This window comes from Streptomyces sp. NPDC052236 (assembly GCF_044548015.1).
GTDB lineage: Bacteria > Actinomycetota > Actinomycetes > Streptomycetales > Streptomycetaceae > Streptomyces.
Window position 1 is genome coordinate 1 of sequence record NZ_JBIUBL010000005.1, and the last position, 113200, is coordinate 113200.

At 69.1% G+C, this 113200-nt stretch carries 105 protein-coding genes, 1 tRNA gene and 3 pseudogenes (1 of these 109 cut by a window edge); 63 read left to right on the top strand and 46 right to left on the bottom strand.

Annotated elements, in window-relative coordinates; genetic code table 11:
• Positions 1-279: 279 nt before the first annotated feature.
• Positions 280-723 (top strand): MerR family transcriptional regulator, encoded by a 444-nt coding sequence (locus ACIHCQ_RS10520; protein ID WP_399660068.1) that lies wholly within the window; start codon positions 280-282, stop codon positions 721-723.
• On the top strand, positions 720-2324 hold the full coding sequence (locus ACIHCQ_RS10525) for a peptide chain release factor 3 (RefSeq protein WP_399660070.1): 1605 nt from the start codon (positions 720-722) through the stop codon (positions 2322-2324). Before ACIHCQ_RS10520 ends, ACIHCQ_RS10525 begins: the two co-directional genes overlap by 4 nt.
• Before the next feature lie 46 nt (positions 2325-2370).
• On the opposite strand, the gene ACIHCQ_RS10530 is transcribed toward ACIHCQ_RS10525, so the two are convergent.
• Positions 2371-2772, bottom strand: a complete 402-nt coding sequence (locus tag ACIHCQ_RS10530; protein ID WP_399660072.1) for a MerR family transcriptional regulator — start codon at positions 2770-2772, stop codon at positions 2371-2373.
• 335 nt (positions 2773-3107) lie between these two features.
• Here ACIHCQ_RS10530 and ACIHCQ_RS10535 point away from each other — a divergent pair, with 335 nt between their 5' ends.
• A complete protein-coding gene (locus tag ACIHCQ_RS10535) occupies positions 3108-4628 on the top strand; it encodes a SulP family inorganic anion transporter (RefSeq protein WP_399660075.1) in 1521 nt (506 codons plus the stop codon).
• Between the two features lie 35 nt (positions 4629-4663).
• Here the strand turns inward: ACIHCQ_RS10535 and ACIHCQ_RS10540 are convergent, their stop codons facing one another.
• From ACIHCQ_RS10540 to ACIHCQ_RS10580, 9 genes and pseudogenes are all read right to left on the bottom strand, one after another.
• Entirely contained in the window at positions 4664-7036 is a 2373-nt protein-coding gene (locus tag ACIHCQ_RS10540) for a PQQ-binding-like beta-propeller repeat protein (protein ID WP_399660078.1), read from the bottom strand.
• Between the two features lie 367 nt (positions 7037-7403).
• A pseudogene (locus tag ACIHCQ_RS10545) lies at positions 7404-7511 on the bottom strand (DUF397 domain-containing protein); the annotation flags it as partial.
• Positions 7512-7636: 125 nt separating this feature from the next.
• Positions 7637-8803, bottom strand: coding sequence for a hypothetical protein (locus ACIHCQ_RS10550; protein ID WP_399660080.1), 1167 nt, complete (start codon positions 8801-8803; stop codon positions 7637-7639).
• Between the two features lie 37 nt (positions 8804-8840).
• Positions 8841-9629 carry an urease accessory protein UreD gene (locus ACIHCQ_RS10555; protein WP_399660083.1) on the bottom strand — a complete coding sequence of 263 codons (789 nt, stop codon included), beginning with the start codon at positions 9627-9629 and terminating at the stop codon, positions 8841-8843.
• The gene (ureG, locus tag ACIHCQ_RS10560; RefSeq protein WP_399660085.1) at positions 9626-10309 is read right to left on the bottom strand and encodes an urease accessory protein UreG; all 684 of its coding nucleotides are present in this window, start codon (positions 10307-10309) and stop codon (positions 9626-9628) included. The genes ACIHCQ_RS10555 and ureG overlap by 4 nt, the downstream gene beginning before the upstream one ends.
• 32 nt (positions 10310-10341) lie before the next feature.
• Complete coding sequence (locus tag ACIHCQ_RS10565; protein ID WP_399660087.1) at positions 10342-11016, bottom strand: urease accessory protein UreF; 675 nt, start codon at positions 11014-11016, stop codon at positions 10342-10344.
• Positions 11017-11038: 22 nt separating this feature from the next.
• Positions 11039-12964, bottom strand: coding sequence for an urease subunit alpha (gene ureC / locus ACIHCQ_RS10570; RefSeq protein WP_399660090.1), 1926 nt, complete (start codon positions 12962-12964; stop codon positions 11039-11041).
• On the bottom strand, positions 12957-13673 hold the full coding sequence (locus ACIHCQ_RS10575; protein ID WP_399660093.1) for an urease subunit gamma: 717 nt from the start codon (positions 13671-13673) through the stop codon (positions 12957-12959). The genes ureC and ACIHCQ_RS10575 overlap by 8 nt, the downstream gene beginning before the upstream one ends.
• 242 nt (positions 13674-13915) lie before the next feature.
• Positions 13916-14274: pseudogene (locus ACIHCQ_RS10580) on the bottom strand (IS5/IS1182 family transposase); the annotation flags it as partial.
• Between the two features lie 487 nt (positions 14275-14761).
• Between ACIHCQ_RS10580 and ACIHCQ_RS10585 the strand changes: the two are divergent.
• Positions 14762-16270, top strand: coding sequence for a DUF4246 domain-containing protein (locus ACIHCQ_RS10585; RefSeq protein WP_399660096.1), 1509 nt, complete (start codon positions 14762-14764; stop codon positions 16268-16270).
• 5 nt (positions 16271-16275) lie between these two features.
• Here ACIHCQ_RS10585 and ACIHCQ_RS10590 read toward each other — a convergent pair.
• Positions 16276-16817, bottom strand: a pseudogene (locus tag ACIHCQ_RS10590) (transposase family protein).
• A 514-nt stretch (positions 16818-17331) separates the two neighbouring features.
• Here ACIHCQ_RS10590 and ACIHCQ_RS10595 point away from each other — a divergent pair.
• Complete coding sequence (locus ACIHCQ_RS10595; protein ID WP_399660099.1) at positions 17332-17871, top strand: recombinase family protein; 540 nt, start codon at positions 17332-17334, stop codon at positions 17869-17871.
• A 227-nt stretch (positions 17872-18098) separates the two neighbouring features.
• Positions 18099-18683 carry a hypothetical protein gene (locus tag ACIHCQ_RS10600; RefSeq protein WP_399660102.1) on the top strand — a complete coding sequence of 195 codons (585 nt, stop codon included), beginning with the start codon at positions 18099-18101 and terminating at the stop codon, positions 18681-18683.
• A gap of 221 nt (positions 18684-18904) precedes the next feature.
• Here the strand turns inward: ACIHCQ_RS10600 and ACIHCQ_RS10605 are convergent.
• Positions 18905-18976: transfer RNA gene (locus tag ACIHCQ_RS10605), tRNA-Arg, on the bottom strand.
• Between the two features lie 240 nt (positions 18977-19216).
• Here ACIHCQ_RS10605 and ACIHCQ_RS10610 point away from each other — a divergent pair.
• From ACIHCQ_RS10610 to ACIHCQ_RS10730, 25 genes are all read left to right on the top strand, one after another.
• The gene (locus tag ACIHCQ_RS10610) at positions 19217-19744 is read left to right on the top strand and encodes a response regulator (protein ID WP_399660105.1); all 528 of its coding nucleotides are present in this window, start codon (positions 19217-19219) and stop codon (positions 19742-19744) included.
• Positions 19745-19799: 55 nt separating this feature from the next.
• Positions 19800-20768: an ArgS-related anticodon-binding protein NrtL gene (gene nrtL / locus ACIHCQ_RS10615; protein WP_399660108.1), complete on the top strand. Its 969-nt coding sequence runs from the start codon at positions 19800-19802 to the stop codon at positions 20766-20768.
• A gap of 29 nt (positions 20769-20797) precedes the next feature.
• Positions 20798-22186: a diaminopimelate decarboxylase gene (gene lysA, locus ACIHCQ_RS10620; RefSeq protein ID WP_399660110.1), complete on the top strand. Its 1389-nt coding sequence runs from the start codon at positions 20798-20800 to the stop codon at positions 22184-22186.
• A 105-nt stretch (positions 22187-22291) separates the two neighbouring features.
• Entirely contained in the window at positions 22292-23593 is a 1302-nt protein-coding gene (locus ACIHCQ_RS10625) for a homoserine dehydrogenase (protein ID WP_399660112.1), read from the top strand.
• Positions 23594-23600: 7 nt separating this feature from the next.
• Entirely contained in the window at positions 23601-24671 is a 1071-nt protein-coding gene (thrC, locus tag ACIHCQ_RS10630) for a threonine synthase (RefSeq protein ID WP_399660115.1), read from the top strand.
• A 325-nt stretch (positions 24672-24996) separates the two neighbouring features.
• Positions 24997-25917, top strand: a complete 921-nt coding sequence (gene thrB / locus ACIHCQ_RS10635; RefSeq protein WP_399660117.1) for a homoserine kinase — start codon at positions 24997-24999, stop codon at positions 25915-25917.
• A 391-nt stretch (positions 25918-26308) separates the two neighbouring features.
• Positions 26309-28474, top strand: a complete 2166-nt coding sequence (rho, locus tag ACIHCQ_RS10640; RefSeq protein WP_399660119.1) for a transcription termination factor Rho — start codon at positions 26309-26311, stop codon at positions 28472-28474.
• A 172-nt stretch (positions 28475-28646) separates the two neighbouring features.
• Positions 28647-29780, top strand: a complete 1134-nt coding sequence (locus ACIHCQ_RS10645) for an LCP family protein (protein WP_399660122.1) — start codon at positions 28647-28649, stop codon at positions 29778-29780.
• A gap of 160 nt (positions 29781-29940) precedes the next feature.
• Positions 29941-30165: a 50S ribosomal protein L31 gene (rpmE, locus tag ACIHCQ_RS10650; RefSeq protein ID WP_399660126.1), complete on the top strand. Its 225-nt coding sequence runs from the start codon at positions 29941-29943 to the stop codon at positions 30163-30165.
• A gap of 131 nt (positions 30166-30296) precedes the next feature.
• On the top strand, positions 30297-31376 hold the full coding sequence (gene prfA / locus ACIHCQ_RS10655; protein WP_399660129.1) for a peptide chain release factor 1: 1080 nt from the start codon (positions 30297-30299) through the stop codon (positions 31374-31376).
• An 84-nt stretch (positions 31377-31460) separates the two neighbouring features.
• Positions 31461-32342: a peptide chain release factor N(5)-glutamine methyltransferase gene (prmC, locus tag ACIHCQ_RS10660; RefSeq protein ID WP_399660132.1), complete on the top strand. Its 882-nt coding sequence runs from the start codon at positions 31461-31463 to the stop codon at positions 32340-32342.
• 28 nt (positions 32343-32370) lie between these two features.
• Positions 32371-33018, top strand: a complete 648-nt coding sequence (locus ACIHCQ_RS10665) for an L-threonylcarbamoyladenylate synthase (RefSeq protein ID WP_399660135.1) — start codon at positions 32371-32373, stop codon at positions 33016-33018.
• Positions 33015-33689 carry a protein-tyrosine-phosphatase gene (locus ACIHCQ_RS10670; RefSeq protein ID WP_399660138.1) on the top strand — a complete coding sequence of 225 codons (675 nt, stop codon included), beginning with the start codon at positions 33015-33017 and terminating at the stop codon, positions 33687-33689. The genes ACIHCQ_RS10665 and ACIHCQ_RS10670 overlap by 4 nt, the downstream gene beginning before the upstream one ends.
• Before the next feature lie 304 nt (positions 33690-33993).
• Entirely contained in the window at positions 33994-35274 is a 1281-nt protein-coding gene (gene glyA, locus ACIHCQ_RS10675; protein WP_399660141.1) for a serine hydroxymethyltransferase, read from the top strand.
• 106 nt (positions 35275-35380) lie between these two features.
• Positions 35381-36754 carry an MraY family glycosyltransferase gene (locus tag ACIHCQ_RS10680; RefSeq protein ID WP_399660143.1) on the top strand — a complete coding sequence of 458 codons (1374 nt, stop codon included), beginning with the start codon at positions 35381-35383 and terminating at the stop codon, positions 36752-36754.
• 264 nt (positions 36755-37018) lie between these two features.
• Positions 37019-37456 (top strand): hypothetical protein, encoded by a 438-nt coding sequence (locus ACIHCQ_RS10685; RefSeq protein WP_399660147.1) that lies wholly within the window; start codon positions 37019-37021, stop codon positions 37454-37456.
• A 225-nt stretch (positions 37457-37681) separates the two neighbouring features.
• Positions 37682-38494 carry a F0F1 ATP synthase subunit A gene (gene atpB / locus ACIHCQ_RS10690; RefSeq protein WP_399660150.1) on the top strand — a complete coding sequence of 271 codons (813 nt, stop codon included), beginning with the start codon at positions 37682-37684 and terminating at the stop codon, positions 38492-38494.
• Between the two features lie 76 nt (positions 38495-38570).
• The gene (atpE, locus tag ACIHCQ_RS10695; protein WP_381829633.1) at positions 38571-38828 is read left to right on the top strand and encodes an ATP synthase F0 subunit C; all 258 of its coding nucleotides are present in this window, start codon (positions 38571-38573) and stop codon (positions 38826-38828) included.
• A gap of 26 nt (positions 38829-38854) precedes the next feature.
• Positions 38855-39424 (top strand): F0F1 ATP synthase subunit B, encoded by a 570-nt coding sequence (locus tag ACIHCQ_RS10700; protein ID WP_399660153.1) that lies wholly within the window; start codon positions 38855-38857, stop codon positions 39422-39424.
• A 5-nt stretch (positions 39425-39429) separates the two neighbouring features.
• Positions 39430-40245, top strand: coding sequence for a F0F1 ATP synthase subunit delta (locus ACIHCQ_RS10705; protein WP_399660881.1), 816 nt, complete (start codon positions 39430-39432; stop codon positions 40243-40245).
• A 155-nt stretch (positions 40246-40400) separates the two neighbouring features.
• Positions 40401-41993 (top strand): F0F1 ATP synthase subunit alpha, encoded by a 1593-nt coding sequence (atpA, locus tag ACIHCQ_RS10710; RefSeq protein ID WP_399660156.1) that lies wholly within the window; start codon positions 40401-40403, stop codon positions 41991-41993.
• Between the two features lie 20 nt (positions 41994-42013).
• Entirely contained in the window at positions 42014-42955 is a 942-nt protein-coding gene (locus ACIHCQ_RS10715; protein ID WP_399660159.1) for a F0F1 ATP synthase subunit gamma, read from the top strand.
• The gene (gene atpD, locus ACIHCQ_RS10720) at positions 42956-44407 is read left to right on the top strand and encodes a F0F1 ATP synthase subunit beta (RefSeq protein ID WP_399660162.1); all 1452 of its coding nucleotides are present in this window, start codon (positions 42956-42958) and stop codon (positions 44405-44407) included.
• 110 nt (positions 44408-44517) lie between these two features.
• On the top strand, positions 44518-44901 hold the full coding sequence (locus ACIHCQ_RS10725; RefSeq protein WP_399660165.1) for a F0F1 ATP synthase subunit epsilon: 384 nt from the start codon (positions 44518-44520) through the stop codon (positions 44899-44901).
• A gap of 141 nt (positions 44902-45042) precedes the next feature.
• Positions 45043-45492, top strand: coding sequence for a DUF2550 domain-containing protein (locus ACIHCQ_RS10730; RefSeq protein ID WP_399660882.1), 450 nt, complete (start codon positions 45043-45045; stop codon positions 45490-45492).
• A gap of 255 nt (positions 45493-45747) precedes the next feature.
• On the opposite strand, the gene ACIHCQ_RS10735 is transcribed toward ACIHCQ_RS10730, so the two are convergent.
• From ACIHCQ_RS10735 to ACIHCQ_RS10745, 3 genes are all read right to left on the bottom strand, one after another.
• Positions 45748-47592 (bottom strand): glycosyl hydrolase family 18 protein, encoded by a 1845-nt coding sequence (locus ACIHCQ_RS10735; RefSeq protein WP_399660168.1) that lies wholly within the window; start codon positions 47590-47592, stop codon positions 45748-45750.
• Between the two features lie 161 nt (positions 47593-47753).
• Positions 47754-48404 carry a response regulator gene (locus tag ACIHCQ_RS10740; protein ID WP_399660172.1) on the bottom strand — a complete coding sequence of 217 codons (651 nt, stop codon included), beginning with the start codon at positions 48402-48404 and terminating at the stop codon, positions 47754-47756.
• Positions 48401-49606 (bottom strand): sensor histidine kinase, encoded by a 1206-nt coding sequence (locus ACIHCQ_RS10745; protein ID WP_399660174.1) that lies wholly within the window; start codon positions 49604-49606, stop codon positions 48401-48403. Before ACIHCQ_RS10745 ends, ACIHCQ_RS10740 begins: the two co-directional genes overlap by 4 nt.
• Positions 49607-49765: 159 nt before the next feature.
• On the opposite strand from ACIHCQ_RS10745, the gene ACIHCQ_RS10750 reads away from it, so the two are divergent.
• Complete coding sequence (locus tag ACIHCQ_RS10750; RefSeq protein ID WP_399660176.1) at positions 49766-50329, top strand: hypothetical protein; 564 nt, start codon at positions 49766-49768, stop codon at positions 50327-50329.
• Between the two features lie 91 nt (positions 50330-50420).
• Here ACIHCQ_RS10750 and ACIHCQ_RS10755 read toward each other — a convergent pair whose 3' ends face one another.
• Genes ACIHCQ_RS10755 through ACIHCQ_RS10765 form a run of 3 tightly spaced genes read right to left on the bottom strand, consistent with a single transcriptional unit; the run spans position 50421 to position 52557 of the window.
• Positions 50421-50993 carry a cob(I)yrinic acid a,c-diamide adenosyltransferase gene (locus ACIHCQ_RS10755; protein ID WP_399660179.1) on the bottom strand — a complete coding sequence of 191 codons (573 nt, stop codon included), beginning with the start codon at positions 50991-50993 and terminating at the stop codon, positions 50421-50423.
• Between the two features lie 13 nt (positions 50994-51006).
• Complete coding sequence (locus ACIHCQ_RS10760) at positions 51007-51762, bottom strand: ABC transporter permease (RefSeq protein WP_399660182.1); 756 nt, start codon at positions 51760-51762, stop codon at positions 51007-51009.
• Between the two features lie 9 nt (positions 51763-51771).
• Positions 51772-52557 carry an ABC transporter ATP-binding protein gene (locus tag ACIHCQ_RS10765; RefSeq protein ID WP_399660184.1) on the bottom strand — a complete coding sequence of 262 codons (786 nt, stop codon included), beginning with the start codon at positions 52555-52557 and terminating at the stop codon, positions 51772-51774.
• A 79-nt stretch (positions 52558-52636) separates the two neighbouring features.
• On the opposite strand from ACIHCQ_RS10765, the gene ACIHCQ_RS10770 reads away from it, so the two are divergent.
• From ACIHCQ_RS10770 to ACIHCQ_RS10785, 4 genes are all read left to right on the top strand, one after another.
• Positions 52637-53275: a TetR/AcrR family transcriptional regulator gene (locus ACIHCQ_RS10770; RefSeq protein WP_399660187.1), complete on the top strand. Its 639-nt coding sequence runs from the start codon at positions 52637-52639 to the stop codon at positions 53273-53275.
• Between the two features lie 127 nt (positions 53276-53402).
• Positions 53403-54251 (top strand): 3-hydroxyacyl-CoA dehydrogenase family protein, encoded by an 849-nt coding sequence (locus ACIHCQ_RS10775; protein WP_399660190.1) that lies wholly within the window; start codon positions 53403-53405, stop codon positions 54249-54251.
• A gap of 196 nt (positions 54252-54447) precedes the next feature.
• Positions 54448-54771 carry an STAS domain-containing protein gene (locus ACIHCQ_RS10780; protein WP_399660192.1) on the top strand — a complete coding sequence of 108 codons (324 nt, stop codon included), beginning with the start codon at positions 54448-54450 and terminating at the stop codon, positions 54769-54771.
• Positions 54772-55050: 279 nt separating this feature from the next.
• Positions 55051-57498 carry an ATP-binding protein gene (locus ACIHCQ_RS10785; RefSeq protein WP_399660195.1) on the top strand — a complete coding sequence of 816 codons (2448 nt, stop codon included), beginning with the start codon at positions 55051-55053 and terminating at the stop codon, positions 57496-57498.
• 78 nt (positions 57499-57576) lie between these two features.
• Here ACIHCQ_RS10785 and nucS read toward each other — a convergent pair whose 3' ends face one another.
• Positions 57577-58257 (bottom strand): endonuclease NucS, encoded by a 681-nt coding sequence (gene nucS / locus ACIHCQ_RS10790; protein WP_399660197.1) that lies wholly within the window; start codon positions 58255-58257, stop codon positions 57577-57579.
• A gap of 214 nt (positions 58258-58471) precedes the next feature.
• On the opposite strand from nucS, the gene ACIHCQ_RS10795 reads away from it, so the two are divergent.
• Positions 58472-58864: an SCO5389 family protein gene (locus tag ACIHCQ_RS10795; protein WP_399660200.1), complete on the top strand. Its 393-nt coding sequence runs from the start codon at positions 58472-58474 to the stop codon at positions 58862-58864.
• 92 nt (positions 58865-58956) lie between these two features.
• On the opposite strand, the gene ACIHCQ_RS10800 is transcribed toward ACIHCQ_RS10795, so the two are convergent.
• Positions 58957-59988: an LLM class flavin-dependent oxidoreductase gene (locus ACIHCQ_RS10800; protein WP_399660203.1), complete on the bottom strand. Its 1032-nt coding sequence runs from the start codon at positions 59986-59988 to the stop codon at positions 58957-58959.
• Positions 59989-60202: 214 nt separating this feature from the next.
• On the opposite strand from ACIHCQ_RS10800, the gene ACIHCQ_RS10805 reads away from it, so the two are divergent.
• Positions 60203-60535 (top strand): ATP/GTP-binding protein, encoded by a 333-nt coding sequence (locus ACIHCQ_RS10805; protein WP_399660206.1) that lies wholly within the window; start codon positions 60203-60205, stop codon positions 60533-60535.
• A gap of 11 nt (positions 60536-60546) precedes the next feature.
• Here ACIHCQ_RS10805 and ACIHCQ_RS10810 read toward each other — a convergent pair whose 3' ends face one another.
• From ACIHCQ_RS10810 to mce, 7 genes are all read right to left on the bottom strand, one after another.
• Positions 60547-61383, bottom strand: coding sequence for an ABC transporter permease subunit (locus ACIHCQ_RS10810; protein ID WP_399660208.1), 837 nt, complete (start codon positions 61381-61383; stop codon positions 60547-60549).
• The gene (locus tag ACIHCQ_RS10815) at positions 61380-62549 is read right to left on the bottom strand and encodes an ABC transporter ATP-binding protein (protein WP_399660210.1); all 1170 of its coding nucleotides are present in this window, start codon (positions 62547-62549) and stop codon (positions 61380-61382) included. The genes ACIHCQ_RS10810 and ACIHCQ_RS10815 overlap by 4 nt, the downstream gene beginning before the upstream one ends.
• Before the next feature lie 168 nt (positions 62550-62717).
• Positions 62718-63497, bottom strand: coding sequence for an ABC transporter permease subunit (locus tag ACIHCQ_RS10820; RefSeq protein ID WP_399660214.1), 780 nt, complete (start codon positions 63495-63497; stop codon positions 62718-62720).
• Between the two features lie 3 nt (positions 63498-63500).
• A complete protein-coding gene (locus tag ACIHCQ_RS10825) occupies positions 63501-64487 on the bottom strand; it encodes an ABC transporter ATP-binding protein (protein WP_399660217.1) in 987 nt (328 codons plus the stop codon).
• Positions 64488-64858: 371 nt separating this feature from the next.
• Positions 64859-65794 (bottom strand): cellulose-binding protein, encoded by a 936-nt coding sequence (locus ACIHCQ_RS10830; protein WP_399660220.1) that lies wholly within the window; start codon positions 65792-65794, stop codon positions 64859-64861.
• Between the two features lie 113 nt (positions 65795-65907).
• Positions 65908-69834, bottom strand: a complete 3927-nt coding sequence (scy, locus tag ACIHCQ_RS10835) for a polarized growth protein Scy (RefSeq protein WP_399660223.1) — start codon at positions 69832-69834, stop codon at positions 65908-65910.
• A 167-nt stretch (positions 69835-70001) separates the two neighbouring features.
• A complete protein-coding gene (gene mce / locus ACIHCQ_RS10840; RefSeq protein ID WP_399660226.1) occupies positions 70002-70439 on the bottom strand; it encodes a methylmalonyl-CoA epimerase in 438 nt (145 codons plus the stop codon).
• 155 nt (positions 70440-70594) lie between these two features.
• On the opposite strand from mce, the gene ACIHCQ_RS10845 reads away from it, so the two are divergent.
• A complete protein-coding gene (locus ACIHCQ_RS10845; RefSeq protein ID WP_399660229.1) occupies positions 70595-71794 on the top strand; it encodes an acetyl-CoA C-acetyltransferase in 1200 nt (399 codons plus the stop codon).
• 44 nt (positions 71795-71838) lie between these two features.
• Entirely contained in the window at positions 71839-72795 is a 957-nt protein-coding gene (gene meaB, locus ACIHCQ_RS10850) for a methylmalonyl Co-A mutase-associated GTPase MeaB (RefSeq protein WP_399660232.1), read from the top strand.
• Between the two features lie 344 nt (positions 72796-73139).
• Here the strand turns inward: meaB and ACIHCQ_RS10855 are convergent, their stop codons facing one another.
• From ACIHCQ_RS10855 to ACIHCQ_RS10870, 4 genes are all read right to left on the bottom strand, one after another.
• The gene (locus tag ACIHCQ_RS10855) at positions 73140-73616 is read right to left on the bottom strand and encodes a MarR family winged helix-turn-helix transcriptional regulator (RefSeq protein WP_399660235.1); all 477 of its coding nucleotides are present in this window, start codon (positions 73614-73616) and stop codon (positions 73140-73142) included.
• A gap of 128 nt (positions 73617-73744) precedes the next feature.
• Positions 73745-74527, bottom strand: coding sequence for an AIM24 family protein (locus ACIHCQ_RS10860; protein WP_399660237.1), 783 nt, complete (start codon positions 74525-74527; stop codon positions 73745-73747).
• A complete protein-coding gene (locus ACIHCQ_RS10865; protein WP_399660240.1) occupies positions 74524-75174 on the bottom strand; it encodes an AIM24 family protein in 651 nt (216 codons plus the stop codon). Before ACIHCQ_RS10865 ends, ACIHCQ_RS10860 begins: the two co-directional genes overlap by 4 nt.
• Positions 75174-75812 (bottom strand): AIM24 family protein, encoded by a 639-nt coding sequence (locus ACIHCQ_RS10870; RefSeq protein WP_399660242.1) that lies wholly within the window; start codon positions 75810-75812, stop codon positions 75174-75176. The genes ACIHCQ_RS10865 and ACIHCQ_RS10870 overlap by 1 nt, the downstream gene beginning before the upstream one ends.
• Before the next feature lie 197 nt (positions 75813-76009).
• Here ACIHCQ_RS10870 and ACIHCQ_RS10875 point away from each other — a divergent pair, with 197 nt between their 5' ends.
• The 5 genes from ACIHCQ_RS10875 (at position 76010) to ACIHCQ_RS10895 (ending at position 78865) form a co-directional block, all read left to right on the top strand.
• A complete protein-coding gene (locus ACIHCQ_RS10875) occupies positions 76010-76354 on the top strand; it encodes a DUF3817 domain-containing protein (RefSeq protein ID WP_399660244.1) in 345 nt (114 codons plus the stop codon).
• Entirely contained in the window at positions 76351-76644 is a 294-nt protein-coding gene (locus ACIHCQ_RS10880; protein ID WP_399660247.1) for an MTH1187 family thiamine-binding protein, read from the top strand. Before ACIHCQ_RS10875 ends, ACIHCQ_RS10880 begins: the two co-directional genes overlap by 4 nt.
• A gap of 150 nt (positions 76645-76794) precedes the next feature.
• Positions 76795-77520: a hypothetical protein gene (locus ACIHCQ_RS10885; protein WP_399660249.1), complete on the top strand. Its 726-nt coding sequence runs from the start codon at positions 76795-76797 to the stop codon at positions 77518-77520.
• Complete coding sequence (locus tag ACIHCQ_RS10890) at positions 77517-78200, top strand: DUF4166 domain-containing protein (RefSeq protein ID WP_399660252.1); 684 nt, start codon at positions 77517-77519, stop codon at positions 78198-78200. Before ACIHCQ_RS10885 ends, ACIHCQ_RS10890 begins: the two co-directional genes overlap by 4 nt.
• Positions 78197-78865: a TetR/AcrR family transcriptional regulator gene (locus ACIHCQ_RS10895; protein ID WP_399660254.1), complete on the top strand. Its 669-nt coding sequence runs from the start codon at positions 78197-78199 to the stop codon at positions 78863-78865. The genes ACIHCQ_RS10890 and ACIHCQ_RS10895 overlap by 4 nt, the downstream gene beginning before the upstream one ends.
• Here the strand turns inward: ACIHCQ_RS10895 and ACIHCQ_RS10900 are convergent.
• Positions 78843-79877 (bottom strand): DUF5937 family protein, encoded by a 1035-nt coding sequence (locus tag ACIHCQ_RS10900; RefSeq protein WP_399660256.1) that lies wholly within the window; start codon positions 79875-79877, stop codon positions 78843-78845. The genes ACIHCQ_RS10895 and ACIHCQ_RS10900 overlap by 23 nt on opposite strands.
• A 403-nt stretch (positions 79878-80280) precedes the next feature.
• Between ACIHCQ_RS10900 and ACIHCQ_RS10905 the strand changes: the two genes are divergently transcribed.
• From ACIHCQ_RS10905 to ACIHCQ_RS10920, 4 genes are all read left to right on the top strand, one after another.
• On the top strand, positions 80281-81735 hold the full coding sequence (locus tag ACIHCQ_RS10905; RefSeq protein ID WP_399660258.1) for an MFS transporter: 1455 nt from the start codon (positions 80281-80283) through the stop codon (positions 81733-81735).
• 10 nt (positions 81736-81745) lie between these two features.
• Positions 81746-82255, top strand: a complete 510-nt coding sequence (locus ACIHCQ_RS10910; RefSeq protein WP_399660261.1) for a MarR family winged helix-turn-helix transcriptional regulator — start codon at positions 81746-81748, stop codon at positions 82253-82255.
• Between the two features lie 77 nt (positions 82256-82332).
• Complete coding sequence (locus ACIHCQ_RS10915) at positions 82333-82659, top strand: DUF3817 domain-containing protein (protein WP_399660264.1); 327 nt, start codon at positions 82333-82335, stop codon at positions 82657-82659.
• A 103-nt stretch (positions 82660-82762) separates the two neighbouring features.
• Positions 82763-84463 carry a methylmalonyl-CoA mutase gene (locus ACIHCQ_RS10920; RefSeq protein ID WP_399660267.1) on the top strand — a complete coding sequence of 567 codons (1701 nt, stop codon included), beginning with the start codon at positions 82763-82765 and terminating at the stop codon, positions 84461-84463.
• Positions 84464-84465: 2 nt separating this feature from the next.
• Here the strand turns inward: ACIHCQ_RS10920 and ACIHCQ_RS10925 are convergent, their stop codons facing one another.
• A complete protein-coding gene (locus ACIHCQ_RS10925; protein WP_399660270.1) occupies positions 84466-85113 on the bottom strand; it encodes a TetR/AcrR family transcriptional regulator in 648 nt (215 codons plus the stop codon).
• Between the two features lie 165 nt (positions 85114-85278).
• On the opposite strand from ACIHCQ_RS10925, the gene ACIHCQ_RS10930 reads away from it, so the two are divergent.
• The 6 genes from ACIHCQ_RS10930 to ACIHCQ_RS10955 all read left to right on the top strand — a co-directional run bounded on the left by ACIHCQ_RS10930 (position 85279) and on the right by ACIHCQ_RS10955 (position 90770).
• A complete protein-coding gene (locus ACIHCQ_RS10930) occupies positions 85279-86274 on the top strand; it encodes a tetratricopeptide repeat protein (RefSeq protein ID WP_399660272.1) in 996 nt (331 codons plus the stop codon).
• 666 nt (positions 86275-86940) lie between these two features.
• Entirely contained in the window at positions 86941-87597 is a 657-nt protein-coding gene (locus ACIHCQ_RS10935; RefSeq protein ID WP_399660275.1) for a DUF6230 family protein, read from the top strand.
• Positions 87598-87695: 98 nt separating this feature from the next.
• Positions 87696-88256, top strand: coding sequence for a DUF6114 domain-containing protein (locus ACIHCQ_RS10940; protein WP_399660279.1), 561 nt, complete (start codon positions 87696-87698; stop codon positions 88254-88256).
• Positions 88246-89544 carry a hypothetical protein gene (locus ACIHCQ_RS10945; protein ID WP_399660281.1) on the top strand — a complete coding sequence of 433 codons (1299 nt, stop codon included), beginning with the start codon at positions 88246-88248 and terminating at the stop codon, positions 89542-89544. The genes ACIHCQ_RS10940 and ACIHCQ_RS10945 overlap by 11 nt, the downstream gene beginning before the upstream one ends.
• Positions 89545-89686: 142 nt before the next feature.
• Positions 89687-90199: a hypothetical protein gene (locus tag ACIHCQ_RS10950; RefSeq protein ID WP_399660283.1), complete on the top strand. Its 513-nt coding sequence runs from the start codon at positions 89687-89689 to the stop codon at positions 90197-90199.
• Between the two features lie 91 nt (positions 90200-90290).
• Positions 90291-90770, top strand: coding sequence for a hypothetical protein (locus tag ACIHCQ_RS10955; protein ID WP_399660286.1), 480 nt, complete (start codon positions 90291-90293; stop codon positions 90768-90770).
• Positions 90771-91076: 306 nt separating this feature from the next.
• On the opposite strand, the gene ACIHCQ_RS10960 is transcribed toward ACIHCQ_RS10955, so the two are convergent.
• The 3 genes from ACIHCQ_RS10960 to ACIHCQ_RS10970 form a co-directional block, all read right to left on the bottom strand.
• Positions 91077-91370 (bottom strand): hypothetical protein, encoded by a 294-nt coding sequence (locus ACIHCQ_RS10960; RefSeq protein ID WP_399660288.1) that lies wholly within the window; start codon positions 91368-91370, stop codon positions 91077-91079.
• Between the two features lie 231 nt (positions 91371-91601).
• Complete coding sequence (locus ACIHCQ_RS10965) at positions 91602-91793, bottom strand: DUF397 domain-containing protein (RefSeq protein ID WP_399660290.1); 192 nt, start codon at positions 91791-91793, stop codon at positions 91602-91604.
• Positions 91794-91795: 2 nt separating this feature from the next.
• Positions 91796-92677, bottom strand: coding sequence for a helix-turn-helix domain-containing protein (locus ACIHCQ_RS10970; RefSeq protein ID WP_399660292.1), 882 nt, complete (start codon positions 92675-92677; stop codon positions 91796-91798).
• Between the two features lie 193 nt (positions 92678-92870).
• On the opposite strand from ACIHCQ_RS10970, the gene ACIHCQ_RS10975 reads away from it, so the two are divergent.
• The 3 genes from ACIHCQ_RS10975 (at position 92871) to ACIHCQ_RS10985 (ending at position 95212) form a co-directional block, all read left to right on the top strand.
• On the top strand, positions 92871-93296 hold the full coding sequence (locus ACIHCQ_RS10975) for an ATP-binding protein (RefSeq protein WP_399660295.1): 426 nt from the start codon (positions 92871-92873) through the stop codon (positions 93294-93296).
• A gap of 424 nt (positions 93297-93720) precedes the next feature.
• Positions 93721-94803, top strand: a complete 1083-nt coding sequence (locus ACIHCQ_RS10980) for a hypothetical protein (RefSeq protein WP_399660297.1) — start codon at positions 93721-93723, stop codon at positions 94801-94803.
• Complete coding sequence (locus ACIHCQ_RS10985) at positions 94775-95212, top strand: hypothetical protein (RefSeq protein WP_399660301.1); 438 nt, start codon at positions 94775-94777, stop codon at positions 95210-95212. The genes ACIHCQ_RS10980 and ACIHCQ_RS10985 overlap by 29 nt, the downstream gene beginning before the upstream one ends.
• Positions 95213-95295: 83 nt before the next feature.
• On the opposite strand, the gene pyk is transcribed toward ACIHCQ_RS10985, so the two are convergent.
• The 3 genes from pyk to pta all read right to left on the bottom strand — a co-directional run bounded on the left by pyk (position 95296) and on the right by pta (position 100208).
• Entirely contained in the window at positions 95296-96726 is a 1431-nt protein-coding gene (gene pyk, locus ACIHCQ_RS10990) for a pyruvate kinase (protein WP_399660304.1), read from the bottom strand.
• Positions 96727-96812: 86 nt separating this feature from the next.
• Positions 96813-98078: an acetate kinase gene (locus ACIHCQ_RS10995; RefSeq protein ID WP_399660307.1), complete on the bottom strand. Its 1266-nt coding sequence runs from the start codon at positions 98076-98078 to the stop codon at positions 96813-96815.
• 33 nt (positions 98079-98111) lie between these two features.
• Positions 98112-100208, bottom strand: a complete 2097-nt coding sequence (gene pta, locus ACIHCQ_RS11000) for a phosphate acetyltransferase (RefSeq protein ID WP_399660308.1) — start codon at positions 100206-100208, stop codon at positions 98112-98114.
• Between the two features lie 321 nt (positions 100209-100529).
• Here pta and ACIHCQ_RS11005 point away from each other — a divergent pair, with 321 nt between their 5' ends.
• Positions 100530-101555, top strand: coding sequence for an ATP-dependent 6-phosphofructokinase (locus ACIHCQ_RS11005; protein WP_399660311.1), 1026 nt, complete (start codon positions 100530-100532; stop codon positions 101553-101555).
• A gap of 91 nt (positions 101556-101646) precedes the next feature.
• On the opposite strand, the gene ACIHCQ_RS11010 is transcribed toward ACIHCQ_RS11005, so the two are convergent.
• From ACIHCQ_RS11010 to ACIHCQ_RS11030, 5 genes are all read right to left on the bottom strand, one after another.
• A complete protein-coding gene (locus ACIHCQ_RS11010; RefSeq protein WP_399660314.1) occupies positions 101647-102471 on the bottom strand; it encodes a carbohydrate ABC transporter permease in 825 nt (274 codons plus the stop codon).
• Positions 102471-103337 carry a carbohydrate ABC transporter permease gene (locus ACIHCQ_RS11015; RefSeq protein WP_399660317.1) on the bottom strand — a complete coding sequence of 289 codons (867 nt, stop codon included), beginning with the start codon at positions 103335-103337 and terminating at the stop codon, positions 102471-102473. Before ACIHCQ_RS11015 ends, ACIHCQ_RS11010 begins: the two co-directional genes overlap by 1 nt.
• Positions 103334-104707, bottom strand: coding sequence for an extracellular solute-binding protein (locus ACIHCQ_RS11020; RefSeq protein ID WP_399660320.1), 1374 nt, complete (start codon positions 104705-104707; stop codon positions 103334-103336). Before ACIHCQ_RS11020 ends, ACIHCQ_RS11015 begins: the two co-directional genes overlap by 4 nt.
• A 143-nt stretch (positions 104708-104850) precedes the next feature.
• Positions 104851-105534, bottom strand: coding sequence for a response regulator (locus tag ACIHCQ_RS11025; RefSeq protein ID WP_399660324.1), 684 nt, complete (start codon positions 105532-105534; stop codon positions 104851-104853).
• 406 nt (positions 105535-105940) lie between these two features.
• Positions 105941-107581: an ATP-binding protein gene (locus ACIHCQ_RS11030; RefSeq protein WP_399660326.1), complete on the bottom strand. Its 1641-nt coding sequence runs from the start codon at positions 107579-107581 to the stop codon at positions 105941-105943.
• Positions 107582-107712: 131 nt separating this feature from the next.
• On the opposite strand from ACIHCQ_RS11030, the gene ACIHCQ_RS11035 reads away from it, so the two are divergent.
• Together ACIHCQ_RS11035 and ACIHCQ_RS11040 are read left to right on the top strand one after the other, a co-directional pair.
• The gene (locus tag ACIHCQ_RS11035; protein WP_399660329.1) at positions 107713-109104 is read left to right on the top strand and encodes a cation:dicarboxylate symporter family transporter; all 1392 of its coding nucleotides are present in this window, start codon (positions 107713-107715) and stop codon (positions 109102-109104) included.
• A 150-nt stretch (positions 109105-109254) separates the two neighbouring features.
• On the top strand, positions 109255-110496 hold the full coding sequence (locus ACIHCQ_RS11040; protein ID WP_399660332.1) for a YncE family protein: 1242 nt from the start codon (positions 109255-109257) through the stop codon (positions 110494-110496).
• 45 nt (positions 110497-110541) lie between these two features.
• On the opposite strand, the gene ACIHCQ_RS11045 is transcribed toward ACIHCQ_RS11040, so the two are convergent.
• Positions 110542-111426 carry an aldo/keto reductase gene (locus tag ACIHCQ_RS11045; protein WP_399660335.1) on the bottom strand — a complete coding sequence of 295 codons (885 nt, stop codon included), beginning with the start codon at positions 111424-111426 and terminating at the stop codon, positions 110542-110544.
• Positions 111426-112331 carry an NAD-dependent epimerase/dehydratase family protein gene (locus ACIHCQ_RS11050; protein ID WP_399660337.1) on the bottom strand — a complete coding sequence of 302 codons (906 nt, stop codon included), beginning with the start codon at positions 112329-112331 and terminating at the stop codon, positions 111426-111428. The genes ACIHCQ_RS11045 and ACIHCQ_RS11050 overlap by 1 nt, the downstream gene beginning before the upstream one ends.
• Positions 112332-112399: 68 nt before the next feature.
• Here ACIHCQ_RS11050 and ACIHCQ_RS11055 point away from each other — a divergent pair, with 68 nt between their 5' ends.
• Both ACIHCQ_RS11055 and ACIHCQ_RS11060 read left to right on the top strand, forming a co-directional pair.
• Positions 112400-112930: an Lrp/AsnC family transcriptional regulator gene (locus ACIHCQ_RS11055; protein WP_399660340.1), complete on the top strand. Its 531-nt coding sequence runs from the start codon at positions 112400-112402 to the stop codon at positions 112928-112930.
• Positions 112931-112988: 58 nt separating this feature from the next.
• A protein-coding gene (locus ACIHCQ_RS11060; RefSeq protein WP_399660343.1) for a MerR family transcriptional regulator crosses the window boundary here: on the top strand, positions 112989-113200 show its 5' portion. 208 nt of this gene lie beyond the right edge of the window; the window shows 212 of its 420 coding nt (coding positions 1-212); its start codon is at positions 112989-112991; the stop codon falls past the right edge of the window.

The following is a 113200-nucleotide window of genomic DNA, read 5'->3' on the forward strand; positions in this document are numbered from 1 at the left end:
ATGCTCGAAAACGGTCATATTGCGGCCGATCTCACCCAGACCGCCCAGGGCGACAATCCTCAGCCCTCCCTTGGGTAGCGGAGGGGCGGCTTTCAATTCGGGATGCGGATGACTCATACCATGACGCTACCGGAGAGTTTTAGGTGCTCCCTACCTGGCCTCCCCGGCTGGTCGGCCAGTAGGCGCCGGGAGACGCGCAATTGCCGACCTACCCTGACGTCAGGGTAGGTTTATGGGCGGCAAAGATGCCGAGCGGGGGCGACGCGAGGTGGTGGAGCCGTGGGCGGAAAGCTGATGCGGATCGGCGAGGTGTCCGAGCGCACAGGACTGTCCCTGCGCACAATCCGGCACTATGAGCATGTCGGAGTGGTGGCTCCCAGCGAACGCAGCCTCGGCGGATTCCGGCTCTACACGGAAGCCGAGGTGCGCCGCCTGGCGCTGGTACGCAGGATGAAGCCGCTCGGCTTCTCCCTGGAGGACGTACGGGCGCTGCTGGATGTGCTGGACCAGCTGCCCGACACAGGCGGCCCACTGCCCGGGACCGATGATCAGGCGTACGAGGAATTGGTGGCGAAGTTGCGGAAGTACTGGGTGCGAGTCGATGCGCGGTGTGAGGACCTGCGCCGGGAGCTGGGGGCGGCGGAGGAGTTCGCCCGCTCGCTGCACGGGCATCTCGCCCAGCTGCTGGATGCGCCGGTCGCCGTCTCGAAGGCGGCCCGGTGATCGCGCCGGGCGGTGGGCGTGCGGCGAGTGAGGCGGGCCGAAGGCGTACGTTCGCGGTGATCAGCCACCCGGATGCGGGCAAGTCGACGCTGACCGAGGCCCTCGCGCTGCACGCGCAGGCGATCACCGAGGCGGGCGCGGTGCACGGCAAGTCCGGGCGGCGCGGGGTGGCCTCGGACTGGATGGAGATGGAGAAGGCCCGCGGCATCTCCGTTACGTCGGCGGTGCTGCAGTTCGCCTACCGCGACTGCGTACTCAACCTCCTGGACACCCCGGGGCACGCCGACTTCTCCGAGGACACTTACCGGGTGCTGGCGGCGGTGGACTGCGCGGTGATGCTCATAGACGCGGCCAAGGGTCTTGAGGAGCAGACCCGCAAGCTCTTCGACGTCTGCCGCCACCGCGGGATCCCGGTGATCACATTCATCAACAAGTGGGACCGCCCGGGGCGTGAGGCGCTGGAGCTGCTCGATGAGATCGAGCGGGAGTTCCGGCTCAAGCCCACTCCCGTCACCTGGCCCGTCGGCACCGCCGGCTATATGCGCGGCCTGGTCGACGCACGCGAGCCCGACCGGATGCTGCGCTTCACCCGGGTGCCCGGAGGGACACACGAGGCTGTCGAGGAGCCGATCCCGGTCGAGCAGGCAGCCGCCGAAGAAGGAACCGACTGGGAACAGGCCGCGGAAGAGCTCGCGCTCCTACAGGCGGAGGGGGCCGAATTCGACCGGCCCTCGTTCCTGGCGGGCACGTCCACGCCGGTCTTTTTCGGCTCCGCGATCTCCAACATCGGCGTACGGCTGCTGCTCGACGCCGTCGTCGACCTCGCCCCGCCCCCCGGCGCGCGCGAGCTGGAGGGCGGCGGCAGCCGCCCCGTCGACGCTCCCTTCTCCGGGCTGGTGTTCAAGGTCCAGGCGAACATGGACCCCGCGCACCGCGACCGGATCGCTTTTCTGCGGGTGTGCTCGGGTGTCTTCCAGCGGGGCGCGACCGTCACGCGCGCCGCTTCCGGCCGGTCGTTCTCGACCAAGTACGCGCACAGTGTCTTCGGCCAGGACCGCTCCATGGTGGAGACCGCCTACCCGGGTGATGTGGTCGGCCTGGTCAACGCGGCGGCCCTGCGCGTGGGCGACACGCTCTACGAGGGACTGCCCGCCCTGTTCCCGCCGCTGCCGACGTTCGCTCCCGAGCACTTCGCGGTCGTACGCCCGGTGGATTTCAGCCGCTCCAAGCAATTCCGGCGCGGCATTACGCAGTTGGACGAGGAGGGCGTGGTCCAGGTTCTGGTGTCCGATGTGCGCGGGGACCAGGCGCCCGTACTCGCGGCGGTGGGGCCCATGCAGTTCGATGTCGTCACCGCGCGTATGGAAGGCGAGTTCTCCGCCCCCGTACGGCTGGAGGCCCTGCCCTACCACCTGGCGCGGGCCACTGACGCGGCGGGCGCGGCGGCGCTCAACCGGTCCCGGCTGGTCAAGGGCGAGGCACTGACCCGTATCCGCGACAAGGCTCAGCTCGCACTCTTCACGGACCGCTGGCAGGCCAACTCCTTCGAGCGCGAGTTCCCCGACGCTCTCCTCGAACACCTCTTGGCGGCACACGAGTAGAGCCGGACCAGCCGGGCTGACACGGCAAGCGGCGCGCGCGCCGTTGTCAGTTCTCGGTGCCCAGCCTGCGGCGGAGTGTGGTGGCGAAGTCCTCGGCGGCCATGAGCTGGGCACGCAGGGTCTCGCAGCGGGCGTCGGCCACCTTGCGGTAGGAGTCCAGACGCTGGCGCAGCCGGTCCTTCTCCTCGTCGGCGGCGGGGTCGTCCGTCGCCGCGATGCGGTCGGTGATCTCCAGCAGGTCCCGCATCTCCTCCAGGGAGAAGTCCAGCGGCTTCATACGGCGGATGACCATCAGGCGCTCGACGTCGGCGTCGGTGTAGAGGCGGAAGCCGCCCTTGCTGCGGGCGGAGGGGGTGACGAGGCCGACTTCCTCGTAGTGCCGGATCGTGCGCAGCGACAGACCGGTCCGCTCGGCCACCTCACCGATCTGCATCTGCCGCTCTGTCATCGCCGCGCGTTCTCCTTCTGCGTTCGCTGTCCTTGGAACATGTGAAGTGCTCCAGACGCTGCCCTCACGTCAGGGTAGAGTCTTTGATGAGGGCGGCCACGCTGTTGAGGCGCGGCAGGGCAGCCTCGCCAGAGCGCGCGGCCCCGATTGGGCCCCCTCTCCACCCGCGGACTTCCGGGCAATGATGCCCGACCGGCAGCCACCGCGGCTGCCACTCCATCCGGCATGGCCCCCGTTGAGGCCGGGCCGCCAGGGATTCCGCGCCCTGTGTGGAGTGGAGTACGACGCGTGTGCATCCGGCAGGTGGATGTGTGCGCCCGAACAGAAACGGTCGCATGTCCACACCGCTGTCCGCAGGCCCCAAGCTGCGTGCCCGTTTGTCGAAGCACACAGGCAAGCCCGACTGGCTCGCCTCCCCGAAGGTCTTCCGTACGGAGGTGCTGGCCGGCCTGGTCGTGGCGCTGGCGCTGATCCCCGAGGCGATCTCGTTCTCGATCATCGCCGGGGTCGATCCGGCGATCGGCCTGTTCGCGTCGTTCACCATGGCCGTGGTGATCTCCGTCGTCGGCGGCCGCAAGGCGATGATCTCCGCCGCCACCGGGGCCATAGCGCTGGTCATCGCCCCGCTCAACAACGAGTACGGCCTCGGCCATCTGATCGCGGCCGTCATCCTCGGCGGCGTCATCCAGATCTCCCTGGGCGCGCTGGGCGTGGCCAAGCTGATGCGGTTCGTGCCGCGCAGCGTCATGGTGGGCTTCGTCAACGCCCTCGCCGTCCTGATCTTCATGGCCCAGGTGCCCGAGATACGCGACGTGCCCTGGGCCGTTTACCCGCTGATCGCCGGCGGCCTGGCGCTCATGGTGTTCTTCCCGAAGATCACCACCGTGGTCCCGGCCCCGCTGGTCTCGATCGTCATCCTGACCGCGATCACCGTCGCCGCGGGCATCGCGGTGCCCAACGTCGGCGACCGGGGCGACCTGCCCTCCTCGCTGCCGGTGCCGGGCCTGCCGGACGTGCCCTACACGCTGGAGACGCTGACCACCATCGCCCCCTACGCCTTCGCCTTCGCGCTGGTGGGGCTGATGGAATCGCTGATGACCGCCAAGCTGGTCGACGACATCACCGACACCCACTCCAACAAGACCCGCGAGTCCATCGGCCAGGGCATCGCCAACATCGTCACCGGCTTCTTCGGCGGCATGGGCGGCTGCGCCATGATCGGCCAGACCATGATCAACGTAAAGACATCCGGCGCCCGCACCCGGCTGTCCACGTTCCTCGCCGGTGCTTTCCTGATGGTCCTGTGCATCGTCTTCGGCCCGATCGTCTCCGACATCCCGATGGCAGCCCTGGTCGCCGTCATGATCCTGGTCTCGGTGGGCACCTTCGACTGGCACTCCATCCACCCCAGGACGCTCCAGCGCATGCCGCTCGGCGAGACCACGGTCATGGTCGTCACCGTCGCCGCGGTGGTCGCCACCCACAACCTCGCCATCGGCGTCGTTCTCGGCTCGATCACCGCCATGGTCATCTTCGCGAAGCGCGTCGCGCACATGGCCCAGGTCACCGGAGTGGTCGACCCGGACGGCAACCAGGTCGTCTACGCGGTCACCGGCGAGCTCTTCTTCGCCTCGTCCAACGACCTCGTCCACCAGTTCGACTACAAGGACGACCCGGACGACGTCGTGATCGACCTCACCGACGCGCACATCTGGGACGCCTCGTCGGTCGCCGCCCTGGACGCCATCGAGACCAAGTACAAGAAGCGCGGCAAGAAGGTCACCATCGTCGGCCTCAACAAGCCCAGCGCCGAAATGCACGACAAGCTCGCGGGACAGCTCACCGCCGACCACTGACAACCGGCCGGGTCCGCGCGGCGGGTTTCAGGACCTCACGGGATCGGCAGGGCGTAGGTCCGGTCGAAGTGCTGCGCGATGAGGTGCTCGGCGGTGTCGGTGGAGAGTTGCCAGGCGTTGACGCCGGTGTCCTGGCCGTCCGTGAAGTTCCACAGCAGCCTGCCCCGCTTGGCGTCGATCGCGTAGAAACCGTCCCTGTTCTCCAGGGCCGGGACGAAGACCGCGTGAGGGCACGCGGCCAGGGTGCCGTTGAGATCCAGCGGGGGAGTTCTGCAGAACCAGCTCCGGGAGCCGTCGGCGGCGTTGAAGGCCTGCACGCCGTACGGGGTCGTGGTGGTGCAGTAGATCGTGCTGCCCGCCGCGGCGATCGAGGCGAATCCGGCGTCTCCCGTCACCCGCCAGCGCAGTTGTCCGGACGCGGCGTCCACGGCGACGAGGTCACGGCCGACGGCGAACACGGTCGGGCCGAGCGCCACCGGGGCCGGCCGGGACCCGGGGCCGATCGGATGGCGCCAGGCAAAGCCCCCTCTGTCGGTGGTGGCGGCCGCGACGTTGTTCAGCCCGTCGATGAAGACCAAGCGGTCGCGCACGATGACGGGTTTCACGTCGAGCCCGCGATCCTCGGCATTGATGGGGATGACCTGTGCACGGCGCGTCCGGAGATCCGTACCGAGGACGACATCCGTCGAGGTGGCCCGCTGACCGGCTGCGCGTTCGAAGCGGCGGCCCAGGATGGAAACTGAGTTGTCCTTGATTTTGCCGAGCAGTGTGTCGAATTGGAAGTCGGCTCCGAAGTCCAGCGAGAACCGCTCGGTGCCTGTGGACGGGTCGACGCCGATCACGGTCGATCCGTTGCCAAGGGCGACCAGGGCATCTGAGACAAGGAACGCGGGGGTCGGGGACTGGCTGATGCCGCGATAGGTCCACTTGGGCCGGGTGCCGTCCTTGAGGTCGAGGCACACCAGATTGCCCGCCCTGGTCTTCACCAGCGCTGTTCCGGCGTTGAAGGCGGCCGGCGCGGGAAGGAGAGGGTCGCTGCGGTGGGTCCAGAACGGGGTGGGAGCTGGGCCGAGCGGTTTCGGCACCGCCGCGCCGGTTGCTTTCTCACCCAGGGAGGAGAGCAGCAGAGCGGCGCCACCGCCGACGGTGGCGACAGCGCCCAGCGACATGGCGGCCTTGAAAACCGTGCGCCGGGAAGGTACGGACCGGTCGGCGGCGCGCGCACGCCGCCCGCGGGAGGCGTGGCGGGTCGGGGGCGGCCCCTGAGGCACGGCGGTGTGCTCGGGTTCCGGCTCCGTGGGGAGAGTGACACTGTTCGGGCCGGTCCGTTCCTTGACACAGCCTTGGGCCGGTCGGCCGCGCGTGCCACCGCCAATGGCCATGGTGGCGGCCGGGATTCCCCCGCCCCCACTCCGGCCCCCGGCCGTGCTTTCGGCGCCCTCGGCCGCATACGGTCCCACCGGCAGTCGGGGGTCTCGGCGCACCCCGTCAGAAGCCAGGCCCTGTACGGAGATCAGCTCTTGCAGATCCATCAGATCCGCCGTGTGCCAGGCGATGGCGGCGGTCACGGATTCCGGCAGCCAACCCTCCCAGTTCATCTGGTCCGCGCCACTGGGCAGACACGTCGCCGACAACCAGTTCGGGGTGGGCCGCTCGTCGGGGGTCTTGTTGAGACAGAACCCGATGATCTTGTCCAGCGGGTCGGGCACCCCTGACAGATCCGGCCTGCCGTGCACCACCTGGTAAAGCAACGCGGCCGCCGAGGAGCCACTGAACGGTGAACGCCCGGTGGTGGCGAAGGCGAGCACCGAACCCAGACAGAAGACATCCGACGCCGGTCCCATCGGAGCACCGGTCGCGTGCTCGGGGCACATGTACAGGGGGGAGCCGAGGAGCACCCCCGACTGGGTGAGTTCGTAACCGTCGGTGGCCTGGACGATGCCGAAATCGATGACGCGCGGGCCGTTGGCCGACAGCAGCACATTGGTCGGTTTGAGGTCGCGGTGCACCAGCCCCGCCGAGTGCACGGCGATCAGCGCCTCGGCAAGGCCGGCGCCCAGCGCCAGCGCCGATTCCGCAGGCAGGGGTCCGTGGTTCATGACCGCGTCGGCCAGGGTCGGGCCGAGTATGTGCTCGGTGGCGAGCCACGGAACGGAGCCTTCCGGATCAGCGTCCACGACGGCCGCCGTGAAGACGCCGCCGACGGCTCGGGCCGCGTCCACCTCGCGGCGGAAGCGAATCCGGAAGTTCTTGTTCGCTGCCAGTTCCGGCCGGATGGCCTTGATGGCAACGGTGTCCCCCCGATGGTCCGTGCCCAGGAAGACCTGACCCATGCCCCCGGCCCCGAGCTTGGCGACAAGACGGTATGGACCCAGTTGCTCAGGATCCTCGGGATCCAGTGGCTCCATGTCCTCTGCCGCCTGTTCTCTTTGCGACGCGGTGCTGAACAGCCCACGTAAATGAAGGGAGATGGGGGCAGAGTATGGGCTGTTGTGACTGATGGGAAAGGAAACCGGAAGTGCCATGGCTCGGCTGTTGCCCTTGACACATGCTGGGTGTACCGCTCATGCGCCGTACGGGTGGTAAAGGACGGAATTCAGCCAGGGAGTCTCCCGCCGCGGCGCCCGGTGATCAGAATGCCGGCCGGGTCCGCGTACGTGTCGGGTAACTGCTCTCTCAGGACTGCGGGTCGAGCGAGCGCAGCAGATCCAGCAGCCCCTGCGCCGGTCGCAACCGGTCATCCGTAATGGGAGCCGGACGAGTGGCGGACATGCGAGAGCCCTGGGACACGGTCAACACCGGCCCGGTAACGGCCTTCGAGTCCCGCACGTGTACGGCTGCGGTACTGGCCGCCACCTCGACGCACTGACCGCCCTCCGCACCGGGACCTCCACCTGGACGAACTGGCTGCCGTCCTTCTTCGTGATCACCGTGAACGGGCGTGTGTCTTCCCCGCTTACAGATCGCCGGGATCGCAGGGACAGCCGCCGCTGATCGGCTGAAGGTGGTCAGCGAGGGAGGTTGCCGTGGTCGAGGCGCCGAATGAAGGCGGGCTTCCGGTAATGCTGTTCACGCAGGAGGTGCAGGCGGCTGCCGAACTCCTGGCTGAGTCCGGCGCGCGTGCTGATTTCGTGGAGGTCCTGGAGCAGCGCGACGGCCATGTCGTACTCGGCCGCCCTCTTGGCATCGATGAGGGATTCGACGCGCTGCCAGGCGGCTTCGCCCTGCTCGGCCAGAGAGGCCAGGCGCTGCTCTCGTACTGCGGCTTCTGCGCGTTCACGGCGGGCCGCTTCCTGGGCGGCCTGCCGCAGGGCGTGCTGTTTGCGGTTCTCGCGGCGTTTGTGGGCGGCGTCCAGAAGCAGCGCTGCCGAGCGTCGGCCCGGGAGGGTGGCCGGTGCCGGCGCGCCGAGCAGGCGGTGGAGCAGATCGGTGGACAGGTGGGGGTCCTGGCCGAGGGCGAGGCGTAGCAAGAAGGCGTTCTTGTCCTTCTCCGGCAGGGCGGCGACGAGTGGTGCCAGCTCGCGCTTCGTGCTCGGTGGCGGCTGGGCTGCTGCCGCGGCGCTTGCCTCGGCGGCCACGGCGAGCAGATCCGGGTCGACACGCAGGAAGTCGGCCAGTGCCCGCTGGGGTGCGGTGAGCTCGGCGAGGCCGGCCGGGACCGGGGGTTCCAGGACGCTCCGGAATTCCTCTTCGTCGTCGTCCTCACGTTCCCAGGCGGCGAGCGCGGAGAGCCAGGCCAGGTACAGGGCCCGTAGGTCCCCGCCGGTGAGTTCGGCGCGTACGCCGACGATGACGGCCAAGGCGTCCTCGGCGGTCTCGTCCCAGTCGCCGCCTTCGTCATCGCTGCGCAGATCGACGATCAGGTGGGTACCGGTGGTCCAGGCCTCGGTGTGTTCGTCGAGCAGGTACGGCTGCACGGTGCGCAGGTCGAGCAGCTTTTTGGGGAGCCGGAGCATCACTTGGTGGGTGCCCCAGTTGGTGACGTACAGGTGGGCGTCGTAGTACAGCTCGACCAGGCGCCGCGGGTCTCCGCGGAAGTTGCCCCACTGGTAGTCGTTGGTGAAGCTGGTCGCGGTGATCCGAGCCCGCGTGGACAGCGCCCGGACCTGCGCCTGCTGGGCGCTGTCCAGCGGGCGGTCCACGGCCACGAACTCGTAGTACTGGTACTCACTCACCCGGCGGACCCTACCGCCGCCGGCGCCGCGGGTGTCGTCATCGTCGAGACGGGACGGGGCGATGAGAGGGGGCCCGTGCCGCGTCGAGAAGGTGACGCAGGCGAAGGCCGTCCGGGGCCACAGCGGTGAGCAGTGTGCCGGAGCCGGCCAGTGGTGTCAGCGCGGCTTGGCCGTCTTCCGAGTCCTCCGAGGAGCCGCCGAGCAGTTGAGCCTCCGGAGGCGTGTCCTCGAAGGACGGGTCGACGATCAGGAGCTGGCCGACCGCCCGGTTCCCGGCGAGGACCGCCGGTCCGTCCCAGCCGGGTGCCCCCGGACCGTACTCGGCCTGTTGGTCGAGCAGCGTGCGCCCGCCGCGTCGCACCGTGAGGCGGGACATCACATGGCCCGGTGGCTCCCCCGTACGCCCCAGGATCTGTTCCTCGCGCAGTACGAGCCGTGCGGTGCGGGCGAGGTCCACGGTCCAGGTCTGGCGCAGATCGCTGCCCGCGGCGCTGATCAGGGGCTTGGGGAGCCAGTGGAGCTGTGCGTGCTCTCCTACGGTCAGCCGCACGTCATAGGTGGCGTGCTCGGACGTCGGGCCGCGAAGGGCGAGGGTCGCGGCGGCGGAGGTGATGTGCAGGGCCGCGCCCTGCTGGGCGGTGGCTTCGATGCGTAGCCGGTCGCCGCCGAGGGGCGCGCTCATGGCGCCGACGACGCACACCCGCGCTTCGCCTCCGCGTGAACGCAGCCGCCGCAGTTCGAAGGGCCCGTCGCCGTCGAGGACGGGCAGGGTGGTGGTGACGTCCTTGGCGACGGCGACGATACGGGCGGTGGCGTGGACGCTCATGCGGTCCAGGCGGCGAGCCGCGCGCGCACCCAGTCGGTGACCGGGCCGATTCCGTTCTCGTCCTTGAGGGAGGTGAGGGCTACGGGGAGTGGGCCGCGTTGTTCTTTGGCGTCGCGGGCCATGCGGCCGAGGTCGGAGCCGACGTAGGGGGCGAGGTCGGTCTTGTTGATGACGAGGAGGTCGGCGGTGGTGACGCCGGGGCCGCCCTTGCGGGGGATGTCGTCGCCGCCCGCGACGTCGATGATGAAGATCTGGGCGTCGACCAGGCCCTTGGAGAAGGTGGCGGTGAGGTTGTCGCCGCCGGACTCGACCAGGATCAGGTCGAGCGGGCCGACGTTTTCCTCCAGGTCCTCGACGGCTTCGAGGTTGGCGGAGATGTCGTCGCGGATCGCGGTGTGCGGGCAGGCGCCCGTCTCCACCGCGGCGATGCGCTCGGGGGGAAGTACGGCGTTACGGAGCAGGAACTCGGCGTCCTCGCGGGTGTAGATGTCGTTGGTGACCACGGCGATGGACAGCTGATCGCGCAGGGCCCGGCACAGGGCGGCGACGGTGGCCGTCTTGCCCGAGCCGACAGGCCCGCCGAGGCCGATGCGCAGGGCACGCCGGGCACCGTCGGGGCGCACGGCGTCGGCGCTGTGGGTGTGGCGTTCGGGGAACATCTCCCCGTGGTCGAGGTGCATACAGACTCCGGATCTTTCGCAGCGTGTGGTGGTCAGGAGGCGAAGAGGCGTACCGGCCAGGCGGCGTGCTGCTGCGCGGTGATGTCCAGCAGCGGCGCGGAAGCGGCCGGCAGCGCGTCGATGCCCTCCTCGGGGATACGTTCGGTGGCCGCGGCGGCTGCGGCGGCGGTCCGGTCGAGGTCGGGTGCGAGGCGGGCCAGGACCGCGGTGGCGTCGAAGGGGTCCAGGCTCAGCAGCCGGACCGCCGCCGCGGCCGGGCCGCTGACGGTTTCGTACGCCACCGCATACGCGGCATCCAGTGGCCCCAGCCCGGCCGACCGCGCGGCCAGGCCCAGTACCACCGGCTGGTGCACGCCCTGCGGCCGGGCCGCGGCCAGCGCGTCCAGCTCGGCCGACGGCCAGGTCGCGCGGGCCGCCCGCATCAGCTGCCGCCCCAGCCTGCGGGCAGTGGTACGGAGCGCCGGCGCCGGAGTGCGGGCGTCGGCGGCACCGTCGAGCGCCAGCGGATCACAGCCGGCGGTGGCCGCGGCGGCCAGCGCCGCCGCGACCAGGCCCGTGGTGTGCAGCCGCCCCCGGCAGAATTCCTCCAGCGAATCCGCGTCCTTGATGCGGCCCGCGGCCACGGCCGCTTCGGCGCCACCGGAGTGCGCGTGCCCTCCGGCGGGGAAGCGGCCATCAGCCAGGACCAACAGTGCGGCGCGGCTCATCAGCCCGGCCTCCTTCGATAGCTCAGAAGAGGAAGTACCGCTGGGCCATGGGCAGTTCGCTCGGATAGTTCCGCTCGACGACCTGGCCATCGACGCACGCCGTCACGTCCTCCACCTTCGCGCCCCCGACAATCACCTCGTAGGTGTCGGGATCGATGGTGACGTCGGGAGTGGCGTTGTTCTCCTTCATATGCTTCTTGAAGACGCCACGGGTGTTGCTGATGGGCTTGAACCGCTTGCCCAGCGCGAGCCGTTTGGCCAGCCCCTTCTTGATGGCCCGCTTGGTGACGAAGTTGAACGAGATGGAGCGGGGCGCCAGGCCCGTGGACCCCCATACGGCGCGGGGCAGGACAGGCTGCGGGGTGGTGATGGACGCGTTGGGGTCGCCCACCTGCGCGTACGCGATCTGCCCGCCCTTGATCACCCGGTGTGGCTTGACTCCGAAGAACTTCGGCTCCCACAGCACCAGGTCGGCCAGCTTTCCGGGCTCCACGGACCCGACCACATAGTCGATTCCGTGGGCGATGGCCGGGTTGACGGTGTACTTCGCGACGTACCGCCGGGCACGCTTGTTGTCGGCTCCCACCAGCTGTGCGTCCTCGGGCCTGCCGCACTCCGGCCAGTCGTCCTCCGGTTTGTCGCCCTCAAGGAAGCCCCGCCGGACCTTCATGACGTGCGCGGTCTGCCAGGTGCGCATGATCATCTCGCCGATGCGGCCCATGGCCTGGGCGTCGGAAGACATGATGGAGATGGCGCCCAGGTCGTGCAGGATGTCCTCTGCGGCCATTGTGGAGGGCCGGATGCGGGAGTCCGCGAAGGCCAGATCCTCCTTGATCTCCGGGTTGAGATGGTGGCAGATGATCACCATGTCGAGGTGCTCCTTGACCGTGTTGACGGTCAGGGGCCGGGTGGGATTGGTGGAGGCGGGCAGGACATTCGGCTCGCTGACCATCTTGATCATGTCGGGGGCATGACCGCCGCCCGCGCCCTCGACATGGAAGACGTGGATGGACTGCTTCTTGCCGATGGCGTCGATGGTGTCGGCGACGAAGCCCGCCTCGTTCAACGAGTCGGCGTGGAGCGCGGCCTGGACACCGGTCCGCCGGCAGACTTTCAGACACTTCTTGAGGACGGCGGGGGTGGCGCCCCAGTCCTCGTGGATCTTGAGGCCGATCGCGCCCGCGTCCACCTGGTCCTTCATGGATTTCATCGACATGGTGGCGCCCTTGCCGAGCAGCCCGATGTTGACCGGGAAGGAGTCCAGCGCCTCGAAGGTCCGGGCGAGGTGCCAGGAGCCGGGTGTGACGGTGGTGGCGGTGCTGCCGTCAGCCGGTCCCGTACCGCCGCCGATGAGCGTGGTCACGCCCGAGGCCAGCGCCTCACCCACCTGCTCGGGGCAGATGAAGTGGACGTGTGTGTCGACCCCGCCGGCGGTGAGGATCCTCCCGTTGCCCGAGATGACCTCGGTGTCAGGACCGACGACGAAATCCGTGGGGACCGGGCCGATGCCGTTGTGGCTGCCGGCCCCTTCGTGGATGGGGTTCATGGTCTCGTCGTTGTACGCCTTGCCGAGCGCGGCGATGTGGCCGTCGCGGATGGCGACATCGGCCTTGACGATGCCCCAGTGGTCCAGGATGACGGCACCGGTGATCACGGTGTCGGGGGGCTTGACGCCGTCGGCCGCAGCCGGGATGCGCGGCGCGGCGGACTGGCCCATCGATTCGCGGATCACCTTGCCGCCGCCGAAGACCATCTCGTTTCCGCTGCGCCCGGGGCCGCCCGCCCAGTCGTCCTCGATCCTGATCCGCAGATCTGTGTCGGCGAGGCGGATACGGTCACGGGTCGTCGGGCCGAACCGGTCCGCGTACTCGGGACGCGTCAGGGGGTCGGAGGGCTTGGGGACTTGGGCGGCTTCAGGGCGCCCGGGACGCTCGGCATGCTCAGCCATTGGCCTTGCCTCCGGCCTTCCCGAACCAGCCGTCGGTGTTGTCGAGTGAGCCGTTGATTTTGCGGGGCCGGCCCTTGACCTTGTTGCGCAGGCCGTGGACCACGCGCCTGCCCTCGATGGGGACGAGCTCGACCTCTTTGGAGATGTTGGGCTCGAAGCGTACGGAGCTGCCGGCCGGGATGTGCAGACGCTTGCCCCAGGCGGCGGCACGGTCGAACGTCAGCCCGGAGTTGGCCTCGGCGAAGTGGTAGTGGGAACCGACCTGGATGGGGCGGTCGCACGGATTGCAGACGGTCAGGGAGGTGACCTCACGCCCCTCGTTGAAGGGTACGAACTCGTCGCTCTTCTTCGCGGAGTAATCGATCTTCCCAGGGGAGACGAGCCTCTCGTCTTCGTCCTCGCCCGCCTCCGGGAAGGGATCGCGGATGCTGACAAGTTTCGTGCCGTCGGGGAATGTGGCCTCCGCCTGGATGTCCTTGATCATCTCGGGGACGCCTTCCATGACCTCCTCCCGGGACAGCAGCTTGCGCCCGGACGACATGAGCTCGGCGACGGTGCGGCCGTCCCGGGCCCCTTCAAGGACATGCACGGTCAACAGCGCCACCACCTCGGGGTAGTTGAGCCGCACTCCCCGTGCCCGGCGTTTCTCGGCGACGTCCGCCGCCAGATGGATCATCAGGCGCTCTTGCTCATGTGGAGTCAGATGCATAGGACCTCACCCTGTCCTCACCCTGTGTACGCCCTGCCCAGAGCTTCTGTCCTGGGCTCTGGTGCTGGGACCTGGCTTGTCGAGCATGGTCACGCGGGCAGAGCCGGAAACAACGCACGGCCAGACCAGGCTCGTATGAGTGAAGCCCCGAATGATTTACCGGATCGCGGCCAACTGCGACGGTACGTTTGCTTTGCGCTGACATGCGGCTGCAACTGCGTACGGTCGGCGTGCAGCCCAGACGGGTTGCCGTCCGGGGCGGCGATGACCTGCACGTTCATTCCGTGCTTGCGGTGCTTCTGCGAGTAGTACGGCTCGTCCGCGCGGATTCGGTCAGTGGGGATCGGGGTGCCGTCAACGATGACGTGGTCGACCTCACAGAGGCCGGTGAGGGCTTCGTGGAGGCCGGGCGCCCAGGAGGCCAGGATGTCCAAAGTCTCGTCGACGTACCGCCAGGCGGTGGCCCTTTGCGCAGGTGGACGAGAGTGGGCAGTGCCTGCTTGAAGCAACCGAGCTTGCGCCAGTGGGTGCTATGTGTCAGGCGGTGCTCGTACAGCAACCAGGAAACATGCTCGACGTCCCGTACGAGCTCGTCGAGCATGTCTCCTGGCTCATCTACGCTCGAAGGCGTGAAATCCGGTTGCCCTGACGGAAGTTGAGCTGCTTCAAGCAGGCCCTGCTCACTGCCGTCCAAGCGGATGTGTCCAGGTGATCAAGCTGCGTAGAGAACAGACGTGATCACCCACGGCCGCGGGCTTCCTGTGTCCAGGGCCCGACTCGCCCTGCTTTCACTATCTGTGACGGTGTGACAGGCCGACTGCAGCCAGACCCACTCAAGCTCCAAGACTCGCCATCGGGGCCCTCCGCACGGCCGGAGTGAAGAACATCACGGCCGGCCTACGCCGCAACGTCTGCAACCCCCGCCTCCCCCTCGCGCTCCTCGGCCTCGGATGAGCGCGAACCGGACATCACGCGACTACGTCGAAGCCCTGGCTCCAGGACCAGCGATGACAGGGACCACGGCTGCGGTGTCAGTCTGCTGAAGTATCCTTCCCGCCACCGCACACCGACTGTAAGGACCAAGAGAATTGACTGGCCTGTCTGCTTTCCCGCTGCCCTTTCATGCTTCCCGTTCCATATCGTTCGCGACACCCCGAACGCTGCGGGAACTTCAGATGATGCAGTGCAGCTCACACATTCGGGCGAAGCCGGGGTGGTTCGACAAGATAAACGATGCCGACATCGTCGTCAGGTGGACGCAAGAAGCGGTCGCCCAGGGCCTCACCGAAGCGCAGGTTCGCTACGTGCTTGCCGAACTCCTGCATTACGCCGCGCTGCGGGACGGACGAACCGGCGTCGAGGTGTCCGCCGTCGACGGGGTGTGGCAGTCGGACACACTGGTCGACGACAAGCTCAGATCCCGGCTGCGCGAGGCGGTTCGGGTTCTGGAACAGGTCCCCGACGCAGAACATGACTGGCATCCCGGATCCGACGGCCAGGTACTGGATCTGGTTCATCCCTCACTGTTCTGCCTGGTGAGAGAGGTGAGCGGTGCACCCGAGCGGGCTTGGCAGAACCCGACGGACCGCTACTCGAGGTACGAATTCTCGGAGAAATTCCAGTGGCTACCCACGGACGTCGACGTCAGTGACGACGGCGATGTCGCCTTCCGTTCGTACGTCAACAACGTCCACCCCGAGACTCATCGCGAACTAGCCTTTGTCCTGCCAGACTTGTTCGCGCACTTGCGCCCGCTGCTGGAGAATGTGCTCACCGATCTGCGCCATCCGCGGCCCCTGCGGATCGAGGCCGATCCTTACGGATGGTACGACTCGGAGCCGGAGTATCCGGACAAATCCTCCTACAGTGATGATGGGGCCCACGCAGAAGCCCTCCGTGCATGGGAAGAGGCCCAGGACGGCTGGTGGGAAAACCGCCGTCCGGCCATCCCGGATGCCCCGGCCTTCACCCCGCCCGAGTTGCCCGATGAATCCGCCCGAGTCGACCTGCGCGGCCGCCGTCTCCAGGTCATCGTCAAGCTCGCCACCATTCATCTCACCCCGGACAAGCCCGAGTACCCCGGAGGTTCCTGGCATGTCGAGGGGATGATGAACGAGCGGATCGTCTCGACCGCCATCTACTACTGGGACAGCGAGAACATCACCGAAAGCCGGCTGAGTTTCCGGGCGGCACTCGACGACCCGTCCTACGAACAGAACGACGACAACGGCCTGCGTGAGGTCTACGGCCTGGAGGACGAAGACGCACTGAACCAGATGCTGGGATCGACATCGACCCCAGCGGGCCGCTGCCTGGCGTTCCCGAACATCCTGCAACACCGCGTCGGCTCATTCCGCCTCACGGCCCCCACCCGCCCGGGATATCGCAAAATTCTCGCGTTCTTCCTGGTCGACCCGTCGGAAAAGATCGTCTCGACATCCGATGTGCCACCGCAACAACCATGGTCCGACACCTCGACCATGACGCTTGAACAGGCCAAGAACTACCGCGAACAACTCATGCAGGAACGCAAGTTCTTCGTCGACGAACACAACGAGCAGCTCTACGAACGAGAATTCTCCCTCTGCGAGCACTGAACCTTCTATCCTGAATACGTGCAGGTCAGGAGGGTGTGGACGGCCTGGACGATAGTGCCGATGCGGCGGGTGGAGCATCTGGCCCGCCGGAGCAGTCGCCAGGTTTTCAGCGAGCCCGCAGCCGGCGTGATCACGGTTGAACTCCTGGTAGTGCTCGTGCTGTTCGCGGTGGTCGTAGTAGGGGGTGCGAACGGTGGCGCCGGCTCCCTGATAGGCCCGGTCCGCGAGCACGAGGATCTGCCGGGTCAGGCACGCCTGGACGATGCCGTGGGCTCGTGCTGCGGTCAGGTCGGGGGTGAGCCCTGGTGGACGTAGCGCCAGGCGGTTGCCTCGGACACTCCGAATCCGGCGCCGACCTGCCGATATGTTTCGTTCTTACGCAGATGCGCCAGGGTGAGCAGGGCCTGCTTGAAGCAGCTCAACTTCCGCCAAAATGCCCGGAGTTCACGCCTTCGAGCGTAGATGAGCCAGAAGACATGCTCGACGAGCTCGTACGGGACGTCCAACAGGACCCCTCGGTCGCCGGTGTGATGGGTGAGATCACCACGCCAACGACGAAGGGCCCTGTCCTGTCACGACCTCCGCCCACCAGGCCATTTCACCCCTGTACCCCAGGATGAAAGAGGTTCAGTAAAGCGCCGTCAACGTTCTCGGGGGGCGTCGTGTCTGAGGGAGCGCTGCGCTGTCGGAGGCCCCCCAGGGGACGAACCTGCGCAGGTTCCGCCGGCCTTGGTCCACGAACAGCATCCCCGACGCGGCCGCCGTTCCGGTCAGCGTCCCGGTGGCCTGGCTCGGCCGTACCTCCACGGAGGATGCCCAGGACCCCACGCTGTCCCTCCCACGGCAGCTCCGCAATGCCCGAGCCGCCTTGCCACCCGGCTGGGTCATCGTCGCCCACTTCTACGACGTGGAGTCCGGCCGCAAGGAGCTGGACAACCGCGGCCGCTCGCTGGCGCACCGGCGGTTCAACATCCCCATCCCACGCGACGGCAGTATCTCCGATCTCCTTGAAGAGGCTCAGTGTCCTGACCGGCGCTTCGCGGCCGTCATCTGCGAGCCCATTGAGCGCGTCGCTCGCCGTACGTACTTCGGCACCAAGATCGAGTACGAGCTCGGAACAGGCTGGAGTCGCCCTGTGCGCCGCCGACGAGCCGATCGTCACCGGTCGCGGCGCCAAGCGCGCCACCCCGACCCTCACCCGACGCGTCAAGCAGGCCGTCTCCGAGTGGTACGTCCTACAGATGCTGGAGCTGTCCTGGGACGGCTTCGTCGAGCACACGCGACAGGGCTGGAACACCCGCAAGCCGCCGTACGGCTACCTGGCCGAGAAGGTCCCGCACCCGGTCCCGGCCCGGCGCGCCGAAGGTCGCACCAAGCACAGGCTCGTCCCCGACCCCGCCCGCTCTCCGGCCGTCACCGTCATCTTCCACCTCCGAGGACTGGACAAGCTCGGCTACGACGCCATCGCCGACCGCCTCAATCTCGACCTCGACCTGGCCGCATACCCGACCCCGGAACCGACCCGTCCCGACGCCGCCCTCGGCCGCTGGAGCGGATCCGCCGTACGCGAGATCCTCAGAAACCCGAAGTACACCGGTTAACAGGTATGGAACCGCCGTGCGACCAAGAAGGGTGGCCGTAACAACGACCCCAAGGACTGGGTGTGGTCGCCCCAGCCCACCCATGAACCGCTTGACACTCGAGAGCTTTTCGACGCGGTCTCTGTCATGTCCAAGAAGCGCCAGGGTTCGCGCACCACGCCCGGGAAGAACAGCCATCCGGATACGCAGCGCTCCTACAGCCTGCGGTCGTACGTCACCTGCGACCTGTGCGACCGCCGTATGTACGGCAAGAGCCGCCACGAGATCTCGTACTACGCGGCCAGCCGGACCCGAACGAGCACCACGACAGACCCTGGTTCGCCGCCCACCCCAAGAGCCTGTGGATCCGCGAGGAGACCTTGCTTGATTCCGTCTCGCGCTTCTTCGCCACCCGCGTCTTCGGCCCTGACCGCCGTACCCATCTCGCCGCGGCCCTCGAAACCGCGACGAACGCCGACGACTCGGCTGAGCGCACCGCCAGGGAACGCGACGCTCTCAAGCAGGCCGTCGCGGCCATCGAGCAACGCCAGAGCCGCCTCATCCGAGCCCTCGCCGAAGGCATGGGCGACTACGGGCTCGGTGAGGAAGCCGACCCGGAACACGAGCGGGCATTCCGTGATGGCATTCGCATGGAGCACGCAACTCTGGGCGGGCAGCGGAAGGCCCTGTCCGAGCAGCTGGCCCGCCTCCTGGCCCGGCTCGAAAATCCGGAGCCCGCGGCCAGGCGCGGCGACGCCGCCCTGCTCGACGCGCTCCCGGATCTGGACGTGGACCTCGCCCGCGTGCCCGAAGAGAAGCAGCGACAGCTCTAAGACGCCTTTGACCTGGAAGTCCGCTACAGCCGATCTCGCGAAGAACTCGCGCTACGGGTGACGATCCCGGGCCACATGGTTGACGAACTGACGCGCGTCACCCGTGGGCTGGACACAGGGAACAAAAAATCGGGTGCCCGTACCAAAGTACGTGCACCCGATCATGGCACCCAAGTTCAGAAACCGGGACATAATCCCCGATCTCATTCCCATGTTGTGGGTGCCCCCGGCAGGATTCGAACCTGCGCACACGGCTCCGGAGGCCGACGCTCTATCCCCTGAGCTACGGAGGCGTTTCGCCGCGCTCTTGCGGCGATGGATAGAACACTACCAGCTCCCACCGGGTCGCCAGGAACAGGTATTTCTGTGCCCCGCAGACCTCCCGCAGACCTCCCGAAGACCCCTCCCGCAGGGCTCCCGCAGCAGCTCAGCGGGGCAACCCCCACCACCGCCCCGCCCCACCCCACGCCCCCGCAGGTCAACGCCCACCCCCACCGGCTCCGCCTTCCGTGGCCCCGCGTCGCCCCCACAGGGTGGAAGTAGGCAAAACCCGGACGCAGCCCCACTTGCCGACCTACTCTCGAGTTGTGTCAGGCGCGTCCGGCCGAGTGCTCGTTGTCGACGACAACCGGGTGATTCGGCAGCTGATCAGGGTCAACCTCGAGCTGGAGGGCTTCGAGGTCGTGACCGCGGCCGATGGTGCCGAGTGTCTGGATGTCGTGCATCACGTCTGTCCCGATCTGATCACCCTGGACGTCGTCATGCCCCGCCTCGACGGGCTGCGTACCGCCGCCCGCCTGCGCGCCGATCCGCGGACCAGTCAGCTCCCCGTCGCGATCATCAGCGCCTGTACGCAGTACGAGGTGGAGAGCGGCCTCGCCGCCGGCGTCGACGCCTTCCTCGCCAAGCCCTTCGAGCCCGCCGAGCTGGTCCGCCTCGTACGGCGGCTGACCCACCGCGAAGGCCCGCCCGGCGCCATGCCGCCCGTCGAGGGCAGGCAAGGCAGGCAGGGCAGGCAGGGCAGGCAGGGCGCCGGGCGGGCCGAAAGCGCGCGGGGCTGACCGCATTGCGAAACCGGTTCGCTAAGGGCCCCCCTCTCTCCCCTACGCTTGTCCCGTGACCCCCGCCGATCTCTCCCGTACCGTGCTGCACGCCGTGTGCCGTGCGGTGGAGGACGGCGTGCTCCAGGCGCCCGTGCCCGCGAGCGTCAGCGTGGAGCGCCCGCGCCCCGGCGGCCGCGGGGACTACGCCACCAATGTCGCGCTCCGCCTCGCCGGGCCCGCCGGGCAGCAGCCCAGAGCGGTCGCCGAGATACTGCGGGACCGTGTCGACAAAGATCCCGGGATCGAGCGGGTCGAGATCACCGGGCCCGGGTTTTTGAACTTCACCCTCCGGCCGGACGCCGAAAGCTCCCTCGTCCGTGCCGTACGGGCGCGAGGCGCGCAGTACGGGCACGGGACCGCCCTCGACGGCGTACGGGTCACCTTCGCGCCCGGCGACGAACCGCGCGTCCGGGTCCTCACCCACACCGTCGTACAGCTGCTGCGCACCCAGGGGGCCGTCGCCGATATACAGGCCGACGCACACCAGACGCTGCGGGCCGTACCCGCGACCGGGCAGGATCCCATCCAGCAGTACGGATCCGACGCCGGCCGCTGGGCTCTCCTCTCCGCCGCCGCCCACGACCGGCCTCGCGACGCCGCCGCCTTCCTCGTGCAGCGTGAGAGCAACCCCCTCTTCAAGGTCCGCTACGCCTTCTCCCGTACGCACGCCCTGACTCGCGCCGCTGCCCAGCTCGGCCTGAGTCCCGCCCCGGAAATACCCGCGGACGCCCCGGACCTCACCGCCGCGATCGGTGACTACCCCGCCGTCCTCCTCGCCGCCGCCCGCCACCGCGCCCCCGACCGCCTCGCCCGGCATCTGGACCTGACCGCCGACGCCTTTCTCGCCTTCCAGCCCTCCGTGCTGCCCAGCGGGAAACCCATGGCCGCCCACCGTGCCCGGCTCGCCCTCGCCGAAGCCGCCGGGACGGTGCTCGCCGGTGGCCTGTCCCTGCTCGGCATCAGCGCACCCGAATACCTCTGAGAGCACGAGAGAGACAGAGAAACAAGACCATGAGCCGTTCCGCACACCCCGCCGGGCCCCGCCACGCCGACCTGCACGAGGGCCACTACGCCGCCCCGCCCTCCGACCTCAACGTCCTCGACGAGAAGGTCTGGGCCCGCACGGTCACCCGGAGCGAGGACGGCGTCGTCGCCGTCGGCGGGATCGAAGTGACGCGGCTCGCCGAGGAGTTCGGCACGCCCGCCTTCTTCCTCGACGAGAGCGACTTCCGCGCCCGCTGCCGCGCCTGGGCCGACGCCTTCGGCAAGGACGCCGACGTCTTCTACGCGGGCAAGGCCTTCCTCTCCCGCGCCGTCGTCAAGTGGATCCACGAAGAAGGACTGAATCTCGATGTGTGTTCCGGCGGGGAGCTGACCACCGCCCTCGACGCCGGAATGCCCGCCGAGCGCATCGCCTTCCACGGCAACAACAAGAGCACCGCGGAGATCGAGCGCGCCGTACGCGTAGGCGTCGGCCGGATCGTCCTCGACTCGTTCCAGGAGATCGTCCGGGTCGCGCACATCGCCCAGAGCCAGGGCAAGCGCCAGCGCGTCCAGATCCGGGTGACCGTCGGCGTCGAGGCCCACACCCACGAATTCATCGCCACCGCCCACGAGGACCAGAAGTTCGGCATCGCCCTCGCGGGCGGTGAGGCCGCCGAAGCCGTACGGCGCGCCCTCAGCCTCGACGGTCTGGAACTCATCGGGATTCACTCGCACATCGGCTCGCAGATCTTCGACATGGCCGGATTCGAGGTGTCCGCGCGCCGCGTCGTGCAGCTCCTCGCCGACGTACGCGACGAGCACGGCATCGAGCTGCCCGAGATCGATCTCGGCGGCGGCCTCGGCATCGCGTACACCTCCGAGGACGACCCCCGCGAGCCCCACGACATCGCCAAGGCGCTCCACGACATCGTCACCCGTGAGTGTGAGTCCGCCGGCCTGACCACCCCGCGCATCTCCGTCGAGCCGGGGCGCGCCATCGTCGGGCCCACCGCCTTCACCCTCTACGAGGTCGGCACCATCAAGCCGCTCGAAGGCCTGCGTACCTACGTCTCCGTCGACGGCGGCATGTCGGACAACATCCGTACCGCCCTGTACGACGCCGAGTACAGCGTCTCGCTCGTCTCGCGGACCTCCGAGGCCGAGCCGATGCTCGCCCGCGTCGTCGGCAAGCATTGCGAGAGCGGCGACATCGTCGTCAAGGACGCCTTCCTCCCCGCCGACCTCGCGCCCGGCGATCTGCTCGCCGTGCCCGCCACCGGCGCGTACTGCCGCTCCATGGCCAGCAACTACAACCACGCCCTGCGCCCGCCCGTCGTCGCCGTCAAGGACGGCGGAGCGCGCGTGATCGTCCGGCGTGAGACGGAGGAAGATCTCCTGCGTCTCGACGTCGGATAGTTGAGATAGATGTCTCGCATGCCGGACGGGGGATAGAAACTCCCGTCCGGTGAGTGAGACTGGTCCACACCGTTGATGCACGGGATGTAAGGGAAACGAGGTCGGATGATGCGTACGCGTCCGCTGAAGGCAGCGCTGCTGGGCTGTGGTGTGGTCGGCTCAGAGGTGGCGCGCATCATGACGACGCACGCCGCCGACCTCGCCGCCCGCATCGGCGCCCCCGTGGAGCTCGCCGGGGTCGCCGTCCGCAGGCCCGCCAAAGTCCGTGAGGGCATCGACCCCGCGCTGATCACCACCGACGCCATGGCGCTCGTCAAACGCGGCGACATCGACGTCGTCATCGAGGTCATCGGCGGCATCGAGCCCGCCCGCGCCCTCATCACCACCGCCTTCGAGCACGGCGCGTCCGTCGTCTCCGCCAACAAGGCGCTCCTCGCCGAGGACGGCGCGACCCTCTACGCCGCCGCCGAGGAGCATGGCCGGGACCTCTACTTCGAGGCCGCCGTCGCCGGGGCGATCCCGCTGATCAGGCCGTTGCGCGAGTCCCTGGCCGGCGACAAGGTCAACCGCGTCATCGGCATCGTCAACGGAACGACGAACTTCATCCTGGACAAGATGGACAGCTCCGGCGCCGGGTACTCCGAGGCGCTGGACGAGGCCACCGCGCTCGGCTACGCCGAGGCCGACCCGACCGCCGACGTCGAGGGATTCGACGCCGCCGCCAAGGCCGCCATCCTCGCCGGAATCGCCTTCCACACCCGCGTACGCCTCGACGACGTCTACCGCGAGGGCCTCACCGAGGTCACCGCCTCCGACATCGTCTCCGCCAGGCGCATGGGCTGCACGGTCAAGCTCCTCGCCATCTGTGAGCGCGCGGCCGACGGGAAATCCGTCACCGCCCGCGTCCACCCGGCGATGATTCCGCTCAGCCACCCGCTCGCCTCCGTACGCGAGGCGTACAACGCGGTCTTCGTCGAGGCCGAGGCGGCCGGGCAGCTGATGTTCTACGGTCCGGGCGCGGGCGGCGCGCCCACCGCGTCCGCAGTCCTCGGCGACCTCGTCGCCGTCTGCCGCAACAAGCTCGCCGAGTCCACCGGGCCGGGCGAGTCCGCGTACACCCAGCTGCCCGTGAGCCCCATGGGCGAGGTGGTGACGCGGTACCACATCAGCCTCGACGTGGCCGACAAACCGGGCGTACTCGCCCAGGTCGCGACGGTCTTCGCCGAGCACGGCGTGTCCATCGACACGGTCCGCCAGCAGGGCCGAGGGGACGGAGGCGGCGAGGCATCCCTTGTCGTCGTCACCCACCGCGCGCCCGACGCCGCCCTCTCCGGGACCGTCGAGGCGTTGCGCAAGCTCGACACCGTACGCGGTGTCGCCAGCATCATGCGTGTGGAAGGGGAGTAAGGAACCCATGACGACCAATGGCACCCACCAGTGGCGCGGGATCATCGAGGAGTACCGGGACCGGCTGCCGGTGAGCGACACGACCCCCGTCGTCTCGCTCGGCGAGGGCGGTACGCCGCTCGTCGCGGCGCAGGTCCTCTCCGAGCGCACGGGCTGCGAGGTGTACCTCAAGGTCGAGGGCGCCAACCCCACCGGGTCCTTCAAAGACCGCGGTATGACCATGGCCATCACCCGGGCCAAGGAGGAGGGCGCGCAGGCCGTCATCTGCGCCTCCACCGGGAACACCTCCGCCTCCGCGGCGGCCTATGCCGTACGCGCCGGAATGGTCTGCGCGGTCCTGGTGCCCCAGGGCAAGATCGCGCTGGGCAAGATGGGGCAGGCGCTGGTCTACGGCTCGCGCATCCTCCAGGTCGACGGAAACTTCGACGACTGTCTGAATCTGGCGCGTCGGCTCTCCGACAACTACCCGGTCGCGCTGGTCAATTCGGTCAATCCGTACCGCATCGAGGGCCAGAAGACCGCCGCGTTCGAGATCGTGGACGCGCTCGGCGACGCGCCCGATGTGCATGTGCTGCCCGTCGGCAACGCCGGGAACATCACGGCGTACTGGAAGGGCTATCAGGAGTACGCCGCGGACAAGATGTCGACGCGTACGCCCCGGATGTGGGGCTTCCAGGCCTCCGGCTCCGCGCCCATCGTCCGCGGCGAGGTGGTCAAGGACCCCTCGACCATCGCCACCGCGATCCGCATCGGCAACCCGGCCTCCTGGCAGCAGGCGCTCGCAGCGCGCGACGAGTCGGGCGGCTTCATCGATGAGGTGACGGACCGTGAGATCCTGCGCGCCTACCGGCTCTTGGCCGCGCAGGAGGGCGTCTTCGTGGAGCCCGCGTCGGCCGCGTCGGTGGCCGGTCTGCTCAAGGCCGCGGAGGCGGGCAAGGTCGACCCGGGCCAGCGGATCGTCTGCACCGTCACCGGCAACGGACTGAAGGACCCGGACTGGGCCGTCGCCGGAGCGCCGCAGCCCGTCGTGGTGCCGGTCGACGCCGTCGCCGCCGCGGAGCAGCTCGGCCTGGCGTAAGGATCAAGGCGCTAGGATCCTGGCGCAGGGACCCTGCCCCAGACACCCTGGCGTAAAGATTCGGCCATTTCCCGCTCCAGGCCGGACAATAAATGAGTGGACCACGTAGGGGCACAGGAGGCATGCGACACGCATCGTGCGCCTCCCGTGCGCCCTATGTCGCCACTGAACCTTCCTTCGATAAGCTGTACTGAACCCGCCCGCCGCATATGCCGCGGTGCTGCCGCCGTAACGGCCCACGGGTGTTGGCAACTGTCGAAAGATCTCGCGGTCACAATCAAGCGGTCACAACCAAGCAGTCAGAACCAAGGAGAGTCATCGAGCGATGGCCGGTCCAGCGTTCCGCGCCGCCGCCGTCCGGGTGCGCGTCCCCGCCACCAGCGCCAACCTCGGCCCGGGCTTCGACGCCCTCGGGCTGTCGCTTGCGCTGTACGACGACGTGGTCGTCCGGGTCGCGGACTCCGGTCTGCACATCGACATCGCGGGTGAGGGCGCCTCGACGCTTCCCCGCGACGAAAGCCATCTGCTCGTACGTTCCCTGCGTACGGCCTTCGACCTGCTCGGCGGGCAACCGCGCGGCCTCGAAGTCGTCTGCGCCAACCGCATCCCGCACGGCCGCGGCCTGGGCTCCTCGTCGGCGGCCATCTGCGCCGGCATCGTCGCCGCCCGCGCGGTGACCATAGGAGGCGAGGCCAGGCTCGACGACGCGACGGTGCTGGAGCTCGCCACCGAGATCGAGGGGCACCCCGACAATGTCGCCGCCTGTCTGCTCGGCGGCTTCACACTCGCCTGGACCGACGGGGGAGCGGCCCGCGCGATCAGGATGGACCCCTCGGATTCCGTCGTTCCGGTGGTCTTCGTACCCAGCAGGCCGGTGCTCACCGAGACGGCGCGCGGACTGCTTCCGCGTACCGTCCCGCATGTGGACGCCGCCGCCAACGCGGGCCGCGCCGCCCTGCTTGTCGAGGCGCTGACCAGGCGTCCCGAGCTGCTGCTCCCCGCCACGGAGGACCGGCTCCACCAGGAGTACCGCGCCCCGGCGATGCCGGAGAGCGTCGCACTGGTCAACCGACTGCGGGCCGATGGCGTCCCCGCGGTCATCTCCGGCGCGGGCCCCACGGTCCTCGCGCTGGCCGAGGACGGTGTGGCCGACAAGGTCGCACGACTTGCGGGCGAGGGCTGGGCGGCCAATCGGCTCACCTTCGACGCCGCGGGCGCGAGTGTTCTGCCGCTCGCGCCGCAGTGACCCGCAGTGACCCGAGATTGCCGGTGAGAGAGAGGGGGAATGTTTGTTGGAGCCGGTAGTGTTAACCTCAAGTCAGCAGCCGACGTCTTTGAGGCGCGGTGCTACGTGTCCCCATTCGGGACCACCATTCTTCCGGGAGCCTCCCCGACTGCCTGAGCAGCCTGCCTGAGCAGTTTCGAGCACGCTCCGGAAACGGCACGACACCCCTCGCTTTCCCAGGAGTGGGCCGAGCAGGGGGAATCTCGGGCCGGACTTTGCATGTATATCTCTCCGCCGTTAATTACCGGCGGGACCACCGCCCCGACCCGGTCCGTCACCCGGACCGCAGGTCGGACAGCACAACCGGTCGCCGAGCCAGAAGGCCGACGTCCGCTCCAGGGAAGGACCCTTCGTGAGCGACACCACCGATCTGATGGGCGTGACTGCCGACAACAGCGTCGACACGACCGCGCCCGCCGCAGGTGCTGCCTCTGGCACCACCTCACGGCGCCGCCGCTCCGGCACTGGCCTCGACGGCATGGTCCTGGCCGAGCTGCAGCAGGTCGCGTCCGGCCTCGGGATCAGGGGCACCGCGCGGATGCGCAAGAGCCAGCTGATCGAGGTCATCAAGGAGGCGCAGGCCGGAGGTTCGTCCGCGCCCAAGAGCGCCGAGACGGGCGCCGGCGACGCCGAGACCAAGCCGAAGCGCCGCGCCACCTCCAAGGCCCGTACGGGCGACGAGGCCGCCGCGGTCGCTCCGTCGTCCGCGCCTGCCGCCGAGAAGGCCGCCAAGGTCGAGAAGGCGGGCCGGGCCGACAAGGTCGCAGCCCAGCAGCAGATCGACATTCCGGGGCAGCCCGCCCCGGCCGCCGAGGACCAGCCGGCGGCCGGTGAGCGCCGCCGTCGCCGCGCCACCGCGCAGGCGGGCAGCCCGGACACCAAGACCGAGGTCACGGCCAGGGCCGACACGGCCGCCACCGCCGTCGACGTCAGGGAATCCAGGGACGTCACCGCCGAGGCGCAGCCGGACGGGAAGGCCGAAACGGCCGTCTCCGCGTCGGCGCAGGACGGCGCCGACGGCCGTCGCGACCGCCAGGACCGGGGCCAGCGCGGCGACCGTGACCGTGGCGAGCGCCGCGACCGTCAGCGTGACCGTGGCGAGCGCGACCGTGACCGTGGCGACCGCCGCGGCAAGGGCGACGACCAGCCGCAGAGCGGCCAGGGCAGCCAGCGCCAGCAGCGCCAGGGCGGGCAGGGCAGCGCCCAGGGCGGTCAGCCGGCCGGCCAGCAGACCGCTCCCCAGGGCCCCCGTCCCGACGAGGACGACGACTTCGAGGGCGGCAGGCGCGGACGCCGCGGCCGCTACCGGGACCGTCGTGGCCGTCGTGGCCGCGAGGACTTCGGCAACGAGCCGCAGGTCTCCGAGGACGACGTTCTGATCCCCGTCGCGGGAATCCTGGACATCCTCGACAATTACGCGTTCATCCGGACCTCCGGCTACCTGCCGGGCCCGAACGACGTGTACGTGTCGCTCGCCCAGGTCCGCAAGAACGGCCTGCGCAAGGGTGACCACGTCACCGGCGCGGTGCGGCAGCCGAAGGAGGGCGAGCGCCGCGAGAAGTTCAACGCGCTCGTACGCCTCGACTCCGCGAACGGCATGGCGGCCGAATCCGGCCGTGGACGCCCGGAGTTCAACAAGCTGACCCCCCTGTACCCGCAGGACCGGCTGCGTCTGGAGACCGACCCGGGCATCCTGACGACCCGGATCATCGACCTCGTGTCGCCGATCGGCAAGGGCCAGCGAGGCCTGATCGTGGCCCCGCCGAAGACCGGCAAGACCATGATCCTGCAGGCGATCGCCAACGCGATCACGGTCAACAGCCCCGAGTGCCACCTGATGGTCGTCCTGGTGGACGAGCGTCCGGAAGAGGTCACCGACATGCAGCGGTCGGTGAAGGGCGAGGTCATCTCCTCGACCTTCGACCGCCCGGCCGAGGACCACACCACCGTCGCCGAGCTGGCCATCGAGCGCGCCAAGCGTCTCGTGGAGCTGGGGCACGACGTGGTGGTCCTGCTGGACTCGATCACCCGCCTGGGCCGTGCGTACAACCTCGCGGCCCCCGCCTCCGGACGCATCCTGTCCGGTGGTGTCGACTCGACCGCGCTCTACCCGCCGAAGCGCTTCTTCGGCGCCGCGCGCAACATCGAGGACGGCGGCTCGCTGACCATCCTGGCCACCGCGCTGGTCGACACCGGCTCGCGCATGGACGAGGTGATCTTCGAGGAGTTCAAGGGCACCGGCAACATGGAGCTCAAGCTCGACCGGAAGCTCTCGGACAAGCGCATCTTCCCGGCGGTGGACGTGGACGCGTCCTCCACCCGTAAGGAAGAGATCCTGCTCGGCACCGACGAGCTCGCCGTCGTCTGGAAGCTGCGCCGGGTGCTGCACGCGCTCGACCAGCAGCAGGCGATCGAGCTGCTGCTGGACAAAATGAAGCAGACGAAGTCGAACGCCGAGTTCCTGCTGCAGATCCAGAAGACGACTCCGTCCGTCGGCAACGGCAACGACTGGAAGTAGTCCTGGTTGTATAAAGCTGTATCAAGCAGCCCGTTGTGCCCACCGTGCCCCGCGCGGTGGGCACAACGCGTTTCTTACGGAGTTCTCAGGTCGCCGTGCAACTCTTCTCGCTGCTGCGCCGTCTAGCCGGTGACGCAGGGGGTACCGGGAGAGAGCGAAAGCCGAGGAGACCATGGCCGACGAGAGCAACAGCGGCAGCGACGGCGCCACCGGCCGAATACGCGGCCGGGGCAGGCGCCGCAAGGAGCCCAGCAGAAGCTGCCGGGCGGTGACCATCGCCGCCTGGACCACGGCGGTCCTGGTGTTCACCGGCGGCTCCGGCCTCGGCTACGTCTATTTCAAGCTCAACGGCAACATCGAGGGCGTGGACATCAACGGCCGGCTGGACACCGAGGACCGCCCCAAGAACCTTGACAACGGCTCCATGGACATCCTGGTCCTGGGCTCCGACTCCCGCTCCGGCGCGAATTCCAAGTACGGCGGCGACGAGGGCGTGGCCCGCTCGGACACCGCGATGGTCGTGCATGTCTACGAGGGCCACAAGAGGGCCAGCGTCGTCTCCATCCCGCGCGACACCCTCGTGGACCGCCCGCTGTGCGCGAGCCAGAAGGGCACGTCCGTCGCCGCGGAGACGCGCGCCATGTTCAACACGGCGTACGAGGTCGGTGGCCCCGCCTGCGCGGTGAAGACCGTCGAGAAGATGTCCGGCATCCGTATGGACCACTACATCGAGGTCGACTTCACGGGCTTCGAGAAGCTCATCGACGAGCTGGGCGGTGTGAAGGTCACCACCACCGAGGCGATCAACGACTCCAAGAGCGGGCTGGACCTCGCCGCCGGTACCCACACCCTCGACGGGGAGCAGTCGCTCGGCCTCGTACGCACCCGCAAGAGCGTCGGCGACGGCAGCGACCTCGGCCGCATTCAGCTCCAGCAGGCCTTTATGAAGGCGTTCATCACCCAGGTCAAGAGCGTCGGGGTCTTCACCAACCCGAAGAAGCTCCTCGACGTCGCCGACACCGCCACCAAGGCGATCACGCCCGACTCCGAGCTCGCCTCGGTCAACGAGCTGATGAACTTCGCCAGGGGGCTGAGCAGCCTCGGCGCGGAGGACATGCACATGATCACGATGCCGGTCCGGTACGACCCGGCGAACCCCAACCGCGTAATCCCGATCGAGGCCGCGTCCCAGCAGGTCTGGACGGCGCTCAAGCAGGACAAGCCGATACCCGCGGCCGCGGTCGTGGACTCCGCGGGCGACAAGGGCGCCGCGGGCACCGTGGTCCAGGCCCAGGAGGCTCCGTAGGTCTCCCGTAGGTCCCCCGTCGGTCGCGGGGGAATAGTTGCGTCCGCACCCCTGTTTTGGGAGATACGGCCCAGTCCTGGCAGACTGGTACGTCGGCCCCGGTTCACGTACGAGCAATCCGCGTGTACGACCCGGAGCCCTCCCGAAACTAGGAGACACCTTGAAGCGCGACATCCACCCCGAGTACGTCGAGACCCAGGTCAGCTGTACCTGCGGCGCGTCGTTCACGACCCGTAGCACGATCGGTTCCGGCTCCGTCCGGGCCGAGGTCTGCTCCGAGTGCCACCCGTTCTACACGGGCAAGCAGAAGATCCTCGACACCGGTGGCCGCGTGGCCCGCTTCGAGGCCCGCTTCGGCAAGGCTGCCGGCTCCGCCAAGAAGTAGCGAGCCACTGCGCCGGTCCTCGGCTGCCCTTTTCGGGGTGGCCGAGGCCGGCGCTTTGTCCGTTCTGAGCAAGCATCCCAGCAGTATCAGCAGCCACCCTTCCCGTATGTGCGCACCAACCAGGAGTCCCGATGTTCGAGGCGGTCGAGGAACTGATCGGCGAGCACGCCGATCTTGAGAGGAAGCTCGCCGACCCTTCGGTCCACGCGGACCAGGCGAACGCGCGCAAGCTGGGCAAGCGGTACGCCGAGCTGACCCCGATCATCTCCACGTACCGCTCCTGGAAGCAGACCGGGGAGGACATCCAGACCGCGCGTGAACTGGCCGCGGAGGACCCGGAGTTCGCTGCCGAGGCCAAGCAGCTGGACAAGCAGCGCGAGGAGCTCACCGACAAGCTGCGGCTGCTGCTCGTACCGCGCGACCCCAGCGACGACAAGGACGTCATCCTTGAGGTCAAGGCGGGCGCGGGTGGCGACGAGTCCGCCCTGTTCGCCGGTGACCTGCTGCGGATGTATCTGCGCTACGCCGAGCGCGTCGGCTGGAAGACCGAGATCATCGACGCCACCGAGTCCGAGCTCGGCGGCTACAAGGACGTCCAGGTCGCGGTGAAGACCAAGGGCGGCAACGGCGCGACCGAGCCCGGCCAGGGCGTCTGGGCGCGCATGAAGTACGAGGGCGGGGTGCACCGCGTCCAGCGCGTGCCCGCCACCGAGTCCCAGGGCCGTATCCACACCTCCGCGGCCGGTGTGCTGGTCACGCCCGAGGCGGAGGAGATCGACGTCGAGATCCACGCCAACGACCTGCGGATCGACGTGTACCGCTCATCGGGCCCCGGCGGCCAGTCCGTCAACACCACCGACTCCGCGGTGCGCATCACGCACCTGCCGACCGGCATCGTCTCCTCCTGCCAGAATGAGAAGAGCCAGCTCCAGAACAAGGAGCAGGCAATGCGTATCCTGCGCTCCAGGCTGCTGGCCGCGGCGCAGGAGGAGGCCGAGAGCAAGGCGGCGGACGCCCGTCGCAGCCAGGTTCGCACCGTCGACCGGTCCGAGAAGATCCGTACGTACAACTACGCGGAAAACCGGATCTCCGACCACCGTGTCGGCTTCAAGGCGTACAACTTGGACCAAGTGCTCGACGGGGAGCTGGACGCGGTGATCCAGGCCTGTGTCGACGCCGACTCCGCCGCCAAACTCGCCGCCGCCCAGTAAGGCCCAGTAAGAACCGTTCCGCCAAGCCCGCACCGCCACCGCGCACCGCACCGCACCGCACCGCACCAGCCCCGGAGGACCAGCGTGCAGCTATCTCCCGGGGGACGCCCTCCGTCCCCCCGATCTGTGCTGCTTGCCGAGGTGGCCCAGGCCACCCAGCGGCTGGCCGACGCCGGCGTGCCCTCACCCCGCTTCGACGCGGAGGAGCTCGCCGCCTTCGTGCACGGCGTGAAGCGTGGCGAGCTGCACAACGTCCAGGACGCCGACTTCGACGCGCGCTACTGGGAGATGATCGCCCGCCGCGAGGCCCGTGAGCCGCTCCAGCACATCACCGGACGTGTCTTCTTCCGCTACCTGGAGCTCCAGGTCGGCCCCGGCGTCTTCGTACCGCGCCCGGAGACCGAGTCGGTCGTCGGCTGGGCAATAGACGCCGTACGCGCCATGGACGTGGTCGAGCCGCTCATCGTCGACCTCTGCACGGGGTCGGGGGCGATCGCCCTCGCCATGGCGCAGGAGGTCCCGCGCTCGCGGGTGCACGGCGTGGAGCTCTCCGAGGACGCGCTGCAGTGGACCCGCAAGAACGCCGAGGGCTCACGGGTCACCATCCACCAGGGCGACGCGCTGACCGCCCTGCCGGAGCTGGACGGCCAGGTCGACCTGGTGATCTCCAACCCGCCGTACATCCCGCTCACCGAATGGGAGTACGTCGCCCCCGAGGCCCGTGACCACGACCCCGGCATGGCGCTGTTCTCCGGCGAGGACGGCCTGGACACCATCCGCGGCATCGAGCGCACCGCCCACCGGCTGCTGCGGCCCGGCGGCCTCGTCGTGGTCGAGCACGCCGACACCCAGGGCGGCCAGGTGCCGTGGATCTTCAGCGAAGAGGCGGGCTGGGCGGACGCCGCCGACCACCCCGATCTGAACAAGCGGCCGCGTTTCGCGACCGCGCGCAAGGCAATGCCATGACCAAGCACGTGTACGAGGAGGCCGGCTGATGGCACGGCGATACGACTGCAACGACGCGACGGACCGTACGACCGGTCTGCGTGAAGCCGCATCGGCCGTACGCCGTGGCGAGCTCGTCGTGCTGCCCACCGACACCGTGTACGGGATCGGGGCGGACGCGTTCGGCTCCGAGGCCGTCTCCGACCTGCTGGAGGCCAAGGGGCGGGGCCGCAATATGCCCACCCCTGTCCTGATCGGGTCGCCGAACACCCTGCACGGACTGGTCACCGACTTCTCCGAGCAGGCGTGGGAACTGGTCGACGCGTTCTGGCCGGGCGCGCTGACGCTGGTCGCCAGGCACCAGCCCTCGCTCCAGTGGGACCTGGGTGATACGCGGGGCACCGTAGCGATCCGGATGCCGCTGCACCCGGTCGCGATCGAGCTGCTCATGGAGGTCGGCCCGATGGCCGTCTCCAGCGCGAACCTCACGGGCCACCCGGCGCCGGAGGACTGTGACGCCGCGCAGGAGATGCTCGGCGACTCCGTCTCGGTCTACCTGGACGGCGGCCCGACGCCGGGCATCGTCCCGTCCTCGATCGTCGACGTCACGGGCAAGGTGCCGGTGCTGCTGCGCGAGGGGGCGCTCTCGGCGGACGAGCTGCGCAAGGTCGTACCCGACCTTGAGGTGGCCAATTGACCGCGCCCGAGGGGCGTGGCATAGCGGCGTCCTGGGGGTACCCCCGGATGGAGCCCGGGGGAGACCCCTCCACTTTCCGCATCCTCCACGTCAGCACCGGCAACGTCTGCCGCTCGCCGATCACCGAGCGGCTGACCCGTCATGCCCTGAGCGACCGCCTCGGCGACCGGCTCCCGGGCGGGTTGATCGTGGAGAGCGCGGGCACGTGGGGCCATGAGGGCGCGCCGATGGAGGCGAACGCCGAGGTCGTCCTCGCGGACTTCGGGGCGGACGCGACAGGCTTCGTGGGCCGCGAGCTGCTGGACGAGCATGTGATCCGCGCGGACCTGGTCCTCACGGCGACGCGGGACCACCGGGCGCAGGTGATCTCGATGGGCCATTCGGCGGGCCTGCGTACGTTCACGCTGAAGGAGTTCACCCGGCTGGTGCGGGCCATAGACCCGGCGACGCTGCCGGACGCGCGCGACGAGGGCGTGGTGGAGCGCGCACGGGCGCTGGTGAGGGCGGCGGCGGCGCTGCGGGGGTGGTTGCTGGCGCCGAGTCCGGAGGCGGATGAGGTGTACGACCCGTATGGCGCGCCGATCACGTTTTTCCGGTCGATCGGCGACGAGATCAGCGCGGCGCTGGACCCGGTGGTCACGGCCCTGACGGGAGTCCAGGCGGACCACTGACGGTGACCTGGGGCCGCGTCGGGCCCTTGCCGGGGGCGCTGCCCCCGAGCTCCCGCGCCTCAATCGCCGGCGAGGCTGAATATGCGGGGCTCCGCCCCGAACCGCGCGCCTCAATCGCCGGCGAGGCTGGAGAATCCAGCCCGTCCGGCGATTGAGGCGCTGGGGGTCCCCCCATGCCCGCCAGGGCATAGGGGGCGGGTCTGGGGGCAGCGCCCCCAGAAAAGAAAGATCCCGACACAACCGGCACCCGCACCCGCACCCGCCTACATTGGAGTGGCCCCCTCCGCGAGGTCTGGAGCCCCAGATGCCAGCCACCGCCGCACCCGACGCCGTCCACACGCAGACCCCCGCCCCACCCGGCGCCGACTTCCGCGCCCTCCACCGTGACGACCCCCAGATCGCCGAAATCCTCCTCGGCGAGCTCGCCCGGCAGAGCGACAGTCTCCAGCTCATCGCCGCCGAGAACTTCACCTCGCCCGCCGTCCTCGCCGCCCTCGGCTCCTCGCTCGCCAACAAGTACGCCGAGGGCTACCCGGGCGCCCGCCACCACGGCGGCTGTGAGCTCGTCGACGCCGCCGAGCGGATCGCCATCGAGCGCGCCGCCGCCCTCTTCGGCGCCGAGCACGCCAATGTGCAGCCGCACTCCGGCTCCTCCGCCGTCCTCGCGGCGTACGCGGCGCTGCTCAAGCCCGGCGACACCGTGCTGGCCATGGGTCTCCCGTACGGCGGCCACCTCACCCACGGCTCGCCCGCGAACTTCTCGGGGCGCTGGTTCGACTTCGTCGGCTACGGCGTCGACGCCGAGACCGGACTGATCGACTACGACCAGATCCGCACCCTCGCCCGCGCCCACCGGCCCAAGGCCATCGTCTGCGGCTCCATCTCCTACCCCCGCCACCCCGACTACGCCGCCTTCCGCGAGCTCGCGGACGAGGCGGGGGCGTATCTGATCGCCGACGCCGCGCACCCCATGGGCCTCATCGCGGGCGGCGCGGCCCCCAGCCCCGTCCCGTACGCCGATGTGGTGTGCGCCACAACGCACAAGGTGCTGCGCGGCCCCCGCGGCGGGATGATCCTGTGCGGCGCCGAGCTCGCCGAGCGCATCGACCGGGCGGTTTTCCCCTTCACCCAGGGCGGCGCCCAGATGCACACCATCGCCGCCAAGGCCGTCGCCTTCGGTGAGGCGGCCACGCCCGCCTTCAGCGCGTACGCGCACCAGGTCGTCGCCAATGCCCGCGTCCTGGCCGACGCGCTCGCGGCCGGCGGCTGCACGGTGCTCACCGGCGGTACGGACACCCACCTGATCAGCGCCGACACCGCTCCGCTCGGCGTGGACGGCAAGGTGGCCCGCGGCCGGCTCGCCGCCGCGGGGATCGTGCTGGACACCTGCGCGCTGCCGTACGGCGACGGCCGCGGTATCCGTCTTGGCACCGCGGCCGTCACCACCCAGGGCATGCGCGAGCCCGAAATGGCACGGATCGCGGAGCTGTTCACGGCGGCGATGCGCGAAGAGAGTGAGGGAGCAGGCAAGATCCGTACGGAAGTACGTGAGCTGGCCGGTAGATTTCCCCCGTATCAGGGGTAGCCGGTGCCTGGTGCAACCATCACCGGTACCCGTTTGTCCTTGAGCATGTGGCGACCAGAGCTAGGGTGTGGGGCTGAGATGGCCGGCGATTCCTGTGGGGCAGCCTGTGCGTGATTATCTGCTGACGCTGTGCGTCACGGCAGCGGTGACGTATCTGCTGACCGGACCGGTACGCAAGTTCGCCATCGCGACCGGCGCGATGCCGGAGATCCGGGCCCGCGACGTACACCGGGAGCCCACACCGCGGCTCGGCGGTATCGCCATGTTCTTCGGTCTGTGCGCCGGTCTGCTGGTCGCCGACCATCTGCAGAACCTCAACAGCGTCTTCGAGCTGTCCAACGAACCGCGTGCGCTGCTCTCCGGCGCCGCCCTGATCTGGATCATCGGCGTCCTCGACGACAAGTTCGAGCTCGACGCCCTGATCAAGCTCGGCGGCCAGATGATCGCCGCGGGCGTGATGGTGATGCAGGGTCTGACGATCCTGTGGATCCCCGTCCCCGGCATCGGCACCGTCTCGCTGACCCAGTGGCAGGGCACCCTGCTGACCGTCGCCCTCGTCGTCATCACCATCAACGCGGTGAACTTCGTGGACGGCCTCGACGGCCTCGCCGCCGGCATGGTGTGCATCGCCGCCGCGGCCTTCTTCCTCTACTCGTACCGGATCTGGTACGGCTACACGATTGAGGCCGCCGCCCCCGCCACCCTGTTCACCGCGATCCTGATGGGTATGTGCGTGGGCTTCCTGCCGCACAATATGCATCCCGCGCGGATCTTCATGGGCGACTCGGGCTCGATGCTGATCGGCCTGGTGCTCGCCGCGGCGGCGATCTCCGTGACCGGGCAGGTGGACCCGGACGCCCTGAAGATCTTTGAGGGCGGTACCCGCGAGGCCACGCACGCGGCGCTGCCCGTCTTCATCCCGCTGATGCTGCCGCTGACGATCATCGCGATCCCGGTCGCCGACCTGGTCCTCGCGATCGTCCGGCGTACCTGGAACGGACAGTCGCCGTTCGCGGCGGACCGTGGCCATCTCCACCACCGGCTGCTGGAGATCGGCCATTCCCACAGCCGCGCGGTCCTGATCATGTACTTCTGGTCGGCGCTGTTCGCCTTCGGCGTCGTCGCGTACTCGGTGCACTCGGCGTCGATGTGGAGCGTGTTCCTCATCATGCTGCTGAGCGCGGTGGGTCTGGTGCTTCTGCTGCTGCCGCGCTTCACACCGCGCGCTCCGCGCTGGGCGCAGTCCTTCGTGCCGCCGCGCTACCGCCGCCGTGTGACGCCCCCGGAGACGCAGCCGGAGTGGGAGACGGCGCCCTCGGGTACGTACGGCACGCACGCCGCACACGGAGCGCACGGGGCCCCTGAGGAGCAGGAGACGGCCGAGGAGCGGATCCCCGTTCCCGCGGGCGTCAACGGTGCGACCGCGATCGGTGCCCGTTCTCGCTTCCCGGATCGACGCAAGGCCTCCACCCGCGGATGACGAGTCATCATTTATCCGCCCATTACCAGACATGGTGGCCGCATGGTCGTGCACACACGGGCGCGGTCGCTCTCATGTGTGACGGTAGGCACAGTTCAAGGTAAAGACCTCATCAAATAGTTTGTGATATCGTTCACGAGACCCGGAAAAAGAGCCGAAAGACCGTAGTGCGACGGTCCATTGGCCCCGAGACACACCTCGGACCGGGCCTACGCTCGTCCATGACGACACCACTGCCCCCACTGAGCCAGCGGAGCTGCCGCCATGCCCTCCAACGACGCCCGAACCCTCCTTCGAACTGCCGTACCCACCGTTGCCGTCGGCGCTGTTGCCGTCGTCGTCAGCGCCGTGGCCGCCGGTGGCAAGGGAGCTCTCGGATCGGCTGTCGGGACGCTGGTGGCGCTCCTGTTCATGGGAATCGGCCTGTTGGTGCTTCAGCGGACCGCCAGGGCGTATCCGCAGCTGTTCCAGGCCATGGGCCTGTTGCTCTACGTGACACAGTTGCTGCTGCTGTTCGTCTTCATGGCGGTGTTCAAGGACACCACCCTGTTCCACCCCAAGGCTTTCGGTTTTTCGCTGGTCGTGGCGACGGTTGTGTGGATCGCGGCCCAGGCTCGCGCCTATCTGAAGGCCAAGATCCTGTACGTAGAACCGGAACCCTCCGCCGCGCCCAAGAGCGAGAAGTCGGAGTCCTCGTCGTGAGGGGTAGGGCCGGAATAAGGAGTCGTTCGAGACCCTGCTATCGTCCGGTGCCAACTGCGGCACTGCGGGCGCGGGCATCTGAGCTGACGCCTGTTCCATCGCGAGGCTCAACGCCTGACAGCCGCCCTCACATCCGTTACACCAGTCCAGTGCCGAACCGCGGCTGCGCGCCGCGCCGACACAACGAGGTTGCCGTACCTATGCGCCACGCTGAAGGAGCCCGCGGTGAGTGCTGACGCCCAGATGCTCGCCTTCGATCCCGACTGCCACATCTTCTCTGGATGTGGGTTCCCGGCTCCGGGTCTCCATACGTTCATGTACGAGCCCCTCTTCACGGTGGGCGGCTTCGAGTTCTCGAAGCCGATGCTGCTCGCCCTGCTGGGCACCGCTGTGGTCGTCGGATTCTTCTGGGCGGCTTTCAACAAGCCCAAGCTGGTGCCGGGCAAGATGCAGATGGTCGGCGAAGCCGGTTACGACTTCGTCCGCCGCGGAATCGTCTACGAGATCATCGGCAAGAAGGACGGAGAGAAGTACGTCCCGCTGATGGTGTCGCTCTTCTTCTTCGTCTGGATTCTCAATCTCTGGTCGATCATTCCGCTCGCCCAGTTCCCGGTGACGTCGCTCATCGCCTTCCCGGCGGGGCTCGCCATCATCGTGTACGTCCTGTGGGTCGGCCTGACCTTCAAGACGCACGGATTCGTCGGCGGCTGGAAGAACATCACCGGCTACGACAAGTCGCTCGGCGCGGTACTGCCGCTCGTCGTCGTGATCGAGTTCTTCTCGAACCTGCTGATCCGCCCGTTCACGCACGCGGTCCGGCTGTTCGCGAACATGTTCGCCGGCCACCTGCTGATCGTGATGTTCACGCTGGCCTCCTGGTACCTGATGAACGGCATCGGCATTGCCTACGGCAGCGTCTCGTTCGTCATGGTCCTGGTGATGACCGTGTTCGAGCTGTTCATCCAGGCCGTCCAGGCGTACGTCTTCGTGCTCCTGGCCTCCAGCTACATCCAGGGCGCGCTCGCCAAGAGCCACTGAGTCAGCCCCGCCCCAGAACCAATAGACGTCCGGTGGCCAACCCCCACCGGTCCGTGAAAGAGAAGGAAGTAACGGCATGTCCGCTGCTCTCGAAATGGTCAACCTCGCCGCCGACGCGAAGACGAACGTCGTCGGCAACGTCGCCTCGATCGGCTACGGCCTCGCGGCGATCGGCCCCGGCGTCGGCGTCGGCATCATCTTCGGTAACGGAACCCAGGCCCTTGCCCGTCAGCCCGAAGCGGCCGGCCTGATCCGTACCAACCAGATCATGGGCTTCGCCTTCTGTGAGGCGCTCGCCCTCATCGGCATCGTCATGGGCTTCGTCTACCAGTAAGCCGGACCGTAAGCCCAACACCTTTCATGGAAGGCACTGATGTGAACGCTCTGATCCTTGCGCAGGCGGAGGAGCCTCAGAATCCTCTCGTCCCGCATCTCGACGAGCTTGTCATCGGCCTGATCGCTTTCGTCATCGTCTTCGGCTTCCTCGCTAAGAAGCTCCTCCCGAACATCAACAAGGTCCTGGAAGAGCGCCGAGAGGCCATCGAAGGTGGCATCGAGAAGGCCGACGCGGCCAAGATCGAAGCCGAAAGCGTGCTTGAGCAGTACAAGGCTCAGCTCGCCGAGGCCCGTCATGAGGCTGCCCGGATGCGCCAGGAGGCGACCGAGCAGGGTGCCGCGATCATCCAGGAGATGAAAGCGGAAGGCCAGCGGCAGCGCGAGGAGATCATCGCGGCCGGTCACGCCCAGATCGAGGCCGACCGGAAGGCCGCGGCCGCGGCGCTGCGCCAGGACGTGGGCAAGCTCGCCACCGACCTGGCCGGCCGGCTGGTCGGCGAGTCCCTTGAGGACCACGCCCGGCAGAGCCGCACCGTCGACCGCTTCCTCGATGGACTTGAGGACAGTGCTTCGAAGGCCGAGGCAACCCGATGAAGGCGCTGCGCGGCGCGAGCCGCGAGGCCCTGGCTGCCGCACGCGAGTCTCTGGACGCGCTGACCGACAACACCTCGGTCGATGCTGCCAAGCTCGCGGAGGAGCTGGCCTCCGTCACCGCGCTGCTTCACCGTGAGGTGTCGCTGCGTCGGGTCCTGACCGACCCGGCGCAGTCCGGCGAGGCCAAGGCCGAACTGGCCGGGCGGCTGCTGACCGGGCAGGTGGGCGGCGTGGCCGTCGACCTGATCTCGGGCATGGTCCGTTCGCGCTGGTCACGGTCGCGCGACCTGGTCGACTCGCTTGAGGAACTGGCGGCTGCCGCCGACCTCACCGCGGCGCAGCGAGCCGGTGTGCTCGACGGTGTCGAGGACGAGCTCTTCAGGTTCGGCCGGATCGTCGCCTCCAGCACCGGGCTCCGGTCCGCGCTGACCGACAAGTCGGCGCCCGCCTCCGCCAAGGGCGCGCTGCTGCGCTCCCTGCTCGGCGGCAAGGCCAACCCGATCAGCGAGCGGCTGGTAGTCCGTCTTGTTACCGAGCCGCGGGGACGTAGCCTGGAGGCGGGACTCGAATCCCTGTCCCGGCTCGCCGCGGCGCGCCGGGACCGTACGGTCGCGGTGGTCACCTCGGCGGCGCCGCTGACCGAACAGCAGAAGCAGCGCCTCGGCGCAGGGCTGGCTCGGATCTACGGCCGCGAGATGCACCTCAACCTCGACGTGGACCCCGAGGTACTCGGCGGAATCCAGGTGCGCGTGGGTGACGAGATCATCAACGGCACCATCGCGGAGCGTCTCGACGAGGCCACCCGCCGCATGGCGGGCTGACCCGGTCGGCTGAGCAGTCGGCTGACCAGCCACCAACTGAACAAGCAGGATCAGCGGCCCGGTTGGGCCGTGCAGAGATTGCAGAAGATTCCTGGGGGTCGGCCCCCAGACCCCTTAAGAAACTTCGGGCCCAACAAGGAGAGCAGGGAACCCAGATGGCGGAGCTCACGATCCGGCCGGAGGAGATCCGGGACGCGCTGGAGAACTTTGTCCAGTCGTACCAGCCGGACGCGGCCTCGCGCGAGGAGGTCGGGACGGTCAGCGTTGCCGGCGACGGCATCGCGAAGGTCGAGGGCCTTCCCTCGGCCATGGCGAACGAGCTGCTGAAGTTCGAGGACGGCACCCTCGGTCTCGCCCTCAACCTCGAGGAGCGCGAGATCGGTGTCGTCGTCCTCGGCGAGTTCAGCGGTATCGAGGAGGGCCAGCCGGTGCGACGCACCGGTGAGGTGCTCTCCGTAGGCGTCGGCGAGGGCTACCTCGGCCGCGTTGTCGACCCGCTCGGCAACCCGATCGACGGCCTCGGCGAGATCGCGACCGACAGTCGCCGTGCCCTGGAGCTGCAGGCTCCGGGCGTCATGGTCCGTAAGTCGGTGCACGAGCCGATGCAGACCGGCTACAAGGCTGTCGACGCCATGGTGCCGATCGGCCGCGGCCAGCGTCAGCTGGTCATCGGCGACCGGCAGACCGGCAAGACCGCTCTGGCCGTCGACACGATCATCAACCAGCGTGACAACTGGCGCTCGGGCGACACGAAGAAGCAGGTCCGCTGCATCTACGTCGCCATCGGCCAGAAGGGCTCCACCATCGCGTCCGTGCGCGGTGCGCTGGAGGAGGCGGGCGCTCTTGAGTACACGACGATCGTTGCGGCTCCGGCGTCCGACCCGGCCGGCTTCAAGTACCTCGCCCCGTACACCGGTTCGGCCATCGGCCAGCACTGGATGTACGACGGCAAGCACGTCCTGATCATCTTTGACGACCTGTCGAAGCAGGCCGACGCCTACCGCGCCGTGTCGCTGCTGCTGCGCCGTCCGCCGGGCCGCGAGGCCTACCCGGGCGACGTCTTCTACCTGCACTCGCGTCTGCTCGAGCGCTGCGCGAAGCTGTCGGACGAGATGGGCGCCGGTTCGATGACCGGTCTGCCGATCGTCGAGACCAAGGCGAACGACGTGTCGGCGTTCATCCCGACCAACGTCATCTCCATCACCGACGGCCAGTGCTTCCTGGAGTCCGACCTGTTCAACGCCGGCCAGCGGCCCGCGCTGAACGTCGGTATCTCGGTCTCCCGCGTCGGTGGCTCCGCCCAGCACAAGGCCATGAAGCAGGTTTCCGGCCGACTGCGTGTGGACCTCGCCCAGTACCGCGAGCTGGAGGCGTTCGCCGCCTTCGGTTCCGACCTGGACGCGTCCTCCAAGGCGCAGATGGAGCGCGGCAAGCGCATGGTCGAGCTGCTCAAGCAGGGCCAGTACCAGCCCATGCCGATCGAGGAGCAGGTCGTCTCCGTCTGGGCCGGCACCACCGGCAAGATGGACGACGTCCCGGTCGAGGACATCCGCCGCTTCGAGACCGAGCTGCTGGAGTACCTGCGCCGCGAGCGCAAGGAGCTCCTGACCAGCATCGTCGAGGGCGGCAAGATGTCCGACGACACGACGCAGGCAATCGCGGACGCGATCACCGCCTTCAAGCGGCAGTTCGAGACCGCGGACGGCAAGCTCCTGGGCGAAGACGCTCCGGTCAGCACGGCCAAGTGACGACGGAAGGGACCTGACTCATGGGAGCCCAGCTCCGGGTCTACAAGCGTCGCATCAAATCCGTCACCGCGACCAAGAAGATCACCAAGGCGATGGAGATGATCGCCGCCTCGCGCATCGTCAAGGCGCAGCGCCAGGTGGCGGCCTCCACGCCGTACGCGACGGAGCTCACCCGTGCCGTCACGGCCGTGGCGACCGGGTCGAACACCAAGCACCCGCTGACCACCGAGGCGGACGCGCCGCGCCGCGCCGCGGTCCTGCTCATCACGAGCGACCGCGGTCTGGCCGGCGGCTACTCGGCCAACGCCATCAAGGCGGCGGAGCAGCTCACCGAGCGGCTCCGGGGCGAGGGCAAGGAGGTCGACACGTACATCGTCGGCCGCAAGGGTGTCGCCTACTACGGCTTCCGTGAGCGCAAGATCGCGGAGTCGTGGACGGGTTTCACCGACAGCCCGACGTACGCGGACGCCAAGAGCATCTCCGCCCCGCTGATCGAGGCCGTTCAGCGGGACACGGACGAGGGCGGCGTGGACGAGCTCCACATCGTCTTCACCGAGTTCATCTCGATGCTGACGCAGACGCCGGTGCAGAACCGGCTGCTGCCGCTCAGCCTTGAGGAGGCGGCCGGGTCTGTGTCGTCAGCGGCTGACGCCGCGGGCACCGCCAAGGGCGAGATCCTTCCGCTGTTCGACTTCGAGCCGTCGGCGGAGGACGTCCTCGACGCTCTGCTGCCGCGGTACGTCGAAAGCCGTATCTACAACGCGCTGCTCCAGGCCGCCGCTTCCAAGCACGCTGCCACCCGCCGCGCGATGAAGTCGGCGACCGACAACGCCGGGGACCTCATCAAGAGTCTTTCCCGGCTTGCCAACGCGGCCCGCCAGGCCGAAATCACACAGGAAATCAGCGAGATCGTCGGTGGCTCTAGCGCCCTGGCCGACGCGACCGCGGGGAGTGACAGGTAAATGACGACGACTACCGAGAATGCTGTGACGGCCGCCGCCACGGGCCGCGTGGCCCGGGTCATCGGCCCGGTCGTCGACGTGGAGTTCCCCGTCGACGCGATGCCGGAGATCTACAACGCGCTGACCGTTGAGGTGGCCGACCCGGCCGAGAACGGCAAGCTCAAGAAGCTGACCATGGAAGTCGCCCAGCACCTGGGCGAGGGCCTGGTCCGCGCGATCTCGATGCAGCCCACCGACGGTCTGGTACGCCAGGCCACGGTGACCAACACCGGCAACGGCATCATGGTGCCGGTCGGCGACGTCACCAAGGGCAAGGTGTTCAACACGCTCGGCGAGGTGCTGAACGCCCCCGAGGGCAGTGTCGAGATCACCGAGCGGTGGCCCATCCACCGCAAGGCCCCGAGGTTCGACGAGCTCGAGTCGAAGACCGAGATGTTCGGGACCGGCGTCAAGGTCATCGACCTGCTCACCCCGTACGTCAAGGGTGGCAAGATCGGCCTGTTCGGCGGCGCGGGCGTCGGCAAGACGGTGCTCATCCAGGAGATGATCTACCGTGTCGCCAACCTGCACGAGGGTGTGTCGGTGTTCGCGGGCGTCGGTGAGCGTACCCGTGAGGGCAACGACCTCATCGAGGAGATGACCGAGTCCGGCGTCATCGACAAGACGGCGCTTGTCTTCGGCCAGATGGACGAGCCGCCGGGCACGCGTCTGCGCGTCGCCCTGTCCGCCCTGACCATGGCGGAGTACTTCCGCGATGTGCAGAAGCAGGACGTGCTGCTCTTCATCGACAACATCTTCCGGTTCACCCAGGCGGGCTCGGAGGTGTCCACCCTGCTCGGCCGTATGCCGTCCGCGGTGGGTTACCAGCCGAACCTGGCCGACGAGATGGGCATCCTGCAGGAGCGCATCACCTCGACGCGTGGTCACTCGATCACGTCGATGCAGGCGATCTACGTTCCCGCGGACGACCTGACCGACCCGGCTCCGGCCACCACCTTCGCCCACCTCGACGCGACGACGGTGCTTTCCCGTCCGATCTCCGAGAAGGGCATCTACCCGGCCGTGGACCCGCTGGACTCCACGTCCCGGATCCTGGACCCGCGCTACATCACGCAGGAGCACTACGACACGGCGACCCGTGTCAAGGGGATTCTGCAGAAGTACAAGGACCTCCAGGACATCATCGCGATCCTGGGCATCGACGAGCTGGGCGAAGAGGACAAGCTCGTTGTCCACCGCGCCCGTCGCGTCGAGCGCTTCCTGTCGCAGAACACGCACGTCGCCAAGCAGTTCACCGGCGTGGACGGTTCGGACGTACCGCTCGACGAGTCGATCGCCGGGTTCAACGCGATCTGCAATGGTGAGTACGACCACTTCCCCGAGCAGGCGTTCTTCATGTGCGGTGGCATCGAGGACGTCAAGGCGAAGGCCAAGGAGCTCGGCGTCTCCTGAGTCCCATGACTCGTGAAGAGGGGCGGGTGCGTCCCGCCCCTCTTCGTACGCCCTCTAGAATTGACCCAACACCCGGCAGAACCGCCGGGTGGTGACCCGAGGAGCCACCCTTGGCTGCTGAGCTGCATGTCGAGCTGGTCGCCGCTGACCGGCAGGTCTGGTCCGGCGAGGCCACCCTGGTCGTCGCGCGCACCGCGTCCGGCGACATCGGCGTCATGCCCGGTCACCAGCCGCTGCTCGGTGTGCTGGAGTCGGGCCCGGTGACGATCCGTACCAAGACCGCGGACGGCGCCGGAACCGTCGTCGCCGCGGTACACGGCGGATTCATCTCCTTCGCCGACAACAAGCTGTCGCTGCTGGCGGAGATCGCCGAGCTGGCCGACGAGATCGATGTCCAGCGTGCCGAGCGTGCGCTGGAGCGCGCCCAGTCGGAGACGGACGCCGCCGCTGAGCGGCGCGCCGATGTCCGGCTGCGTGCGGTGGCGGTGCGCTAGGCGCCCCGCGACAGGTTTTCGACTCAGCCGCGGCCCGGGCTGGACTTCTCCAGACCGTGCCGCGGCTGAGGCAATGCAGGTGAAGGTTGCGAGTGAGTACGAGTAATCCCGTTACTGGACGACGCGAGGAGGTCGGTGGAGATGTTCCTCGCTCTTCTTGTGGGCGGCCTGATCGTCGCACTGGTAGTGGTCGGGCTTTTCGTTTTCGGGTTGCGCAGGCGGCTGATCCAGCGCTCGGGCGGCACCTTCGACTGCAGCCTCCGCTGGAACATCCCGGAGAAGGAGACGGACTTCTCCGGTAAGGGGTGGGTATACGGGGTCGCCCGCTACAGCGGTGACCGGATCGAGTGGTTCCGGGTCTTCTCGTACTCACCCCGCCCGCGCCGGGCCCTGGAGCGCTCGGCGATCGAGGTCGTCGCGCGCCGGACGCCCGAGGGCGAGGAGGAGCTGGCGCTGCTCTCCGACGCGGTGGTGCTGGGCTGCTCGCACCGCGGGACGCGGCTGGAGCTGGCGATGAGCGAGGACGCGCTGACAGGCTTTCTCGCCTGGCTGGAGGCTGCGCCGCCGGGCCAGAGAGTCAATGTCGCCTAGGTCCTGTCCGGGCGATCTTCGAGGATCAGCCCGCGGCGTCAGATGCGGTGCATCGCAAGGCGGTGGGGGCACCCCCAGGCGAAGCTCTGGGGGAGTACTTGGGCGACTCCGACAACACAGCGAGGTGCCGTAGCTGTCGTCGCGGGCCCGACAAGATCGCCCGGACAGGGCCTAAGACCTGAGTACGTGAAAGGGCCCGGGAGATCGAATCTCCCGGGCCCTTTCGTCTGTTCGGTTACCGCTACTTCAGGCCGTCTACTTCAGACCGTTGCTGACCGCGGTCGCCAGCTCACCACTGGTGGTGTCGCCACTGAATTCCCAGTAGAACGCGCCTCGCAGGCCCTGGTTCTTCACGTAGGTCATCTTTCCGGCGATGGTGGCCGGGGTGTCATAGCTCCACCACTGGTTGCCGCAGTGCGCGTACGCCGTGCCGGCGATTGTGCCGGTCGCCGGGCACTTGGCCTTGAGCTCCTTGTAGTCGTCGATGCCCTGCTCGTACTTTCCGGGGGCGGGGCCGGTGGCCGCGCCGCCGGGCGCCGACTGGGTGACGCCGGTCCAGCCGCGGCCGTAGAAGCCGATGCCCAGGTTCAGCTTGCTGCCCGGGATGCCCTTGGACTTGAGCTTCTGGATGGCCGCGTCCGAGTTGAAGCCCGCCGCCGGAATGCCGGTGTACGAGGTGAGCGGGGAGTGCGGGGCGGTCGGGCCGTCCGCGTCGAAGGCGCCGAAGTAGTCGTAGGTCATGACGTTGTAGAAGTCGAGGTACTGGGCCGCCCCGGCGTAGTCGGCGACATCGAGCTTGCCGCCGCTGCTGCCGTCGGCGGTGATGGCCGCGGTGACCAGGTTGCTCGTGCCGAACTTGGCGCGCATCGCCTGCATCATGTTCTTCAGCGGCGCGGGGCCGCTGGTGTCGCAGGTCAGACCGCAGGAGTTGGGGTACTCCCAGTCCAGGTCGATGCCGTCGAAGACATCGGCCCAGCGCGGGTCCTCCACCAGGTCGTAGCAGGACTGGGCGAAGGCGGCCGGGTTCTGCGCCGCCTGGGGGAAGCCGCCGGACCAGGTCCAACCGCCGAAGGACCAGAGGACCTTGATGTTGGGGTACTGCTTCTTCAGCTTGCGCAGCTGGTTGAAGCTGCCGCGCAGCGGCGCGTCCCAGGCGTCGGCGACGCCGTCCACGCTCTCGGCCGCCGTGTAGGACCTCTCGTAGTCGGCGAAGGGGTCGCCGACCGTGCACTTGCCGTTCTGCACATTGCCGAAGGCGAAGTTGATGTGCGTGATCTTGGCGGCGGTGCCGCTGGTGACCAGGTTCTTGACGTGGTAGTTACGGCCGTAGACGCCCCACTCGGTGAAGTAGCCGAGCTTGACCTTGGCGCCGGGGTCGGGGTTGGTCCCGCCCGTGGTGCGCACCGCGCGGGCACCGCTGACGGGTCCCATCTGGTCCGTGGTGTCACGCGCCTGAACGGTGTACGAGTAGTCCGTGCCCGCCGTCAGGCCGGTGCTCGTGTACGTCGTCCCGGTCACCGTCGCGACCTTGGCGCCGTTGCGCAGGACGTCGTAGTTCTTGACGCCCTTGTCGTCGGTGGCCGCCGCCCAGGACAGCGTGACCGCGGTGTTGGTGATGTTGCTCGCGGTCGGGGTGCCGGGTGCGGAGGGCGGGTTGTCGCCGGGGACGGTGCCGCCGTCGCAGGAAGCTCCGTTGATCTTGCAGCCGGAGGGTGAGCCGGTGCCCGCGCCGTTGAAGCCGAAGGATATGGAGGCGCCGGGGGCGAGGGAGCCGTTCCAGCTCTTGTTCTTGCCGGTCCAGTGGTTGCCGGAGCCGGTGACATCGGCGTCCCAGGCGGAGGTGACGGACGTGCCCGTGGGGTAGTCCCACTCGACGGTCCAGGAGCTGACGGTGGTGGTGCCGGTGTTGCGTACCGTCCACTTGCCCTCGAAGCCGGTACCCCAGTCGGAGACTTTGGTGTACGTGGCGGTTGCCGAGGTGGCGGCTTCGGCGGGGGAGGCGAGGCCGACCATGGCGGCGAGGGGAAGCAGCAGCGCGGTCAGGCCCGCGACAGCTCTGGAGCTGAACTTTTGTCTCAGCGGGGGGATGTGGGTGCTCAAGGGTGCTCCTCGAGTTGCGGACGGACATTCGGGGTCATCCGTGAAGTTCCGTTAACTGCGCACCCTGCGAGGGCTCTCCGCAGCGTGTGCGGCGAGAGTAGAGAGGTCTGGACCAATCGTCAATAGGTCCAGACCAAAGGTGTTACGGAGTGGGGAGTGTTTCAGACGCCCAACTCCTGTGCCAGTACGGCCGCCTGCATCCGGCTGCGCAGCTCCAGCTTGCCCAGCAGCCTGCTCACATGGGTCTTCACCGTGGCTTCCGCCATGTCCAGCCGTACCGCGATCTCGGCGTTCGACAGGCCCTCACCGAGGCAGGACAGCACTTCGCGCTCGCGCCGGGTCAGCGCGTCGAGGACCGCGGGAGCGGGCGCATCGGCCGACCGTACAGGCCGTGCTGCCGCGAACTCCGCGATCAGGCGGCGGGTGACGGCCGGGGCGATCATCCCCTCGCCGCGCGCCACCGTACGTACCGCTTCGAGCAGGTCCCTGGCCTCGGCGTTCTTCAGCAGAAAGCCCGCCGCTCCGGCCCGCAGCGCCCCGAAGACGTACTCGTCCAGATCGAACGTGGTCAGTACGAGTACGTCGGCGAGCTGCTCTGAGACGACCTGCCGGGTCGCCGACACCCCGTCGAGGCGCGGCATCTGAATATCCATCAGCACCAGATCGGGGCGCAGTTCACGGGCGAGCCGCACCGCCTCCTCACCGTCGGCCGCCTCGGCGACGACCTCGATGTCCGGCGCGCTGCGCAGGATCAGAACCAGACCGGCGCGTACGGAGCTCTGGTCCTCCGCGACCACTACCCGGATCGTCACGCCTTCCCACTCCCTTCGCCCAGCGGCAGCTCGGCCCGTACCCGCCAGATCTTGGCGCCGTCTGCGGTGGTGACGGGCCCGGATTCGAACGCCCCGTCCAGCAGCGCCACCCGCTCGCGCATGCCGATGAGGCCCGCCCCGGAGCCGGGCGCGCGCGGGCCCGGCCGGTCGCCGCCGTACGGGCTGGTGACGCCCACGGTCAGCATGCGTCCGTCCTGGTCCAGCGCGACCGCGACCGTGCCGGGCGATGCGTGCTTGAGGGCATTGGTCAGCGACTCCTGGATGATGCGGTACGCCGCGAGCTCGACCGGCGCGGGCAGCGGCGGGCTCTCCTCGCGGGTGTCGGTGAGCGTGAACTCCAGACCACTGGCGGCGCCGCTGGTGCGCGCCTGCGCCAGCAGCGCGTCGACGCCGGCGAGGGTCGGCGTCGACGCGCTGCCGGCGGGCTCGGCGCCACTGTCCCGCAGCAGTCCGATCAGGCGGCGCATCTCGGCGAGACCGTCGACGCTGTTCTCGCGGATGACGGCGAGCGCGTCGCGCGTCGTCCTCGGATCGTCGAGGGAGAGCGCGGCGGTGGAGTGGATCGCGATCGCGGAGAGGTGGTTGGCGACCATGTCGTGCAGCTCCCTGGCCATCCGGGCGCGCTCGGCGGTCACCGCCTGCGTACGGTCCATCTCGGCCAGCAGAGCGGTCTGCTCGGCGCGTAGCCTGGCCGCCTCGGCGGCGTCGCGGTGGGTGCGTACGACCACGCCTGTCCAGGCGGGAGCCACCGTCACGACCGCGAAGGCAAGGCCGAGCAGTACGGCCTCTACCTGCTGGTAGACGACGAGCACGGTGGCGGTGAAGGCGGCGGTGGCGACCATGGACACGGCGGGGATACGGCGTGCGGCGGCCGGAGTCCCGTAGAGCACCGCCGCGTACACCAGGTCGGTGAACATCGCGATCGTGGCGATGTTCCCTTCGGTGAACTGGTCGGCGGCCAGCATCGGACAGCCGATGGCGAGCGCGGCGTTCGGCATGGTCCGGCGCAGCAGCTCGGCCGCGCTCACCGCGGCCAGCGGCAGCAGCGCGAGCCAGCGCGGCTCGAAGCCCTGCTCGGGGTGAATGTCCAGGCCGAGTGCCCACAGCAGCAGGCCGCCGAGAAGCCCGCCGACGGCGATGAGCACATCGTCGCGGTGCGGGCGGTGGACTGTGGTGGTCACCTGACCATCAAACACGGTGGGCGGCACGCGGGCGTCCCCGTCCGGGCGGGCCGACCGCGGCGGCACTACATCGAAGGATGCAGTGCCGATTCGTCACCGCCGACGACGATTCGTGGCGAGTGGGACGGAAGGCTGGAGGGGAACCGAAAGGAGAGTTCCGTGATCGTCACGCTGATCGTGATCTGTGAGGTCGGCTTCTGGGTACTGCTGGCGGCCGGGCTGGCCCTGCGCTACGTGGCGAAGAAGCCGCGCCTGGGCGCGGCGGTGCTGCTGCTGGAGCCGCTGCTTGAGGTCGTCCTGCTGGTTGTGACCGCGATCGATCTCAAGAACGGAGCCGAGCCGGACTGGAAGCACGGTCTCGCCGCCGTCTACATCGGCTACACCGTGGGCCTGGGCCACTACACGATCAAGTGGATCGACGCCCGCGTCGCACACCGCTTCGTGGGCGGCCCGCCGCCGGTCGTGCGGCCGAAGTACGGCGTCGGCCGCATGATCCACGAGTGGAAGACGGCGGCTCGGTGGACGGCGGGGGCGCTGGTGGCGATGGGGCTGCTGCAGGCGGCGATCTGGTACGTGGGCGGGGACGGGGACGTGGGGTCGCTGCGGATGTGGCAGGAGAAGATGCTGTTTGTGATCGGCATCAATGTGGTCATTGCCGTGGGCTACACGGTGTTCCCGAAGAGGGAACCGGCCCGGCGCGAGCCGACGCGGGTCGAGCGCTAGCTCAACTCAAGCCTCGCTGGGGGTACCTCCCACGCCGCTAGGCGTAGGGGGAGATCGAGGCGCGGGGTCTGGGGCGGAGCCCCAGTTCGGGTCAGCGTTCGCCGCCCGGCACCCACAGCACATCCCCCACCTCCTTGTTCGCCGTCCGCGCCAGGATGAACAACAGATCCGACAGCCGGTTCAGATACGTCGCCGTGAGGGCGTTCATCGTCTCCCCGTACACCTCCATCGCCGCCCACGTCGACCGCTCCGCCCTCCGCACCACCGTGCACGCCTGGTGCAGCAGCGCCGCCCCCGCCGTACCCCCCGGCAGGATGAAGCTCCGCAGCTTCTCCAGCTCCTCGTTGAAGCGGTCGCAGTCCGCCTCCAGCTTGTCGATGTAGAACTGCTCCACCCGCAGCGGCGGGTACTTCGGCTCCTCCACCACCGGCGTGGACAGATCCGCGCCCACGTCGAAGAGGTCGTTCTGGACACGGACGAGGACCTTGACGACCTCCTCGTCCAACCCGCCGAGCGCGATGGCCGTGCCGATGGCGGCATTGGCCTCATTGGCGTCGGCGTACGCGGCGATCCGCGGATCGGTCTTGGCGGTGCGGCTCATATCGCCGAGGGCGGTCGTGCCCTGGTCGCCGGTACGGGTGTAGATGCGCGTCAGATGGACCATACGGCCAGCCTAGTTACGCCCCGGCCCGGCGGAAGACGCGTGTGCCCACTGTCACGGACACCAGAACCAGCGCGAGGGCCATCAGCACGCCGTACAGCATGGCCGTCCCCGCGTAGTCGCCGACATACCCGGCCCGGATCGCGTCCACCAGATAGCGGAACGGCATGAAGTGCGACAGCACATCCAGCCAGCCCGGCGCGAGCGCCATCGGCAGCATCAGCCCGGAGAGCAGCATCGACGGCATCGACACCGCGTTGATGACCGGACCGAACTCCTGCGGCTGGGAGACCTTCATCGCCAGCGCGTACGACAGCGAGGCAAGCGAGATCGTCAGCACGGCCACGAACACGAAGCCGATGAGGATGCCGCCCAACGGCGCCCGCAGCCCCATCACCAGCGCGGCCAGCACCAGCAGCACAGCCTGGAAGACGAAGAGTGCGGCGTCCCGCAGCACCCGGCCCAGCAGCAGGGCGAGGCGGCTGACGGGCGTCACCCGCATCCGCTCCACCACCCCCCACTGCTTCTCGACGATGACCGCGAATCCGGCGAACGAGGCACCGAACAAGCCGAGTTGGAGCAGCAGTCCCGGCACCAGAACCTGCCAGGAGTCTCCCTTGGAGGCGAGCGGTAGATCGGACAGCAGCGGCCCGAAGAAGAGCAGATAGAGCAGTGGCATCAGGATGCCGAAGAGGATCTGGAATTTGGAGCGCAGGGTTACGCGGGCGTACCGCCCGAAGATCAGCGCGGTGTCGGAGAGAAGTACGGGCACGGGGGAGTCCTAAACAGCGAGGGGAACGGGGGCGTCCGCGGGCGCGATGGCGCGCCCGGTGATCGCGAGGAAGGTGTCCTGGAGTGACGCGTCGATCGACCCGCCGTACTGGAGCTTGAGCGCGCTCGGCGTGCCCTCGGCGACCACGACGCCCTTGTCGACGACGACGAGCCGGTCGGAGAGCGCGTCCGCCTCGTCGAGGTAGTGCGTCGTAAGGAAGACAGTGGTGCCGTGCTGCTCGCGGATACGGCGCACCAGCTGCCACAGGTCGGCCCGGCTGCCCGGGTCGAGCCCGGTGGTCGGCTCGTCCAGGAAGAGCACCTCGGGCCGGTGGGTCAGCCCCAGCGCGATGTCGAGCCGCCGCCGCTGCCCGCCGGACAGCGCGGCGCACTTGCGGTCCATCAGCTCCGTGAGGTCGAGGTCGCGCGCCAGCTCGTCGGCGCGGGCGGCGGCCTCGGTCTTCGTCAGGCGGTAGAGCCGCCCCTGGGTGACCAGCTCCTCGCGTACGGAGATGTGGAGGTCGACGCCGCCCGACTGGGCGACGTAGCCGATCTTGCCGCGTACGCCCGCGGGGTCGCGGGCCAGGTCGCACCCGGCGACCGTGGCGGCGCCGCCGGTGGGCGCCAGCAGGGTGGTGAGCATCCGCAGGGTGGTGGTCTTGCCCGCTCCGTTCGGGCCGAGGAAGCCGAGGATCTCGCCCGGCTGGACGGTGAGGTCGATACCGCGCACGGCTTCGACGGGGCCGTTCTTGGTCTGGAAGGTCCTGGCCAGTCCGGCCGTACTGATGATTGCCATGGCCTCAGAAAAACAGAGCCACTTAAATTTTGCAACCTCTCCAATTTTTCAACGACTCCATGAAGGTTACGATGAGGTCATGGCTGAGGGGCTCAGGGAGCGGAAGAAGCAGCAGACCAGGCAGCGCATCTCGGATGTGGCGACCCGGTTGTTCCTGGAGCACGGCTTCCTCACGGTGACCATGGCCGAGGTCGCCGAGGCCGCCGACGTCTCCGTCAACACCGTCTACAACTATTTCCCGGCCAAAGAGGACCTCTTCCTCGACCGCTCCAAGGGGATCGTCGACCGGCTCTCCCGCTTTGTGCGGGGCCGCCCCGACGGCGAGTCCGCCACCGAAGCCGTACTGCGCGAACTGCGCGAGCAGGTCGAGGCCGTCTCGCCCGCCGTCGGGCTGATGGAGGGCTACGACCGTTTCCTGAAGGTCATTCACGGCGCGGAACCCCTCCGCTCCCGCCTCTGGCATGTCCAGCAGCAGGCACTGGAGGACATCGAGGCAACCCTGCGCAAGGAAACCGGCGCAGCCCCGGGCGACAACCTCCCCACCCTCATGGCCGGTCAGCTCTCCTGGATCCAGTCCACGCTCATGGCCTTCATCGGCCGCGAGATGGTGGCCGGACGCCCCCCGGCGGAGGTCTCCCGTGAGGCATTGGTCCTCTTGGACGACATGGAGGACATGTTGGGAGAGAAGGTGCTCAAGTACGCGGTCCGAGAGGCTTGATGGGCCGTACCGGTGTGATGTCCGTCATCTCGGACGTGACGCGCATCTCTTCACCGCCCCACGCCACCTCACGGACGCTAACCTCCGGCAGAGAGCCGGATGTAAACGCGTGTTAAGGAGTGCCGCAGTGGCCAGGAAGCTCGCCGTCATCGGAGCCGGACTCATGGGGTCCGGTATCGCGCAGGTCTCGGCCCAGGCGGGCTGGGAGGTCGTGCTGCGTGATGTCACCGACGCGGCCCTGACCCGTGGCAGGGACGGCATCAAGGCCTCGTTCGACAAGTTCGTCGCCAAGGGCAAGCTCGAAGCGGCCGACGCGGACGCGGCGTTGGCGCGCATCACGACGACCACCGATCTGGACGCCGTCGCCGACGCGGACATCGTGGTCGAGGCGGTCTTCGAAAAGCTCGACGTCAAGCACGACATCTTCCGTACGCTGGACAAACTCGTACGGGACGAGGCGGTACTCGCCTCCAACACCTCCGCCATCCCGATCACCAAGATCGCGGCCGTGACGGAGCGTCCCGAGCGGGTAATCGGCGCGCACTTCTTCTCGCCCGTCCCGATGATGCAGCTGTGTGAACTGGTGCGCGGCTACAAGACCAGCGACGAAACACTCGCCATCACGCGAGAGTTCGCCGAGTCGGTCGGCAAGACCTGCGTCGTCGTCAACCGCGACGTCGCCGGGTTCGTCACCACCCGCCTCATCTCGGCGCTGGTGGTCGAGGCCGTCAAGCTGTACGAATCGGGCGTGGCGTCCGCCGAGGACATCGACATCGCCTGCAGGTTGGGCTTCGGGCACACCATGGGGCCGCTCGCGACCGCCGATCTGACGGGCGTGGACATCCTGCTCGATGCCACGAACAACATCTACACCGAGTCCCAGGACGAGAAGTTCGCACCGCCGGAGCTGATGCGCCGGATGGTGGATGCCGGTGACATCGGTCGTAAGAGCGGGCAAGGCTTTTACAAGCACTGACCGCGGCACGGACCCACATCAACCGTTTTGCTATCACCCATCAGGGTGAATTGGGTATCGGTTCGCATACAAAGCGCAACTGGTCGGCCCATGAGGCAGTCACTTGTTGCATGACTTGAAGAAGCACGACAGACACGACAGGCACGACAGACGCACAGGCAGACACAGGGCACCGATCCACACTCGGGGAGCGTATATGCACATCAGGGGCGACCACGCCAAGCTGGTCGTCGGGGGCCGCCTCGACGTGCGCAGCGCGGCGGACGCCCGTACGGTCCTGCACTCGGCCGTTGACGACGGAGTCGGCGACCTCGTGCTCGACCTGACCGACCTCGACTCCTGGGACGCCACGGGCCTCGGCGTCATCATGGGCGCACACCGCCGGGCCGGACGGTGCGGCCGCCGGCTGGTGCTGCGCGGTGTTCCACCACAGATGCAGAGACTGCTGGTGGCGACGCGGCTGCACCGCATCCTCGCCGTCGAAGGCGGCATCGCGGCCGAATCGCTCCCACGGGTGTGAACCGCGTGATCCGTACGTCACTCGCAATCCTCACAAGACCGTGACGTCACGGGCGGGGCGACACCCCGCCCGTGCGGAGATACTGAGCCAAGGTCTAAGGTTCGGACGCCTGCCGATTCCGATTCCGAATCCACGAACCCGACCGACGGGCGCCGAACCCGAGCGACAGCGGGGCGTGCGGAAAGGCCGGGAGGGACATCCGCACGCGGTTCCGCCACCAGAAGACAACGGGTCTCGGCGGAGACGCAGCCAAGCGAAGCGCATCTGGGGGCTTTGAGCATGGACAACGACAGCTTCGGCGACGGCGCGGGACAGGCGCGTCCGCCGCGCGACGCCATCACGCCGGGCTTCGGACAGTCCGCGCCGGCGCCCGCCCGTACCACCGAGCTCGTCGCGGGTGACTTCCTGCTCACCGTCAATCCCGTCGACGGCAGCGAGATCGCATCCCTTCCGCCGGGCCGGCGTTCCTCGCCCCCGGTCCGGCACACCGCCGCCGAACGCGCCGAACTCCTGCGCGCGGCCCAGCCGCCCGTACCCGCCGGGCCTCCCGCCGCGCGGCTCCCGCTGCTGGAGCGCGACGAGGAGCGCGAGCGGCTCGTACGACTGCTGGGGCGCGGGCGCTCGGTGCGGCTCACCGGCCCCGCCGGCTCCGGCCGCAGCGCGCTGCTCGACGCCGTGGCGGAGGAGTGCGCGGACCTCGCGCCCGACGGCGTCGTACGCCTCAACGGCCACCACCGCACGCCCACCGAGCTGCTGTACGAGCTCTTCGCCACCGTCTACGACGCTCCCCTCCACCGGCCCGACCGGGCCGGACTGCTCGCACTGGTCCGCGACATCGGCGCCATCGTCGTCCTCGACGACCTGGAGTTCGGCGGCGCGGCGCTCGGCGAGCTGCTGGACGGCGCGCCCGAGTGCGCCTTCCTGGTCTCCGCCACACCCGACGTCGCCGCGCCCGCCGCGGACTCGCACCTCGAAGAGGTCTTCCTCGCCGGTCTGGGCCGCGGCGCTTCGCTGGAGCTGCTGCGGCGCGCGGTGGAGAGGCCGCTCACCGAGGACGAGGTGAACTGGGCGGGCGACCTCTGGTTCGAGTCCGAGGGCCTGCCGCTGCGTTTCCTCCAGGCGGGCGCGCTGCTGCGGCAGTACGACAGCCTGCGCATCGACCCGGAGGACTTCGACTCCTACACCCCCTTCGACGGCATCGAGCCCGCCGATGCGCCGCTGCCGACCGTGGGGGAGGCCGCCGCGCCCGCCTCGCTGCTCGCCTCACGGCTGAGCGAGTCCGCCCGCGAGACCCTGCGCTTCGCGGTCGCGCTCGGCGGCGAGGTGCCGCACCAGGCGCATCTGCCCGCGCTCGTCGGCGACACGCACGCGGACGCCGCGCTCGGCGAGCTGATGAGCTGTGGGCTGCTCTCCCCGGTCGGCCCGCGCTACCGGCTGGCGGCGGGCGTGGCCGCCCAGCTGACGGAGAAGGGGTACGCCGAGACGGCGTCCGCCCTCGCCCACACCGCCGCCCAGCACTACGCCTGGTGGGCCGGGCACCCCTCGGTGACGCCCGAGCGCGCCGCGGCCGAGGCGGACGCCCTGCTCGCGGCGCTGAGCGCCCTCGTGCAGGGCCACGAGGGCGGACACCCCAGCGCGGCCGTACTACTGGCCCGCAGCGCCGCGCCCGTCTTCGCGACGGGGCAGCACTGGGGCGCCTGGGAGCGGGCCCTGCGGGTCGGCTCCGAAGCGGCCCGTATCGCGGGCGAAGTGGCCGAAGAAGCTTATTTCCACCATGAATTGGGCGTACTGGCGCTCTGCGCAGGCAACCTGGACCGGGCGCGCGCCGAGCTGGAGGCCTCGATCGCCATGCGCGGGGCGCTCGCGGACAAGGTCGGCACAGTCGCGGGACGCCGGGCGCTGGCGCTGGTCGAGGACCGGTCGGGCGGCCTGCTGCCCGGCGGACGCGTCCTGGCGATCGAGCCGCCGCCCGCCCCGCGTTACGAGGAGCCGGCGTCGCCGCCCGCGGGCGTACCGGCGGCCGTGCTGCCGCTCGGCCTGGGGATGGGGCCGCGGCCGACGGCTCCGGAGCCCGCGACGCTGGTGGGGCAGCGGGAGCTGTCCCCGGGCGGCGGTGGCGGCGGTGGCGGCGCGAGGCCGAGCCGCCGCCGTACGGTCTTCGGCGGCGCGCGCCGCAACCTGGTCGCCGTGGGCACGGGCGCGCTGCTCGCCGCGGTGCTCGGTACCGTGGTGACGCTCGGGGCGACCTCGGGCCCGCAGGACACGCCCAACGACAACGTCAGGAACGGCGAGACGGCGAACGAGGACAACGGCTCAGGGGACGGCGCGGACACGGAGGAGCCGGACGGCGGCTCGACCGACCGCCCCGCCGAACCGGGCGTGGTCCAGGACACCGAGGACGCGGTGGAGCCGAGCCCCAGCGCTTCGTCGGGTCACCCGTCCGAGCAGGAGAGCGAGCCGCCGTCGGGTTCGCCGACACCGACCAAGTCGCCGTCCCCGACCAAGTCGCCAAAGCCGACGCCTACGCCGACACCGCCCCCCACGCCTACGCCCACGCCTACGCCGACACCCACGCCGACACCCACTCCGACACCCACCGGCGGCTCGTCGGAGCCGACACCGCCGGGCAGCCAGTCGGCCAGCGCCCCCATCACCGCGAGCGCACCGGCTTCGGCCTCCCCGACCTCGGCGTCACCGACTTCGGCCTCACCGTCCCCGGTGATCTGACGCTCGCCGGACGATGGCGGGATGACGCAGTACGGCCCCGGGCAGCATCGCCGCCCGGGGCCGTACGCGTCTCTCGTCTCAGAACAGCCGGAGCTTGTCGTCCTCGATGCCCCGCATCGCGTTGTAGTCGAGCACCACACACCCGATCCCGCGGTCCGTCGCCAGCACCCGCGCCTGCGGCTTGATCTCCTGCGCCGCGAAGACGCCCCTCACCGGTGCCAGATGCGGGTCCCGGTTCAGCAGCTCCAGATAGCGCGTGAGCTGCTCCACACCGTCGATGTCGCCGCGCCGCTTGAGCTCCACGGCCACCGTCGCGCCGTCGGAGTCCCGGCACAGGATGTCCACCGGGCCGATCGCCGTGGGGTATTCGCGCCGGATCAGGGTGTAGCCCTGGCCCAGCGTCTCGATCCGGTCGGCAAGCAGCTCCTGGAGGTGTGCTTCCACACCGTCCTTGATCAGCCCGGGGTCCACGCCGAGTTCGTGCGAGGAGTCGTGGAGGATTTCCTCCATTGTGATGATCAGTTTCTCGCCCGCTTTGTTGACGACAGTCCACACACTGTCCGCCCCCTCAGCTCCCTTGCCGTCTTCCTTGAGAGTGCAGGGAGGGGACATCCAGTTCAGTGGTTTGTACGCCCTGTCATCCGCGTGGATGGAGACGCTGCCGTCTGCCTTGACCAGGATGAGACGGGGAGCGGAGGGCAGGTGGGCCGTGAGCCGGCCCGCGTAGTCCACGGAGCAGCGGGCGATGACAAGACGCATGGTCGGCAACGCTACTCGACCGGAGCAGCCGCGCGCGATTCGGCCCGGGAAAAGGTGCTTCGTCATTTGGCCGGTTGTGGTCCCAATCTCCTGGTGCCCTCCGGACGGCGCACTTACCGTGGGAGCCGGGGGGTCGCCGGCCGCGCACGCTGCGTCGTCGTCCCCCTTCCCTGCCCGTAAGGCCCCCTGTATCGGGGTCGCGAGAGGAGAACCCATGTCGCTCGACGTCTCACCGGCGCTGTTGGAGCAGGCCGAGCGAGGCGAGGTCGACGAAGCAGCCTTCGTCGACTGCGTCCGGACCTCCCTGCCCTACGCATGGGAGATGATCAGTTCTCTGGTGGCTCAGCTGAAGGTGGACGGCGGCGAATTCGCCGACAACCAGACGCCTCCCCCGGATGAGCAGGCACGCGGTCAGCTGCTGCGCGCGCTTGCGAGTGACGCGATTCGAGGAGCGTTACAGCGGCACTTCGGAGTGCGCCTCGCATTCCAGAACTGCCATCGCGTCGCGGTGTTCCCGCTGGATTCCTCGGTCGATGAGCGGCTTGCCCGCTTCACGTCCGTGCGGGGCCAGTTGCTCAACCAGTCGCCCGAACTCCGGGACTGCTGAAGGTTTCTGCCGCCGCTTCGTGTCGCGGGAGGTGCGACTGACGCGGAGCGGCGGCACCTTCGGTACGCAGCGGCGGTCGCGTCAGCAGGGGATCACGTCAGCAGGGGCAGGACCTCTGTGCCCAGCCGCCGTACGTTCTCCTCGGTGGCGGCCAGATCGCCCGAGCCCTCGACCAGCAGCGCGAAGCGGGTGATGCCGGTCCGGGCGGCGGTGGCCGCGATACGGTCGGCGGCCAGCCGTGGCGGGCCCACCGGGTGCAGGCCGCACAGCAGCTCCGCGTACGCCACGGGGTCCCGCATCGCGCGCTGCCTGCCGTCGACGGTCACATGGGCGTCCAGCCCCTCTTTCAGCCAGCCAGGCATCGCCTTGACGAGCGTCTCCGAGGCCTCGGCGCGGCTGTCGGTGATCTGGGCCACTCCGGCCGACACATGCGCGGCGTCCTCGACCTCCTCGGGGGTGTGGCCCGCGGCCAGCGCGTGCGTACGCCACAGGGCGACCATCTCCGCCTTCTCCTCGTCGCCGCAGTGCATCCCGAGCAGCATCGGCAGCCCGCGCTCGGCGGCGAGCCGCACGCTCGCCGGAGACGTACACGCGATGATCACCTCGGGACCCTGGCGCGCGCCGCCGATCAGCTCGTCCGGCCTTGGTACGACCGGGACTTCGCGGAAGGTGAAGCGCTCCCCCTGCGCGGCGACGCGGGGCTCGCGCAACCACCGCAGCAGCAGGTCGAGCGATTCGGGAAAGCCCTTCTCGTACGCGTCGAGGCCGGTGCCGAAGACCTCCAGGTCGACCCATGGCCCACCGCGCCCGACGCCGAGGGAGAACCTCCCGCCGCTGGTCAGATGCAGCAGTGCGGCCTGCTCGCCCAGCGCCACGGGATGAACGTTCGGCAGGACGCTCACCGCCGTACCGACCCGGATCCGCCGGGTGCGGCCGAGCAGCAGCGCGGCCAGTGTCACAGCCGACGGACACACGCCGTACGGCACGAAATGGTGCTCGGCCAGCCAGACCGAGTCGAGTCCGGACTCCTCCGCGACCTCGGCGGACCGCACCGCTCGGTGCAGCGCCTCCCCCTGTCCCTGGCCCGGGAATTGAGCCGCCAGTACAAATGTCCCCACGCGCATCGCCTATTGCCTCCTTGCGGCCGACGCGTCACTCCCCCTGCTGGCAACAACGTCTGACACGTGCCATAGGCACGGCCGAACGTGAAGTTGTTGCGATTTTCCGGTAACCGCCGCTTGCGAGTGTCACGGTCTCACGCCGAACGGGACGAGTACCCCTGGCTGTGGCCCTTAGGCTGGGGTGGAACTATCCGGACTTTGCCCCATGAGGTGTCACGTGTCCCCGCGCCGCAACCGCCCCCGAGGCGGCGAGAAGCCCCCCGAGCAAGTCCGCGAGCCTGGTGAGAGGTACGGCGGCTTCGGGCAGAGCGAGTTCTGGCAGGGCGAGGACTGGTCGGTGCGCCATGTCGCGGGCGCAAGTGCCAATGGCAAGCGGTACCGCTGTCCGGGCTGCGATCAGGAGATCCCCTCCGGGGTGCCGCATGTGGTGGCGTGGCCGGGTCACGGCGGCGGTGTCGATGACCGGCGGCACTGGCACAAGGCGTGCTGGAACGCGAAGGACCGCCGCACCACGCGGGTGCAGCGGTCCCGTAACGCGCCCAAGTACTGATCGGCCAGTGCTTACACGTCGCGCTTGGTGAGGGACAGGAAGGCGCCCGCCATGGCCGCCGCTGTGATCCCCAGCACGATCCACAGCGGATCCCAGCCCGCCGGGCCCGAGTCCGTCACGGCGTTGTCGTACAGCACGCCGATCTGGTTGGGGATCGAGTACTCGAAGAGGGCCGTCTGCAGCTCGCTCAGCGACTCCGAGAACATGAACATGGCCAGCACCAGCGGGAGCAGCACGACACCGATCATGATGGTGATCGCGCCCGCCGAGTGACGGATCAGCGTGCCGACGGCGAGCGAGAGCAGGCCGAGGGTCGCGACGTAGAGCGCGACGCCGACCGTCGCGCGGAACCAGTCCTCGCCGGTGGACGACCCCTGGTTCACGATCGCGGTCTGCAGCACCCCCACAATCCCGTTCATGACCGCGGTGACGGTGAAGACGAGCAGGAAGAAGACGATCGCCTTGGCCGCCAGTACACGGGCGCGGCTGGGGCACGCGGTCAGGGTGGTCCTGATCATTCCCGTGCCGTACTCGGACGCGATGGTCATCACGCCCAGCGTGATCACGCAGATGGAGCCGAGCAGTACGCCGAAGAAGCCCAGCGAGAGCACCGACTGCTCACCGAGCTCGGTATCGGAGGCGGAGACGGCCCATGCGGAGAGTACGCCGATGCCGATCATGAGCACGATCATGACGCCGAGTGTCCACACCGTGGAGCGTACGGAACGGATCTTGGTCCACTCGGAGGCGAGCGCGTCGCCGAGGTGCGCGTTGCGCGCGGGAATCGGCGACGAGTACAGGGAGGCGGGGGGCGCGGACTGCTGCTGGTAGGGGATGGGGGCGGTCATCGGGCGTCCTCGGGCTTCGTCAGGTCGGCGGGCGCGGGGGGTGTGGCAGGAGCCACGGGAGCTGCGGCGGGGGGCACGGGAGCTGCGGCAGGCGGCACGGCAGCGGGCGCGTCGGCGTACGGGTTCTGGCCCGGCTGCGGGTGCTGCGGAGGCGGCGGGGCGTACCAGCCCTGCTGCGGCACCGCGGGGATCTGCTGCGGCGGTACGTAGCCCATCGGCGGCTGCTGCATCAGACCGGACTTCTGGTCGGTCGTCGAGCGGTAGTCGACCGCGCCCTGCGTCATCCGCATATACGCCTCCTCCAGCGAGGCCTGGTGCGGCGAGAGTTCCCACAGCCGTACGTCCGCCGAGTGCGCCAGATCGCTGATCTGCGGCAGCGGCAGCCCGGTGACGCGCAGCGCGCCGTCCGGCTCCGGCATGACCTGCCCGCCCGCCTCGGTGAGCGTGGCGGACAGCTTCTCGCGCTGCTGCGGCTCGGTCTGCGGGGTACGGACCCGGGCGAAGTCCGCGGAGTTGTGCGAGATGAAGTCCTTGACGCTCATGTCCGCGAGCAGCTGCCCGCGCCCGATCACGATCAGGTGGTCGGCTGTGACGGCCATCTCACTCATCAGGTGCGAGGAGACGAAGACCGTACGGCCCTCGGAGGCCAGGCGCTTCATCAGGTTGCGGACCCACAGGATGCCCTCGGGGTCGAGCCCGTTGACCGGCTCGTCGAAGAGCAGCACCTGCGGGTCGCCGAGCAGCGCCGCCGCGATGCCGAGGCGCTGCCCCATACCGAGCGAGAAGCCTTTGGAACGCTTCTTGGCGACCTCCTGCAGACCGACGACGCCGAGCACCTCGTCCACGCGGCGGGCCGGGATACCCGACAACTGCGCCAGCGAGAGCAGGTGGTTGCGCGCGCTGCGGCCGCCGTGCACGGCCTTGGCGTCAAGGAGCGCGCCGACCTGCCGGGGCGCGTTCGGCAACTCCCGGAAGGAGCACCCGCCGATGGTCACCCGGCCCGCGCTCGGCTGGTCGAGCCCCAGGATCATCCGCATCGTCGTCGACTTGCCGGCGCCGTTGGGACCGAGGAATCCGGTGACGGCTCCTGGCCGCACATGGAAGGAAAGGTTGTACACGGCTGTCTTGGCGCCATAGCGCTTCGTCAGGCCGATTGCCTCGATCATTCTCCAGCCCCATCGACTTTCGGGTCGTCGGGGCACAGGCCTTCCGGCCGCTCGCCCCCGTAAGAGCTAGGAGGATAACTGTGCATGGTCGGTTCCGGCCAAGCCGTAACGATCTGGCGTCGATCCGGCGGCCCCGATGTGAGGTCCGCCAGGCGCCAGGACGAGCCGCTACGCATCCCGCTTCTTGAGCACCAGATAGCCTCCGGCCAGCGCCGCGGCCACCCAGATGAGCATGATCACGAGTCCGGCCCACGGCCCGTACGGAGCCTCGTCGCTGTTCATCGCGCCCGGCACCACCTGCATGATCTTGCCACCGGCCTGGTCGGGGAAGTACTGGGCGAGTGTCTTCGCCTTCGGTACGGACGCGAGGATCTGCGAGACCAGGAAGAAGAACGGCATCAGGATGCCCAGCGAGAGCATCGAGCTGCGCAGCATCGCCGCTACGCCCATCGAGAACAGCGCGATCAGGCCCATGTAGAGCCCGCCGCCGATGACCGCGCGCAGGACGTTGTCCGCGCCGAGATTCGTACCGTGCTCGCCCAGCAGCGCCTGGCCGAGGAAGAAGGTCAGGAAACTCGTCACCATCCCGACGGCCAGCGCCAGCGCGGTGGCCACCCCGATCTTGCTGAAGAGGAAGGTGGCGCGCTGCGGTACGGCCGCCAGGGAGATGCGGATCATGCCGGTGCTGTACTCCGTGGAGACCACCAGCACCCCGTAGACCACCATCGCGAGCTGACCGAGGATCATCCCGGAGAAGCTGATGAGCGTCGGGTCGAAGGTGAGCTGCTCCTCGCGCGACATGTCGTCGAAGGTCGCCTTCAGCAGCGCGCTGAGCGCGCCGCCCATCGCGATGGTGACGGCGAACGCGCACACCAGCGTCCAGGTGGTCGAGGAGACCGTACGGATCTTGGTCCACTCTGAGTACAGGACGGCGGGTACCGATGCCATGGGTCAGACTCCCTTGCGGCTCTGGCTCTGGGGACGGCTCTGGCCCCAGCCTGGAGGCGGCGGCCGCACATCTTCGGGCACCGGCTCCGAATGCGCGTGGTACTCCACCGAACCCACCGTCATCTGCATGAACGCCTCCTCCAGCGACGCGCGCTGCGCGCTCAGTTCATGCAGTACGAGCCCGTGCCGGGCCGCCAGCTCGCCCAGCTGCTCGGTGGTGGCGCCGTCGATCTCCACCACGCCGTCGCCCGAATCGATGGGGGTGAACCCCGCCGTACGCAGCACTTCGCGCAGCCGCTCCCGGTCCGGCGAGCGCAGCCGTACGAAACTCCGGGAGTTCTGGTGGATGAAATCAGCCATTGAGGTGTCCGCGAGCAGCCGCCCCTGCCCGATCACGATCAAATGATCGGCGGTCAGGGCCATTTCGCTCATCAGATGCGAGGAAACGAAGATCGTTCTCCCCTGCGACGCGAGAGTCCTCATGAGATTGCGGATCCAGTGAATTCCCTCGGGGTCCAGACCATTCACCGGCTCGTCAAACATCAAGATCTCCGGATCGCCGAGCAGCGCGGAAGCGATTCCCAGACGTTGGCCCATACCAAGGGAGAATCCCTTGGTCTTTTTCTTCGCGACCGAGGTCAGTCCGACGGTGTCCAGGACCTCGGAGACCCGGGACGCGGGGATGCGGTTGGACTGGGCGAGGCAGAGAAGGTTGTTGTACGCGCTGCGCCCGCCGTGCATCGACCCGGCCTCCAGCAGCGCGCCGATGTACTTCAGCGGTTCCTGCAGGTCGCGGTAGTGCTTGCCGTCGATCCGCACCGAACCGCTGGTCGGGTTGTCGAGATCGAGCATCATCCGCATCGTCGTCGACTTGCCTGCTCCGTTCGGGCCGAGGAAGCCGGTCACCATGCCGGGTCTGACCTGGAAGGACAGGTGGTCGACCGCGACTTTGCTGCCGAAGCGCTTGGTGAGGCCGTCGAGCTCAATCATGCCCGCCAGGCTAGGGGCGCCCGGTGCCCGCCGCCACTGGGACCCGGGCGAAAATCAACCTCGCTGGGGAATCCAGCCCCGCCCGGCGATTGAGGCGCGGGGTTCGGGGCGGAGCCCCGACAAGGGCCCGAGGGCGAGAAGTCAGCCTCGCCGGCGTTTGAGGCGCTGGGGGTCCCCCCACGCCCGCTGGGGGTCCCCCCACGCCGCTAGGCGTAGGGGGAGTAGGGGGAGGGTTCGGGGGCAGCGCCCCCGACAAGCGCCCGAGGCCGTACCTGGTGCTGACATGGCTATGACGCCCAAGTGCCCGGCGCCACAAGGCGGCCGGGCACTCGGAGACGTACAACTGCTGCAACTGCGACGTACCGCGGGGACTAGCGCGACTGCTGCGCCGGGACGCCGCGCGAGATCGGCTCGTCGTCGGCGGGACCGGTGGCGGCCACGGCCGCACCCGTCAGCGTCGCCAGCATCTCGCGGACGTTCGTCAGCTGCGCGTTGATCGAGTCGCGGCGGTTGGTGAGCGCCGCCAGCTCGCGCTCCGACTCGCTGCGGATCCGGTCGGCCTTGGCGTTCGCGTCGGCCACGATGTCCTCGGACTGACGCTGCGCCGTCTCCACCGTCTGACGGGCCCTGCGCTCCGCGTCCGTACGCAGCTTCTCGGCCTCCAGGCGCAGCTGCTCGGCGCGGTGCTCGATCTCCGCCAGGCGCTTCTCCGCCTTCGCCTGACGCGAGGCCAGGTCCCGCTCGGACTGCTCGCGCCGCTTGGCGAGGTTCGTCTCGAAGTCCGCGGCGGCCTGGGCGGCCTTGGCGCGGGTCTCCTCGAAGAGCGCGTCCGCCTCCTCACGCTTGGACTGCGCGTCCTTCTGCGCCTCGGTGCGCAGTGTAGAGGCGTCGCTCTTCGCCTTGTCGACGATGCGGACGCCCTCGTCCTCGGCCTTCGCCTTGCGGTCGGAGCTGAACGCCTCGGCGTCGTTGCGCACTTGCTGCGCGGCCGACTCGGCGAGCTCACGGTGCTGCTCGGCCGCGCGACGGGCCTCCTCGCGCAGGTCCTTCGCCTCCTCCTCGGCGAGGCGGAGGATCTTCTCGACGCGGGCGCCGAGCCCGGCGTACGACGGCTCCGCGTCGCTGACCTGGGCCTGGGCGCTCTGCGTTTCGAGGTGGAGCTCCTCAATGCGCTTTTCCAGAGAGGTGATTCGGGTCAGAGCACTGTCACGGTCGGCGACGAGTTTGGTAATGCGGTCGTCCACCTGACCGCGGTCGTAACCACGCCGCACGAGCTCGAAGCCGAAGGGGGAGGAAGTGTCGCTCATGGGGTTCCTGTCGAATGAGACCGGTGAGGTGATAGGGGGAATCCTAGGGGCCAAAGCGGCGTGTCACCGTGCAGATGCGCGTTTGATCTGGAGAATGTCCAGCCTTTTGAGTGCTAGGCATCGGACGACTTGCCACTCGATCGTGTAACCCCGGCTGTGGCGCCCGCTTTCATGCCGCTGTCCTTCGTGCCGGCCGACGGCGCCTCGAACGACTCCAACGCCTCCAGCACATCCTGCACCCGGGAGATTTCCGCCTGGATGTCCTTGCGGCGGCGCACCAGCACATCGAGCTCCCGCTTGCCCTCGGAGACCATGCGCTCCGCCTCGGCCTGCGCTTCCGCCAGGATCTGCTCGGCCTCCCGGGTCAGCCCGGCCTTCTTCTGCTCGGCCTCCTTGAGGAGCCCCTCCGCCTTGCGGACCGCCGCGATCCGCACCGTAGCGGCCTCGGAACTGGCGTCGGACAGCAGCTCCTTCGCCTTCGCCTCGGCCTCGGCGCGCTGTTCGGTGGCGGCCTTGACCAGATTGTCGACGCGCTCGCCCGCCGTCCTCATCTGCTCGGAGCTCTCCCGGCGGGCGCGCTCGTGCAACTCCTCGACCTCGGCCTCGACGCGGGTCCGCAGCTCCTCGCCGCGCTCCCTTATGGCGGTGGCGTCCCGGCGCGCGCCGACCAGCAGCTCGTCGGCGTCCGTACGGGCCTTCTCCACCAGGGAGTTGCCCTCGACCGTCGCCTCGGCGAACAGCCGGTCCGCTTCCTTGCGGGCCGCGCCCACCATCGTGTCGGCCTGCGCCTCGGCCTCGGTGGCCGAGCGCAGCGCCTCTTCCTGGGCCTTGTTGATGAGCTGGTCGGCCTGGGCAGCGGCGTCCGCACGGCGCTTGGCCGCGGCCTCGCGCGCCTGGTCCAGCGTGCGGTCGGCCTCGTCCCTGGCCTCCGCGCGCAGCCGCTCCGCCGCCGCCTCGGCGCTCGCCAGGGCCTTCTGCGCCTCGGACCTCATGCGCTGGGCGGCCTGCTGGGCGGAGCCCACCGTCTCGGCGGCCTCGGCGCGCAGCTGCTCCGCCTCGCCGCTCGCCTTGTTGATGAGCTGGTCGGCCTGGGTCGCGGCGTCTCCGCGCCGCTTGTCGGCGGCCTGGCGCGCCTCGTCGAGGATGTGCTCGCCCTCGGCGCGGATCGAGGCGTGCAGCCGCTCGGCCTCCGCCGCGGCCTCCGTCTTGATCTGCTCGGCGCGGGACAGCGTCTCCGCCGCCTGTGTACGCAGCAGCTCGCTCTCGCTCGTCGCCTCGCCCATCAGCCGGTCGGCCTGGGTCGCGGCGTCGGAGCGCATGCGGTTGGCGTCCTCGCGGGCCTCGGCGCGGGTGCGCGAGGCGTCCTGCTCGGCGGCGGCCAGCGAGTCCGACGCCTCCGTACGCATCCGCAGGGCGTACTCCGCGGTTTCCGCGCGCAGCCGCTCCGCCTCGGTGATCGCCTCGCCGACGGTCTGCTCGGCGAGCGCGTTCGCGGCGTCGGTCTCCTCCTGGGACCTGGCGCGCAGCCGGGCCGCGTCCTCGGCGGCCCGCTCCCGCTCGGCGTACGCGTCGAAGCGGACCCGGTCCGCCTCCTCCTGCGCCTCGGTCCTGATGCGCTCGGCGACATGCTCGGCGGCGGAGCGCAGCCCGGCGATGTCCTGCTCGGCCTGCTCGTAGAGGCCGCTGACGGAGTCCCGTACCTGCTGGGCGGTCTGCTCGGCGGCCTGCACCATGCCGGTGGCGCGCCGGTCGGCCTCCTCGACCAGACGGTGCGCCTCGGTCTGCGCCTCCTCGACCCGGTTGCGGGCGGAGGCGAGCAGCTCCTCGCTCTGCTCGCGGGCGTGCTCGCGCTCCTGGTTGGCCTCGCCGCGCGCGGAGTCGAGGATCTGCTCGGCCTCGCGGCGGCGGCGGCCCGCCTCCTCCTGGGCGGCGGCGAGCGCCTCGGCGGCCTCGGCGCCCACCCGCTCGGCGGCGGCGGCTGCCTCCGCCCGCAGCCGGTCGGCGCTGTCCTGTGCCTCGTTCTTGAGCCGCTCGGCCTCGTTGGCGGCGTCGCTGCGCAGCCGTACCGCGATGTTCTCCGCCTCGGCGCGGGTGGTCGACGCGTCGGCCGCGGCATCGTCGCGCAGCCGCTCCGCCTCGTGCTCGGCCAGCGCCTGGAGCGTACGGATCCGCTCGGCGGCCTCGGCGCGCAGCCGCTCGGTCTCCTCGGCGGCCTCACGCCGGATCCGCTCGCCCTCGGCGCGCGCGTCCGTCAGCCCCTGCTCGGCGGCGGCGACGCGCGTCTCGGCCTCGGTGTGCAGGCGGGTCAGCTCGTCGGCGGCCTCGGCCTGGCGGGCCGCGACGCCGCGCTCGGTCTCCTCGCGCAGCGCCTGTGCCGCCAGCTCGGCGGCGGCCTTGACGGCCTCCGCCTGCTCCTCGGCCTCCACGCGCAGCCGGTCCGCCTCGGCGCGGGTGCGCTCCAGCGTCTCCTCGGCCTGCTTGCGCAGCGTGGTGGCGCGCTCGATCGCTTCCGTACGTACACGCTGGCTGTCGTTCGTCGCGGCGGACCGCAGCTCGTCGGCGTCCGCGCGCGCCTTGGTCAGCAGCTCCTCGGCGGTCCGCGCCGCCTCCTCGATCTGCTGGACGGCCTCGCGCCGGGCCTCGCCGCGGATCCGCTCGCCCTCGGCGACCGCGTCGGCGCGCAGCTGCTCGGCCTCGCCGCGCAGCCGCCGTGCCTCCTCCTGGAGTTCGACGGTCTTGGCGCGGTACTCCTTGGTGTCGTCCTTGGCCGCGCCCTTGAGCTGGTTGGCCTGAGTGGCGGCCTCGCCGCGCAGCCGGTCCGCCTCCGCCTCGGCCTCGCGGCGGATCCGCTCGGCCTCCTCGCCGGCGGCGCGCGTGGTGGCCTTGGCGTCCTCGGAGGCCTTGGTCAGGACTTCCTCGGCGGTACGGGCGGCCTTGGCGAGATGGGCCGCGGAGTCCTCGGCCGCGACCGTACGGGCCTTCTCGGCCGCCTCGGCGACCAGCTTCTCGGCCTCGGCGGTGGCGTCGGCGAGCGCGTGCTCGGCCTCCGCCTTGAGCGCCTCGGACTCCTTGGTGGCCTCGCCGACCAGCCGTGCGATCTCGGCCTTGGCCGTACGGGTGCGCTGCTCGTTGACCGACTCGGCGGACGCCAGCTGCTTGGCCGCCGACTCCTTGGCCTCCGTCAGCACCTTCTCGGACTCGGCGCGGGCCTCGCGCAGTTTCTCCTCGGCCGCCTGGATCCGCTGCTCGGCGGTGCGGCTCAGCTCCGCGGCCTGCTGGCGGGCCTGGTCGGACTCGGCGGAGGTGGACGAGCGCAGCTGCTCGGCGTGGGAGGTGGCCTCCTGCGCCTGGTTGGACGCGGCGTTCAGCAGCCGCTCGGCGTCCTTGCGGGCGCGCAGCAGGATCGCTTCCGCTTCGGAACGGGCGGCCTCGGACTCGGAGCCGAGCCGCCTGCGCGCCTCCTCGGCGATACGGGTGGCCTCGGCGCGGGCGGCGGCCAGCGACTGCTCGGCCTCCGTACGGGACTCCTCAAGCAGCCGGCGGGCCTGCGCCTCGGAACGGGCGCGCAGCTGCTCGGCCCAGGCCACGTTCTCGTTGACGTGCGCCTCGACGGTCTGGCGGCGCTCCGCCAGCTCCTGGTCCAGGCGCTGACGGCGCTGGTTCGCCTCGGTGTGCAGCTCCGCCTGAAGCCTGGCCTGGTGCTCGGCGTGCTCCTGGAGGATGCGCTGCGTCTGGGCGCGCGCCTCGCGCAGCTCGCGCTCGGCGTCGGTGCGGAGCTGATCGGCCTGGATCTGGGCGTTACGGAGCATCTGCTCGGCCTGGTAGCCGAGGTCGGCGCCGTTGTCGTACGCGGGACGGGAGGCAAGGCTGCGGCGTGCCTCGTGGAGCTTTGCGCGCAACACCTCGACCTGGTAACCGAGGTCCTCGGCGTGCTGGACGGCCTTCTCCCGCGCGGTCTTCAGCCGTTCCATCTCGGCTTCGAACCGCGAGAGGTGGTCGTCGTCAGCTCGGTGGCTCTCCTGGTGTTCGTAGCCCCGCACTGCGCGGTCCCATCCGTCCCCTGGTCGCAACTGTCTCCGTACGAGCACCGTTCGGCGGCGAACGGCCCCCCGGGGAATGGTGTCAGATCAACGGCGGGGACGCGGCACGGCCCCGGCCCGGCCCCGGCCCGGAACGGCTCACTCTACCGGGCCGCGAATCGCCGTGGTCAGTGCTCTGTTGCGGAGGTTGCGGACGTGACGAGTTCGGTGAGGACGCCATGGCAGTCCTTGGGGTGGAGAAAGGTGATGCGCGAGCCCATGGAACCGGTCCGCGGCTCGTCGTAGAGCACCCGTACGCCCTTGTCCCGGACCGACTGGGCGTCACCGTCCACATCGGCGGTGCCGAAGGCGATGTGGTGGACCCCCTCGCCGTTCTTGGCCAGCCACTTTCCTACGGCCGAGTCCTCGCGGGTGGGCTCCAGGAGCTGGAGATACGAGGCGCCGCCGTCGGACGTCTCGTTGATCTTGAGCATGGCCTCGCGTACGCCCTGCTCCTCGTTGACCTCGGTGTGGAAGACCTCGAAGCCGTACGTGGCCCGGTAGAACTCCACGGTCTTGTCGAGGTCGAGACAGGCGATCCCGATGTGGTCGATTCGCGTCAGCATGTGCCCAGTGCACCGCTCCGGCGGCGGTTACGCAACGTGCACACAACGTGCGCGCGATCACACCGGCCGCCAGGTGACCGCGGACCATACCGGTCAGTACATTGAAGTAAACCCTCGTTCACTTCCTCAGCTGCGCTGAAAGGGGATCGCGTCTCATGTCAGGAACGACCGGTACCACATCCGTGATCGTCGCGGGCGCCCGTACGCCCATGGGGCGGCTGCTCGGCTCGCTCAAGTCTCTCTCCGGGGCCGACCTGGGCGGCTTCGCCATCAAAGCGGCGCTGGACCGCGCGGGCATCGCCGGTGATCAGGTGCAGTACGTGATCATGGGCCAGGTGCTCCAGGCCGGGGCGGGCCAGATCCCGGCCCGCCAGGCCGCGGTCAAGGGCGGCATCCCGATGAGCGTCCCCGCCCTGACGGTCAACAAAGTCTGCCTCTCCGGGCTGGACGCGATCGCGCTGGCCGACCAGCTGATCCGCGCGGGCGAGTTCGATGTGATCGTCGCGGGCGGCCAGGAGTCCATGACCAACGCGCCGCATCTGCTGTCGAAGTCCCGTGAGGGCTACAAGTACGGCGCGATCGAGATGCTCGACTCGATGGCGTACGACGGTCTCACCGACTCCTTCGAGAACGTCGCCATGGGCGAGTCCACGGAGCACCACAACACCCGGCTCGGCATCGGCCGCCCGGAGCAGGACGAGATCGCGGCGCTCTCGCACCAGCGGGCCGCGGCGGCGCAGAAGAACGGTGTCTTCGAGGCGGAGATCACACCGGTCGAGATCCCGCAGCGCAAGGGCGAGCCGGTGCTCTGCGACAGGGACGAGGGCATCCGCGCCGAGACGACGGTGGAGTCGCTCGCCAAGCTGCGCCCGGCGTTCGCCAAGGACGGCACGATCACCGCGGGCACGTCCTCGCAGATCTCGGACGGGGCCGCGGCGGTCGTGGTGATGAGCAAGGCGAAGGCGCAGGAGCTGGGCCTTGAGTGGCTCGCGGAGATCGGCGCCCACGGGAACGTGGCGGGGCCGGACAACTCGCTCCAGTCGCAGCCGTCGAACGCGATCCTGCACGCGTTGGGCAAGGAGGGCATCGGCGTCGGCGACCTCGACCTCATCGAGATCAACGAGGCGTTCGCGGCGGTGGCCGTGCAGTCAATGAAGGACCTGGGGGTATCCCCGGAAAAGGTGAACGTGAACGGTGGCGCGATCGCGCTGGGCCACCCGATCGGCATGTCCGGGGCGCGGCTTGTGCTGCACCTGGCGCTGGAGCTGAAGCGCCGGGGCGGCGGGGTCGGGGTGGCGGCGCTGTGCGGGGGTGGCGGGCAGGGTGACGCGCTGATCGTCAGGGTCGCCAAGTAGTTCTTCGTCGGTAGTTCTTCGTCGCGGCGAGTAAGGAGTTACGCATGGTGGACGTCCCCCAGTTGGTCGCTCAGGCGAGGGAGGGCAGGCCGCGGGCGGTGGCCAGGCTGATCTCACTCGTGGAGGGGGCGTCCCCGCAGCTGCGCGAGGTGATGGCGGCGCTGGCTCCGCTGGCGGGCGGGGCGTACGTGGTGGGCCTGACGGGCTCCCCGGGCGTCGGCAAGTCCACCGCGACCTCGGCGCTGGTGTCCGCGTACCGCCGGGCGGGCAAGCGGGTCGGCGTGCTGGCCGTGGACCCGTCCTCGCCGTTCTCGGGCGGGGCGCTGCTGGGCGACCGGGTCCGGATGTCGGAGCACGCGTCCGACCCGGGTGTCTACATCCGCTCCATGGCCACGCGAGGCCACCTGGGCGGCCTCGCCTGGTCCGCGCCGCAGGCGATCCGCGTGCTGGACGCGGCGGGCTGCGAGGTGATCCTGGTCGAGACGGTGGGCGTGGGCCAGTCGGAGGTCGAGATCGCGTCGCAGGCGGACACGTCGGTGGTGCTGCTCGCACCCGGAATGGGCGACTCCATTCAGGCGGCGAAGGCGGGCATCCTCGAAATCGGGGATGTGTACGTCGTCAACAAGGCGGACCGCGAGGGCGCGGACGCGACGGCGCGCGAGCTGAACCACATGCTGGGCCTGGGCGAGGCGCGCGGCCCCGGGGACTGGCGGCCACCGATCGTGAAGACGGTGGCGGCGCGGGGCGAGGGCATCGACGAGGTTGTGGAGGCGCTGGAGAAGCACCGCGCGTGGATGGAGGAACACAGCGTCCTGGCCGACCGCCGAGCCCGCCGCGCGGCGGGCGAGGTGGAAACCATCGCGGTGACGACGCTACGAGAACGCATCGGCGACCTCCACGGGGACCGCCGCCTGGGCGCGCTGGCGGCGCGGATAGTGGCGGGGAAGCTGGACCCGTACTCGGCGGCGGACGAACTGGTGGCGGGGATCACGAGCGCGTAGCGGGGCGCGTTGCCGGGTGTGGGGGGCGCCTGCGGCGGGCTTTCCCCACCCCGCCCTCCCCCTACGCCTAGCGGCGTGGGAGGTACCCCCATCCCGTAACTGGGGGCTGCGCCCCCAGACCCCGTACCGCCTTCGGCGGTGTCCTCAATCGCCGGACGGGCTGGAAAACCGGCCTCGCCGGCGTTTGAGGCGCTGGGGGTCCCCCCACGCCCGCTGGGGGTCCCCCCACGCCGCTAGGCGTAGGGGGAGTAGGGGGAGGGTTCGGGGGCAGCGCCCCCGACAAGGGCCCGACACCAGGCTGCGCGGCTGCGGCGCCCGGACCGGCGCGCCCCCGCACCCCCGGGCTACAACTTGCCGCGCCGCCCCCGCAGGTGCTCCGCCACCGGCGAGAGTGACGCCCGCAGATCCGCCAGCGCCTCCGGCGACAGCATGTCGATGAAGTGCTTCCGCACGGACACGACATGGTGCGGCGCCACCTTCCGCATCGTCTCCGCGCCCTGCTCCGTCAGGACCGCGTACAGCCCGCGCCGGTCCGACTCGCAGTTCTCCCGGCGCACAAAACCCGCGCTCTCCATGCGCGTGATCTGGTGCGAGAGCCGGCTCTTGGACTGCAGCGTCGCCGCGGCGAGGTCACTCATCCGCATCCGCCGGTCCGCCGACTCCGACAGATTGACCAGGATCTCGTAGTCGTTGAGGGTCAGGCCGAACGGCTGGAGGTCCTTCTCCAACTGGTACGTCAGCAGCCTGGTGACGTCCAGGTAGGTGCGCCACGCGCACTGCTCGTCATCGGTAAGCCAGCGGGTGGCCGTCTCGGTCTCCATGTATGGATTCTACCTAAGAAGTTGAAAGACGGACGAAATTGGGGGCCGATATCTGTGACGCCGCCCAAGGTGGAGGCGAAGAGAATGAAGGGTGCAGACGTTCGACGTCACACTCCGCAGACTACCGCTCACAGGCCGAAACGACGCTGGAGATCCCCCAGCTGGCCGGGAAGACGTGGTGCCGCCCCCGGCTGCCCGGGGCGCGCGCCCCCCTGCCCGCCGCCCGGAACCCCCGGCTGCTGCGGCGTCGCGCCCGTCGCCTGCTCGGCCATCAGCACCTCCGTCGACTGGAGCAGTACGGTCCCGGCCCCGACGAACTCGAACTGGTGCTCTTCTCCCGACGCCCCGCCCATTCCCGTCAGCGCCCGCACCCCGCCCATCAGGCCCGTCATATACCCGTGGTCGTAGTGGTGACAGGGCGAGGGACAGTCGGCCCAGCCCACCAGCGCCTGCGGATCCACCCGGATGGGCGGCTCCATGAAGACCACGGGCCCATTGGACGCGGCCACGAACTTCCCCGTACCGATCAGCGTCAGAAAGCCCGGCACGATCGACTGCTTCAGTGCCAGCGTCGGCTGGTAGGCCAGCAGGTTCCCGGAGCGGATCGTGAGATTGCCGTTCTCCAGGTCGTAGGAGTTCACGTCGAAGGCACGGTCGGCGAGCAGCATCTTGCCGTCGCCCTCCGCCACCACCCAGTCGGCGGCGTGCAGTGGCGAGTGGAAGGAGGTCCGCAGCAGCCGGTCCAGCCGGCCGTGGCCGATGCCGTTGAACTCGATGCGCCCGTAGTAGGCGATCATCTTCCCCTTCTGCAGGAACCATTGGCTGGATTTGAGTTCCACGCAGAAGGTGTACGGGTTGACGTTGTCGTCGCTCGGCAGCGTCATCGGATCAAGAACCACGGGCGTGCTCACAGCTTCTCCTCCGACGCCTGGACGTACACCGCACCGCTGCCGCTCAGCTCCAGCTGGAAGGCCTCACCGGAGCCACGCCCCACCATGTCGCGCCAGCCGAGCGCCGTGGAGAGCTTGTTGCGTACGTCGCCGTGGTGCGCGACATACGCCTGCGGGTCCACATGCACCGCCCGCCCCGGGCTGATCGGCAGCTCGATCACCCCGCCGTGCGCCATTACCGCGACCGCGCCCCGCCCCTTGAGCGTCGTGGTGAACAGGCCCTGGCCCGTCACCTGGCCGCGCACCATGCCCATGACCCCGCCCTGCGAGCCCATGAACATCGTGCCCTGCTGGAGCGTCCCGTCGAAGGCGAGCAGCCGGTCGGCCTCGACGTACAGGGTGTCGCCGTCGAGATTGATGACCTGGATGTGATGGCCACCGTGCCCGAACATCACCGTGCCGCTGCCCTCCACGGTCATCAGCGGTGTCGCCTCGCCCGCGACCCGCCGCCCGAGCATCGAGGCGATGCCGCCCTGCCCACCCTGGATGTTCGGCGTGAAGGAGACGTCGCCCTGGTACGCGAGCATCGCGCCGCGCTGGCTGAACACCTTCTGGCCGGGGACGACCGTCGCCTCGACCATCCTGGAATTGACCTCGCGGAACGGCATCAGACGTCGCCCCCGACCGTGTTGCGCTCACTGGGCTGTACGTACACCAGACCGTCACCCTCGAAGCGGATCTGGAAGGCCTCGCCGGAGCCCTCGCCCATCAGGGTCCGGAAATTCACCCCGGACTGGAAGTTCTGCTGAAGGTTGCCCTGGTGGGCGATGTACGCGCCGGGGTCGACGCAGAGCGGGTACTGCGGCGTCACCCGCAACACCACGGCCTGGCCGTCCGACATGATCGCCGCCTGGCCCGTGCCCTCGACGGTGGTGGTGAACAGACCATTGCCGGTGGCGCCGCCGCGCAGTCCGGTGAAGCTGGTCCCGGTGCGCAGGGCGGAGTCGGTGCAGAGCAGGTTGCTCGACTCGACGTAGAGCTTGTCGCCGCGCAGGCCGACCAGATTGATCTCGGACGCGCGATCGGCGAAGTAGCAGGTGCCCTGCCCCTTCACCTCCATCATCGTCATCTGCTCGCCGGTCAGCCGGCGGGTGACCATCCCGCGGACGCCCTCACCGCCGCCGGACATCTTCTTGAAGGCCATCTGGCCGTCGTAGGCGACCATCGAGCCGTTCTTGGCTTTGACGGCGTCGCCGGTCATGTCGACGGCGAGGACTTTGCTGCCCTGAAGTCGGAACGTAGCCACGCGAAGACGTTAACCCGGCGGCGCGCCGTGCGGACAGGTCCGCACGGAGGACACGGACCCGGACCGGACCCGGACCTGACCCCGATAAAGCCCTGGCAAAGAGGGCTGCCACAATGGAAGCGCTTGTGAGCGCGTTCACAAGATCAAGGATCAATCGTCCTCTTTCCGCCGACCACCGAATCACCGAAGGTGCCCCCGTGGACATCAAGACAGCCTCGTCCCTCCACCGCCTCCGCCTCGTCTCCGCGCCGGAGGCCGTCTCTTTCCTCCTGCTGCTCGTCTGCTCGGTGCTCAAGCGCACGACGGAGTTCAATGCGGTCCCGGTCATGGGCGCGGTACACGGTGTGCTGTTCATCCTGTACGTGATCTTCTGGCTGGACGCCTGGAACCGCACGAAGTGGGAGCTCAAGACCGCGGCGCTGTACTTCGTGCTCTCGGTCCTCCCCCTCGGCGGCTTCTTCGCCGAACGCAAGCTCAAGCGCGCGGCCGAGGACGAAATCATCGCCTCCCGCGCCCGCACCGAGGGCACGGTTGCCTCGTGATCGTCGCCTTCTCGGTCACCCCGCTGGGTGTCGGTGAGGACGTCGGCGAGTACGTCGCCGACGCTGTCCGTGTCGTCCGCGCATCCGGACTGCCGCACCGCACCGACGCGATGTTCACCTCGATCGAGGGCGAGTGGGACGAGGTGATGGATGTGGTCAAACGCGCCGTCGCGGCGGTCGAGGCCCGGGCGCCGCGCGTCTCCGTCGTCCTGAAGGCCGACATCAGGCCCGGTGTCACGGACGGCCTGACCTCCAAGGTGGACACGGTGGAGCGACATCTGTCCGCCTGAGCCGTCTGTCCGCCTGACCCGCACAGAAGTGAGCCCTCAAGCCCCCGTGGCTTGGGGGCTCGCCGCATTTTTGAGCGACTGCTCAAGGTGCTCATGTATCTTCCCTTTGAGCGAACGCTCAAAAGCGTGCCGGGCGAAGCCGGGGGAGCCATGAGGCTGTACATCGAGACGCGCGTCCGGGCGGACCTGGACGCCCTCTGGACCCGCACCCAGGAGCCCGCGCAACACCGGCGCTGGGACCTTCGGTTCACCGACATCGACTACCTGCCCCGCGCCGAGGGCGAACCGCAGCGCTTCCGGTACGCGACCCGGGTGCTGCCTTTCCTCGCGGTGTCCGGCACCGGTGTGTCCGCGGGGGAGCGGCAGCGGGCGGACGGCACACGGGTGTCGGCGCTGCGGTTCGCGTCGCCGCATCCCCTCTCTCTGATTGAGGAGGGCAGCGGCTACTGGCGTTATGTGCCGACCGCCGACGACGGCGTTCGCTTCATCACTGGCTACGACTACCGGGCCAGGTGGGGGCGGTGCGGGACGGTGGCCGACCGGTTCGTCTTCCGGCCGTTGATGGGCTGGGCCACCGCCTGGTCCTTCGACCGGCTGCGGCTGTGGTGCGAACTCGGGATCAGCCCGGAGCGCTCACTCGCGTACGCCCTCGCGGAACTCCTCGTACGCATCGGCCTGATCACCGCCGGTCTCTTCGCCCCGCCCGCGCTTTCTGCTCCGCCCGCGCTGTTTGTCCTGAGCGCCGCGGTTGCCGCTGTCGCCGTGCTCGTACCGCCGCTGCCCGTCACCCCCGCCGCCCGCCGCTGTCTGCGCACTCCACCCGGGCGCGGTGACGCCCCGGCTCCCGCCCTTCTCGCCACCCTGGAGCAGCCATGAGCTCGATCTTCCGCACTGTCATGGGCGATGACTTCGAGCGCCTCCATCCGCGGCTTCAGCGACGCTTCTCGGTCGGTCTCGACAGCGGCGAGGCCTGCGTGGGGCGGGGGACGATGGACCGGATCTGGCACGGGCGCAGCTTCGTCAAGCCGTTCCTGACGCTCGGCGGCAGCCGCCACATCCTCGTTCCGCGCACCGGCCGGAACATCCCGTTCACCATCGAGAACTTCCCGTACACCGACTCGTACGGCCGTGAGACCGTCACCTTTGTGCGGACCTTCGACTTTCCCGGCCGCCGTCTCCACCGCTTCGACGCGACGATGATCCACAGCGCGGAGCGGGGCTGCGTCCTCGACTACCTCGGCACCCACCAGCACCTCGCATCCGATCTGCATCCGAGCGCCGACAGCACCGGCGCGCTCGTCATCCGCTCGGGCGAGCACCGGTTCCGCGAGGGTCCTGTCGACGTCAGGGTGCCGCGGCTGATCGGCGGTGACGCGGTGGTACGCGAGTCCTACGACGAGGAGACCGACCGATTCCGTATCCAGGTCCGGGTCACCAACCGCAGGTTCGGGCCGCTGTTCGGGTACGAGGGCTCGTTCACCGCCGAGTACGTTGCCGTCGATGAGCACGGGGTACGGGCGGGGCTGCGGCCGGTCCGGGAAGAGGCCCGCGCATGAGCGCCGGGACGCGCTCCGGGACGAGCTCCGGTTCGAGCGCCGGGACCAAGGAGCGGCTCCTCGACGGGGCGCTGCGTACCCTCGTTGCGCAGGGCATCGCCAAGACTTCGGCGCGCACCATCGCCACTGCCGCCGGGGTCAATCAGGCCTTGGTCTTCTACCACTTCGGGTCCGTCGACGAACTCCTCGCCGCCGCCTGCCGCCACGGCGCCGAACAGCGCGTCGCCCGATACCGCGAGCGCCTCGCCGCGATCAGCAGTCTCGCCGAGCTCCTCGACTTCGGCCGTGAGATGCACGCCGAGGAGCGGGCCGGCGGCCATGTCGCCGTCCTCGGTCAGCTGCTGGCCGGCGCCCAGACGCAGCCGCGGCTCGCGGCGGCCACGGCCGCCGGACTCGCGCTGTGGATCGAGGAGATCGAGCGGGTGCTCAGCCGCGTCCTGGCCGGCTCACCGATCGGCGAATTCACCGATCCGGCGGGGCTGGCCCGGGCGGTCGCGGCCTCCTTCGTCGGAATCGAGTTGTACGAGGGGGTGGACCAGGCCGGCGCGCAGCGCGCCCTGGACGCGCTGGAGCAGCTGACCGTGCTGGTCGCGGCGGTGGAAGAACTCGGTCCGCTGGCGCAGCGCGCGGTCCGCCACCGGCTCAGTCGGACCGCCCGGCGCTGAGCCCGCCCTGCCCGCTGAGCCGTACCGCCCCGGGATGCGAGCCCGCCAGGGCGATCCCCAGGGGCGTCCGCTCGTACAGCACCTGATGCCCGTAGCGGCGCGAAGTCAGCAGCCCCGCGTCGCGCAGCGCCGACAGATGCGCCGATACGGAGGAGGGTGCGAGCCCGAGGAGATGCGCGAGCGCGGTCGTCCCGGCGGGTTCGCCGAGCGCGCACAGGACGTCCGCCCTGGCCCGGCCCAGCAGCCGGGCGAGTGCCTCGGGGGTGCGGGCGCCCGCCTCCGTCCACAGGCTGGCGATGCCGCGCGCCGGATAGGCGACGGTCGGCTGCCAGGGCGGATCGAAGCCGCTGACGACATCGGGCCAGGAGAACACGCTGGGGACCAGAACCAGGCCCTGGCCGTCGAGAACCCGTACGTGCTCGCTCGTCTTGGTCAGGGTGAGCGTGCCGTCGTTCCAGGTGAGCGAGGGGTGGAGCTCGGTGAGCAGCCCTTCGATGCCCACCTCGGCGAGGCGTCGGGAGTGGAAAGCCACGTCCGCTTCCAGGAGGGCGCGCAGCCGCGGCCAGTCGGGTTCGATCAGCGCCCGCCAGGCACGCTCCATCAGCTCGGCGAGTTCGCGCACGGCGCGCGGCGGATCCGCGAGGAGGGCGCGTCCTGTAGGGCTGTCGGCGGCTCCCGGCGTACACGCCAGGGCCTTCGCCATGTCGTCCCGCGCGGCTGCCGGATCGGTGGCCCGCACCGCGGCGATCTCCTCCTCGAAGGGGGCGGCGGGACCGAGCGGCGGCGGCCCCAGGAAGTCCGGGGTGTGCCCGCGCATCGGCATCAGCAGCTGAAGCGGCGCGAGTTCGAGCCCTTCGGCGGCGCTGCGGATCCGGCGCAGCCAGGGCAGGTGATAGCCGTGCCGCTCGGGCCGGGCGAGGGTGCGTACGGCTTCCTGGGTCTCCCAGAGCGGGGAGACGGCGAACCGGAAGCGGAGCAGATCGGCTTCGCCGAAGTGGAGATGGAACGGCACGGGCGGAGCGCCTTCCGGGGAGGGAGCGGAGATTCGGCTGACGCCGAAAGTCTAGGGAGCGGCGCGGCTCGCGGGCACGCTGACGCCCATGCGGAACGAGATCCCGGAGACCCCGGAGAACCTGCGGGACGAGCACCGGCGCGCGCCACGGGAGGCGCGCTCCGGGACGGCTGCGCCCGGTCCGGACTCGGGCGCGAGTGTGGCGTTGGCGGGTCGGGGTGGTTCACCGATGCTGGCGGCGGGCCCGCGTGGCGAGTCCGGTTCGGGTGGCGGCCCGGTGGCGGTCGGTGCTGCGGGTGGTCCCGGTCCGGGCGGTTGGCCAGTGGCAGCGGGCAGCCCAACCCGTGCGCCCGGAGCCGACTCGGGCGCGAGTGCGGCGTTGGCCGGTCGGGGTGGTTCACCGATGCCGGCGCCCGCCTCGCGTGGCGAGTCCGGTTCGGGTGGCGGCCCGGTGGCGGTCGGTGCTGCGGGTGGTCCCGCTTCGGGCGGGCTGCCGGCGGCGGGCGGCCCCGTGCGAGAACCCGGCTCGGGCGGGCGCCCGGCCCGTGCGCCGAGGCCGGGCGGCCAAGGCCATGAGCCCAACGCGACGCAACATCCTGTCATCGCCGACGGGCCCGCCGCCCCCAGCGGCTACCGCGGGGTCTTCCGCGTACGCGAGTTCCGGGCCGTCTTCGCCGCGCACCTCATGTCCATGCTCGGCGTCGTCGTCTGCGAGATCTCACTCACCGTCCTCGTGTACGACCTCACCGGCTCCCCCCTCCTCAGCGCCCTCACCTTCGCGCTCGGCCTCCTCCCGTACCTCCTCGGCGGCACACTCCTCGCCGGCGTCGCCGACCGCTACCCCGCCCGCCGGGTGCTCGTCGTCTGCGACCTCGTCTGCGCCTCCTGTGCCGCGCTGATGGTGCTGCCCTGGACCCCAGTCCTGGGGCTCCTCGCCCTCCGGTGCGCCGTCGCCGCCGTCGCCCCCGTGTTCAACGGCGCCCGCGCGGCGTCCCTCGCCGACATCCTCGGCGAGGGCGACCTCTTCGTCCTCGGCCGCTCACTCCTGCGCATCGTCGCGCAGAGCGCGATGCTCGTCGGTTTCGGCGTCGGCGGCGTACTCCTCGCCGTCGTGTCCGCGCGCGGCACCCTCTCGATCACGGCGGTGACCTTCCTCTGCTCCGCCGCGCTGCTGCGGTTCGGTACGAAGCGCAGACCCGCCCGCGCCGGCCGGAGCGGAGCCGCGGGGTCCCTGATGCGTGACTCGCTCACCGGAGCGCGGCTCGTGTTCGCCGACCGCCGGATACGCGTGCTGACCCTCATGTTCTGGGTGCCGCCGACGTTCGTCGTCGCGCCCGAGGCCCTGGCCGCCCCGTACGCGGACGACATCGGAGTCGGCACCGCGGCGCTCGGGCTGCTGATGTGCACCATGCCCATCGGGCACATCGTCGGTGAGCTCTTCGCGGGCTCCGTGCTCAGCCCGCGCACCCGCTCCCGGATCGTCGTGCCGCTCGCCGCCGTGTGCCTGCTGCCGCTGACGCTGTACGCCGTACGGCCCGGGATGCCCCTCGCGCTGCTCGTACTCCTGCTGACCGGGCTGGCCGGCGCGTACACCCTCGGCCTCGACCGCTGGTACATGGACGCAGTCCCCGAAGAGCTGCGGGGCCGCGCGATGACCCTGATGACCGCCGGAATGATGACGGTCCAGGGTGTGGGGATGGTGCTGGCGGGCCTGGCCGCCGAGTTCTTCCCCGTACACCGGGTGGTCGCCGGGTCCGGCGTACTCGGCACCGTATGCCTGCTGGCCCTCCTCATGGAGGTCAGACGGACCGAGACCGAGGGGCGAGACAGGGCTGACCGCCATATGACCAGTCGGTAGGGTCGAAGACGTGCCGAAGCCGCTCAGTCTCCCCTTCGACCCCATCGCCCGCGCCGACGAGCTCTGGCGGCAGCGATGGGGCCCCGTGCCCTCCATGGCCGCGATCACGTCGATCATGCGCGCCCACCAGATCCTGCTCGCCGAGGTCGACGCCGTCGTCAAGCCGTACGGACTGACCTTCGCGCGCTACGAAGCGCTGGTGCTGCTCACCTTCTCCAAGGCCGGTGAGCTGCCGATGTCCAAGATCGGCGAGCGCCTCATGGTGCACCCGACCTCCGTCACGAACACCGTGGACCGGCTGGTCAGGTCCGGTCTCGTCGACAAGCGTCCCAATCCGAACGACGGGCGCGGCACCCTCGCCTCCATCACCGACAAGGGCCGCGAGGTCGTGGAGGCGGCCACCCGCGATCTGATGGCGATGGACTTCGGGCTCGGGGCGTACGACGCCGAGGAGTGCGCGGAGATGTTCGCGATGCTCCGGCCCCTGCGGATCGCGGCCCAGGATTTCAAAGAGGACTGATCAAAGAGGACTAATGGGAGGACTGGCGGTCCCACCCACGCGAAGATCGCCCCATCCGCCCGGTTACGCTCGTAGCCATGAAACAGAGCGTGCTCTCCCGCTACCGGGTGATGGCATACGTCACCGCCGTATGGCTGCTGGTCTTCACCGTGGCGATCATCGCGAAGTACGGGTTCGAGGTCGGCGACACCATGCTGATCTCGCAGGTCCATGGTGTGTTGTTCATCATCTACGTCGTCTTCGCCTTCGATCTCGGCTCCAAGGCGAAGTGGCCGTTCGGCAAGCTGCTGTGGGTGCTGGCCGCCGGCTGTATCCCCGTGGCCTCCTTCTTCGTTGAGCCGAAAATCACTCGCGAGATCCGGCCGCTGCTCGCGGACACGCACGCGGCCACCGCCGAGGCGTAGCCCGTACATTTCGTACGCTCACCGCCACACCCACCGCCGCGAGGCAACGCTCGCGGCGGTCTCCCATCGACAATTACTAGGACGTCCTAGTAAATTCGAGAGTATGGACGCTGACGCCATCGAGGAAGGCCGCCAACGCTGGCAGGCCCGTTACGACAAGGCCCGCAAGCGGGACGCCGACTTCACGACGCTCTCCGGGGACCCGGTCGAGCCCGTGTACGGCCCGCGCCCCGGGGACACCTACGAAGGCTTCGAGCGGATCGGCTGGCCCGGTGAGTACCCCTTCACCCGCGGGCTCCACCCGACCGGCTACCGCGGCCGTACGTGGACCATCCGCCAGTTCGCCGGTTTCGGCAACGCCGAGCAGACCAACGAGCGCTACAAAATCATCCTGGCCAACGGCGGTGGCGGGCTCTCCGTCGCCTTCGACATGCCCACCCTCATGGGCCGCGACTCCGACGACCCGCGCTCGCTCGGCGAGGTCGGCCACTGTGGTGTGGCCATCGACTCCGCCGCCGACATGGAGGTCCTCTTCAAGGACATCCCGCTCGGCGACGTCACCACATCCATGACGATCAGCGGCCCCGCCGTCCCCGTCTTCTGTATGTATCTCGTGGCGGCCGAGCGCCAGGGCATCGACCCCGGCGTCCTCAACGGCACGCTCCAGACCGACATCTTCAAGGAGTACATCGCGCAGAAGGAGTGGCTCTTCCAGCCCGAGCCGCATCTGCGTCTGATCGGCGACCTGATGGAGCACTGCGCGCAGTCCATCCCCGCGTACAAACCGCTGTCGGTCTCCGGCTACCACATCCGCGAGGCGGGCTCGACGGCCGCGCAGGAGCTCGCGTACACGCTCGCCGACGGCTTCGGGTACGTCGAGCTGGGGCTGAGCCGCGGCATGGATCTGGACCACTTCGCGGCCGGCCTCTCCTTCTTCTTCGACGCGCACCTGGACTTCTTCGAGGAGATCGCCAAGTTCCGCGCGGCACGCCGGATCTGGGCGCGCTGGCTGAAGGAGGAGTACGGAGCGAAGTCCGACAAGGCGCTGTGGCTCCGCTTCCACACCCAGACCGCGGGCGTCTCGCTCACCGCCCAGCAGCCGTACAACAACGTCGTACGTACGGCGGTCCAGGCGCTGTCCGCGGTGCTCGGCGGCACAAACTCGCTGCACACCAACGCCCTGGACGAGACCCTCGCCCTGCCCAGCGAACAGGCGGCGGAGATCGCGCTGCGCACCCAGCAGGTGCTGATGGAGGAGACAGGCGTCGCCAATGTCGCCGACCCGCTGGGCGGCTCCTGGTACGTGGAGCAGCTCACCGACCGTATCGAGGCCGATGCCGAGAAGATCTTCGACCAGATCAAGGAGCGCGGGCGCCGGGCCCACCCGGACGGCAACCACCCGATCGGCCCCATGACGTCGGGCATCCTGCGCGGCATAGAGGACGGCTGGTTCACCGGCGAGATAGCCGAGTCGGCGTTCCGCTACCAGCGGGCTCTGGAGAAGGGTGAGAAGAGGGTCGTCGGCGTCAATGTCCACCACGGCTCGGTCACCGGCGACCTGGAGATCCTGCGGGTCAGCCATGAGGTCGAGCGCGAGCAGGTCCGGGAGCTCGCGGAGCGCAGGGCGCGCCGCGACGACGCGCTCGTACGGTCCTCGCTGGAGGCGATGCTGACCGCCGCCAGGGACGGCGGCAACATGATCGCGCCGATGCTGGACGCGGTGCGGGCGGAGGCCACGCTGGGCGAGATCTGTGACGCGCTGCGGGACGAGTGGGGTACGTACACGGAGCCCCCCGGCTTCTGACGTCAGGTGTGGAGGGACGACACACCCGACACGAGCAGCAGGGCGAAGTCGCGCGCCCACGCCTCGTCCACCGGTTCCGCGCTGACCAGCGCCCGGTGGACGACGGTGCCCGCGATCACATCGAAGATCAGGTCCGCGTTGCGGGCTGCCGCCTCGGGTTCTTTCTCGTACGGCAGCTCGCCGCGGGCCTGCGCGCGTGCCCGGCCCTGGAGGACGAGCCGTTTCTGCCGGTCCACGATCGCCGAGCGGATACGGCTCCGCAGCGCGTCGTCACGGGTCGACTCCGCCACCACCGCCATGAGCGCGGTCTTGGCCTCGGGCCGCTCCAGCAGCGCGGCGAACTGGAGCACCACGGCCTCCACATCGGCCTGGAGGGATCCGCGATCGGGCAGTTCGAGCTCGTCGAAGAGCACGGCGACGGCGTCCACGACGAGCTCGTTCTTGCTGGCCCAGCGGCGGTAGAGGGTGGTTTTGGCCACGCCGGCGCGGGTGGCCACGTCGCCCATCGTCAGCTTTGACCAGCCCAAGTCGACCAGGGCGGTACGGGTCGCCTCAAGGATCGCGGTGTCGGCCTCGGCGCTGCGGGGACGGCCCGTACGGCCCTGGTTGGGATGGTCCTGGCTGGGATGGCTCAACATGCCCGCGACCATACCGGCGGGTGGACGATATGCACCCGTGCAGTTACGCTACGACTCGTAGCGGAAGCCTTCGCGGGCTCAGCGACAACCACTGGCGCGGGTGGGGACCGGCGCCGAACTTTCGGACAGTACGGCAGGTTTTTTCACATGCGGGCGCGGAAGGGGGAGGATGTACCCATGCAGCCTAGGAACATGTCCATGAGCGGCGTCGTCGACCTCGCCGCGGTGAAGGCGGCCAGTGAGGCCAAGGCGAAGGCGGAGCAGGCGCGCGCCGAAGCCGCCCGTCAGGGTGGGACCGGCGCCGTACCCCCTTCCAGTCTCGTCATCGACGTCGATGAGGCCGGTTTTGAGCTCGACGTCCTCCAGCGCTCCGCGGAAGTCCCGGTCGTCATCGACTTCTGGGCGGAGTGGTGCGAGCCGTGCAAGCAGCTCAGCCCGGTGCTGGAGCGGCTGGCGCAGGAGTACGGCGGCCGGTTCGTCCTTGCCAAGATCGACGTCGACGCCAACCAGATGCTGATGCAGCAGTTCGGGATCCAGGGGATCCCGGCGGTCTTCGCGGTGGTGGCCGGCCAGGCGCTGCCGCTTTTCCAGGGCGCGGCCCCGGAGGCACAGATCCGCCAGACGCTGGACCAGCTGATCCAGGTGGGCGAGGAGCGGTTCGGCCTGACGGGTATCGCGGTCGACCCGAATGCGCCCGGCGCGGAGACGGCCGGCGCGGAAGGCGCGGGCCCGGCTTCTCCCGTGGCCCCCGCGGGTCCGTACGACGCTCTGCTGTCCGCGGCCGTACGGGCGCTGGACGCGGGCGACTATGGCGGCGCGATCCAGGCGTACAAAAATGTGCTGTCCGACGACCCGGGCAACATGGAAGCGAAGCTGGGCCTGGCGCAGGCCGAACTGCTGGCCCGCGTACGGGACATGGACCCGGAGAAGGTACGCGTGGACGCGGCGGGGAACCCTGCCGATGTGGTGGCTCAGCTGGCGGCGGCCGACCTGGATCTGGTCGGCGGGCATGTGGAGGACGCGTTCGGCCGGCTGGTCGAGACGGTGCGGCGCACGGCGGGCGAGGACCGGGACGCGGCGCGGGTGCGGCTGTTGGAACTCTTCGAGGTGGTCGGCCCGGACGATCCACGGGTGACGGCGGCGCGGTCGGCGCTGGCACGCGTGCTGTTCTAGACATGTTCCGCTGAGGCGTTCTTCCGGACGGGCTGTCAGGAAGGTTCCGTTCCGGTGGGTCTGAGGTTTTTGCGGCGGTGGCGCCTGTTGGGCGCCACCGCCGTTTTGGCGACACAGTGACAAAACGCGACAGCGCTTTACCAAAACTTGGGAAACGCGCGATCTGTTACTCGGAGTAAGTTCACACGCTTGTTCTGACCGTTTATTGGCGGCAATCTCCCATCTGCGGCGTTACCCGATGACACCCTCGGTGTCCAGTCGACATCAGGCGGTCGTTGCGCGGTTATCAGGCCGTTACTAGCCAGTAACGAACCCCCTTGTGTCGCGGCCGGTAATGGACCACGATCGGCCACGCTCGGTCCAATACCGCACCAGCCCGGCCCCCAGCCGCGCGCTGCGGAACCTTGGGTCCCCACCGGGTCGTCCGGCGGCAGTTGCGCCGGCCGCGGACAGGGGGGTTCCTGCCGAACGGCGGGGCCTGTCCGGAAGGTTGCGCGAAGGCGTGGCCAAAGTGGTTGTCGCTCGGGGGTGATCGCCAGTGTTTCGGACGCGGTACGCGCCTGAAAGAAACGGGCGCTCTCCTTCCCGAGGACGTAGCACTTCTCCCATCCCAGGCCGGACCTGAAGGTCCGGACCGGAGATGTACGTCCGAGAAGGAGGAAAGTCATGGAGTCTGTGGCTCGTGGTGGAACCAGATGGAAGCGGTTCGCACTGGTCATGGTGCCTAGTGTGGCCGCAACGGCTGCCATAGGCATCGGCATGTCGCAGGGCGCGCTCGCCGCGTCCTTCAGTATTTCCGGCCAGGAGTTCAAGGTAACGGCCAAGGAGCTCGAAGGTTACGACTTCGTCCAGTACGGCAGCATTGCCAGCGGTAAGAGTCTTAAAGGTGAGGCCCTCAATGAGCCGGTAGCGGTATCGGGCTTCAGTAAGGCCTACATCACCAACATGTGCCAGTCGGTCGTTACCACGCTGCCATTCGGCTTGGGCGATGTCACCCTCAGGCTGGAGGCCGGCACGGAGGGTAGCACCCGGCAGCCGGAGAAGCGGGTCTACGCGAAGGACCTGTACCTGGATGTCTCGCAGCTGGATGCGGACGCCACGTTCGAGGACATCGACATCGGCGTCGCGGCGGGCTCGCTCAAGAACCCGGGCATTCAGCCCGGCACCCAGGCCAACCCGTTCGGCTTCTCGCAGCGTTCCAGGACGGCAACGCTGACCAACGTGAAGCAGAAGGCGTGGGCCACCACGGCCGGCACCTTCAAGCTCCCGGATCTGAAGTTGCGGCTGCACTCGGGCACATCCAAGGAGTGCTTCAAGGGCTAGCACGTCGTGGAAGGGCGGGGCCGTGAGTGTGCGGACCCGCCCGCTCCGCCCAATTCACCACTTCTCAGAGCAAGACCGCTTGCAGGGAGCTGTTTTCCATGAGCGCCGAGTCCACGGGGCAGAACGAGCACTATCTCCGCGTCTTCCGGCGGCACTTCCGCGTGTGGCGTGGCTCACGTCCCTTCTGGGCGGGGCTGTTCACCTTCTTCAGCGGCGTACCGATCGCCTACTTCCCGTATGCCGATCTCCGGCTCGGCAACGTCACGCTCGCCATGGCTACGACAGCCGGGGCGGGCTCGCTGATCATCGGCGTACTCCTCTTCACGCTCGGCCTGACGATGTGGTTCCACGCCGTCGTCCGAGTGTTCGCTGGTGTTGCGGCGATTGTGCTGGCGCTGGTCTCCCTTCCCATCGCGAATTTCGGCGGCTTCGGCATTGGCTTCCTGTTCGCCATGCTGGGCGGAAATATGTCCATCTCCTGGGTTCCCGCCAAGACACCGGCCAAGTCGGTCAAGCAGGCCGAGCCAGAAGAGACTCCGGAGCCGGACGGTGACACGAGCGATCCGGTAATTCCCGCGCCGCGAGCCGACGACGGGTACGCCCCGAACGTGACTGAATCGAATGCCCAGGCCAACGGCGGGAGGAACAGTGCGGGGTGACGACACACAGCTGAGTACGGCTGAGGGTGGTGTATTCCGGTCGAGAAGCGGCCCGCGGCACGCGGCACCCAAGAAGTCTCTGCTGACGAAGTTTCAGATACCCGCCGGCAAGGCGATAGCCCTGGCCGCGATGCCCACCGCTGTGTTCATGGGTATGGGCCTCACCCCCCGGCTGGCAGTCGCCGAGGACAAGGATATTCCCTTCGCGCCGGGCCCATGCGTTACCCGTTCCGATGAGCCTGCGGCGTCGGAATCACCGTCGCCTTCCGAGAAGCCGAGCCCGTCCCCAAGCGCTACGGACGGCGAGCAGGACACCGAGCCGAAGCCCGGCCCGAGCCCGTCCGCGTCCTCGACCGGCGGGGCCGCGGACGATGCGAACGCACCAGCACCCGCGCCGACCCCGACCGCGACCGCGACGCCGAGCGGCACTCCGACCAAGAACGCGCTGGACCCCCTGGGACTGGGTGACGCGCTCAAGGACCTGCTCGACGGCCCCGACAAGGAGCCGACAGCCAGCCCGACGCCGAGCGCCACAGTTACGACCGAGCCTTCACCGACGGCGGAGCCGGCCGAGAAGCCCACGGCGGAGCCGGCCGAGAAGCCCATGGAGAAGCCGACCGCGAAGCCGACCGCGAAGCCCACCGACAACGCGGACAAGCCGGTGGACCCGGCGGACGACACCAAGGACGCGATCAAGGACGCGGCGGACAAGGCCGGCGCCAAGGTCGAAGAACTGGACGACGACGTCAAGGGGCTCGACCCCAAAAAGGACGAGGACATCCCGGACGGCGCGAAGCCACGCTTCCCCTGCCCTACGGCGGACCCCGAAGCCCTCGCGGCGGCGGAACTGGAGTCGGGCCTGCCTTTGCTCCCCGACGACCCGTGGATCCTGGAGAGCTCGAAGCTCTCCCTCGAAGGCCTGGACTACAAGGGCATCGTGGAGGTGAAGACGGGCAGCGGCAAGATCAAGAAGGTCTTGAAGTTCACCGCGTCGAGCGTGGCCATCGATGATCTTCATCAACTGGTGGTCTACCCCGCGGGCACCACGGCCCACGTCGAAGCGGACAAGGGCTCCGAGTCCACCATCCGCAACGGCACGGTGACCATGTACACGGAAGAGCTGAAGGGCAATATCTTCGGCCTCTTCCCCATCATTTTCAGCCCGGAGACCCCGCCGCCGCTGAATGTCGACTCCGTTTTCTTCACCAACGTGAAGGTGACCCAGGCGGGCCAGTTCGGCGGCACGCTCACTGTGCCAGGCCTGGGCAACTACATCACCGGAAAGTGACCCACTGACCCTCCGGGAGCCGCACAAGGCTGTGGGCCGCACCTCTTGAATGCTGTGGGCCGCACCTCTTGAATTAGGGTGCGGCCCGCAGCCGCGCCGCCCAATCGCCGCCGCGCGAAGATTCCCTTGAGATGATGCGGGCATGAACATCAACGATGTGCTGACGGGTTTCGCGAGGACGGGCGGGGTCGGCGTCCTCAGGCCGGGAGAGTCGCTGGACGATGCATCCAGCGTTCTTGGGGAACCCGAGGAAGCGGACTACTTTCCGGACAAGAAGCAGTCATGGCCCCGGACCTTCCGGTATGGCGATATACGCCTGGAGGTCTGCCGCTGCCGCCGGATCAAGGTCGTCGCGCTCAGCACATGGACGGAGTCCGTGGAGATACCGACTGAGGACGCCAGGGCAATGGAAACCATGGCGCCGACGACTACGTTCGCGGATTTGAAGCAGGTACTCGCCTTAGCAGGTGCCCGGTGGGAGTTGGATGAATTTCGGGCCGTAACAAGCCAGTTCGCCATCCTCGTGGAACCGGCCATCTTTACAGTCCGGTTCACCTTTCACGTTCCGGACCCTGATGCGGCGCACCAGAAGGATGCCTCACTGCATAGCGCGATCTCCAAGGATTCCGGGCACGTATGCGTTTCAGGCGCCTGAGCCCGAAGAGGCTGCCGCAGTGGGCGGGGAGCATTGCCGGGGCCCGCTTCGAACGCGGCCACCTGGTCGAGCGCCCCGAGGCGGTGGCGGCGTGAGCGACTCCGGCTTCGGCGGTGACCAGCCCGCCGAGCACCAGCGATTCGCCTGCCACTTGCAGGCTCTCGCCATCGTCCGCGACGAGGACGAGGCCGACCTGGTAACCGCTGTCCTACGCGACCCGGACACGACGATGGCGCAGTCCGCCGTGGTCCGCCACCTGGACCGACGAGCTGGACAGTTGCTGACCGACGAACGGTTCACCCACTGGGCACACGCGATGGCCACAGTGGTCCACGAGCGGGAGTTCCTCACCCGCCGCCTGCACGAGTGGACCCTGCTCAGGTCAACTACTCCGCACGAGTCATGGACCACAGAAGAAGTCGCCACCGCATCGGAATGGTTCCAGCGCAAGGCTGCCGAGACCGTGACCTCACCCGCAGTTCTCACCCTGCTCGCCACCACGGGAAGAACAAGGCGCGTCCGCGTAACCGCCAGCCGCCGGCTGCAACCACGTGACCAACAACCCAGCTGACTTGATTCACAGGTTTTGACTATTACTCTCACCGCGCGGGCCCTGGGATCCTTGGCGCAGGCCGCCCCGAACTTGAGCGCTTCGAGGACGAGACGCTGGGCAAGCGGCTGGTTCATGCCGAGGTTGTTGCGCTGGACGGTGGCGGTGACGGCGGCGAGTTCCTCGGCCGTAAGTAAGCGACTGGCGTCGCGTGTGGCGGGCGCGGTGGTGGTACTCATGGTGGTGCCTCCCGTTCTGTGGTCAGTGTGATGTGCGGAGACAATCGCGCGGCTTCTCCGCAGGCTGTCGTTCTGGCCGTCGGCGGTCTCACAGTGCCCGCCGACATGGCTGACGCGGCGGCGCATGACGGCGCTGTGCGAGGCGTCCCGGGCGAGACGGTCCCAGTCCGTGGACGAGGCAGACGACGGGCCCGGTCTCCAGCCGCATGGCCGCGCAGAGGTCATCCGGGCGGTGGTGGCCGAGGGCGCAGTTGCCGAGGTCCAGCCAGGTGCCCGCGATTTCCCAGCTGCGGGACTGGGCGTAGGCGCGGCACCGGTTGAGGCGTATGTCGAGGATGACGGTGGAAGTCGGGGCGTGCCGGTCGTAGATGAACGCGCACACACGTTCCACCTCCCCGGCCGGGGTCACCACGGGTCACCGATGGGTGCCGGTGGCCCATGAGGCAAGCTCGCACCGAGCAGTCGGAGACGTTCGGCGCCGGGGGTTTCGTCGTGCGGAATCAGCCACTGGCCTCATCCACCGCGGCGTCCGCGAATACTTCATGCCGCTGGTTGGTACCTCGATCCGGGGTGGCGAACAGCCGTCCTGTTTGTTGCAGGCGGGTATGCCAGGTCAGTGCTTCAACTCGGACTCCCGTATGGCAGTTTGGAAGGCATGCCATGCGGGTGGCGGGAATCGGAGTGTGGGGCCGGCGAGGTCCTTGGAGTCGCGGATGGCGACGATGCCCGGGACGTTGCCGGCCACCTCCACGCACTCGCGCTCGGGGTCGCTGTAGCTGGACTTGCGGTACTGGAAACTGGGCACGCTCACAACTCCTTGCTCAGGCTGCGGATGAACGTCAGCGAGTCGCTCTCACTGAGAGCATGTTGGGCAATCCTCTCGAACAGTTCATCGTGTCGTGCAGCCCCCTCCCCACCTTCGGTCCATAGTCGGGTGAACGCGACTTCTGTGTAGACCAGGTCCATCGCCCCTGGCTCGGCGAAGGAAACGATGTTGAACGGGCAGTTCAGGCCGAGGCGAGCGCCTGAGGCGAAGGGGAGTACGTGGATGGTGACGTTCGGCCTGCTGGCCTCGGTGCTCAGGTGCTTCAGTTGTCCACGCATCGTTTCAGCGCCGCCGACCAGGTTCCGCAGCGCGGCCTCGTAGATCACTGTACGGAGTGTGAGCAGAGGCTCCTCGGTCAAGCGATGCTGTCGCCTCATGCGCGCGGAGATGAACTCCTCGTCTGCTTCGGTGAGTTCGATGCCCGGAGCGTCGGACCGAAGTGACCGCATGTACTCAGGTGTTTGCAGCAGCCCAGGGATGAAGGCGGGTTGCCATGCCTTGATGGATGTGGCGACGCTCTCCAGCGTGACGTACTCGTGCATGTCGCCGAGGGTGGTGTAGTCGTCCCACCATCCCTTGGCCTTGCGCCGTTCGCGGTCGACCTTCGCCAGCTCCAGCAGCCCTCCGATGGTGCCGGGGTCGCGTACCCCATAGAGCTCGCACAGTGCGCGGATGTCCGGATCGCGCATTGGTACCCACCCGCGCTCCATCTTTGCGATCTTCGTGGTGGAGGCGGTGAGTGCTTTGGCGGCGTGAGGCTGTGTCATTCCGGCTGCGGCGCGCAGTCTGGTGAGTTCACCACCGAGCCTGCGGCCCAGGACGGTTGAGGTGCTGTTCCCTTGCATGGGCTGGCTTGCGGTCATCTGGCAGATCCTCCCGGTGGCGCACGATCAGTCTGGCGTTTGTGGAGTCCCGCATGCAACACGTCCGGAGGATATTCTCCAGGAGGAACTTGCGGAAGCTCGGCGACGTAGTTACCTTCGGTGGCGAACTGCTCGCAGAGCGACGCCGGTTGAGCGAGTCGGCGTTGCTTGTCCCTGTCTGGAGGTGAGCGGCATGACCGCCCCCCAAGAGTCCGAGGATTCCGGCGAGATCGTTGTCCGCGAGGACTGTCTCGACTACACGCCGTACCTCCGCAGCGTTCCCCTGGCCCGGCACAGAACAACCCGCCTCGTAGAGGAGTGGGGGTATCCCGAACTGGCATGGGATGCCGCCGTGTTGCTCTCGGAACTCGCCGGCAATGCCGTGCTGCACGGTTGCCTGCGCGATCGGTTGTTCCGCGTGGAGCTGACGCTCACCAAGAAGGCGTTTCGGATGGCGGTGTCCGATCCGAAGGGTGAATTACTGCCGTTCGTGCGTCTGGCCGCGCCGGACGAGCAGTTCGGCCGGGGGCTGCTCATCGTCCGCACGCTCGCCGCAAGGTGGGGAGTACGCGATCGGACGGTCGGTAAGACGGTCTGGTGCGAACTCGACCTGGAGTGAGGGATCAGGTGGTGACGTTGACCGCGCGGGCGGCCAGCCGTTGGCTCGGTCGCCCGCCGGGGCTGGTCGACGCCACGTGGGCCATGTACTCACTCGTTCCGCCGCTGTGGGCCATTGCTGGTCGTCGTGCCGACCGCCAGGCACTCTCCGTAGCTGCCCGGCAAGGCGACCGAGACAGGATGGGGCACTTCATCGCCCCGACTCTCGCCGACGACGACACAGGGCAGGCCGTCAAGGGAAACGCGGCCCGAGGATCTCGACACGATCGCTGCCGGAGCTCAGTGCATGGTGGCTGAAGCGTGCGCCGCAGAGGCGACTCGGCCGCACGTAGTGCGAGCCGACGGCTCGGGCTCGGGCAGGGGTGGCCGACCGGGGACGACGTAGGGTCGTCGTGGGTCGGGGTTTCGGTTGATACGCGGGGGTCATGGACGTGCCTACACCTGAACAGATCTGGGACGACGCCGACCTGGCGGTGCGTCAGCTGGTTGGGGTGGCTCTCAATCCCTCCGCCCCGGAGGATCTCCTGCTGCGACTGCTCGCTGACGGGCCCCTGGCGGTACGCATGGTGCTGTGCCGGGACCGGACGCTGCCCGACGCCGCCGTCGCACACCCCGACACCCGCACCCGCAGCTTCTTCGCGCGCAACCCGCATGTCGACCCCGCCCAACGGGTGCGGCTGGTGGACGACCCGGAGTGGTTCGTCCGCGCTCATCTGGCCGCCCCGGCCCGACACCCGGACGGGGTCTGGCCCCGGCCGTTGCCGGACTGGGCCGTCGTACGCGTCATCAGTACGTATGAGGGGGACGAGCTCTCAGGCTTGTTCTATCAGCAGATCTCCGTTGAGCTGCGTCGGGCGATGCCCACCCATCCGGTCGCCAAGGTCCGCGCTTGGGGGCTCAACGGGTGGGGTGGGCTGCCGGCCGACGTGCGGGCTGCTCTGCTGGCCGACTCGGACGACGATGTCCGTGAGGGCGCCCGGAGTTCGGCTCGCCGTGAGGATCCGGCATGGGTCGAAAGCCAGCTTCCCGACCGTTCATGCCATGGGCGCGCCGACATGCTGATGCATCAGGCTCTCAGCCGCGCCGTCGTGGACGGTGTCCTCACCGTGCCGGTCGGCAAGGAGGACCGCGCGATGATCGCCGGGAACCCGAGCCTGCCCGCCGACGTGGTGGTCCTCCTTGCCGAGGATCCTGACTCGGCAGTACGACAGGCGATCGCGCGCCGCCCGGACCTGGGGGCCGCGGAGCGCCGCGCGCTCGCCGTCGATCCCGACCCCGAGGTGCGGCTGGCGCTGTCCGTGCACCCGGCGCTCAGCGAGGAGGAGCGGGCCGCAATCGACTATGAGGTTCCGATGGACTGCACCTTCGGCTTCTGGCCGGGGGCTTCCGAGCCCCGGGACCCCGCTGACGTGCGCCGGGACGCGCTCTCCGGTCATCCGCTGCTGCGCCGGCGGGCCACCAGGGAGCGGCTTCTGCCGCGTGACCTCATGGAACCTGAGCGTCGATGACGACCTCGGCGTACGCGTGCTGCTCTGTCAGCACCACCCGGACGCCCCGGCACCACTGTTGCTGCGCAGCTTCCTGGAGTACACCGGCCACGAGCGCGCGCACCTCACCACCCGGCCGAACTTCCCGACCACCGGACTTGCCGCCTTCGCCGACCACGACGATCCGAAGGTCCGCGCGCTGGCCGCACGCGATCCCATGGCCGATTCGGTGACCGTCGAGCGCCTCACGCGTGACCCGGACCCGGCGGTACGAGCGGCCCTGGCGCGTCACCCGAATCTCCCGCGGTCCCGGCTGACGGAACTGCTCGATGACGAGGAACTGGCGCACACGGCCGCAGCGAACCCGGCGTTGGGGACAGAAACCATGCACCGGCTTGTGACGATGCTCCTGCCCCGGGCTCTGCCTTGAGCCTGACAGGGACGGCAAAGCCCGAGGGCGGCACCCCGGACCGTCTCTCCGGGGTGCCGCCCTCGTCGTTCCTGCGGGGCGCGTCAGTCGCGCGACTCTCCGCCCACGTGGTGCACCCGCACCATGTTCGTCGTGCCCGCGACCCCCGGCGGTGAGCCCGCCGTCATGATCACGGTGTCGCCCTCGTTGTAGCGCTGGAGCTTCAGCATCTCCGCGTTCACCAGGTCCACCATCGCGTCCGTGTTGTCCGCGTGCGGCACCACATACGACTCCACGCCCCAGCTCAGCGCCAGCTGGTTGCGGGTCGCCGTCTCCGTCGTGAAGGCCAGGATCGGCTGCGCGGCGCGGTAGCGCGACAGGCGGCGGGCCGTGTCGCCCGACTTGGTGAAGGCCACCAGCGCCTTGCCGTTCAGGAAGTCCGCGATCTCGCACGCCGCGCGGGCCACCGAGCCGCCCTGGGTGCGCGGCTTCTTGCCCGGGACCAGAGGCTGGAGGCCCTTCGACAGCAGCTCCTCCTCCGCCGCGACCACGATCTTCGACATCGTCTTGACCGTCTCGATCGGGTACGCGCCGACCGACGACTCCGCCGACAGCATGACCGCGTCCGCGCCGTCCAGAATCGCGTTCGCGACGTCCGACGCCTCGGCGCGCGTCGGGCGCGAGTTGGTGATCATCGACTCCATCATCTGGGTCGCCACAATCACCGGCTTGGCGTTGCGGCGGCACAGCTCGATCAGCCGCTTCTGCACCAGCGGGACCTTCTCCAGCGGGTACTCGACCGCCAGGTCACCGCGTGCCACCATCACACCGTCGAACGCCATGACGACGCCCTCCATGTGCTCGACGGCCTGCGGCTTCTCCACCTTGGCGATGACGGGGACCCGGCGGCCCTCCTCGTCCATCACCTTGTGGACGTCATTGATGTCGCTCGCGTCCCGTACGAACGACAGCGCGACCAGGTCGACGCCCATCCGCAGGGCGAAACGCAGGTCATCGACGTCCTTCTCGGACAGTGCGGGGACGTTCACCGCCGCGCCGGGCAGGTTGATGCCCTTGTGGTTGGAGATCACACCACCCTCGACAACGATCGTCTTGACCCTGACGCCGTCGGTCTCCACGACGCGCAGCTCGACGTTGCCGTCGTTGATCAGGATCTGGTCGCCCTTGGAGACGTCCCCGGGCAGCCCCTTGTACGTGGTGCCGCAGATCGACTTGTTGCCTTCGACATCCTCCGCGGTAATGGTGAACTCGTCACCGCGGACCAGCTCGACCGGCCCCTCGGCAAAGGTCTCCAGGCGGATCTTGGGGCCCTGGAGGTCGGCGAGTACACCCACCGCCCGGCCCGTGTCATCGGCCGCCTTGCGGACGCGGTGGTACCGCTCCTCGTGTTCGGAGTGGCTTCCGTGGCTCATGTTGAGACGGGCCACATTCATGCCGGCCTCGATGAGCGCTTTCAGCTGCTCGTACGAGTCAACGGCGGGGCCCAGTGTGCAGACGATTTTGGAACGGCGCATAAGGCGGATCCTATCCGTTTGTTTCGCTGTGGAATATTCCACCTGGTGGAAAGTACAAATGGGCGCCCTCTCGCTCAGGAGAGAGATCAAAAGGCCGGACCCGGGGGCGTCGTCGGCGTGACCAGCGCGAAAGCCTGCTGGGCGATTTCCCACTCTTCGTCCGTCGGGACCACCGCCACCGCCACCCGCGCGTGCGCCGCCGAGACGAGCCGCGCCTCGTCGGAACGTACGGTATTGAGCTCCGGGTCCAGCGTCAGCCCCAGCTCCTCCAGGCCCGCGACCGCCGCCGCACGTACCGGCGCCGAGTTCTCGCCGACCCCGGCGGTGAACGCGACCGCGTCCACCCGCCCGAGTACCGCGTAGTACGCGCCGATGTACTTCTTCAGCCGGTGTACGTAGATGTCGAACGCCAGCCGCGCCCGCTCGTCGCCCTCCCCGATCCGGCGTGCGATCTCCCGCATGTCGTTGTCCCCGCACAGGCCCACCAGCCCGCTCTTCTTGTTGAGCAGTTCGTCGATATCGTCCACCGACATGCCCGCGACCCGCTTGAGGTGGAAGGTGACCGCGGGGTCGATGTCACCGGAGCGGGTACCCATCACCAGCCCCTCCAGTGGCGTCAGTCCCATCGAGGTGTCCACGCACCGGCCGCCCGCGACCGCCGAAGCGGACGCTCCGTTGCCCAGGTGCAGCACGATGACGTTCACCTCGGAGGGAGCCTTGCCCAGCAGGGCCGCCGTCTTGCGGGAGACGTACGCGTGCGAGGTGCCGTGGAAGCCGTACCGGCGGATCCGGTGGGCGTCCGCCGTCTCGACGTCGATCGCGTAGCGCGCCGCCGACTCCGGCATCGTCGTGTGGAACGCGGTGTCGAAGACGGCGACCTGCGGGAGGTCCGGGCGCAGCGCCTGGGCGGTGCGGATGCCGGTGATGTTCGCCGGATTGTGCAGCGGTGCCACCGGGACCAGGCGCTCCACCTCGGCGAGCACCTCGTCCGTGATCACGGTGGGCGCGGTGAAGCGCAGGCCGCCGTGGACCACCCGGTGGCCGATCGCCGCCAGCTCGGGGGAGTCCAGGCCAAGACCGTCCTGCGCCAGCTCCTCGGCGACCGCCTTCAGGGCGGAGGCGTGGTCGGCGATCGGACCGGTGCGCTCGCGCTTCACCTCGCTGCCGTCGCCGGTCAGTGGGGTGTGCACCAGCCGGGAGGTTTCCTCGCCGATCCGCTCGACCAGGCCGACGGCCAGCCGCGGGCTGTTCCGCGCGCCCTCACGCATGTCGAGCAGCTGATACTTCAGCGACGACGATCCGGAGTTGAGGACCAGGACTCGGGTGGCGGCTGTGGCGGCTCTTGCGTTCATGCTGACGATGCTTTCGGTGTGAGGGGGCACGGATTACGAGCTCTCGGGCTGCTGCGAGGGCTGCGCCTGGATCGCCGTTATCGCGACCGTGTTCACGATGTCGCCGACCAGCGCGCCCCGCGACAGGTCGTTCACCGGCTTCCGCAGCCCCTGCATCACCGGCCCCACCGCCACGGCGCCCGCCGACCGCTGCACGGCCTTGTACGTGTTGTTGCCCGTGTTCAGGTCCGGGAAGATCAGCACCGACGCCCGGCCCGCCACCTCCGAGTCCGGCAGCTTCGTCGCCGCGACCGACGGCTCCACCGCCGCGTCGTACTGGATCGGGCCCTCGATCCGCAGGTCGGGGCGGGACGCCCGGACAAGTTCGGTCGCCTCCCGCACCTTGTCCACGTCCGCGCCGGTGCCGGAGGTGCCGGTCGAGTACGAGAGCATCGCGATCCGCGGCTCCACGCCGAACCGCGCCGCGGTCGCCGCCGACTGGACCGCGATGTCCGCGAGCTGCTCGGCGTTCGGGTCCGGGTTGACCGCGCAGTCGCCGTACACCAGCACCCGGTCCGCCAGGCACATGAAGAACACGGACGACACGATCCTGGCGTCCTGCCTGGTCTTGATGATCTCGAAGGCGGGGCGGATCGTCGCGGCCGTGGAGTGCACCGCCCCCGACACCATGCCGTCGGCCAGGCCCTCCTGCACCATCAGCGTGCCGAAGTAGTTCACGTCCGCGACCACGTCGTACGCCAGCTCCACCGTCACGCCCTTGTGGGCGCGCAGTGCGGCGTACCGCTCGGCGAAGCCCTGGCGCAGCTCGGAGGTCCGCGGGTCGATCAGCTGGGTCGACGGGCTGGAGGTGAGGTCGATGCCCAGGTCGGCGGCGCGCTTGCGGATGATCTCGGTGTCGCCGAGGAGCGTCAGATCGCAGACGTCGCGGCGGAGCAGTACGTCGGCGGCGCGCAGGACCCGCTCCTCCGTGCCCTCCGGCAGTACGACGCGGCGGCGGGCGGCGCGCGCCTGCTCCAGCAGTTCGTGCTCGAACATCATCGGCGTGACCCGGCCGCTGCGGGCCACCGAGATCCGGTCCAGCAGGTCGCCGGTGTCGACATGGCGCTCGAAGAGACCGAGCGCGGTCTCCGCCTTGCGCGGCGTTTCTGCGCTCAACTTGCCTTCCATCGCGAACAGTTCGGCCGCGGTGGGGAAGCTGTTCCCGGCGACGGAGATCACCGGGGTGCCGGGCGCGAGCCGGGCCGCCAGGGTGAGGATCTCCTTGCTCGGCCACTCGTTCAGCGTCAGCAGTACGCCCGCGATGGGCGGCGTGCCCGCGGAGTGCGCGGCCAGCGCGCCCACCACCAGATCGGCGCGGTCGCCGGGGGTGACGACCATGCAGCCGGGGGTGAGGGCCTTGAGGAAGTTCGGCAGCATCGCGCCGCCGAAGACGAAGTCCAGGGCGTCCCTGGCCAGGCCCGACTCGTCGCCGAGCAGCACCGTGCCGGCCAGGGCGTTGGTGATCTGGGCGACCGTGGGGGCCGCGAGGGCGGGCTCGTCGGGGAGTACGTAGCAGGGCACCGGGAGGCGGGACGACAGCCGCCCCGCTATGGTCTCGCGCTCCTCGGGGACGACCCGGTTGGCGACCATGGCGAGGATGTCGCAGCCCTGCGCCTCGTACGCCCGGTGGGCGTTGTGGGTCTCGGCCGCCACCGACTCGGCGGTCTGGTCCTTGCCGCCCACCACCGGGATCACGGAGGCGCCGAACTCATTGGCGAGGCGGGCGTTGAGCGCCAGCTCGTCGGGGAGCTGGGTGGCGGCGAAGTCGGTGCCCAGAACGAGTACGACCTCGTACTCCCGCGCCACCCGCAGGAAACGCTCGACGAGCCGGGTGACCAGCTCGTCGGTGCCCTTCTCGGCCTGGAGGGCGGTGGCCTCGGGATAGTCCATGCCGTACACGGTCGCCGGGTCCTGGGACAGCCGGTAGCGCACGCGCAGCAGATCGAAGAGGCGGTCGGGACGGTCATGGACGAGCGGGCGGAAGACGCCCACCCGGTCCACCTGGCGGGTCAGGAGTTCCATGACCCCCAGCTCGACCACCTGGCGGCCGTCGCCGCGGTCGATCCCGGTCACGTACACGCTGCGCGTCACGCGTGCTCTCCTGTCCATGCTGTGGCGTACAGGTCGTACAGTCGTGCAGTCGCACGGGCTCTACGGGTACAGATCGGAAAATTCACGCGAATTTGGGGGAAACTCCGAAAATTCCCGTGAATCTTGGGCGTGCCGAACGGCCGCCCCCGGCTCCATTGCCCTCTTGACAGTACCTCTGCGGGTGGCTAGTACGCCCGCCGGGACGGGGTGTCCAGCTGAGAGCGCGGGCCCCCGCGCGCCCGTGGAACAATTGAGCTTGGGCTCACACGTACCACCGGCAACTTACCGGCGAGCACACTGACGAGCAGGAGACACAGCACGATGCGCATCGGAGTTCTCACCGCAGGCGGCGACTGTCCGGGCCTCAACGCAGTGATCCGGTCGGTCGTGCACCGCGCCCTGGCCGGCCACAACGACGAAGTGATCGGCTTCGAGGACGGGTTCAAGGGCCTCCTCGACGGCCATTACCGGCCGCTCGACCTCAACGCGGTCAGCGGCATCCTCGCCCGCGGCGGCACGATCCTGGGCTCGGCCCGCCTGGAGCGCGGCAGACTGCGCGAAGCCGCCGAGAACGCCGCCGAGTTGGCGAAGCAGTACGGCATCGACGCGCTCATCCCGATCGGCGGCGAGGGCACGCTCACCGCGTCCGAGATGCTGGCGGAGGCGGGGATGCCCGTTGTCGGCGTACCGAAGACCATCGACAACGACATCTCCGGCACCGACCGCACCTTCGGCTTCGACACCGCCGTCATGGTCGCCACCGAGGCGATAGACCGGCTGAAGACGACCGCCGAGTCGCACCAGCGCGTCATGGTCGTCGAGGTCATGGGGCGGCACGCCGGGTGGATCGCGCTCGAATCGGGCATGGCGGGCGGTGCGCACGGCATCTGTCTGCCCGAGCGGCCCTTCCAGGTCGAGGACCTGGTGAAGATGGTCGAGGAGCGCTTCTCGCGCGGCAAGAAGTTCGCGGTCGTGTGCGTGGCCGAGGGCGCTCATCCGGCCGAGGGCTCGATGGACTACCGCAAGGGCGCGATCGATCAGTACGGGCATGAGCGCTTCCAGGGCATCGGCAACCGCCTCGCCGCGGAGCTGGAGCAGCGGCTCGGCAAGGAGGCGCGGCCGGTCATCCTGGGACATGTGCAGCGTGGCGGCACGCCGACGGCGTACGACAGGGTGCTCGCGACGCGCTTCGGCTGGCACGCGGTGGAGGCGGTGCACCGCGGCGAGTTCGGCATGATGACGGCGCTGCGCGGGACGGACGTGACGATGGTGCCGCTGGCGGAGGCGGTCACTCAGCTGAAGACGGTTCCGCAGGACCGGGTGTACGAAGCGGAGTCGGTGTTCTGAGCCGGCCGGTCCGCTGGTTCTTGTTGTCGAACGGCCTTCACCCCCCCCGCGGCGGTCAAGGCCGTTCGCGTTCCTGTACCAGCGACGCCGGTCAGCCCTTGACCGCGCCCGCCAGCGCGAAGCCCCCGCCCAGCCGCCGCGCGATCAGCACGTACAGCACCAGCACCGGCGCCGAGTACAGGATCGAGAACGCCGCCAGCTGCCCGTAGACCACCGAGCCGTAGTTCCCGAAGAAGGTGAAGATCGAGACCGACGCGGGCAGCTGCTCGGGGGAGAGGATCAGCATGAAGGGGACGAAGAAGTTTCCCCAGAGCTGGATGAAGGTGTAGATCGTCACCACGGTCAGCCCCGGTCCCATCAGGGGCAGTACGACCCTGGTCAGCGTCTGCAGACCTGACGCGCCGTCCGTCCAGGCCGCCTCCTCCAGGGCCACCGGGACGCCGTCCATGAAGTTCTTCATCAGCCAGATGGAGAACGGCAGTTGCGACGTGGCCAGAAACAGCCCCGTGCCGTACATCGTGTCGATCAGATTGACCTGCACGAAGAGCCCGTACACCGGGACCATGATCGCGGTGATCGGCAGACACGTCGTGAACAGAATCGTCAGCATGAACGGGCGGCTGAAACGCGAGCGGAGCCGCGAGAGCGGATACGCGGCGAGCGCCGCGCACACCACCGTCAGCAGGGTCGCGCCACCGCACAGCAGCAGGCTGTTCAGCATCGGCGTGAAGGTGATCTCGTCGGTGAGCACCGCGTCGAAGTTGTCCACGGTGACCGACGACGGAACCCGCAACCGCATATCCGCCTCCGCGTCCACCGAGGCCAGCAGCAGCCACCCCAGCGGAAGCGCGAAGGCCGCGGCGGTCAGCAGCAGCGCGCCGTTCGCGGCCAGCCGCTCCCGGGTGGCGCGGCGCATCACACCTCCACCTTCATCAGGCGCAGATAGACGATCGAGAACAGAGACCCCACCAGCAACAGCAGCAGCGCCACCGCCGTGCCATAGCCGATCAGGCTCTTCAGGAACGCCTGGTCGTACATGAACACCGGCAGCGTCTGGCTGCGGTTGCCCGGACCGCCGCGCGTCATCGCCCAGATCAGACCGAAGACCGACAGCGTGGAGAGCGTGTTCAGCATCAGATTCGTACCGATGGAGCGGCGGATCATCGGCAGCGTGATGTGCCAGACCCGGCGCGGCCCGCTCGCCCCGTCGACCTCCGCCGCCTCCGTGATGTCCCGGGGGATCTCGGCGAGCGCGGCGGAGTAGATCAGCATGGAGAAGGCCGTGCCGCGCCAGACGTTGGCGAAGGACACGGCCAGGATCGGCAGGGTGAACAGCCAGTTCTGGGACGGCAGGTGCAGCCAGTCCAGGATGGCGTTGAGCGTGCCCTCGCGGCGGAAGAAGGTGTACAGCAGGAACGCCGCGACGATCTCCGGCACCACCCACGCGGTGATGACCAGGGTGCCGGTGATGGTCCGTACGGGACGGGACGCGGCCCGCATCAGACCCGCGAGCGCCAGCCCCAGCGTGTTCTGGCCGATGATCGCCGAGACGAAGGTGAAGACGAGCGTGAGCCAGACGGCGTTACGGAAGTTGTCGTCGGCGAAGGCCCGGCGGAAGTTGTCCAGGCCGACGAAGGCGGAACCGGACGCGCCGGTCAGCTGGGTGTCGGTGAAGGCGATCCAGACGCAGTAGCCGATCGGCCCGGCGAGGAAGAGCAGCAGCAGGACGGTGGCGGGGGCGATCGGCGCCCACCGCCACAGGCCCTTTCTCGTGGTGCTCACTTGGTGATGACCGCGCCGTCGGCGATGGTCTTCAGCTGGTCGTTGTACGCCTTCGCCGCGTCGGCCGCCGAGGCGTCGCCCGTGGTCACCTTCTCCATCGCCTCACCGATGGCCGTGGAGACCTGCGGATAGACCGGCAGCGCCGGCCGGTAGTGGGTGTACTCGACCAGGGTGGTGAAGAAGTCGATGCCCGGCATGGCCTTCAGATACCGCGGGTCGGCGGCCACATCCTTGCGTACGGCGATCTGCGCGCCGACCACGCACCACTGCGTCGCGTTCTCCTTCGTCTGGAGCGTCTTGATGAACTCCCAGGCGAGGTCGGGATTCTTGGCCTTCTGCGGGATCGACCACGTCCAGCCGCCGGACATGGACACCTTGCCGGGCGCCTGCCCGTGCTGCGTGGGCATCGCGGTCTGGGCGAGCTCTGTGGACCACTCCGGCCACTCCTTGGGCCCCTTGTTGATCCAGTTCTGGCCCATCCAGGAGCCGTCCAGCGAGATCGCGAGCTTGCCCTCGGGGAGGAACTCGGTGGCGACGCGGGTGCCGATGTTGGGGTCGAGCGCGTCGGAGACGTCCGGGCCGAGCTTCTCCGCGTAGACCGTCCGTACGAAGCCGAGCGCGTCCTCGAACGCCTTGCCCGCGGCGACCCATTTCTTGGCGGCCGGGTCGTAGAGCGGGTCCTGCCCGGTGCCGTACAGCAGCATCTCGAACCCCTGCATCACGGCTGCCTCGCCGGGGCCCTTGCCGGTGTAGACATTGAGCGGAATGACGCCCGGGACCTTCTCCTTGACGGTGCGGGCCGCGGCCAGGACCTCGGCCCAGTTCTTGGGCTGCCAGTCGGCGGGCAGCCCGGCCTTCGCGAAGATGTCGCGGTTGAACCAGAGGCCGCGGGTGTCCGTGCCGTCCGGGATTCCGTACGTCTTGCCGTCCTCCGCCTTCGCCGCCTCCTTGGCGGTGTCGACGAACTGCGCCCACTGGTCCCACTTGGGCAGATACTCGTCCAGCGGCTTCAAGTATCCGGCTTTGATGTCGGAGTTGATGCGGAAGGTGTCCTCGTAGACCAGATCGGGCGCGGTCTTGGGGGAGCGCATCATCTGCTGCGCCTTGGTGGCGTAGTCGTTGTCCGGGGCCTGGATCGGGATCAGCTTGATCTTCTTGCCCGGGTGGTCCTTCTCGAACTGCTTCTTCACCGCCTCGAAATGAGCGTCCTTGAAGCGGATCTTGTTGTCGGTGGACCGGTTGTAGGCGACTTTGACGGTGTCCGGGTCGCCGCCGGAGCCGCTGCCGCCGCAGGCGGTGAGCGTTCCCGCGGCGAGCGCGGTGACTGCGGTGAGCGCGGTGACGAGGGTCAGTGGGGCGGTGGGGCGCACTGGCACGACCTCCTCTGAGCCGGGCGGCTCGGGCCACGAGGGCTGCCCGGTGACCGTAGGACCGGCTCATTGACAAGGTCAATCCCCCGTGCGGAGTGCGGTTTTGGGGGGAGCGTGCTTCAGCGCCCGGCTCAGCGCCCGGTTCAGTGCGCGGACGGAATCCAGCGGTACTGGAGCTCGGGGCGTCCCACCTGCCCGTACTGGGGACTGCGCGCCGCGCGCCCGTCCGTCACCAGGTGTTCGAGATACCGGCGCGCGGTGATCCGCGAGATGCCGACGGCGGCCCCTGCCTCGGTCGCCGTCAGCCCGGCCGGTGACTCGCGCAGGGAACGCGTGACCGCCTCCAGCGTCGGCCCGCTGAGCCCCTTGGGCAGCCCGGCGGGCCGCGGCGCCCGGAGCGCGGCGATCGCCCGGTCCACCTCGTCCTGGCCACTGGCCTCACCGGCGGCGGCGCGGAATTCGGCGTACCGGCAGAGCCTGTCGCGCAGGGTGGCGAAGGTGAACGGCTTCAGGACGTACTGGACGACCCCGAGGGACACGCCCTCGCGGACGATGGCGAGATCGCGGGCGGAGGTGACGGCGATGACGTCCGCGTGGTGCCCGGCGGCACGCAGGGACCGGACGAGATGGAGGCCGTGCCCGTCGGGCAGATAGAGGTCGAGGAGCAGCAGGTCGACCTCGGTGCGCTCCAGCAGGCGTACGGCTTCGGCGCGCGAGTGCGCGACCCCGGCGACGGCGAAGCCGGTGACCCGGCCGACGTAGAGGGCGTGCGCGTCGGCGGCGACGGGGTCGTCCTCGACGACGAGGACCCGGATGGGCTCGCTCATACGGACACCTCCGCGACGGCGAGTCTTCGCGACCAGGCTCGGTTCGGGGCGGGCCCTGAGCCCTGGCGATGCGCCGGTGTCGTCTGGGTACCTCTGCGGTACGCGGCGACAGCGGCGGCGCCCGTACGGTGCGGTGCCGTCCGGGAAAACCAAGCCTCTTCGGCGGAAAACCAAGCCTCTCCGGCGTTTGAGGAGCGGGGTTCGGGGCGGAGCCCCGACAGGGGCCGGACACCTACAGCCCCGTCGGCGTTTGAGGCGCTGGGGGTCCCCCCACGCCCGCAGGGCGTAGGGGGCGGGTTCGGGGGCAGCGCCCCCGACAGGGGCCGGACGTCTACAGCCTCTCCGGCGATTGAGGAGCGGGGTTCGGGGCGGAGCCCCGGGGGCCGGACGCTTACAGCCGCTCCGCTCATGCGGACACCTCCGCCATCCGCAGCGGCAGCCGTACCGTGAATTCCGCGCCCCCGTCCGGGCCCTGCGTGAGCTCCACCGTGCCCCGGCTGCGGTGCACCGCCTGCTGGACCAGCGCCAGGCCGAGGCCGCGCCCCGCGCCGTGCGTGGACCAGCCGCGCCGGAACACCGACTCCGTGTCCGCCGGGTCGACCCCCGCGCCGGTGTCGCCGACCCGCAGCAGCAGTTCCTCCGACTCCGCGTCCGCCCGCGCGGTGACGGTGACCCGGGCGCGCCTGGCCCCCGCCCCCGCCCCCGGCGCGACCGCCGCCTCCGACGCCGCGTCCAGCGCGTTGTCGATCAGGTTGCCCAGAATCGTCACCAGGTCGCGCGGCGGCAGCGACGGCGGAAGCACTCCGTCGTCAATACGGCTGTCCTCCGTGAGGCTCAGCTCCACTCCCTGCTCGTTCGCCTGCGCCGCCTTGCCCAGCAGCAGCGCGGCCAGCACCGGCTCCCCGACCGCCGCCACCACTCGGTCGGTCAGCACCTGGGCCAGTTCCAGTTCCGCCGTGGCGAAGTCGACCGCCTCCTCCGCGCGGCCGAGCTCGATCAGCGAGACGACCGTGTGCAGGCGGTTCGCCGCCTCGTGGGCCTGGGAACGCAGCGCCTGCGTAAAGCCGCGCTCCGAATCCAGCTCGCCGGACAGCGCCTGGAGCTCGGTGTGGTCGCGCAGGGTGACGACCGTGCCGCGCTGTTCGCCGCCGACGACCGGGCTGGTGTTCACGACGATGATCCGGTCGGCGGTCAGATGTACCTCGTCCACCCGGGGCTCGGACGCCAGCAGCGCTCCCGTGAGCGGCACCGGCAGCCCCAGCTCGGCCACCGGGCGGCCGACCGCGCCGTCGTCCAGGCCGAGCAGCTCGCGCGCCCCGTCGTTGAAGAGGGCGACGCGCCGCTGCCCGTCGAGCATCAGCAGCCCCTCGCGCACGGCGTGCAGCGCGGCTTGGTGGTAGTCGTGCATATGGCTCAGTTCGGCCGCGTTCATGCCGTGAGTATGCCGCCGCAGCCGCGCATTGATGACGTACGTGCCCACGCCGCCCAGCGCGAGCGCCCCGCCCGCCACGCCGAGCAGCCCGGCGACCTGCTTGCGCGCCTGCTCGCTGATCTCGCGGATGGTGATGCCCGCGCTGACGAGCCCGGTGATCCTCCGCCCGTTCCCCTCGCCGTCGTATACGGGGACCACCGTCCGTACCGAAGGGCCCAGCGTGCCCACGTACGTCTCGCTGTACGTCTCGCCCCGCAGCGCGGGAGCAATGCGGCCGAGATACGTCTTGCCTATCTGGGCCGGCTCCGGATGCGTCCAGCGCGTCCCGTCCGGAGCCATGATCACCAGGAAGTCGACCCCCGCGTCCTTGCGCAGCCCCTCCGCGTACGGCTGGAGCCGCGCCGAGGGGTCGGCCGAGCGCGCGGCCTCGATCACCGAGGGCGAGCGCGCGGCGGCTGCCGCGGTGACCTTCGTCTGCACGCGCGCGCTCTCCTCAGCCTGGGACCGACCAACGACGTACGTGAAGAGGGCGTAGCCCACCACAATCACGGCGACCAGCACGACCTGCATGGCGAAGAGCTGTGCGGCGAGGCTGCGGGGAACGGGTGGGCGCATGTAACAAGTCTGCCTGGCCGATTTTATGTGAACGAAACGCACGCAACGGTGACCCGCATCACAGCCTCGTGAATAGTCACGGACATCCAGTGCGGGACATGGACCTGGACGCAGACCCAGACTCAGACTCAATGAGGAGGCACGCCGTGGCAGCACAGGCCGCAAAGCGGGACCGTACCCACTATCTTTACATCGCCGTGATCATCGCGGTCGTGGCCGGCATCGCTGTGGGCCTGGCCGCCCCCGACTTCGCCACCGAGCTGAAGCCGCTCGGCACGGGCTTCGTGAACCTGATCAAGATGATGATCTCGCCGATCATCTTCTGCACGATCGTGCTGGGCATCGGCTCCGTACGCAAGGCCGCCAAGGTCGGCGCGGTCGGCGGTATCGCGCTCGCCTACTTCATGGTGATGTCGCTGGTCGCCCTCGCCATCGGCCTGGTCGTCGGCAACATCCTGCACCCCGGTACGGGCCTGGCTGTGACCGACGCGGTCAGGGAGGCAGGCCAGGGCGCGGTCGCGGACGAGGCCAAGGACACGGTCGAGTTCCTGCTCGGGATCATCCCGGAGACCATGGTTTCCGCCTTCACCGCGGGTGAGGTCCTGCAGACCCTGCTCGTCGCGCTGCTCGCGGGCTTCGCGCTCCAGGCGATGGGCCCGGTCGGCCGTCCGGTGCTGCGCGGTGTCGAGCACATCCAGCGGCTCGTCTTCCGCATCCTCGCGATGGTGATGTGGGCCGCGCCGGTCGGTGCCTTCGGCGCGATCGCCGCCGTCACGGGATCCGCCGGTCTGGACGCGCTCAAGAGCCTCGCGGTGCTGATGCTCGGGTTCTACGTCACCTGTTTCCTCTTCGTCTTCATCGTGCTCGCCGCGCTGCTGCGCGCCGTGGCGGGGCTCAACATCCTCTCGCTCTTCAAGTACCTGGGCCGTGAGTTCCTGCTGATCCTGTCCACCTCCTCCTCCGAGTCCGCGCTCCCGCGGCTCATCGCGAAGATGGAGCACCTGGGCGTGTCCAAGCCGGTGGTCGGCATCACCGTTCCGACCGGCTACTCCTTCAACCTCGACGGCACCATGATCTACATGACCATGGCGTCGCTCTTCATCGCCGACGCGCTGGGCACCCCGATGTCGATCGGGGACCAGATCCCGCTTCTGCTCTTCCTGTTCGTGGCGTCGAAGGGCGCGGCGGGCGTCAGCGGCGCCGGTCTTGCCACGCTGGCGGGCGGCCTGCAGTCGCACCGCCCGGAGCTGGTGGACGGCGTCGGCCTGATCGTCGGCATCGACCGCTTCATGAGCGAGGCGCGTGCGCTGACGAACTTCGCGGGCAACGCGGTCGCGACGGTGCTGATCGGGACCTGGACCAAGGAGATCGACAAGACGCAGGTCACCGAGGTCCTGGCCGGAAGGCTCCCCTTCGACGAGAAGACGCTGCTGGACGAGGGCCACGAGGTCCCGGACGCGGACGAGGACGTGACTGCGGGCCCCGAGGACGACAAGGCCCCCGTAGCCCTGACGAAGGTCTGAGTCGAAGGTCTGGGACGAGGCCTGACGGGCGGGTACCGAAGCCCGTCAGGCCGTCCGCCCACCGAGTTACTGCCAAGTACTACCGCCGGTAACAGGGACGTGACATCGTATGCGCCAGTCATGGCATGCACATGCGAAGGGACGGTTCCCGTGCTACGTCTTCCGGCACTGCTCGCGCTCACGCTCACGCTTGCCGTGGGCTCCGTAACGGCCTCATCGGCCTCCGCTGCCCCGCCCTCCGCCTTCCCCCAGGCGGAGGGCGGTCTGCGTCAGGCCGCACTGGCTGATGCCGCGCTGCGCGATGTCGTCGTCGTCGGCAACAGCGTCGACGGCACCGTGAGCTTCATCGACTCGCGTACGTACAAGAATCTCGGCTCGATCGACGTCATCCCCGACCTCGATGACGTGCTCGGGGCGATGGACCCGTTCAGGCGCGCCGCGTACGAGATCGTCAAGCAGCAGGCGGGCGGCGACAAGTTTGTCGACGACGCCCATGTCTCGCCGGACGGGCGCACGCTGTATGTCTCGCGCGGCAATCTGGGCGACGCGGCCGCGTACGACATCGCGAGCGGTCGGCAGCTGTGGCGTACGGCTGTCGCGGGCCTCAAGGCGGACCACGCGACGCTCTCGCCGGACGGCAAGACCTTCGTGATCTCGGCCATCACGGACTCCAAGGCGCAGACGATGGACACCGCGACCGGCCGGATCGCCGGGGAGTTCCCGACCGGCACGTACCCGCACGAGAACATGTACTCGGCGAACGGCGCGCGTATCTACAACATGTCGATCGGCATCACCTCGTTCCTGAAGGCGTTCAATTTCCTCAAGGGCACCAAGCAGGTGACGGTCGCGGACGCGAAGACCCTGAAGGTGGTGCGGAAGTACACCTTCGACGTCGGTGTCAGGCCCGCCGTGATCACACCGGACGAGAAGACGATGTACGCGCAGCTGTCGTATCTCAACGGTTTCATCGAGTACGACCTGGTGACCGGCAAGACGGTACGTACGGTGGAGATGCCGTTCAGTGCGGCGGCCGGCGCGATGAACCCCGACGACTATCCGCAGAACTCGGCGCACCACGGCATGGCGATGAACGCGGCGGGCGACAAACTGTGCATGTCGGGCACGATTGACGACTACACGGCCGTCGTCTCCCGCCCCGGCCTGACGACGGACGGCTTTGTGCACTACCCGCAGGGCTCCCTGCCGTACTGGACGGTGACGTCGCCCGACGGCAAGCACTGCTTCGTCTCGCTGTCCAACCGCGACGAGGTGTCGGTGGTGGACTACGCGACCGCGAAGGAGGTCGCGCGGGTGAAGGTCGGCGACTTCCCGCAGCGGGAGCGGGTGGCGAAACTGGCGGAGGGCGCGCTGGGAGGCCTGACGAGGTAGAGGTGGTGGACGCGGTAGACGCGGTAGACGCGGTAGACGCGGTAGTCACGCCGTTTCGAGTGCCGCCAGCTCCGCTTCGCTGAGTACGAGATCGGCGGCTGCCGCCGAGTCCCGGATGGAGAGCGGCCGGCTCGCCCCCGGGATCGGGATCACCGTCGGCGACTTCGCCAGCAGCCAGGCCAGGGCGACCTGCTGGGGGCTGGCCCCGCGCTCGCGCGCCACGTCGTGGAACGCGGCGTAGGGCCTCGTCCCGGCCAGTGCGGACGGCCCGTCCAGCGAACTCCGCGAGATCCCGCCGAGCGGACTCCACGGCAGGAAGGCGAGGCCGAGTTGCGCGCACAGCCGCAGCTCCGCCTCGCTGTCGCGTACCTCGGGCGAGTACCGGTTCTGTACGGAGACCAGCCGGTCGCCCAGCACCTCCCTCGCCAGCAGGATCTGCTCCGTATCGGCGTTGGAGATCCCGGCGAACCGGATCGTGCCCTCGGAAAGCAGTTCGTGGAGTGCGCCGAGTGAATCGGCGTAGGGCACGGCCGGGTCGGGCTTGTGCAGCTGATACAGGCCGATCGCGCCCACGCCGAGCCGGGCGAGCGAGTCCCGGGCGGCCCGCTTCAGATGGGCGGGGTCGCCGTTGACCGTCCAGCCGCCGTCGGGGGTGCGGCCCCGGCCGCCCTTGGTGGCGACGACGACGGAGTCCGTATCACCGCCGTATGCGGCGAGCGCGCGGCGTACGAGCAACTCGCCCGGCCCCGGTGCGCCGCCGGGCGGGTGGTACGAGTCGGCCGTGTCGATCAGCGTCACGCCCGCGTCGAGGGCGGCATGGAGGGTGGCGAGGCCCTGGTGCTCGTCCGGGTGTCCCTCGATGGACAGCGGCATGGCGCCGAGCCCGATCGCGCTCACCCGGAGTTCACCGCCGAGCGTGCGATACCGCATTACGACACCAGGGTTTCGGCAATGGCCTGGGGCAGCCATTCGGAAGTGTCGCGGAAGGTGTAACCCAGCCGCGCGGCACGTGAGTTGTCCATGGCGTACGAGCGGGCGAAGGAGAAGGGCGAGACCTCACCGACCTCCACCGCATGGAATTCTGCTTTTCCGCCGGTCGTGCGCTCGATCTCCGCGCAGATGTCGGCGGTGGTGAGCGGGCCGTACGCGTTCGCATTCACCGGTCCTGTGAATTCCTGGCCCGCCGCCCACGCCAGGAAATCGGCGATCTCCTCGACGTACACATAGGTGGCGGGGTGGTTCTCGGCGGGTACGGCGATGGGCTCACCCGCCCGGATCCGGGCCGCGTAGTGGCCGACGCGCCCGGTGAAGTCGTCGGCCCCGCCCAGCACGTGCGCGACGCGCACGGACACATACGGGAAGGCGGGACCACCCTCGGAATCCTGGGCGAGGACTGCCTCCGCCTGCCGCTTTCCCTCACCGTAGTGCTCCTCGCGGAAGTCCGGGTCGTCCCACGGTGCCGCCGTATCGACGGCCACTGTCAGCGGATCGACGGCGTCCTCGCGGACGGGCGCGGCGGAGTGCTCGTACTCGTACACCTCGACGGTGGACGTCAGCACATAGCGGCGCGTGCGGCCCGCGAATACGCGGCGGGCGAGCCGCGCCTGGCGCGGCGTATAGCAGACCTGGTCGAATACGACGTCGAAAGTACGCGTTCCGAGTGCGGCGCGCAGGGAAGCCTCGTCATCGCGGTCGGCGATGAGGTGAGTGACTCCGGAAGGAGGCTCGGATGACCCTCGGTTGATGACGGTGACATGGTCTCCGTAATTCAGCAGCCGCTCGATCAACCGCTTTCCGAAATACCGGTTTCCGCCGATGACGCATATCTCGCGCATTGCCAACTCCCCCTCGTGGTACGTGCCTCAAGTGTTACGTTTACGGGCCACGTCCTGAAGGGGGAGTCATGGGAGATCGGGCCGTCCTGCCGAAAGAACCACGGCAGTTGCGAGCTGCCGCCGATGAAACGTCGGCGGCGTACGCGGCGACCGCTTTTGACGCGGTCGACCGGCAGATCCTGGAGCTCGTCCAGACCGACGGCCGCATCAAGCTCAGCGAACTCGGCCGCCGGGTGCGGCTGAGCCCGGCGGCGGTGACGGAGCGGGTCCGCCGACTGGAGGCGGGCGGCGCGATCACCGGCTACGGGGCGCATGTCTCCCCGGCGCGCCTCGGCTATGGCATCCAGGCGTTCATCCGCGTCAACCCGCACGGTGGCTACAACCTGAAGCACCCCAGGACGCTGGAGCTGCTGGCCCGTCCCGAGGTGATCGAAGCCCACCATGTGGTCGGCGAGGACTGCTGGATCATCAAGGTCGCGGTGACCGACACGGTCCATCTGGAGCAGGTGCTGGAGGACGTCTCGGCGCTGGGCCGTACGACGACGTCGATCGTGCTGACCTCACCGGTGGCCCGGAAGCCACTGCTGCCCCCGCGCTGACGGACCGGAGCTGAATCCCATTGCCTTGACGCCGACGTCAAGGATTACCGTCGACGTCATGCGAATCGGCGAGCTGGCGGAGCGGGCCGGGACGACCACCCGCACTCTGCGCTACTACGAGTCCCGCGGGCTCCTGCCCGTCCGGCGTGCGGTGAACGGCTACCGCGCCTACGACGAGGAGGACCTGCGGCTGCTCCAGCAGATCCGTACCCTCCAGGACTTCGGCTTCGAGCTGGAGGAGACCCGCCCCTTTGTCGAATGCCTGCGCGC

What these genes read in the sequence shown, in the direction of transcription:
- ACIHCQ_RS10530 (WP_399660072.1), bottom strand. Translation starts at nt 2,772, where the DNA reads ATGACAGAGCGGCAGATGCAGATCGGTGAGGTGGCCGAGCGGACCGGT.
- ACIHCQ_RS10535 (WP_399660075.1), top strand. Translation starts at nt 3,108, where the DNA reads ATGTCCACACCGCTGTCCGCAGGCCCCAAGCTGCGTGCCCGTTTGTCG.
- ACIHCQ_RS10540 (WP_399660078.1), bottom strand. Translation starts at nt 7,036, where the DNA reads ATGGAGCCACTGGATCCCGAGGATCCTGAGCAACTGGGTCCATACCGT.
- ACIHCQ_RS10555 (WP_399660083.1), bottom strand. Translation starts at nt 9,629, where the DNA reads ATGAGCGTCCACGCCACCGCCCGTATCGTCGCCGTCGCCAAGGACGTC.
- ureG (WP_399660085.1), bottom strand. Translation starts at nt 10,309, where the DNA reads ATGCACCTCGACCACGGGGAGATGTTCCCCGAACGCCACACCCACAGC.
- ACIHCQ_RS10565 (WP_399660087.1), bottom strand. Translation starts at nt 11,016, where the DNA reads ATGAGCCGCGCCGCACTGTTGGTCCTGGCTGATGGCCGCTTCCCCGCC.
- ureC (WP_399660090.1), bottom strand. Translation starts at nt 12,964, where the DNA reads ATGGCTGAGCATGCCGAGCGTCCCGGGCGCCCTGAAGCCGCCCAAGTC.
- ACIHCQ_RS10575 (WP_399660093.1), bottom strand. Translation starts at nt 13,673, where the DNA reads ATGCATCTGACTCCACATGAGCAAGAGCGCCTGATGATCCATCTGGCG.
- lysA (WP_399660110.1), top strand. Translation starts at nt 20,798, where the DNA reads ATGAGCCGTTCCGCACACCCCGCCGGGCCCCGCCACGCCGACCTGCAC.
- ACIHCQ_RS10625 (WP_399660112.1), top strand. Translation starts at nt 22,292, where the DNA reads ATGATGCGTACGCGTCCGCTGAAGGCAGCGCTGCTGGGCTGTGGTGTG.
- thrC (WP_399660115.1), top strand. Translation starts at nt 23,601, where the DNA reads ATGACGACCAATGGCACCCACCAGTGGCGCGGGATCATCGAGGAGTAC.
- thrB (WP_399660117.1), top strand. Translation starts at nt 24,997, where the DNA reads ATGGCCGGTCCAGCGTTCCGCGCCGCCGCCGTCCGGGTGCGCGTCCCC.
- ACIHCQ_RS10645 (WP_399660122.1), top strand. Translation starts at nt 28,647, where the DNA reads ATGGCCGACGAGAGCAACAGCGGCAGCGACGGCGCCACCGGCCGAATA.
- prfA (WP_399660129.1), top strand. Translation starts at nt 30,297, where the DNA reads ATGTTCGAGGCGGTCGAGGAACTGATCGGCGAGCACGCCGATCTTGAG.
- ACIHCQ_RS10665 (WP_399660135.1), top strand. Translation starts at nt 32,371, where the DNA reads ATGGCACGGCGATACGACTGCAACGACGCGACGGACCGTACGACCGGT.
- glyA (WP_399660141.1), top strand. Translation starts at nt 33,994, where the DNA reads ATGCCAGCCACCGCCGCACCCGACGCCGTCCACACGCAGACCCCCGCC.
- ACIHCQ_RS10685 (WP_399660147.1), top strand. Translation starts at nt 37,019, where the DNA reads ATGCCCTCCAACGACGCCCGAACCCTCCTTCGAACTGCCGTACCCACC.
- atpE (WP_381829633.1), top strand. Translation starts at nt 38,571, where the DNA reads ATGTCCGCTGCTCTCGAAATGGTCAACCTCGCCGCCGACGCGAAGACG.
- ACIHCQ_RS10700 (WP_399660153.1), top strand. Translation starts at nt 38,855, where the DNA reads ATGGAAGGCACTGATGTGAACGCTCTGATCCTTGCGCAGGCGGAGGAG.
- atpA (WP_399660156.1), top strand. Translation starts at nt 40,401, where the DNA reads ATGGCGGAGCTCACGATCCGGCCGGAGGAGATCCGGGACGCGCTGGAG.
- ACIHCQ_RS10715 (WP_399660159.1), top strand. Translation starts at nt 42,014, where the DNA reads ATGGGAGCCCAGCTCCGGGTCTACAAGCGTCGCATCAAATCCGTCACC.
- atpD (WP_399660162.1), top strand. Translation starts at nt 42,956, where the DNA reads ATGACGACGACTACCGAGAATGCTGTGACGGCCGCCGCCACGGGCCGC.
- ACIHCQ_RS10730 (WP_399660882.1), top strand. Translation starts at nt 45,043, where the DNA reads ATGTTCCTCGCTCTTCTTGTGGGCGGCCTGATCGTCGCACTGGTAGTG.
- ACIHCQ_RS10755 (WP_399660179.1), bottom strand. Translation starts at nt 50,993, where the DNA reads ATGGTCCATCTGACGCGCATCTACACCCGTACCGGCGACCAGGGCACG.
- ACIHCQ_RS10765 (WP_399660184.1), bottom strand. Translation starts at nt 52,557, where the DNA reads ATGGCAATCATCAGTACGGCCGGACTGGCCAGGACCTTCCAGACCAAG.
- ACIHCQ_RS10770 (WP_399660187.1), top strand. Translation starts at nt 52,637, where the DNA reads ATGGCTGAGGGGCTCAGGGAGCGGAAGAAGCAGCAGACCAGGCAGCGC.
- ACIHCQ_RS10780 (WP_399660192.1), top strand. Translation starts at nt 54,448, where the DNA reads ATGCACATCAGGGGCGACCACGCCAAGCTGGTCGTCGGGGGCCGCCTC.
- ACIHCQ_RS10785 (WP_399660195.1), top strand. Translation starts at nt 55,051, where the DNA reads ATGGACAACGACAGCTTCGGCGACGGCGCGGGACAGGCGCGTCCGCCG.
- nucS (WP_399660197.1), bottom strand. Translation starts at nt 58,257, where the DNA reads ATGCGTCTTGTCATCGCCCGCTGCTCCGTGGACTACGCGGGCCGGCTC.
- ACIHCQ_RS10795 (WP_399660200.1), top strand. Translation starts at nt 58,472, where the DNA reads ATGTCGCTCGACGTCTCACCGGCGCTGTTGGAGCAGGCCGAGCGAGGC.
- ACIHCQ_RS10800 (WP_399660203.1), bottom strand. Translation starts at nt 59,988, where the DNA reads ATGCGCGTGGGGACATTTGTACTGGCGGCTCAATTCCCGGGCCAGGGA.
- ACIHCQ_RS10810 (WP_399660208.1), bottom strand. Translation starts at nt 61,383, where the DNA reads ATGACCGCCCCCATCCCCTACCAGCAGCAGTCCGCGCCCCCCGCCTCC.
- ACIHCQ_RS10815 (WP_399660210.1), bottom strand. Translation starts at nt 62,549, where the DNA reads ATGATCGAGGCAATCGGCCTGACGAAGCGCTATGGCGCCAAGACAGCC.
- ACIHCQ_RS10820 (WP_399660214.1), bottom strand. Translation starts at nt 63,497, where the DNA reads ATGGCATCGGTACCCGCCGTCCTGTACTCAGAGTGGACCAAGATCCGT.
- ACIHCQ_RS10825 (WP_399660217.1), bottom strand. Translation starts at nt 64,487, where the DNA reads ATGATTGAGCTCGACGGCCTCACCAAGCGCTTCGGCAGCAAAGTCGCG.
- ACIHCQ_RS10830 (WP_399660220.1), bottom strand. Translation starts at nt 65,794, where the DNA reads ATGAGCGACACTTCCTCCCCCTTCGGCTTCGAGCTCGTGCGGCGTGGT.
- mce (WP_399660226.1), bottom strand. Translation starts at nt 70,439, where the DNA reads ATGCTGACGCGAATCGACCACATCGGGATCGCCTGTCTCGACCTCGAC.
- ACIHCQ_RS10845 (WP_399660229.1), top strand. Translation starts at nt 70,595, where the DNA reads ATGTCAGGAACGACCGGTACCACATCCGTGATCGTCGCGGGCGCCCGT.
- meaB (WP_399660232.1), top strand. Translation starts at nt 71,839, where the DNA reads ATGGTGGACGTCCCCCAGTTGGTCGCTCAGGCGAGGGAGGGCAGGCCG.
- ACIHCQ_RS10855 (WP_399660235.1), bottom strand. Translation starts at nt 73,616, where the DNA reads ATGGAGACCGAGACGGCCACCCGCTGGCTTACCGATGACGAGCAGTGC.
- ACIHCQ_RS10865 (WP_399660240.1), bottom strand. Translation starts at nt 75,174, where the DNA reads ATGCCGTTCCGCGAGGTCAATTCCAGGATGGTCGAGGCGACGGTCGTC.
- ACIHCQ_RS10885 (WP_399660249.1), top strand. Translation starts at nt 76,795, where the DNA reads ATGAGGCTGTACATCGAGACGCGCGTCCGGGCGGACCTGGACGCCCTC.
- ACIHCQ_RS10890 (WP_399660252.1), top strand. Translation starts at nt 77,517, where the DNA reads ATGAGCTCGATCTTCCGCACTGTCATGGGCGATGACTTCGAGCGCCTC.
- ACIHCQ_RS10895 (WP_399660254.1), top strand. Translation starts at nt 78,197, where the DNA reads ATGAGCGCCGGGACGCGCTCCGGGACGAGCTCCGGTTCGAGCGCCGGG.
- ACIHCQ_RS10905 (WP_399660258.1), top strand. Translation starts at nt 80,281, where the DNA reads ATGCCGGCGCCCGCCTCGCGTGGCGAGTCCGGTTCGGGTGGCGGCCCG.
- ACIHCQ_RS10915 (WP_399660264.1), top strand. Translation starts at nt 82,333, where the DNA reads ATGAAACAGAGCGTGCTCTCCCGCTACCGGGTGATGGCATACGTCACC.
- ACIHCQ_RS10920 (WP_399660267.1), top strand. Translation starts at nt 82,763, where the DNA reads ATGGACGCTGACGCCATCGAGGAAGGCCGCCAACGCTGGCAGGCCCGT.
- ACIHCQ_RS10925 (WP_399660270.1), bottom strand. Translation starts at nt 85,113, where the DNA reads ATGGTCGCGGGCATGTTGAGCCATCCCAGCCAGGACCATCCCAACCAG.
- ACIHCQ_RS10930 (WP_399660272.1), top strand. Translation starts at nt 85,279, where the DNA reads ATGCAGCCTAGGAACATGTCCATGAGCGGCGTCGTCGACCTCGCCGCG.
- ACIHCQ_RS10935 (WP_399660275.1), top strand. Translation starts at nt 86,941, where the DNA reads ATGGAGTCTGTGGCTCGTGGTGGAACCAGATGGAAGCGGTTCGCACTG.
- ACIHCQ_RS10940 (WP_399660279.1), top strand. Translation starts at nt 87,696, where the DNA reads ATGAGCGCCGAGTCCACGGGGCAGAACGAGCACTATCTCCGCGTCTTC.
- ACIHCQ_RS10950 (WP_399660283.1), top strand. Translation starts at nt 89,687, where the DNA reads ATGAACATCAACGATGTGCTGACGGGTTTCGCGAGGACGGGCGGGGTC.
- ACIHCQ_RS10970 (WP_399660292.1), bottom strand. Translation starts at nt 92,677, where the DNA reads ATGACCGCAAGCCAGCCCATGCAAGGGAACAGCACCTCAACCGTCCTG.
- ACIHCQ_RS10975 (WP_399660295.1), top strand. Translation starts at nt 92,871, where the DNA reads ATGACCGCCCCCCAAGAGTCCGAGGATTCCGGCGAGATCGTTGTCCGC.
- ACIHCQ_RS10980 (WP_399660297.1), top strand. Translation starts at nt 93,721, where the DNA reads ATGGACGTGCCTACACCTGAACAGATCTGGGACGACGCCGACCTGGCG.
- pyk (WP_399660304.1), bottom strand. Translation starts at nt 96,726, where the DNA reads ATGCGCCGTTCCAAAATCGTCTGCACACTGGGCCCCGCCGTTGACTCG.
- ACIHCQ_RS10995 (WP_399660307.1), bottom strand. Translation starts at nt 98,078, where the DNA reads ATGAACGCAAGAGCCGCCACAGCCGCCACCCGAGTCCTGGTCCTCAAC.
- ACIHCQ_RS11005 (WP_399660311.1), top strand. Translation starts at nt 100,530, where the DNA reads ATGCGCATCGGAGTTCTCACCGCAGGCGGCGACTGTCCGGGCCTCAAC.
- ACIHCQ_RS11010 (WP_399660314.1), bottom strand. Translation starts at nt 102,471, where the DNA reads ATGCGCCGCGCCACCCGGGAGCGGCTGGCCGCGAACGGCGCGCTGCTG.
- ACIHCQ_RS11025 (WP_399660324.1), bottom strand. Translation starts at nt 105,534, where the DNA reads ATGAGCGAGCCCATCCGGGTCCTCGTCGTCGAGGACGACCCCGTCGCC.
- ACIHCQ_RS11030 (WP_399660326.1), bottom strand. Translation starts at nt 107,581, where the DNA reads ATGCGCCCACCCGTTCCCCGCAGCCTCGCCGCACAGCTCTTCGCCATG.
- ACIHCQ_RS11035 (WP_399660329.1), top strand. Translation starts at nt 107,713, where the DNA reads ATGAGGAGGCACGCCGTGGCAGCACAGGCCGCAAAGCGGGACCGTACC.
- ACIHCQ_RS11045 (WP_399660335.1), bottom strand. Translation starts at nt 111,426, where the DNA reads ATGCGGTATCGCACGCTCGGCGGTGAACTCCGGGTGAGCGCGATCGGG.
- ACIHCQ_RS11050 (WP_399660337.1), bottom strand. Translation starts at nt 112,331, where the DNA reads ATGCGCGAGATATGCGTCATCGGCGGAAACCGGTATTTCGGAAAGCGG.
- ACIHCQ_RS11055 (WP_399660340.1), top strand. Translation starts at nt 112,400, where the DNA reads ATGGGAGATCGGGCCGTCCTGCCGAAAGAACCACGGCAGTTGCGAGCT.